A 115343-nucleotide genomic window follows, 5' to 3' on the forward strand; every position below is an offset into this window, starting at 1 on the left:
TGACCGACACTTTCATCTTGCTGTAGCGCACACCTGCGCTGAGCAGCCATGGCCCGCTCTGCCATTCTGTCTGGATATACGGATCGAGGCTGGAGACGACATCCTGCTCGTCGCGGCGCAGCTTGCCCTTCACGCCAAACGTGTTGCCGATGTAATTCTCATAGCCGGTGCGGTCATCGCTGGAGCGGCCATAGTCGATGCCGATGGTGGTGCTCAGCTTGCCGCCTGCCAGCTGGTTCACATGCAGCCAGTTGGTGTCGATGCCGTAGAACTCACGCTGGAAGTCGACCACGCCGCCCGAATGGCTGGCTGGCGCCTGGAAACCCTTGGTAAAAGCCTGGTACTGGATCACGTCGCGGTTGCCGCCGTAGGCCGTCACGTGCAGGCGGTCTTCGCCAAACGATTGTTCATAGGTGGCGCCGATTTGCTGGTGGTCGATGCTCTTGCGCGTGTTGTAGCGTTCGGCCAGGGTGCGTTTCGGGTTTTGCGTGTCCGTCGCATCGATTTCGCCGGCGCGCGGATCGCGGGAAAACGTGGCCCAGGTGGCGCCCAGCGGATCTTGCGTGTTGCCCTGGTGCAGGCTGTTGGCGACGATGGTCAGCTTGCTGTCCGTATTCGGCTTGACCGTGATCTTGCCGAACGCCTGTTCGCGCGTGGCGGCGCTGTGGTCGCGGAAGCCGTCCGTGCGGAAGCGCGAACCGTCGAGCACGTAGCCGATGCCGCCTGCCTGGCCCTGCGCCGACAGGTCCACCTTGCTGGTGCCGAAGCTGCCGCCCGTCACGTTCAGTTCGACGGACGGGGGATTTTGCCCATCCTTGGAAAACAGCTGGACCACGCCGCCCGAATGGTTGCCGTAGATGGCAGAAAACGGCCCGCGCAGCACTTCGATGCGCTCGGCCGTATCGAGGTTGAAGGTGGCAGCCTGGCCTTGCCCGTCGGGCATGCTGGCGGGAATGCCATCGCTGATCAGCTTGACGCCGCGCACGCCGAAGGCCGAGCGGGCGCCGAAGCCGCGCGACGAGATTTGCAAGTCTTGTGCGTAGTTTTGGCGGTTTTGTACGACCAGACCCGGCACGGCGGCCAGCGCTTCCGAGGCATTGACGCGGATTTGGCCGTCCTGGATGCGGGTGCTGTCGACGACGTCGATGGACGCGGGCACTTCCTGGCTGGGGTGGGCGATGCGGCTGCCGCTGATGACCACCGTATCCATGAGTTGCCCGGCGGCCAAGTCAGCGGGCTCGGCGGCAAAGACGTGGGGGGCCAGGGTGGCGCTGCCGGCGACAAACAGGCTGGCGATGGTGTTCAGGCGGAAACGATGCTGCATGCGGATTCTCCAATGTGAATAAAAGCCTGCTTGAGCGCGTGAGCGGCGCAGGTCTGCATAGTTGTATCAAGCAATATGCCTGCCATGTCTCCATTGGTGGGCGGAAATTATACGCGTGTCAGTGGCACGGCGTTTGCATGCAGCAATTATCAGATGCGCCGCTACCGCGCGCTTTTCCTGTGTTTTGCCATTGAAAAGGTGATTATGCCCAACTTCTTCCCGCGCTTGCGCCAGGTGTGCTGGCTGCTGCCTGCGCTCTTCAGCACGGCCCTCCAGGCCGCTCCTTTTGCCTATGTCCCCAATGAAAAATCGGGCACCGTGAGCGTGATCGACACGGCGACCGACCAGGTCGTGCGCCAGATCGCCGCAGGCAAGCGTCCGCGCGGCATTGCCGCCGACCCCACCGGGCGGCAATTGTTTGTCACCGATGCGGCCAGCAGCGCCTTGCTGCTGATCGATAACGAAGCTGGCGCACCAGTCCGCATGGTGGCGCTGGGCAAGTCGCCCGAAGGCGTGAGCGCCTCGCACGACGGTCGTTACGTGGCCGTGGCCGTCGAGGAAAACAATAGCGTGGCCTTGCTCGATGGCCAGACGGGCGTCGTGCTTGCCGATATCAAGGTGCAGGGACGCAACCCGGAACATGCCGTGTTCAGTCCCGATGGGCGCTGGCTGCTGGTCAGTGCGGAAGAGGCCGAGCAAGTCGATGTCATCGACGTGGCGCAACGCCGCCAGGTCGCGTCCATTGCCGTGGGCTTGCGTCCGCGCGGCATCGGCTTCAGTCCGGATTCGGGCCTTGCCTACGTGGCGTGCGAACTGGTCAATGCCGTCTACGTGATCGATATGACGGCGCGCAAGGCCATTGCCACCATTCCAGCGGGCAAGAATGCCAACGGCATCGCGGTCCATCCCGGCGGCAAGCAAGTGTATGTCTCGAACGGCATCGACGGTACGGTGATGGTGATCGATACGGCCAGCAAGCAGGTGACGGCCACCATTCCCGTCGGCAAGCGCCCGTGGAACATGGCCATCACGCCCGACGGGGCCAAGCTGTACGTGGCCAATGGCCGCTCGAACAGCGTCTCCGTCATCGATACGGCCAGCGCGCGCAAGGTGGCCGATATCGCCGTGGGCGAATTGCCATGGGGCGTGGTGATTCGGTAGCGGTACAGGAACAGGTGTTCCAGTCTGGTACACCTGTTCCATTGTGCAGCGGCGCAGGGGAGATGCCGCAGGGCTGGCCCGGATTGGAACAGGATGCCTTCACCTTGTTCAAAACGCAAACAGGCCCGCTCCCGCGGCTCAAGCCCGGGCATGCGCCGAAAAGCGCACCGGCATTGACGCCGCGCCCTTGCAACAAGGGCAAAAGCGGCTAAGTTTGTAGTGGGATGGCGAGCTGGCACGGCATTTGCGGAAGACTGCGTGTACTCACCCCATCTGTACCAGGACGTTTGATTTTAATTAAGTAATTCCATTCTAATTAACCCGATAGAGGACGACATGAATCTCGCAGACATCAGCAAACTGGGCGTAGCCAATCCCTTCAAACAACGCTATGACAATTACATCGGCGGCAAATTCGTTGCACCAGTAAAAGGTGAATACTTTCCTAACATTACGCCGATCACGGGCTTGCCGTTTTGCGAAATCGCCCGTTCCACGACGGAAGACGTCGAGCTGGCGCTGGATGCCGCGCATGCCGCCAAGGAGGCCTGGGGCAAGACTTCGCCTGCCGAGCGCGCCAATATCCTGAACCGCATCGCCGACCGCATCGAACAGAACCTGAGCCTGATCGCCACGGCGGAAACGATCGACAACGGCAAGCCGATCCGCGAAACGATGAATGCCGACATTCCGCTGGCCATCGACCATTTCCGTTACTTCGCCGGCTGCATCCGCGCGCAGGAAGGTTCCGTCGCGCAAATCGATGCGGAAACCTATGCCTACCACTACCACGAGCCGCTGGGTGTCGTGGGCCAGATCATTCCGTGGAATTTCCCGATTCTGATGGCCGTGTGGAAACTGGCGCCAGCCCTGGCCGCCGGCAATTGCGTCGTCCTGAAACCGGCCGAGCAGACCCCCGCTTCCATCATGGTGTTGATCGAGCTGATCGGCGACCTGCTGCCACCGGGCGTGTTGAACATCATCAACGGTTTCGGCCTGGAAGCGGGCAAGCCGCTGGCCTCGAGCAAGCGCATCGCCAAGATCGCCTTCACGGGTGAAACAGGCACGGGCCGCCTGATCATGGGCTATGCCGCGCAAAACCTGATTCCCGTCACCCTGGAGCTGGGCGGCAAATCGCCGAACATCTTCTTTGAAGACGTGATGGATGCGGACGACGAGTATTTCGACAAGTGCCTGGAAGGCTTTGCGATGTTCGCGCTGAATCAAGGCGAGGTGTGCACCTGCCCATCGCGCGTGCTGATCCAGGAATCGATCTACGAGAAATTCATCGAACGGGCCCTGAAGCGCGTGGCCGCCATCAAGCAGGGCAATCCGCTCGATTCTTCCACCATGATCGGCGCCCAAGCGTCGCAGGAGCAGCTGGAAAAAATCCTGTCCTACCTCGACATCGGCCGCCAGGAAGGCGCCGAGGTGCTGGCTGGGGGCGAGCGCAACACGCAGGCGGGCGACCTGGAAGGCGGCTATTACGTGCGTCCGACCGTGTTCAAGGGGCACAACAAGATGCGCATCTTCCAGGAAGAAATTTTTGGACCGGTCGTGTCCGTGACCACCTTCAAGGATGAAGCTGAAGCGCTGGCGATTGCCAACGATACCTTGTACGGCTTGGGCGCCGGCTTGTGGACGCGTGACGGTTCGCGCGCCTTCCGCATGGGCCGCGCCATCCAGGCGGGCCGCGTGTGGACCAATTGCTATCACCTGTATCCAGCCCACGCCGCGTTCGGCGGCTACAAGCAATCGGGTATCGGCCGCGAAAACCATAAGATGATGCTCGACCACTACCAGCAAACGAAGAACTTGCTGGTGAGCTATAGCCCGAAAGCGCTGGGCTTCTTCTAAACCGGCAACAGGCGCCGCGCCCGTAGTCCAGGCGCGGCGCGCAGAAAGGGGTGCCATGAGTGCAGCAATTGCCAGGGTGGTCGCCACCGATGCGGCGCTGGAAATGATGGACAAGTTGCGCCAGCGTCACGGCCCGCTGATGTTTTTCCAGTCGGGCGGCTGCTGCGACGGCAGTGCGCCCATGTGCTACGCGCTGGGCGAGTTCGATGTCAGCGATACCGATATCTATCTCGGCAATTTGAATGGCGCACCGTTCTACATGGGACTCGAGCAATTCGAGTACTGGGAGCATACCCAGTTGATTATCGATGTGGTCGATGGCAATGGCGGAATGTTTTCACTCGACAACGGCACGGGCAAGCGCTTTTTGACGCGCTCGCGCCTGTTCACCGATGAAGAGTGCGCCTTGCTGCATGCGCAGCCGCACGACCACGGCAGCACCTGATACATACACATACTAATAACAGAGGGAGATGATTGTGCAGAAAAAAATCATGGGGATACTCATCGGTTTGGGTGTGGCATCGCTGGCCCAGGCGGCCGACGTGGGCAATGTCACCACCGCCATGCTCGACAGCACGGCAAAGAATCCGTCCAGCGTGCTGTCGTTCGGCATGGGCACGCAGGGCCAGCGCTATTCGCCTTTGACGCAGATCAATGACAAGACCGTGGCCAAGCTGGTGCCGGCCTGGTCGTTCTCGTTTGGCGGCGAAAAACAGCGGGGCCAGGAATCGCAGCCGTTGATTCATAACGGCAAGATGTTCGTCACGGCATCGTATTCGCGCATCTTTGCCGTCGACTTGAAAACGGGCGCCAAGCTGTGGAAGTATGAGCACCGCTTGCCGGACGGCATCATGCCCTGCTGCGACGTGGTCAACCGCGGTGCCGCCCTGTACGGCAACCTGGTGATCTTCGGCACGCTGGACGCCTACCTGGTGGCGCTGGACCAGAATACGGGCAAGATCGTCTGGAAGGAGAAAGTCGACGACTATGCGGCCGGTTACTCGATGACGGCAGCGCCGCTGATCGCCGAAGGTTTGCTGCTGACGGGCGTGTCGGGCGGCGAATTCGGCATCGTCGGCCGGGTCGAGGCGCGCAACCCGATGACGGGCGACCTCGTGTGGAGCCGTCCGACGGTGGAGGGCCATATGGGCCACCGCTACGACAAGGATGGCAAGGCCATCGATAACGGCGTGTCCGGTACCGTGAACAAGACCTGGCCGGGCGACCTGTGGAAAACGGGCGGCGCCTCGACGTGGATGGGCGGCACCTACGATCCGCAGACCAAGCTCGCTTACTTTGGCACGGGCAACCCGGCGCCGTGGAACAGCCACTTGCGCCCCGGCGACAATCTGTACTCGTCGTCCACCGTGGCGCTGGACGTGAAAACGGGGCAGATCAAGTGGGCGTATCAGAATACGCCGAACGATGCCTGGGATTTCGACGGCGCCAACGAGTTCGTCACCTTCGACATGGATGGCAAGCGCTACGGCGGCAAGGCCGACCGCAACGGTTTCTTCTACGTCATCGATGCGGCCAACGGCAAGCTGCAGAATGCCTTTCCGTTCGTGAAGAAAATCACCTGGGCCAGCAGCATCGACCTGAAGACGGGACGGCCGAACTACATCGCCGCCGGCCGCCCTGGCGACCCGACCAAGGGAGAGGAAGGCAAGAAGGGCACGACCGTGTTTGCCGCGCCCGCTTTCCTCGGGGCAAAAAACCAGATGCCGATGGCGTACTCGCCGCAAACCAAGCTGTTCTACGTTCCCGCGAACGAATGGGGCATGGATATCTGGAACGAGCCGATCAGCTACAAGAAGGGCGGCGCCTTCCTCGGCGCCGGCTTCACCATCAAGCCCTTGTTTGACGACTACATCGGCGCCATGCGCGCCATCGATCCGAAGACGGGCAAGATCGTCTGGGAAATCAAGAACAACGCGCCGCTGTGGGGCGGCGTGATGAGCACGGCCGGTAATCTGGTGTTCTACGGCACGCCGGAAGGCTTCCTGAAAGCCGTCGATGCGAAGACGGGCAAGGAGCTGTGGAAATTCCAGACGGGTTCCGGCGTCGTGGCGCCGCCCGTCACCTGGCAGGACGGCGACACGCAATACGTGGCCGTCGTCTCCGGCTGGGGCGGCGCCGTGCCGCTGTGGGGCGGCGAGGTGGCGAAGAAGGTCAACTTCCTGGAACAGGGCGGTTCCGTGTGGGTATTCAAGCTGGCGTCGAAGTAACGGGGTGAAGCGCCCGGGCCACACGGATGGGTGTCTCCCTGTCCGCCGGGTGCTTTCTTTTTGCTGACGGCCCAGGCCGTCAGTTTTTTGTTTACGCAGGCGTTCGATCAATGTGCCGGCGGTCAAAAAAGGAACACCGTGCGGGGCGATTGATCCGCTGCTGCACACGTCAAACACGTCATTTCTCTTTCTCCCTGTGAGCCGTGCTGGGCACGCTTATTGCCAAAGCTTGAGGTACATCAATCACTGATGTGCACACTAAAAACAGAGAAGAAAGAGGAGACGCAATGAACACATTGAGCAAGCTGGGGAGCGTGGGTGTCATGACAATCGCAGCGGTGGGGCAGGCGCAAGCCGTCGATATCAAGGCGGGCGACTGGACCGTGTCGGTAGGCGGCATCGTCAACGCCTATTACACGCAAGTGTCGTGTTCGGGCGATGCCGTGGGCGGGCTGGCGCTGGGAGGCCAGGCGCTCGGTTGCGGCGGCGAAAAGGACCGCACCACCATCGGCAACGGCCTGCTGCCGAATGGCTTGATCACCTCGGCAAGCTCGCGCCTGGGCGAGTACGACGTGAAAGCCTTGATCGGTATCTACAACTCGACGGCCACGGACAGCGCCATCAGCCAGAACAGCGTGGTCGACGTGCGCCAAGCCTTCTTTACGTTTGGCAATGAACAGATGGGCACTTTCAAGCTGGGCCGCGACTACGGCATCTTCGGCGCGAATGCGATCCTGTCCGACATGACCTTGTTGGGCTCGGGCGCGCCGGTGCAGGCGACGCAGCGGGGCCGGGTGACCCTGGGCCATATCGGCGCCGGCTATACCTATCTGGGCAACTATGGCCAGATCATGTACAGCACGCCGAAGTCCAGCGGTTTTGGCGCCGATGTGGCGCTGGTCAGCCCCGTTTCCGATACGCCCATCGTGGCAGGCTCGACCTATTCTTCGAAGTCCAGCCCGCAAGTGCAGGCGCAGCTGACGTATGCGCAAGAGGGCTTGAAAGCCTGGCTCGGCGTGAAGTCGCAAAAATTCACGTCGAAAACGCCTGGCGTCGATGACCTGACCATGCGCGGTGTGGAAGTGGGCGGCTCGTACCAGATGGGACCGGCTGGCGTGCTGCTCAATTTCCAGGGCGGCAAGGGATTGGGCATTCTCTCCGATGCGGACCAGGGCGATACCAAGTCGAAGAACTGGCTGCTGCAAGGCACGTATAAAACGACGGACAAGCTGAAGCTGGGCTTGTCCTACGGCATCAGCAAGAACGACGACAACACGGCCGGCACGGGCGGTTTGAAGTCGAACGCCAACCTGACCCTCGGTGCGTATTACTCGCTCAACAGTGCGATCACCCTCGTGGGGGAGCTGGGCCAGACGCGCTCGAAAGGCTTTACGGGCGGCGAAGCGAAGATGAATGGCGTATCCCTGGGCGGCATTATTTTCTTCTAACCAATGAATGCGGCGCCGGAAGCTGCGGCGCCGCACGGAGTGCAATGCATGCGGATAATGCGGTTATTCATCGGATGCTGGCTATTCCTGTTTATCCTGGGACAGGCGTGGGCAGGCGTGCTCACCAAGGCCGAGCTGGCGCGGCGCTTCCCTGCACCGCTCGTCGTCGGCGACAAGGAAGCCGAGCTGCCCGTCTGGCCCCTGTTCAAGCAAAACGCCACGGCAACGGAACTGGTCGGCTATGTCTTTGAGTCGGTGGATCTGGCGCCGATTCCCGGCTTTTCCGGCGTTCCCGTCAATTTATTGATCGCCATCAATCCTCAGGGTAGTTTTCTGGACGTATCCGTGCTGTCGCAGCACGAACCCGTGTTTCTCGATGGCCTAGGTGAAGCGCCGCTGTTCCAGTTCGTCAAACAGTACCAGGGCCTGTCGTTGAAACAGAATATCGCCATCGATGCCAGGAAGAAGCGCGCCGCCGATGCCACGCACGCCGATATCGACGGCGTGTCGAAGGCCACGGCTTCCGTGCGCATCATCAACCAGAGCGTGCTGGCGTCCGCCTTGAAAGTGTCGCGCAAGAAACTCGGCTTTGCGCAGGGGCGCGATCCGGACCAGATCGCCCGCATCCGCATGGACGTGTTCGAGAAACTCAGCGTGGCAAAGATGCTTGAGCAAGGCTTGATCCAGCATGTGCGCCTGAGCAACAAGGATGTGGAGAGCCTGTTTGCCGGCAGTCCCGGAGCCGGACTCGATGCGGAAGCGACGCGCGCGCCGGACGGCCTGTTCATCGACCTGTATCTGGCCTATGTCTCCGTGCCCAGCGTAGGACGCAATCTGTTGACGGAACGCAGCTGGAACAAGCTGCGCAACAGGCTGGAAGAGGGCGACCACGCCATCCTCGTCATGTCGCGCGGGCGCTACAGCGTGCTGGGTGACGATTTCGTGCGCGGCACCGTGCCGGACCGGTTGTTGCTGAAGCAGGATGGCTTGCCCATCGACATGCGCGACCTGGACTTGGAATTGAGCCTGTCCGATGCGGGACCGTTACCAACGGAAAATATTGCCGTATTCCGTGTCATCAGCCAGGCGGGGCTTGATGCGGCCAGCCCGCTGGCATTTTCTCTCCCCATCACGCGCAGCAAGGGCATCGTGTATCCGGAACGCATCGCGCGCAACGTCGATTTCAGCTACCGTCTGCCGGCCGGGTTTTATACGGCGCCGCAAGGCGACGATGCCAGCTGGCGCGGCACGTGGAAGGGGCGCCAGACTGAGCTGTTGATCTTGCTGGCCGGGCTGGCGCTGCTGGCCGGCGCCTTGGCCTGGCAGAAAGGCCTGGTGCGTAATGGCCGGCAATTTGCATGGTTCCGCCGCCTGTTCCTGCTGTTTACCATCGGCTTCATCGGCTATTACGCCCAGGGGCAATTGTCGATCGTCAACATCACAGGGCTGATCCAGGCGCTGCTGGCGGGGCGCAGCCTGGGCTTCTTCCTGTTCGACCCGATGACGGTGATCCTGTGGGCTTTCGTTCTGCTCAGCCTGTTCATTTGGGGCCGCGGCACGTTTTGCGGCTGGCTGTGTCCGTTTGGCGCCCTGCAGGAATTCACGGGCAAGCTGGGCCAGTGGCTGCGCTTGCCGCAGTGGAAGATCAAGCCGCGCCTGGACGGGCGCTTGAAATGGATCAAGTATGGCTTGCTGGCGGCCATTCTGGCCAGCAGCATGTTTTCCAGCCAGATCACGGACAAGCTGGTGGAACTGGAGCCGTTCAAGACGGCCATTACCCTGAACTTCGTGCGCGCCTGGCCCTTCGTCGCGTATGCCGTGGGCTTGCTGTTGCTCAGTAGTGTTTCCTATAAATTCTTTTGCCGCTACCTGTGTCCGTTCGGCGCGGCGCTGGCGCTGCTGGGCCACTTTCGCCTGTTCAACTGGATTCCGCGCCGCAAGGAATGCGGCACGCCATGCCAGACTTGCCGCCACCGTTGCGAGTATCACGCCATCGCGCCGAGTGGCAAAGTCGATTATGGCGAATGTTTCCAGTGCATGGATTGCGTGGTGATCTATGCCAGCGATGAAAAATGCGCGCCTTTGATGCTGGAAATCAAGCGCGCCCGTACCATTCCCATCGTCCGGGCCACGGCAGAGGAGAGCAGCAATGCAGCGTAGAACCTTTATTTCCGCAGCGATTGGCAGCGTGGCCGGCATGGCGGGCGTTATCTTGCCTGGCAGTATGGCGCGCGGCACGGCTACGGCCTCCGGCGTGCGCCCTTATCAAGGTGCCGCCCTGGCGTTTGGCACGACAATCGCCGTCACCGTGTTGCATCACGACCAGCGCCAGGCCGAGCTGGCCATCGAAGATGCCTTGCATGCGGCCAGGAGTGTCGACCGCCTGATGAGCATTTACAGTCCCGCCAGCCAAGTCTTCCAGCTGAACCGCGATGGCCGCCTGGCCCGGCCGAATGCCCATCTGCTGACGGTGCTGGCGCAGGCGCGAGCCTTGTCGCAATGGAGCGACGGGGCGTTTGATATCACCGTGCAACCCTTATGGCAGCTGTTTCGCGCGGCGGCAGATCAGGCAAGTTTGCCGGCGGAAGCATTGCGCCGCGAAGCGCAGGCGCGGGTAGGCTGGCGGCAACTGGCGTGGGATCGCCGTGAAGTGCGTTTTCTTCAGCCCGGCATGGCGCTGACCTTGAATGGCCTGGCGCAAGGCTATGCGGCCGATATGGCGCTGGCGGCTGTGCAGGCGCGCGGCGTGCGGCACGCACTGCTTGACACGGGAGAGTTCGTCGCGCGCGGGCAGCGTGCCGTGCGGCGCCCGTGGACCCTGGGCATCCAGGACCCGCGTGACGCGGAAATCCTGGCGGCCACCTTGAAAGTGGAGGGGCGCAGCGTGGCCACGTCGGGCGATTACGAATGCGCGTTCACGCCTGACTTCGCGCATCACCACATCTTCGACCCTGCGAAAGGCGATTCGCCGCGCGAACTGGCCAGCGTGACCGTGCTGGCGCCTACGGGCTTGCTGGCCGATGGCTTGTCGACGACCTTCATGGTGACGGGGGCGGCGCGTGCGCATACGATGGCCGCGCACATGCAGGGCGTCGACCTGATGACCATCGACAAGCAGGGCCGGCGCAAGATGTCGCCCGGCTTTCCCCATCTACTCTAGGCTATTTCAGATGCGGCACCTTGCGATAGATCGTGTTGCGCGACACGCCCAGGGCCCGCGCCGTGGCCGAGACGTTGCCGCCGTGGGCATCAAGCGACTTGAGGATCACGCTTTGCTCCATCTCTTCCAAATTGGCGCCGGCCGCGATCATGCGGTCCGTGCTGGCACTGGCGGCAGTCGCTTGCGTCATCTCAATATCGTCGAGGAAATCGTCGGGCATGTGGCGCAAACAGATTTCATGCTCGTCGCCCGCCATGACGATGGCTGTGCGCAGCAGATTGGTCAGTTGGCGGAAATTGCCTGGCCATTTATGCTGGTGGAACAGGCGCAGGATGTCAGGGGCCACCGTGTAGCGCGTGTCAGGCGCTTCCGTCGCGAGGATTTTCTTCACCACAGTATCGAGGTCTGTGCGCTCGCGCAGCGGCGGCAGTTTCACCACCAGGCCATTCAATCGGTAATACAAATCTTCGCGAAATAAACCCTTGGCCATGCGTTCGCGCAAGTTGTGATTCGTGGCGCAAATGAGTTCCACATTGACGGTGATCGATTTGCTGCTGCCCAGCGGCGTGACCATGCGTTCCTGCAGCACGCGCAACAGCCGTGCCTGCAAGCCGAAGGGCATGTCGCCGATTTCGTCGAGGAACAGGGTACCGCCATTGGCTTGCAGGATCTTGCCGATCGCCCCTTTCTTGCGCGCACCCGTAAACGCCCCGTCTTCATAGCCGAACAGTTCGGATTCGATCAGGGTTTCCGGGATGGAGGCGCAATTGACGGCAATAAACGGTCCCATGGCCCGTGGCGAATCGTTGTGGATGGCTTGCGCCAGCAATTCCTTGCCCGTGCCTGTCTCTCCCATGACGAGGATGGGAATATCGCGTCCCAGGACTTTATTGACCTTTTCGATCACCAATTCCAGTTGCGGATCGCCCGTGCGCAAGTAGCGCAGGCCGGACAGGCGGCGCGCCGCGTTGGCCGCATGGCTGGCGGGTGCGGGAACCTGGGCCGGCACGGCGTTGATATCGCTATGGTCGGTGCTGGCAGTAAAACCGTGCTGGAAGACGCTATTGGACAGGCGCAACTGCGCGCGCCCATACACGCGCACGCCGCTGTGCATGCACAGGTTCAGCAAACCGGGTGAGGCCGTGCGGTAATGCTCGTACAGGGCGGACACTGGCAAGCCGAACAGGGAGCTGAACGTGTGCGATTGTAGTGCGGCAAATGACAGGCCCAACTGGAACAAGCCATTCTTATTGGCCGATAAGAACCGGCCGCCCGGCGTGAACGAGGCGATGCCTTCCATCAATGTGCCGATGAATTCGGGGCGCGCGTGGAAGTGCACGGTGATGGCGTCTTCGAAGGTGGCGGAAAACAGCTGATTTTCGATCATCAGGGCCGACATGCGCACGAGGGCCATCGTATGCTTGTGAAAACTGCGCTGGTCGCTCGAGACGTCCAGCACGCCGATGACATTGCCCCGGTGGTCGGTAATCGGCGCCGCAGAACAAGTCAGGAAGTGATTGGCAGCCAGGTAATGCTGGTCCGCATGGACCAGAGTCGGTACTTTTTCCGTGATGGCCGTGCCGATGGCATTCGTGCCGCGGCTTTGTTCCGACCACGCCACGCCTGGCTGCAAAGCCACGCGGTTGGCTTTCTCCAGGAAATCATCGTCGCCCAGCGAATGAACGATCACGCCATTGGCATCCGTCAAGATCACCATATTGTGCGTGTTGACGATTTGCTGGTACAGGGTTTCCATCGCGGGCAGCGCGTGCGTGTGCAGCATGCGGTTTTGCTCGATCAGCAAGGACAGGTCGGATTTGCCGGCTGGCGTAAAGTCAGGCGTGGCCGTGGGCGACAGGCCAAAAGCGACGGAACGCTGATGGGAAGTTTCGATGATGACGGGGACGTTGTCCTGTCCTGCCGGCAAAGTGTTCGCGTCCGCGATGGACGAAAACGGTGCGCTACGGTAAGTAGCTGACGGTTGATACATGATCTCGTTGCCTCCGTTGGGCCCTGTACTGCGGCGCTCTTTTGAATATCGAGAGTGTTCCATAATGTAGCACCTGTCACAAATGGGAGCAAAGCAAAGCGAGCCGGGCTGTCCCCAGTGTTGCTGCCAGGCCCAGAGTTGCTCTCATCAGTGGACAGTGCATAGGGCTGTATAAGCAAGTGCGGTGCCAGGGCCGTTTCACGGCGCGGCAAATTAGCGCTTGCGGGCCGCGCGGCGCAGGGCTATAATTCGCCCCCTCGCTGAACGACGCATGCAAATGCCGAGTAAAGCAGAGTAAAAAAGAAGGTTGACGAATTAGCCGAAACGCTTCATACTCTTCCTTCTTCGCAGCTGACAAACACAACGCTTTGTCGATAGCACGAAAGTAGCGCCGAATACAGTTCTTTAACAATTAACAGTCGATAAGTGTGGGCATTTGATGTAAGTGCAGCGCTGCGCAAGCAGCGTAAAACTTAAAATATCAAATGTTCACGAAGAAATAAATGAAATAGGACGCTTCGCAAGAAGTGGCCTGTCAGTTGTTTTTGAAGTGAGCGACCCGTCAGCAATGACGGTGCCAATAAAATGGCAAAGTAACAGAGATTAAACTGAAGAGTTTGATCCTGGCTCAGATTGAACGCTGGCGGCATGCCTTACACATGCAAGTCGAACGGCAGCACGGAGCTTGCTCTGGTGGCGAGTGGCGAACGGGTGAGTAATATATCGGAACGTACCCTGGAGTGGGGGATAACGTAGCGAAAGTTACGCTAATACCGCATACGATCTACGGATGAAAGTGGGGGATCGCAAGACCTCATGCTCGTGGAGCGGCCGATATCTGATTAGCTAGTTGGTAGGGTAAAAGCCTACCAAGGCATCGATCAGTAGCTGGTCTGAGAGGACGACCAGCCACACTGGAACTGAGACACGGTCCAGACTCCTACGGGAGGCAGCAGTGGGGAATTTTGGACAATGGGCGAAAGCCTGATCCAGCAATGCCGCGTGAGTGAAGAAGGCCTTCGGGTTGTAAAGCTCTTTTGTCAGGGAAGAAACGGTGAGAGCTAATATCTCTTGCTAATGACGGTACCTGAAGAATAAGCACCGGCTAACTACGTGCCAGCAGCCGCGGTAATACGTAGGGTGCAAGCGTTAATCGGAATTACTGGGCGTAAAGCGTGCGCAGGCGGTTTTGTAAGTCTGATGTGAAATCCCCGGGCTCAACCTGGGAATTGCATTGGAGACTGCAAGGCTAGAATCTGGCAGAGGGGGGTAGAATTCCACGTGTAGCAGTGAAATGCGTAGATATGTGGAGGAACACCGATGGCGAAGGCAGCCCCCTGGGTCAAGATTGACGCTCATGCACGAAAGCGTGGGGAGCAAACAGGATTAGATACCCTGGTAGTCCACGCCCTAAACGATGTCTACTAGTTGTCGGGTCTTAATTGACTTGGTAACGCAGCTAACGCGTGAAGTAGACCGCCTGGGGAGTACGGTCGCAAGATTAAAACTCAAAGGAATTGACGGGGACCCGCACAAGCGGTGGATGATGTGGATTAATTCGATGCAACGCGAAAAACCTTACCTACCCTTGACATGGCTGGAATCCCCGAGAGATCGGGGAGTGCTCGAAAGAGAACCAGTACACAGGTGCTGCATGGCTGTCGTCAGCTCGTGTCGTGAGATGTTGGGTTAAGTCCCGCAACGAGCGCAACCCTTGTCATTAGTTGCTACGAAAGGGCACTCTAATGAGACTGCCGGTGACAAACCGGAGGAAGGTGGGGATGACGTCAAGTCCTCATGGCCCTTATGGGTAGGGCTTCACACGTCATACAATGGTACATACAGAGCGCCGCCAACCCGCGAGGGGGAGCTAATCGCAGAAAGTGTATCGTAGTCCGGATTGTAGTCTGCAACTCGACTGCATGAAGTTGGAATCGCTAGTAATCGCGGATCAGCATGTCGCGGTGAATACGTTCCCGGGTCTTGTACACACCGCCCGTCACACCATGGGAGCGGGTTTTACCAGAAGTAGGTAGCTTAACCGCAAGGAGGGCGCTTACCACGGTAGGATTCGTGACTGGGGTGAAGTCGTAACAAGGTAGCCGTATCGGAAGGTGCGGCTGGATCACCTCCTTTCTAGAGTTTGCACGAATCATGTAAATGATTCACGCATCAAATGTTCACACTTATCGGCTGTTAATAAAGAAGAACAGCATTTGGGGCTGTAGCTCAGCTGGTTAGAGCACCGTGTTGATAACGCGGGGGTCGTTGGTTCGAGTCCAACCAGCCCTACCAGCTAATTAGTAATATCTCAGGGGGATTAGCTCAGCTGGGAGAGCACCTGCTTTGCAAGCAGGGGGTCGTCGGTTCGATCCCGTCATCCTCCACCAAGTACTTTGAAAGTGCAAACGTAAGCCGGTCAACAAGACTGTGGTTTAGGTTTGATCTTTTAGCGATCAAAGCTGTTTCGTTCTTTAACAATCTGGAAGAAGTAAAGATTATTTATTGATCGGTTTGCCGTAAAAAGCGAATCGATGGGTGATGATTGTATGTATCAACAAACAAGCAACAACGTTGTACTTTCTTATCCCTGTAGCGCTCTTTGATCACCTCGGTGATCAGAGGCTAACGTTATAGGGACAAGCGAATAAGTGCACATGGTGGATGCCTTGGCGATTACAGGCGATGAAGGACGTAGTAGCTTGCGATAAGCTGCGGGGAGTGAGCAAACACACTTTGATCCGCAGATTTCCGAATGGGGCAACCCACCCTTTTAGGGTATTGCATACTGAATACATAGGTATGCAAGGCGAACGCGGCGAACTGAAACATCTAAGTAGCTGCAGGAAAAGAAATCAACCGAGATTCCCAAAGTAGCGGCGAGCGAAATGGGAAGAGCCTGTACGTGATAGTCGGACCGATAACAGAATCCTCTGGAAATAGGAGCCATAGCGGGTGATAGCCCCGTATGTGAAATCGGACCGGTGGTACTAAGCGTACGACAAGTAGGGCGGGACACGTGACATCCTGTCTGAATATGGGGGGACCATCCTCCAAGGCTAAATACTCGTAATCGACCGATAGTGAACCAGTACCGTGAGGGAAAGGCGAAAAGAACCCCGGAAGGGGAGTGAAATAGATCCTGAAACCGTGTGCATACAAACAGTAGGAGCGGACTTGTTCCGTGACTGCGTACCTTTTGTATAATGGGTCAGCGACTTACATTCAGTGGCAAGGTTAACCGAATAGGGAAGCCGTAGAGAAATCGAGTCCGAATAGGGCGATCAGTCGCTGGGTGTAGACCCGAAACCAAGTGATCTACTCATGGCCAGGATGAAGGTGCGGTAACACGCCCTGGAGGTCCGAACCCACTAATGTTGAAAAATTAGGGGATGAGCTGTGGGTAGGGGTGAAAGGCTAAACAAACTTGGAAATAGCTGGTTCTCTCCGAAAACTATTTAGGTAGTGCCTCAAGTATCACCATCGGGGGTAGAGCACTGTTATGGCTAGGGGGTCATTGCGACTTACCAAACCATTGCAAACTCCGAATACCGATGAGTGCGAGCTTGGGAGACAGACGTCGGGTGCTAACGTCCGGCGTCAAGAGGGAAACAACCCAGACCGCCAGCTAAGGTCCCAAAGATTGGCTAAGTGGAAAACGAAGTGGGAAGGCTAAAACAGTCAGGATGTTGGCTTAGAAGCAGCCATCATTTAAAGAAAGCGTAATAGCTCACTGATCGAGTCGTCCTGCGCGGAAGATGTAACGGGGCTAAGCCAGTCACCGAAGCTGCGGATATGCGTAAGCATATGGTAGGAGAGCGTTCTGTAAGCCTGCGAAGGTGTCTTGTAAAGGATGCTGGAGGTATCAGAAGTGCGAATGCTGACATGAGTAGCGATAATGGGGGTGAAAAGCCTCCACGCCGTAAGCCCAAGGTTTCCTGTTCAACGTTCATCGGAGCAGGGTGAGTCGGCCCCTAAGGCGAGGCAGAGATGCGTAGCTGATGGGAAGCAGGTTAATATTCCTGCACCGTCGTATGATGCGATGGGGGGACGGATCGCGGAAGGTTGTCCAACTGTTGGAATAGTTGGTTTCTGTCTCATAGAAGGCGCTTAGGCAAATCCGGGCGCGCAATTCAAGGGGATGGGACGAGTGCACTTGTGCACGAAGCAATCGGAAGTGGTTCCAAGAAAAGCCTCTAAGCTTCAGTCATACGAGACCGTACCGCAAACCGACACAGGTGGGCGAGATGAGTATTCTAAGGCGCTTGAGAGAACTCGGGAGAAGGAACTCGGCAAATTGGTACCGTAACTTCGGGAAAAGGTACGCCCCGGTAGCTTGACTGGTTTACTCCAGAAGGGTGAAAGGGTTGCAATAAACTGGTGGCTGCGACTGTTTAATAAAAACACAGCACTCTGCAAACACGAAAGTGGACGTATAGGGTGTGACGCCTGCCCGGTGCTGGAAGATTAAATGATGGGGTGCAAGCTCTTGATTGAAGTCCCAGTAAACGGCGGCCGTAACTATAACGGTCCTAAGGTAGCGAAATTCCTTGTCGGGTAAGTTCCGACCTGCACGAATGGCGTAACGATGGCCACACTGTCTCCTCCCGAGACTCAGCGAAGTTGAAATGTTTGTGATGATGCAATCTACCCGCGGCTAGACGGAAAGACCCCATGAACCTTTACTGTAGCTTTGCATTGGACTTTGAACCAATCTGTGTAGGATAGGTGGGAGGCTTTGAAGCGGGGACGCTAGTTCTCGTGGAGCCAACCTTGAAATACCACCCTGGTTTGTTTGAGGTTCTAACCTTGGTCCGTTATCCGGATCGGGGACAGTGCATGGTAGGCAGTTTGACTGGGGCGGTCTCCTCCTAAAGTGTAACGGAGGAGTTCGAAGGTACGCTAGATACGGTCGGACATCGTGTTGATAGTGCAATGGCATAAGCGTGCTTAACTGCGAGACTGACAAGTCGAGCAGGTACGAAAGTAGGACATAGTGATCCGGTGGTTCTGTATGGAAGGGCCATCGCTCAACGGATAAAAGGTACTCTGGGGATAACAGGCTGATTCCTCCCAAGAGTTCATATCGACGGGGGAGTTTGGCACCTCGATGTCGGCTCATCACATCCTGGGGCTGTAGCCGGTCCCAAGGGTATGGCTGTTCGCCATTTAAAGTGGTACGTGAGCTGGGTTTAAAACGTCGTGAGACAGTTTGGTCCCTATCTGCCGTGGGCGTTGGAAATTTGAAGGGGGCTGCTCCTAGTACGAGAGGACCGGAGTGGACGAACCTCTGGTGTACCGGTTGTCACGCCAGTGGCATTGCCGGGTAGCTAAGTTCGGAAGAGATAACCGCTGAAAGCATCTAAGCGGGAAACTTGCCTTGAGATGAGATTTCCCAGAGCCTTGAGCTCTTTGAAGGGTCGTTCGAGACCAGGACGTTGATAGGCTGGGTGTGGAAGTGCAGTAATGCATTAAGCTAACCAGTACTAATTGCCCGTACGGCTTGTCCCTATAACCTTAGCAGGTACAGAGGATAAGACGGTACAACGTTGCGTGTGTGTTGATACCATTCATTACCCCAATCTTTGCTTCTTCCAGATTCATGGCCTTGTCGTCCTACAGGAGACAAACGCCGGTACAAGTTATGCCTGATGACCATAGCAAGTTGGTCCCACCCCTTCCCATCCCGAACAGGACCGTGAAACAACTTTGCGCCGATGATAGTGCTGCAACCAGTGTGAAAGTAGGTTATCGTCAGGCTTGTTATTTGAAGCAACAGCCTTTGGCTGTGGTTTCTTGAGAAAAACCCGATCAGCAATGGTCGGGTTTTTTTTCGTCTGACGGTTTTGCGGGGTGCTGCGGGTGGTTGTCGGCTGACGCTGCGCTAAGCCGACCTACGCCGGCCTGCGCCGACCGACATCGGCCAAACCAGGTAGGTCGGATTAGCGCGCAGCGCGTAATCCGACAACATTGTTGGTATGGTGGGATCAGCTACCGCGATAGGTCGAGTATGACCACGGCGATACCACCAGCGGCACGTGGTAGTTCTCATCCGTATGCGCAATGCCGAAGGACAGGGTCACCAGATCGATGAAGCGGGGCGAGGGCAATTCCACGCCTTGGGCGGCGAAGTAGTCCCCTGCGTTGAACACCAGCTCATACTGGCCCGCCTTCATGCTGTCGCCTTCCAGCAAGGGCGAACTACAACGGCCGTCGCTATTGGTCATATCCATCTTCAACAACACTTTGCCTTCCGGCGCGACTGAAAACAGGGCCACCTTGACGCCGGCTCCCGGCCTGCCGTGGGCGATATCGAGTACATGCGTGCTGAGTTTTCCCATTTGCTATCCTGTATATAGGGTGAGTGAATGTGCTTATCTTGCAAATCATATACCTGCATCAGCGGCTGGCTATATGATTGGGCATATAACCAACATTGTCTCCTATAGGCGAGCCACCGCATGAGTACTTATGAAAATTATCCGCGCGATTTGATCGGCTATGGCCGCACGCCACCTCACCCTCAATGGCCGGGAAAAGCCCGCATCGCCCTGCAATTCGTCCTCAATTACGAGGAAGGGGCGGAAAACAGCGTGCTGCATGGCGATGCCGCCTCGGAAACGTTTTTGTCGGAAATGATCGGTGCAGCCGCTTTTCCTGCGCGCCACCTGAGCATGGAGTCGATTTATGAATACGGTTCGCGCGCCGGATTATGGCGTTTGTTGCGCATGTTCGAGGAGCGGCGCCTGCCGTTGACCGTGTTTGGCGTCTCGATGGCCCTGAAGCGCAATCCCGAGGCGGTGGCCGCCTTCCAGGAACTGGGCCATGAAATCGCCTGCCATGGCTTGCGCTGGATTTCCTATCAAAACTTGGATGAAGCGACGGAGCGCGCACACATGCGCGAGGCCGTGCAGATCATCCGCGAATTGACGGGCTCTGCCCCGCAAGGCTGGTACACGGGGCGCGACTCTCCAAATACGCGCAAACTGGTGGTCGAGCATGGCGGCTTCCGCTACGACGCCGATTATTACGGCGATGACTTGCCATTCTGGGAAAAAGTGGCGTACACGGATGCGGCCGGCATGCCGGCCATGCAGCCCCAGCTGATCGTACCTTATACCCTGGACACGAACGACATGCGCTTTGCCGCCATGCAAGGTTTTAATTCGGGCACACAGTTTTTTGATTACCTGAAGGATGCCTTCGACGTGCTGTACGCGGAAGGCGATCCGAACGGCTTGAACCAGCCGAAGATGCTGTCCATTGGCCTGCATTGCCGCCTGGTGGGGCGTCCGGGACGGGCCGCGGCGCTGGCCCGCTTCCTCGACTATGTGCAGCGCCATGAGCAAGTGTGGATCACGCGCCGCATCGATATCGCCGAACACTGGCATGCGACGCATCCTTGCACTGTTTGATGGGTATTGATATTGGATGATAAGTAAAATAAGTCTTTGCATATAGTTGTCCCATATGCCGGTGTTAATCTCCTATACTGGGACTATACCGAGGCCAGCATGTCAGAACCGATCCGCTTTTACTACCGTGGTGCCGTACAGGAAGTACGCAACGCCGCCCCTACGCAGACTGTGTTGCAGCACCTGCGCGAGGACTTGCATTGCACGGGCACCAAGGAGGGCTGCGCCGAGGGCGATTGCGGCGCCTGCACCGTCGTCATCGGCAGCCTGGTTGACGGCCAGGTCGAGATGAAGGCCGTCAACGCCTGCATTCAGCTCACGCCGACGCTCGATGGCAAAGCCCTGTTTTCCGTGGAAGACTTGCAGCAGCCCGATGGCGCCCTGCATCCGGTGCAGCAGGCGATGGTCGAGTGCCACGGCTCCCAGTGCGGTTTTTGTACGCCCGGTTTCGTCATGTCCTTGTGGGGCATGTATCTGCAGAAAAACGGCGCCACGCCCACGCGCTGCGAAATCGACGATACGCTGTCGGGCAATCTGTGCCGCTGCACCGGTTACCGGCCCATCATCGACGCGGCCAGGCGCATGGGTGAATTGCCGCATGTCACGTTTGATCGGGATGCCCTGGCGCAGCAATTGCAAGCGCTGCAGCGCGCTAGCGTGAGCACGTATGAACATGGCGGCCAGCACTTCCACGCGCCGCGTACCATTGAGGAACTGGTGGCGCTGCGCGCGGAAAAGCCGCAGGCCTGCCTGCTGGCCGGCTCCACCGATATTGGCCTGTGGGTGACTAAGCAACTGCGCGACCTGGGCGACATCATTTATCTGGGCAACGTGGCTGCGCTGAAAACCATCGGCATCGTTGACGGGCAGCTCCACATCGGCGCCGGCGCCAGCCTGAACGATGCGTATGCGGCGCTGTGCCGGCATTATCCGGACGAATTGTCGGCACTGTGGCAGCGTTTTGCTTCCTTGCCGATCCGCAACGCGGGTACCCTGGGCGGCAATGTGGCGAATGGTTCGCCCATCGGCGACTCGATGCCGTGGCTGATTGCGCTGGGCAGCGATATCGTGCTGCGCGGTCCTGCCGGACAGCGGATCATGCCGCTTGAAAAGTTCTATTTGGGTTATCAGAAGAAAGACTTGCAGCCCGGCGAATTCGTCGAAGCCGTGCGCGTGCCCTTGCCCCGCGCCGAGGTGCATTTCCGCACGTATAAACTGGCCAAGCGCTTTGACCAGGATATCTCGGCCGTGTGCGCCGCGTTCGCGTTTGAACTCGATGGCGAGCGCATCGTCGATGCGCGCATCGCCTTTGGCGGCATGGCGGCCACGCCGCAGCGTGCTGCGCAAACGGAAGCGTTTCTGCGCGGACAGACATGGAGTGAGGAAAATCTGACTATGGCCATGCGCCTGCTGGCCGACGATTACGCGCCTCTGTCGGATATGCGCGCGTCGAACACCTACCGCATGACGACGGCGCAAAACCTGTTGCGCCGCTTCTGGCTGGAAACCCGTCCCGGTGCGCCATTGCCACAGACGTCCCTCAACGCCTACGCTTGCCGCGCCTGAAAGGACCAGCATGAACCATCCTGCCACGCCCGAACTGCAAGCGGCCGCCTGGAGCGCCGTGGGCAAGCCCAGCCCCCATGAATCGGCGCAACTGCATGTGCTGGGGCAAGCCACCTACACGGACGATATCGCCGAATTGCAAGGCACCTTGCACGCGGCGCTGGGCCTGTCGCAAAAGCCGCACGCGCGCATCACGGCCATGGATTTATCTGCCGTGCGCGCCGCTGCCGGTGTTGTCGCCGTCTATACGGCGCAAGATATTCCCGGCACCAACGATTGCGGCCCCATCATCCACGACGATCCCATCCTGGCTTTTGATCTGGTGCAATATGTGGGCCAGCCCATCTTCATCGTGGTAGCCGATACGCATGACCATGCGCGCCGCGCCGCGCGCCTGGCGCAAGTGTCATACGAGGAATTGCCCGCGATCATGACGCCGCAGGCGGCGAAGGCGGCGCAATCGTATGTGCTGCCGCCGATGCAGCTGACACGCGGCAACTACCAGGCCGCGTTCGAGATGGCGCCGCACGTGGTCAAGGGCCAGCTGTATGTGGGCGGACAGGAACAGTTTTATCTGGAAGGACAGATTTCCTACGCCATTCCGAAGGAGGCGCAGGGCATGCTGGTGCTGTGTTCGACCCAGCATCCGAGCGAGATGCAGCACGTGGTGGCGCATGCGCTGGGTGTACATTCGCACAACATCACCGTCGAATGCCGTCGCATGGGCGGCGGATTCGGCGGCAAGGAATCGCAATCGGCCCTGTGGGCGGCTGCGGCGTCGATTGCGGCGGCGAAACTGAAACGTCCCGTCAAATTGCGTGCCGACCGCGACGATGACATGCTGGTGACGGGCAAGCGCCACTGTTTTTACTATGAATACGAAGTCGGTTACGACGACGATGGCCGGATCCTGGCCGCCAAGGTCGACATGACCACGCGCGCAGGGTATTCGGCGGACTTGTCCGGTCCCGTCGCCACGCGCGCCGTCTGCCACTTCGACAACACCTATTATTTGTCCGACGTGGACATCCGCGCCGCCTGCGGCAAGACGAATACCCAGTCGAACACGGCTTTCCGGGGCTTTGGCGGGCCGCAGGGCGCCATCGCCATCGAGTACGTGATCGATGAAATCGCCCGCCATTTGCAACGCGATGCGCTCGATATCCGCCTGCTCAATTTCTATGGCCGCAACGATGCGGAAGGGCGCAACGTCACGCCATACGAGCAAAAAATCGTCGACAATGTCATCCATGAGCTCGTCGCGGAACTGGAAGAGAGCAGCGACTACCGCGCGCGCCGCCGCGCCATCGATGCGTTCAACGAAGCCAGCCCTGTCCTGAAGAAGGGCCTGGCATTCACGCCCTTGAAATTCGGTATCGCCTTCAACGTCACGCATCTGAACCAGGCCGGCGCCCTCGTGCACGTGTATGTGGATGGCTCCGTGCTGGTCAATCATGGCGGCACGGAAATGGGGCAGGGAATCAATACCAAGGTGATGCAGGTGGTGGCGCACGAGCTGGGACTGGACCTCGAATGCGTGCGCGCCACGGCCACCGACACCAGCAAGGTGGCGAACACGTCGGCCACGGCGGCATCCACCGGCGCCGACCTGAATGGCAAGGCGGCGCAGGATGCGGCGCGCCAGATCCGTGAACGCCTGGCCGATTACGCGGTCAAACTGTACGGTGGCGATGCTGGCACTGTGCGCTTCTTCGACAACCATATCCACGTCCATGGTCACGTCGTACCGTTTGCCGAGCTGGTGCAGAAGGCATATCTGGCTAGAGTGCAATTGTGGTCCGATGGTTTTTATGCCACGCCCGGGCTGTCGTGGGATGCGAAAACGATGACGGGCCATCCGTTTTCCTACTATGCCTATGGCGCGGCCGTGGCCGAAGTGGTGGTCGATACCCTGACGGGCGAGTGGAAACTGCTGCGCGCCGATGCCTTGTACGATGCGGGCCAGTCGCTCAATCCCGCGATTGATCTGGGGCAAGTGGAAGGCGCATTTATCCAGGGCATGGGCTGGCTGACGACGGAGCAGTTGTGGTGGAATGCGGCGGGCAAGCTGATGACGCACGCGCCATCGACCTATAAAATTCCCGGCATTTCCGATTGCCCGGAAGATTTTCGTGTGAAACTGTTCCAGAACCGCAATGTGGAAGACAGCATCCACCGTTCCAAGGCCGTGGGCGAGCCGCCGTTATTGTTGCCGTTTTCCGTGTTCTTTGCCATCCGCGACGCCATTTCCAGCGTGGGTCACCACGCCGTGCAGCCACCGCTGAATGCACCGGCCACCAGCGAGGAAATCCTCAAGGCGGTCATGGCCGTCCAAGCGGCGCATGTCGGCGCCTAGGAGCAGAAGATGAGCGACTGGCTGACAGTGATGGACAACGACACGCAGGCATCCGTGCTGGTGACGGTTGTCCTGGTCGAAGGTTCCGGGCCGCGCGAGGCGGGCGCGAAGATGCGCGTCACCCTCGATGGCGAGGTCGACACCATCGGCGGCGGTCACCTGGAATTGCGTGCCGTCGAAATTGCCAAGACCATGCTGGCGACAGGAGACACGCATGCGCGGCTCGAGCGTTTTGCGCTGGGCCCCAGCCTGGGCCAATGCTGCGGCGGCGTCGTCCACCTGGCATTTGAATATGTCGATGCCGGCCTGAAAGAATTGCTGGCAGCCTTGCGCGAACGCCGCCAGCAGGACAGCTGGCGTTTGACGGCGCTCGATGGCGAACCCGCCTCTGCGCTGTTCGATGCTGACGGCAGCTTGATTGCCGGCACGCCAGGCCAGGCGCCCGATACGTTTTCGCGCGAGCGCGCAACCCATGTCGCGCAGGGGAGTGAAGGGCGGCGCTGGCTGGTCGATCCCTGCCTGGCGCCGCGCGCGCATCTGACCTTGTTTGGCGCCGGCCACGTGGGCGCCGCCATCGTGCGCGCGCTGGCCCACTTGCCCTGTAATATCACCTGGGTCGATGAACGCGAAGACATGTTTCTCGCAGCATTGCCGGCGGGGTTGCCAGCTAACGTGCGCATCGCCGCCACCGACACGCCCGAGGAATTCGTTGCCATGGCGCCGCCGGGCGGTAGTTTTCTCGTCATGACGCATAGCCATGCGCTCGATCAACGCCTGACGCAAGCCGTCATGGAGCGCGAGGATGCGGGCTGGTTCGGGCTGATCGGTTCGCACACCAAGCGCAAGCAGTTCGAGCACCGGCTGCAGGCGCGCGGCGTGCCGGACGAGCGCATTGCGGCCATGGTGTGTCCGATCGGCATGCCCGGCATCCGCAACAAGGCGCCGGCCGTGATCGCCGCCTCCGTTGCCTGTCAATTACTGATGGTGTGGGAGGAAGCGGCCGCGGCCGCCCTGGCCGCACCGCTGCGGCTGGCTTCTGCCGGCGCGCCACCGCGCCGCCGGACACGCGCCGCCATTCATCCGTTATAGAAAGAAGTCATGCCGATTGTTCCTGCCACATTGCAAGGCTACCGAGCCAGCTTGCTGCACTTCCACGCCGATCCCGCTTTTAATGAGGATGCGCACGCCTGGCATGCGGATGGCTTGCTGATCGTGGCCGACGGCAAGATCGTCGCGGCCGGCGATTACGCGCAGCTGCAAGCCACTTTGCCGCCTGGCACCGAGATCGTCGATTACCGGGGCAAGCTGATCGTGCCGGGTTTCATTGATACCCATCTGCATTTCCCGCAGACGGAAATGATCGCCTCGCCCGCGCCGGGTTTGCTGCCATGGCTGGAAACGTACACCTTCCCTACCGAGCGCGCGTTTGAGAATCCCGAGCATGGGCGCGATGTCGCCGAGTTCTTTCTCGATGAACTGCTGCGCTGCGGCACCACGACGGCCATGGTGTATGGCAGCGTGCATCCGCAATCGGTCGATGCCTTCTTTGGCGCCAGCGAGGCACGCGGCTTGCGCATGGTGGCGGGCAAGGTCATGATGGACCGCAACTGCCCCGAGTTCCTGCGCGACACGGCCGAGTCCGGCGCGCGTGAAAGCGAGGAGTTGATACGCCGCTGGCACAAGCACGGCCGCTCGCTGTATGCGATCACGCCCCGCTTCGTGCCGACATCGACAAATGAACAGATGCACCTGGCGGGCGAGCTGGCGCGCGCCTATCCGGATACCTATCTGCAAACCCACGTGTCGGAAAACGAGGATGAATGCCGCTGGGTGCGTGAACTGCATCCGCAGGCGCGCAGCTACCTCGATGTGTATGACCACTACGGCATGCTGCGCCCGCGCGCCATGTTCGGCCACTGCATCTGGCTCGATGAGCGCGACCGCGCGCGCATGGCGGAAACGTCCTCGGCGGCCGCCGTTTGTCCTACATCCAACCTGTTCCTCGGTAGCGGCCTGTTCGATTTCGAGCGGGCCGACGCGGCACGCGTGCTGCTGTCGCTGGCGACGGACGTGGGCGGCGGCACCTCGTTCTCGATGTTGCAAACCATGAACGAAGCCTATAAAGTAGCACGCTTGAAAGGCAGCTATCTGCCTGCCTTGCGCATGTTTTACCTGGCGACCCTGGGCGCCGCGCGCGCCATGCAGCTGGAAGGCACCCTGGGCAATTTCACGGCAGGCACGGAAGCGGACTTCATCGTGCTCGACAAGCATGCGACGCCGCTGCTCGAGCGCCGCACGGCTGGCTGTCAAAGCCTGGAGGAATTGCTGTTTGCCTTCGCGCTGCTGGGCGACGACCGCGCCGTGGCCGCCACTTATTCAGGCGGGCAATGCGTGCATGTGCGGGGGCAGGGCTGACCTACCCGTTGTTCAACACGAATTATCCTGAGCGAGAACGCGAATGCACAAGAAACTCACTGGCCTGGCGCTTGGCGCCGCGCTGGCATTGACCGGAACGGCGCAAGCCGCCAAGGCCGTGGCCACTCCGTCTTCCAACGAAGCGGCCACGGCGCGCCATTTTGCCGCCCTGGTGTCCGGTGCACAGCCGAAGACAGCCGAGTTGAGCCTGTTCTTTTCCATGATGCCCAAGGGCGGTGATTTGCATCACCATTACTCGGGCGCCATTTATGCCGAGCAATTTCTCGACTGGGTCGACAAGGAAAACTATTGCGTCAACAAGACAACCTACCGTATCGAAAGCAACAAGGACGTCGTGGCGGCCGAGCGCGCCAAGCCGGCCGCACAGCGCAGCTGCCTGTCGTCCACGGAAGTGTTTGCCGATGCGGGCCTGTATGCGGAATTGCTGCAGCGCTGGTCGACCAAGGATTTCTATAACCACGGCGCCATCCAGACGCCGCCGGACCGTACCTTTTTTGACACCTTCGGCTACTTCGGTCCCGTGGCATCGACGAATACGGCCGATGGCCTGAAAACGCTGAAGCAGCGTGCCATCGCGGAAAACCTCAGCTACATCGAGACGATTTTCGAGCTGTCGCCCTTCGTGCAAAACGCGCAGTTCGACCAGCAAGTGCTGGCGCCGGGCTTGCCGCCGGCCGCGTTGCAAGCGCTGCTGGCCAAGTGGACCGCCAGCCTGGACCAGGACGCCAGCTTCCAGAAAAGCATCACCTCCTATAACGACAATGTGAACGCCAGCAGCGCCGGCATCGACGATGCGCACTTCACCATGCGCTACCAGGCGTATGTGCTGCGTTTCCTGTCGCCATCGCAAGTGTTCTCGTCCATGGTGGCCGCGTTCAAGGCGGCCAGCCTCAATCCGCTGCTGGTGGGCGTGAACATCGTGGGCCAGGAAAGCGTGAACGTGTCCATGCGCGATTACAGCTTGCACATGGAAATGTTCAAGCTCCTCAAGACAAAATATCCGAACGTCAAGATCGCCCTGCACGCGGGCGAGCTGGCGCTGGGCATGGTGCCGCCGGAAGGCATGGCTTTCCATATCGCCGAAGCCGTCGATGTGGCGGGCGCCGACCGTATCGGCCACGGCATGGATATCGCCTACGAGCACAATGCGCTGGCGACCATGCAAAAGATGCGCGAGCGGGGTATCCCTGTAGAAGTGAACCTGACCAGCAATGATTACATCCTTGGCATCAAGGGCCAGGCCCATCCGGTCACCCTGTACCGCAAGTATGGCGTGCCCTTCGTCATCTCCACCGATGACGCGGGCGTGTCGCGCAACACCTTGTCGAATGAATACGTGCTGTTTGCCAGCCAGTACAAGACCGATTATGCGGAAATCAAAAAGCTGTCGTATAACAGCCTGCGCTATTCCTTCCTGGCGGAAGCGGACAAGCAGCGTTTGCTGAAAGCGCTCGATGCCCGTTTCACCCGGTTTGAAGCGCAAATTGCGGCGGCCGACAAGGCAGGCAAGAGCGGCAAACCGTAAGTTACGCGACGTTCCCAACTGATACTCTCAGGGCGGCCGGATCTTCCGGCCGTTTTCCATTTCTCCCCTCCCTTTCTTGTGATGTGTTTTTGTTAATGTTGTGGCGGCCATGCGACACAATTAACAGCAGATACACGACTTTATCCAATTTCCTGGATGAATCAATTTCAAGTACATATTGCTCATTTATAATCTCGCGCCATAAGCCCGAACGCTGTCAGCACGATATCAATCCAGCTAGTTACCCCATGCTATTTATATTTTAAATATATAAATATGTAAAAAAAATCGTATTTGTCATCCATTTTTTGATGATGCATAGTGAGATAAAGATGATATTAAAAAGTCACAATTCATCTGGGCGATATCGTAAGAAGATGGGTATTTGCAGTAAATAAAGGTGAGATGCAGAGTGAAGCAAACAGTCGCGCAGCTAAATCACGACATTCTTCTGCATTTTGCCGCCGTGTCACAGTCTTGAAATATTTAACAATTACACTCGCGGCTTGCCATGTTGGCCGGCTAAGCATGTGGGATGAATGACACAGGTGCTAGCGCCCTGGGTCATACGGATCGGTAGCAGTTTTTTCCACCGTTATTGTCTGGATATAAATAGTTGTGATGTGTGGAGCGGCGTTTTGTGATGGTCTTGTCAGGACCGCAGCCAGTCCCGCCGGCGTAACAGTTGCAGCATCGTAAAGAGGAGATCTTGTGTTTGTGTTGCTGTGCGGCGCAGCCGGACGGTGGGCAATCCAGGATGTTCAAAAATAATAGTCTTTTCTGGGGTTAAAGATGATCAATCACAAGCGACTTCGGCTAACGCAAATCGCGTTCAGCCTGTCTATTGCACTGGCGGCGGCACCATCGTTCGCACAGAACACTACGTCTTCCATCGGCGGCCGTATCTCGGCCACCGACGGCAAGCCGGCAGCTGGTGCCACCGTTACCATCGTGCATACCGAATCGGGTTCCGTCAGCAATGTGACGACCGATGCGGAAGGCCGCTACGTCGCCCGCGGCTTGCGCGCCGGCGGTCCATACACCATCACCATCACCAAGAATGGTGAAGTGGAAAAACGCGAAGGCGTGTACGTGCAGCTGGCGGAAACGGCCAATGTGGACGCCACCCTGGGCGCCCAGATGCAAACCGTGAACGTCACCGGCACGGGCGCACGCGCGCAGATCTTTAACCGCAGCAACATGGGTGCGGGCACCAACATCGGCCCAACGGAACTGGCAACCCAGGCATCGATTTCGCGCAGCCTGCAAGACTATGCACGTGCCGACCCGCGCCTGTCGCAAACCGATAAAGAGCGCGGTGAAATTTCCGTTGCCGGCCAAAACTCGCGCTACAACTCGATGACCATCGATGGCGTGGCCGTGAACGATACTTTCGGCCTGGAAGCCAGCGGCACCGCCACCGGCAAGCAGCCGATTTCCGTTGAAGCGATTCAGTCGGTGCAAGTGAACGTCGCGAACTATGACGTGACGCAAAAAGGTTACACGGGCGCCAACATCAATGCCGTCACCAAGTCGGGTACCAACAAGGTCAAGGGCAGCGTCTACTACGTCTTCCGCAATGACAAGATGTCGGGTGAGCGCTACAACGACACGACCGGTGAATACTACGATGCGCCAAAATCGAAGGACACCACCAAAGGCATTACCTTGGGCGGTCCGCTGATCGAAGATAAATTGTTCCTGTTTGCGAACTATGAAAAATCGAGCAGCAGCCGTAGTTCCCCAACGTTTGGCCCGATTGGCAGTCCACTGACGAACGTTCTCATTCCTCAGGCTGCTATCGACAGCGCCATCGCCATCGCCAAGGATAAATACGGTATTCCTATCGGTACCTCCGAGGTTCCAGGCGGTACGGAATTTACCGCAACGGAAAAATTGTTGAAGCTGGACTGGAACTTGACGGATACGCAACGCATGATGTTGCGTTATTCGAAAACTGAGCAGGCCGAGCCAATGTTCCCTGGTTTCAGCAAGACAGGTCTGTCGCTGAGTTCTTACTGGTATGCCCAGGAAAAGAGCTTGGAAACGATCGTTGCGCAGTGGACTTCCGAGTGGACGCCAACCTTTTCCACCGAAGTAAAACTGTCGACGCGTAAATATGACAGCGTACCGAAGAACAATGCCTATCTGCCTTCGATTGGCCTGCAATTCAGCGGTCCCGGACCGGATGGCAAGGCTGCCGACAGCCGTTACCTGAACTTCGGCACTGAAACAAGCCGTCAAAAGAATGTCTTGAATAACAAGACGCTTGACGCTTACCTTGGCGCCAGCTGGGCGCTCGGCGACCATGACGTCAAGTTCGGTACTGATTTCAGTAAAACCGAGGTCTATAACGCCTTCTTGCAAAACGTCAATGGTAACTATACCTTTGGCTGTATTACTACCCTCGCGCTGGATTGCACCAAGGCGACAACGGCCCAGTGGCAAGCGGCGATGCTGGAAAACTTCCGCAACGGTCGTCCAAGCTCGTACACCCTGCAGGCACCAGTTGCCGGCGGCTCACTCGACGATGCGATCGCCCGCTTTACCCTGAAAAATATCGGTCTGTTCGTACAGGATAGCTGGAACGTCAACAAGCAACTGACCCTGATGGCAGGCTTGCGCGTCGACGGCACGCGCATCGGTGAAAAACCTATCCGCAATGCAATCGCTGCCCAGCCGGTTGGCCCCGTTGTTGCTGGTCGTCAAACCGGTGGTTTCGGCATCGACAATACGCACACCATTGATGGCGAAAACCTGTACCAGCCGCGTTTTGGTTTCAACTATAAGCTGGATTCGGCGCGCCCGACACAAATTCGTGGCGGCATGGGCTTGTTTCAAGGAGCTGCCATGGCTGTCTGGCTGGGCAATCCCTACCAGAATACCGGCGTAGCGTTGCGTAACTTCAATTGCAGCTCCACGGGCAAAGCTTGCCCAACGAACGACGGGTTCTTCAGTATTGATCCACTGCGCCAGCCGACCAATGTAGGTGACACGGTTCCTGCGATGAAGGTTGACGTTCTTAGTCCTGATCTGGCTCAGCCATCGGTCTGGAAGGCCAACCTGGCATTCGAGCATGAACTGCCATGGATGGGACTGGTATTTGGCGCTGAATACCTGCGCACTCGTACCAAAGATGCGATCTACTACCAAGAGCTGAACCTTGGCGCACCGACCAAAACCGGTAGCGATGGCCGTGCGCTGTACTGGGGCGAAAATGCTTACAAGGTCGATTGCTGGGATACTGTCAAAGGTATCTTGAATGGCAAGACTGGCTGCCGTGCCGATACCAAGGCGGGCAATAATGCCGCATTTGGCCAGGTACTGATGGCAACCAAGACCGATAAAGGCGAAGGTAATGTGCTGACCTTGTCGGTGCGTAGCCCGATGCGCAATGGCTTGTCGTGGGGAACTTCGTACACGTACACGGATGCTACTGAAGTGTCACCATTGAGCTCATCGACCTCCAGCTCGAACTGGGGTGGCCGTGCATCGTTTAACCCGAACGAAAACGTCGCGTCAAACTCGAACTATATGGTGAAAGACCGCTTTACCGCCAACGTCAGCTGGCAGAAGCGCTTCTTTGGCGAGTACAAGACCAGTTTCGGCCTGTTCTATGAAGGTCGTAGCGGTAAGCCATATAGCTGGACCTTCAATAATGACTTGAACGGCGACGGCCTGGCAGGCAATGACCTGATGTACATTCCAAAGGCACCAGGCTCGGGCGAAGTTGCGTTCTACGGCAAAACTGCAGCTGAGAGCGCAGCCAATGAAGCGGCGTTCTGGGCAGTTGTGAACAGCAATGGCGATCTGCGCAAGTCCGCTGGCAAAGTCATGAACCGCAACAAGAGCTTTGCGCCATGGACCAATAGCATCGACATGCGCTTTAGCCAGGAAGTTCCAGGCATCTTCAAAGGCAACAAAGGCATCATTACCTTTGATATGTTGAACGTTGGCAACATGATCAACCGCAAGTGGGGCCGTATCAACGAAATCGCTTTCCAACCGCAAGGCGGGCAAGTGCGCAGCTTTGTCGACTTCGTCGGTATCGATGCCCAAGGTCGTTATATCTACAACACGCGTCCAACGGTAGAAGGCACGGAAACGCGTCAAGCCAAAGGCGAATCGCAATGGGCAATTCAGGCCACGGTCAAGTACGAGTTCTAATCTCGTAGCGGCCTCGTAGCTTGGCAAGTAAAAAACGGCTGGTGGCGACACCAGCCGTTTTTTTTATAGACAAGATCGTTTAACCTTTCTCTTTTTACATATTGATCCCATGGCTCACTTCCTACGCACTCCGGTCGCCACTGCGGCCCTGATTCTGACCCTGTCTGGCTGCAGCCATTTCGCTGTCGCACCACAGGCTGCACGCAGCGGCCCGATTGAAGTGAACCTGGTCGCCCTGAACGACTTCCACGGCAACCTCGACCGCAGCAAATTCACCTACACGAGCGCTGCCGATGCCGGGAGCCAGACGGTGCAGGCGGGCGGCATCGATACCTTATCCGGCGCATTGACAGCGTGGCGCCGCGAAGATGCGCAGCTGATTTTTGTCGGCAATGGCGACCTGATCGGCGCCAGCCCCGCCATGTCGGCGCTGTGGGCGGACGAACCGAGCATCGTCGCCATGAACATGCTGGGCATGAAAGCCAGCTCCGTCGGCAACCATGAATTTGACCAGGGCAAGGCGGAATTGCTGCGCCAGCAGCGCGGCGGTTGCGGGTCATCGCGCGCCGACAAGGCCTGCAAGTTCACGCCCGACTTCAAGGGCGCCAGCTATACCTATATGGCGGCCAATGTCATTGACACGCAGACGGGCAAGTCCCTGCTGCCCGCCTACCGCATCGAAGAGGCGCATGGCGTCAAGGTGGGCCTGATCGGCGCCGTGCTGAAAGATACGCCGTCCGTGGTGACGGCCGCCGGCATTGCCGGCCTGCAGTTCGGCGATGAAGCGGACGCCATCAACGCCACCTTGCCGCAGTTGCGCGCGCAGGGCGTGGGCGTGTTCGTCGTGCTGCTGCACCAGGGCGGCGAGACGAAGGAAGCCGTCGACCAGCCCGACTGCAGCCACCTGAAGGGCGAAGTGGTCGACGTGGTCAAGCGCCTCGACCCGGCCATCCAGCTGGTCATCAGCGGCCATTCGCACCAGGGCTATCTGTGCCGCGTCGATGGCCGGCTGGTGACGCAGGCACAGATGGGCGGGCACATGTTGACGCGCATCAAGCTCAAGGTCGATCCCGTCAAGAATGCCGTTGTTGATGCCAGCGCGCAAAACGTCGTCATGTTGCCAGGCATGTATGAGCCGGACCCTGCCGTGGCAGCCTACCTGGAATCGGTCAAGCAGCGCAGCGCAGCCGAATTGTCGCGCCCCGTGGCCACCATCGCCGTGCCCAGCGTGGGCCGCAGCACCAAGGGCGGCGGCGCTTCCGCGCTGGGCGACCTGGTGGCCGACAGCACCCTGTTCGGCGCACGCGCTGCCGGTGCACAAATCGGCTTGATGAACAATGGCGGCATCCGCAAGGACCTGGAAGCGGGTGCCGGCCTGATGACGAATGTGGGTCAGAACCAGGCAGTTGTCCCGTTCGGCAATACCCTGATCGTCGTCAGTCTGTCCGGCGCGCAAATCCGTACCTTGCTCGAGCAGCAATGGCCGGGCGCCGAAGCGGAGGAGAACAATCTGCTGCAAGTGTCCGAAGGTTTTACTTATCGCTGGGACAGCACGCGGCCCCAGGGCCAGCGCGTGCTGCCGGGCAGCATCATGCTCAATGGCATTCCTCTGGAAGACAATCAACAATACCGTGTCGCCGCCAACAGTTTCCTCGCTGGCGGCGGCGACCGCTTCACCGTGCTGGCGGCCGGCACGCGCCGGCTCGACACGGGCGTGCGCGACATCGACGCCTTCAGCGATTACCTGATCGCCCGCGCGCGCGCCGGCAAACCGGCCGGCAGTGCCACGGCGGCGGGCCGCATCGTGCGCGTCAAATAATCTACAAGGAATAACCATGCGTCATTTATCTGTTTCCCTGCTCGTCACTACCCTGTTCGCGGGCACGGCCCACGCCGATTTCACGATACCCGGCTTTGAGCTGGTGCACACCTCGCCCGTGGAAACGAGCTTGACCAATCCCGACCTGCGCGAACCCGTCGCCGTGTGGCGCGAGCTGTTCGATTCGGCCAAGAAAGAGATCGTCATCGCCCAGTTCTATGCCGTCAGCAAACCGGGCACGGCCTTTGAAAAGGTGCTGGCCAGTTTGACGGCCGCCGGCCAGCGCGGCGTGAAGATCCGCTTCCTGCTGGACCAGAAGGGCGTGGGCCTGTCGGAAGCGGCGACCATCGCCCGCATCAAGGCGATTCCCAACCTGGACTTGCGCCTCATCGATTTCAATAAAATCGCGGGCAACGGCATCGTGCACGCGAAATACCTGGCCGTCGATGGTGAAGTCGCGTACATCGGCAGCCAGAACTTCGACTGGCGCTCGTTCGAGCACATCCATGAAACGGGCTTGAAGATCACGGAACCCGCCATGGTGGGCCAGGTGCAGGCGATTTTTGAACAGGATTGGCAAGCCCAGGCGCTGACGTCGCAAGGCAGCCGCGCCACGGTGCTCAACAGCAAGGTCGTGCCGGCCAATTACGCGCAAAACGCTTTCCTGCTGGCCAGCCCGAACGCCTACAACCCGGCCGGCGTGGGCGACTCGGAAACGGGCTTGCCCGCCCTGCTGGCGGAAGCGAAAAACGAAGTGCGCATCCAGTTGCTCGACTATGCGCCGCTGTCGTATGGCCCGAACCGCACGCGGCCGTACTACGCCGTGATCGACAACGCCGTGCGCGCCGCCGCCCAGCGTGGCGTCAAAATCAAGCTGATGGTGTCCGCCTGGAATACGGAAGCGCCGGCCATCGCCTACCTGAAAAGCCTGGCCCTGGTGCCGAACGTGGAAATCCGCATCGTGACGATTCCCACGGCCTCGACGGGTTTCATCCCGTTTGCGCGCGTGATCCACAGCAAGACCATGAGCATCGATGGCAAGCTGGCCTGGGTCGGCACGAGCAACTGGGCGGGCGGCTATTTCGATTTGTCGCGCAACCTGGAAGTGGTGCTGCGTAACGATGCCATGGCGCAGCGCATTGCCGCGCTGCATGAGCAGACGTGGAGCTCGGCGTATGCGCAACCGATCGACATCAACAAGCAGTATCCGAAGCCGGCCAAGGCCGCGCCGCAAGGCAAGGAATAATGGTGAACATGAAAAAATTACTCTGCGTGCTGGCGCTGGGTGCCGCTTTCGCTTCCGGCAATGTGCTGGCCTGGGGCAATGACGGCCACCGCGCCGTGGGTGCCATCGCCGATCAATTGCTCAAGGGCAGCGTGGCCCAGGCGCAGGTGGCCAGGTTGCTGTTGCCCGGCGAAAGCCTGGAAAAGATCGCCAACTGGCCCGACTGCGTGAAGGGCACGTATTGCGGCCCGCAATCGCCGGAGATGTTGAGCTATGTGGCGGCGAATCCCAAGCATGGCGAATATCACTACACGAACGTGCCTTTTCAACATGCGCATTACCACGACCATGGCGTGGGCACGGCCGATGACGATATCGTGCAGACGCTCAAGCGGGCGATCCTGGTGTTGCAGGGCAAGGCCGATGCGGCCAGCAATCCGCACGGTTTCAGCCAGCGCGAAGCGCTGATCCTGATCACGCACCTGGTGGGCGATATCCACCAGCCGCTACATGTAGGCAATGCATTTCTCGGCAAGGATGGCCAGTTCTTCGTGCCCGCCACGCAGGCGCAGATCGACGACGTCGCCATCTTCAATGCGCGCGGCGGCAACGACTTGCTGCTCGACGATGCGAAGATGACGGCCCTGTCGGACGCCGTGATTCCCGCGCCGCTGCCGGCGGAAGCGGGCGATACCAAGCCTGCCAGCAGCTATCCGAAGTCGCCCACCAGGCCCCTGCATTCCTACTGGGATACGACCGTCGTCGATTACGCCATGCGCCGCCTGAGCACGCGCACGCCGCAGCAGTTCGCCCGTACCGTGATCGCCAGCCAGCCACAAGTGAGCGCCAACAGCGGCGACCCCGCCACCTGGCCGTATCAGTGGGCCGATGCCGCGCTGGCGGCGTCCAAGATTGCTTTCACGGACGTGGCGGCGGGACCGGCCACGCAGCAGACCAGCCGCAAGGGCGATGTCTACAACGTCTGGACCCTGACGGTGCCGGACAATTACCCGGTGCCCAGCTCGGCGCTGGCGAAGCAGCAGCTGACCGAGGCGGGCTATCGCCTCGCTGCCGTGCTGCAGGCGATTTGGCCGCAGTAAGGTGTCATCCGAAAGCGGCCTGCGGGCCGCTTTTTTCATGCCAGGGTGATGGCGATGCCCATCTCGCGGAAGGGCGCGACCAGGGCGTCTTCCACGTCGCGGTGCACGATGATATCGTTGACCTGGCTCATGGGTGCGATTTGAAACGGCGAGGCCGTGTTGAACTTTTCCGACGAGGCAAGCACGACGGTGCGGTTTGACGCCTCGCTCAAGGCACGCTTCACGCACGCTTCTTCGTAATCACCGGTGGTGATGCCCGCTTGCGGATGCAGACTGGATACACCCATGAAATACAGGTCGGCGCGGATGCGGCCGATGGCTTCCACGGTGGCCGCGCCGACGCCCACGATCGAGTGTTTGTACAGGCGTCCGCCCAGCATCAGCACCTCGATGAAAGGGTGATGCACCAGCTCGACGGCAACCGAGGGGCTGTGCGTGACGACGGTGGCGCGCAAATCGCGCGGCAGCTGGCGCGCCAGCTGCACGGCGGTCGTGCCGCCATCGAGAAACACCACTTGCCCCGTTTGTATCATGGCGCCTGCCGCGCGTCCGATGGCGGGCTTGGCTTCGGGCGAAATCTGTTCGCGGGCCGCAAACGGCGCCAGCGCGGGCGAACTTGGCAGCAAGGGGAGGGCGCCGCCGTGCACGCGTTCCAATAGCCCTTCTTTCGCCAATTCGCGCAGGTCGCGCCGTATCGTGTCTTCCGACAAGCCCAGACTATCGCTGACGGCCTTGGCGACGATCTGCCCTTCGCGCTGGAGCATGTCCAGCAGGTATTGTTTGCGTTGATGTGTCAGCATGGTTTTTCTTGAGTGTTCTTGTATTTTCTTGATATTGCACGAGTTTGCATGATAAAGTCGGCGAAGGCAAGCACATGTAAACACAAGGAGACACTATGCGCGAAGAAAATAGCAAGCAGGAACGGGTCCGCATCCAGCAGGTGCAGACCCTGTCGCATGACTGGTATCTGCTGCAAAAGACCACGTTCGACTATCTGCGCCACGATGGCGAATGGCAGACGCAGACGCGGGAAACTTATGACCGTGGCGACGGAGCCACCATCCTGCTCTACAACAAGGCCAAACGCACGGTGATCCTGATCCGCCAGTTCCGCTTTCCTACCTACCGCGAAGGCCACGATGGTTTTCTCATCGAGTCGGCCGCCGGCTTGCTGGAAGAAGCCAGCGCCGAGCAGCGCATCCGCGCGGAGGTGGAAGAGGAAACCGGTTACCGGGTGGGGCAGGTGCACAAGGTGTTCCAAGCCTTCATGAGCCCCGGTTCCGTGACGGAACGCCTGCATTTCTTTGTCGCCGAATACGACCCCGCCAGCCGCATCGGCGACGGCGGCGGCCTGGCGCACGAGGGCGAAGACATCGAGGTGCTGGAGTTGCCGCTGGCGCAAGCGCTGCGGATGGTGGCGGACGGGCGCATCTGCGACGGCAAGACCATCATGCTGCTGCAGCATGCGCAGCTGCATTTGATGCCAGGCAAACAGGGGCAGCAGATTCTCGTAGCCGGCCCTTACCGTTCGGGCACGGGCGACGACCCGGCCCTGATGGCGGCGAATGTGGCAGCCATGGAAGCCGTCTGCCTGCCCCTGTATGAAAAGGGCCACATGCCCGTGCTCGGTGAATGGCTGGCCTTGCCCATGCTGGCGCTGGCCGGTTCCACCCGGGTGGGTGACGCCGTGTACGAGGAACTGTTCCACGCGCATGCGACGCGTTTATTGAGCCACTGCGATGCCGTGCTGCGTATCGGCGGTGCGTCTGGCGGAGCGGACCAGATGGTGGCCGTGGCGCAGGATCTCGGTTTACCCGTGTATTTCTCGCTGGACGAGATTACCCAGGCGTAAAAAAAGCGAAGCCCAAAGGCTTCGCTTTTTGTCATTTTAGGGAGCGCCTGAAAAATGCCCAGGGCTAGGCGTCTTGCCGAAGGCAGTACGAATGTACGACGAGGCAAGGCAACGACGCCATGGGTATTTTCTCAGGTGCTCTTAACGCGATTTTACAAAGGGGATGCCGATAGCCTTCGGCGCGATGGATTTCGCCATCAAGCCCGCCAGCACGATTACGGTGACGACGTACGGCACCATCTGGATCAGCGAGCCGGGGATGCGGCCCACGACGGGCAAGTCCACGCCTTCAATTTGAATCTGGATGGCGGCGAAGAAGCCGAACATCAGGCAGCCGAGGAAGGTGTAGACGGGGCGCCAGTTGCCGAACACCATGGCCGTCAGGGCCAGATAGCCGGCGCCGGCCGACATGTCGCGCAGGAAGAAGCCGCTTTGCACGATGGCCAGATACGCGCCCGAGAACGAGCACAGGATGCCCGCCACCAGCATGGCCAGGTAGCGCGTCGCTTCCACGCTCACGCCGGCCGAGTCGGCCGCATGCGGGTTTTCGCCGCAGGCGCGCAGGCGCAGGCCGAAGCGCGTGTGGTACAGCAGCCAGTGCACGAGCGGGATCAAGAGGAAGGCCACGTAGACGAGGATGGAATGGCCGCCGATCAGATGGGCATACACCCAGCCGATGAAGGGAATATGCTCCACGTACTGCGTGCCCGGCAAGACGACGTCGAACAGTCGCGCCGAACCGAGGTCGGGCGTGCGCCCGCCCTGCTGGAAGAAAAATTGTGCCAGCACGAAGGTCAGGCCGCTCATGGCGATGTTGATCGCCATGCCGGCCACCAGCTGGTTGCCCTTTTGCGTGATGCTGACGTACGCCTGCAGCAGGGCCAGGGCGACGCAGACGAGCATGCCGGCCGCCATGCCGTAATACGGGTTTTGCGTCGTGTAGGCGACGGCGGCGGAAGCGAAGGCGCTGGCCAGGATCTTGCCTTCCAGGCCGATGTCGATCATGCCGCTGCGTTCGGCGAACAGGCCGGCCATGGCGGCAAAGATCAGGACGGGCGCATTGCGCACGGTCGATACCAGGATGCTGGCGAATTGAAAGTCGTCGAGTGTCATGGTGTTAGCCTTTGGTGCGCTTGAGCAGGGCGGAAATGGCCGGTGCGTAGAAGTTTTCCATGGCGCCGCAGAACAGGATGATCAAGCCCTGGATGAAAATGAAAGTTTCCGTCGGGATATTCGGTTTTTCCAGCGACAGGTCGAAACCACCCTGGATCAGCGCGCCGAACAGCACGGCGGACAAAAAGATGCCGACCGGATGCTGGCGGCCCATCAGGGCGATGGCGATGCCGATGAAACCGGCGCCGCCCACAAAATTGAGCGACAGGTAATGGGTCGAACCCATGATGGAATTGACGGAACCGAGGCCCGCCAGCGCGCCGGAAATCAGCATGACGACGATGATCATCTTGCTGATCGACACGCCCGCATAGTGGGCCGCGTGCTTGTTGAGGCCCGTGGCGCGCAGCTTGAAGCCCCACGACGAACGCCAGACCATCACGCCGTAGATCACCAGCGCGGCGATCGCCAAAATAAAACTGATGTTCAGCGGTGTGTCGCCCAGCGACGGGAACCAGGTGGAGAGGCGCGGCATTTCGCCGCTTTCCGCAAACACGCGGCTGGCCGTGTTCTGCTCCCCCGGCGGAATCAGGTACTTTACGATAATAAAATTCATCAGGCTGGCGGCGATGAAGTTGAACATGATGGTGGTCACCACGATGTGGCTGCCGCGCTTCGCTTGCAGATAGCCGGGCAAAAAGCCCCACAAGGCGCCGAACAGGGCCGCGCCGATCATGGCGGCAGGAATCAGGAGCCAGGCGGGCAGGGTCTGGTCGAAGGCCAGCATGGCCACCGTCAAGCCCAGGCCGCCGATATACATCTGGCCTTCGGAACCGATATTGAACAGGCCGGCCTGCATCGCCACGGAAACCGAAAGGCCCGTGAAAATGAAGGTGCTGGCGTAGAACAGGGTGTAGCTCAAGCCTTCCGGATTGAGGATGGCGCTGTGGACGAGGATCGACAGCGATTCGGCGGGGTCTTCGCCCAGCATATAAATCACCAGGGCTGCGACCAGCAAGGCCGACAGCAGGTTTAACATGGGCATGACAAAGGCTGTCGCCCAGCGTGGCAAGTCGTTATTCATGATTTATGCATTCCCCCCATCAACAGACCGATGCGGGTGGTATCGAATTCTTCAATTTTCAGTTCGCCGGTGATGCGTCCGCCGCACATGACGAGAATGCGGTCGGCCAGCGCCCGCACTTCTTCCAGTTCGACTGACACCAGCAGGATCGCCACGCCCGCGTCGCGCAGGGCCAGCAATTGCGTATGGATGCTTTCGATGGTGCCGATGTCGACGCCGCGCGTGGGTTGCCCCACCAGCATCAGTTTCGGCTTGGCCAGCACTTCGCGTGCGATCACCACCTTTTGCTGGTTACCGCCGGACAGCAAGCCGATGCGCAGGTCCGGATTGGCCGGGCGCACGTCGAAGGTTTTCAGCAGTTCGGCGCAGCGGGCGCCGATGGCCTTGAAGTTGAACAGGCCCCAGCGGTTCTTCAGGTGGTCCTGGTAACCGAGGATGGTGTTCTGCATGACGGAGAAATTCTTCACCACGCCATCGCGCAAGCGGTCTTCCGGAATGTGGGCGATGCCCAGCTCGCGGAAGGCCAGCGGCAAGCCGTCGGCATCGTGGCGCTTGGCAAACGGCAAGTCCTTGTCGAGAAAACGCAGCTTGCCGGACGTCGGCAGGCGCATGCCCGACAGAATTTCCAGCAGCTCGCTCTGGCCATTGCCGGAAACGCCCGCGATGGCGACGATTTCGCCGGCGCGCAAGTTGAAACCTATATCGGCCAGCAATTTGACTTGCTGCTCGTCGGCCAGTTGCAGATCAGCCACTTCCAGCACCGTGGCGCCCGGATTGTACGGTGCGCGGGGCAGGTGGCTCTGGATGGGGCGGCCCACCATCATGTTGGCCAGTTCCTCTTTCGAGGTGCCGGCCGTTGCCACGGCGCCCACCACCGTGCCGCCGCGCATGACGGTGACGTTGTCGGTGATTTCCAGGATCTCTTGCAGCTTGTGCGTGATCAGGATGATGGTCTTGCCTTGCTCCTTGAACAGGCGCAGGATTTCAAACAGCGAGGCCGTTTCCTGGGCCGTCAGCACGGCCGTCGGCTCGTCGAGGATCAGAATATTGGCGCTGCGGTAAATCTGCTTGAGGATTTCCACGCGCTGCTGCGCGCCGACGGACAAGTCTTCGATCTTCGCCAGCGGGTCGACGTCGAGGCGGTAGCGCGCGCAAATCTCGCGCAGTTTCGCTTCCGCTTCCGTGCGGTGGCTGGCCAGGCGAAAACCGCCTTCCGTGCCCAGCATGATATTGTCGAGGACGGTGAAGTTCTCGACCAGCATGAAGTGCTGGTGCACCATGCCGATGCCGAGGTTGATCGCTTCCTGGCTGTTGCGGATAGGCTGTACTTTCCCGTCGAGCAGGATTTCTCCGCCGTCGGCACGGTAGTACCCGTACAGGATGCTCATCAAGGTCGATTTGCCGGCGCCATTCTCTCCCACCAGGCCGTGGATACTGCCCTTGGCGATGGAGAAGCTGACGTCGGCGTTCGCCTTCACATGTCCAAACTGCTTGGAAATGCTGCGAAATTCTACTGCTGGCTGCATAGGTTCATAACTGGATAGTTTCATGGAAACGCGCCGCGCGGAGACAGGCCCCGGCGGCGCGCTAAAAGATACGGAGAAAAATTAAACCGGGCAGCTGCTGCCGACGCGGTAATCGATCACTTTGATCTTGCCATCGATAATGTCCTTACGCGCACCCAACACGCGTTTTTCGATTTCCGGCGTAATCAGCTTGCGGTTGTTCTCATCGAGGGCCCAATCCACGCCGCCCTCTTTCAAGCCTTTATAGCTGACGCCGCCCTTCCAGGTGCCGTTCTTGACTTGCATGAAGCTGTCGTAGACCGTGTTGTCGACGCGCTTGACCATCGAGGTCAGGATGCTGCCTGGATACAAATGGTTCTGGTTCGAATCGACGCCGATCGCCAGCTTGCCTTTTTCCTTGGCCATTTGCAGGGTGCCCATGCCGCTGCCGCCGGCGACGGCGAAGACGACATCGACGCCGCGCTCGAATTGCGAGCGGGCCAGTTCGCCGCCCTTGGCCGGGTCATTCCAGGCGCCGGACGTGGTGCCGACCATGTTTTGCGTGATTTCCGTCTTCGGATTGACTGCCTTGACGCCTTGCGCGTAGCCGCAGGCGAAGTTGCGGATCAGGGGAATATCGATGCCGCCGATGAAGCCTACTTTCTTGCTTTTGCTGGCCATGGCTGCAGCCACACCGACCAGGTAGGAGCCTTCTTCTTCCTTGAAGACGACGGAGTTGACGTTGCTGCCGGCGGCCTGGCCGTCGATCAGCACGAATTTTACGTTCGGAAATTCCTTGGCGACCTTTTGCACGGCTTGCGTTTGCGCAAAGCCGATGGCGGCGATCATGTCGAGTTTCTTGCGGGCCAAGCCACGCATGACTTGTTCAGCCTGCGTATCGCTCGATGCCTGCACTTCGATGAAGGAAATGCCCGTGTCTTTTTTGAAGCGCGATGCGCCTTCGAAAGCGGATTGGTTGAACGACTTGTCGAACTTGCCGCCCGCGTCATACACGACACCCAGTTTTGGGGTAGCCGCGGACGCTTGAGCAGTCAGAAATACGGCTGCGATCGTCAAACTAAATTGTGTAAGTTTCATGAATTGGCTCCTGGAAGATCGATATTGTATATTTTTTATAGGTGAAACATATAATTTGGGGCCGATTTAGCCTGTTTTTGATGCACGAGGTGATAATTCCTTATCAACATTGCACTGTATCGCACAAGATCATTGCTGACCTCGCGTGCTTTCATGTCGACAGTGTGATGCTCATGCAACAGTCGCGCCCCGTCTCTTTTATAAGTACAACATCGAATGGGGCTGCCGGAGCGGGCTGGGATGCGCCGTCAGTGGACGGGCAGGGCAGGCACGGAACCGGCGCCGCGATGGGCGTCCGAATCACTATGCATCATGCCAGATATGTATGACAAATACGTTTTTGTTTAGCTATTTATATGATAGCCATATAAATTGAAATGCAAACCCAAAACGAAGGGCTGGGGTCGGACGGGGACGCCGAGTCCCTGAGGGTCCGACCCCGGTCTTGCTGCTTTTCGGGTTGCCGTTGCTTGCTGACGCTTGAGGCTTTGCCTCAATTAGCTGGGGGATTGATGATATTCAGGAAAGCCCGCACGACGGGGGCGTCGTCGAGCGTCGTGTAGCTGATGTACAAGTTCGCCGACGGCGGATTGGTCTTGATTGGCAGGAAGACGACGCCGGGCCAGCCGATACGGCTCGTCGTTTCCGGCACCAGGGTCACGCCCAGGCCCGCGCCCACCATGGCCAGCAGGGTTTGCGGTTCGCTCGCTTCCTGGAAAATCACGGGCTCGAAACCGGCATTGATACAGCATTGCACCAGGTAGCGGGGAAACGCGGATTTGTCGAGGTTGAGGGTCAGCATCGGCTCGTGGGCGATGTCGATCAGCTCGATGGCCGTGTTTTTTGCCAGCGGATGGTGTTCATTGACGGCCACGCAGACGTTTTCGCGGAAGCACAGTTCCTGGCGCAGATTATCGTGGCGCAAGTCGTCGTCGTTGAGTTTGGGTTCGCGCCAGAAACCCACGTCGATCTGTTTGGCGCGCAAGGCTTCGTATTGCACCGTGGGACCGAATTCATGGATGGTCCAGGTGACGCGGGGAAATTTGGTCTGGAATTCTTCCAGCAGGCTGGGGATGGGGCCCCACATGGCCGAGCCGACGATGCCCACGCGCAAGCGGCCCACTTCGCCGCGGTCGATCTGGCGGATGGTATCGATGGTCATGCGCATCTTGGCCAGCAGCTCGGCCGCCTCGTTCATCAACGCCTTGCCCGCCACGGTCAGCTCGAAGGTGCGCGTGGTGCGCGCAAACAGGCGCACGCCCAGTTCGCTTTCCAGTTTCATGATCTGCTGGCTCAGGGGCGGCTGCGAGATATGCAGGCGCTCGGCCGCGCGGCTGAAGCTTTTCTCCTCGGCAACGGCAAGAAAATACTTTAACTGTTTCAGATCGATGGACATGCTTTCCTTGGCGTTGCGTGGTGCCTGGCGATGGAACGGCGCGCGGACCGGTAACGGCGCGCGCGCTTTCTTTACAGCGGTCCTATTATCGTGCCACGACCGCCTGCATGGCAATGGCCAGCGCGGTGCCGACTTGGGCATTGTGTTTGACCAGGGCGATATTCGTCGCCAGGCTGCGGCCATCCGTCAGCTGCTTGATGCGCGACAACAGGAATGGCGTGACTTGCTTGCCCTTCACGCCGCCCGCGTCCGCTTCCTGCAAGGCTTGCGTGGTGATCGCATCGATCTCTTCCTTGGGCATCGCTTGCGCGGCCGGCACGGGGTTGCTGACGATCACGCCGCCTTTCAAGCCCAGCTGCCACTTGGTGCCGATGAAGGCGGCCTGCTCGGCGGCCGTGTCGAGGCGGAAATCAGCCTTGAAGCCGCTTTCGCGCGTAAAGAAGGCGGGGAAGCCTTCCTGGCCCACGCTGATGACGGGCACGCCGTGGGTTTCCAGGTATTCCAGGGTCAGGCCGATGTCGAGGATGGATTTGACGCCCGCGCAGACGACGGCCACGGACGTGTGCGCCAATTCCTGCAAGTCGGCGGAAATGTCGAAGCTCGTTTCCGCGCCGCGGTGCACGCCGCCGATGCCGCCCGTGACGAACACGGCAATGCCGGCCAGTTCCGCGCAGATCATGGTGGCGGCCACGGTGGTGGCGCCCAGTTTTCCCTGCGACAGGACGAACGGCAGGTCGCGGCGGCTGACCTTCATGGCGTCGGGCGAGGTGCCCAGCAATTCCAGCTGCTCCGGCGACAGGCCCACACAGATCTTGCCGCCGATGATGGCGATGGTGGCCGGCACGGCGCCGCCGTCACGGATGATCTGCTCCACTTCGCGCGCCATTTCCACGTTTTGCGGATACGGCATGCCGTGCGAAATGATGGTCGATTCCAGCGCCACGATGGCCTTGCCGGCGGCGCGCGCATCGAGCACTTCTTGCGAGAACGAGAGGAAATTATTCAGTTGCGTCATGTGTCAATCCTGTTGAAAGAGGGTAGGGGGAGGCGGCGCCAGGTCGGCGTCGTCGATGTCGTCGAGGGCGCCGGCCGAAATCAGGGGCGAGACGGTGGCAGCCGATTCCAGGGTCATGGCCGCCAGCTTCAGGCCGCGCCGGCAAGCCAGTTTCAAGTCGCTGATGTCGTGGTACAGCGACCAGCAGACGGCGGCGGAAAACGCGTCGCCTGCGCCCGTCACGTCGACGGCGTCCACTTCGCGCGCGGCCAGGTGCACGATGGGTGCATCAAGATGGTCGCCATCCGTGAAATACACGCCTTCGCCGCCGCAGGTGACGATCACCTGACGCGCCCCCTGGCGCTGCACTTCGCGGCAGGCGGCGCGCACCTCGAACGCCGTCGGCAAGGCGCGCGCCACGCGCGTTTCCAGTTCGCCCCGGTTCAGGATCAGCAGGTGCAAGCCCGTCAGGTCTTGCGGCAGGTGCGCCATCTTCGGCTGCGAGACGGCGACGATGACGAGCGGCGTCGCGCGGGCCGCGTCCTGGCGCGCATCGGCCAGCAGTGCCTGCACGCTGTCGTGGCTCAGGTTCAGGTCGCAGACGGTGAGGGCGGCGGCGGCGCGCTGCGGCTGGCGGCTGTGCAAAAAGGCCGGCGTCAGCTGTTCGTACAGCTGCATGTTGGCCATCGCCAGCAGCATTTCGCCATGCTCGTCGAGCACGGCGGTATAGGTGCCGCTGCTGGTGTTGCTTAAATGCAGGCTGCCGCGCATGTCGATGCCCGCGTCTTCCGCGTGCGTCTGCAGCGCATGGCCGGCCGCGTCGTCGCCCAGGGCCGTCAGCAGGGCCACAGGAATCGACAGCCGGGCCAGGTTTTCCGCGATGTTGCGGCCCACGCCGCCAAACACTTCTTCCGAACGCACGGGATTCGAGGTGCCCATCTGCAAGGTTGCCAGCGTGCGCATCTTGCGGTCGAGGTTGGCGGCGCCTATGCACAGCACGGGACGGCTGTCGGGCAGCACGTAGGCGCGTCCCAGCAGGCGTCGCTCGCGGATGAGTCCGGCGATGTGGCCGGCGACGGCCGAGCGCGACAAGCCCAGCTCGCTCGCCAGGTCTTGCTGCGAGATGAAGGGGTTGTTGCGGATCAGCGCATATAGCTGGTCTTTTTTATTGGTATCGGTCACAAGGTTTCACTGAAAGGATAAACATTTGTCCGAAACTTTAAACATTTGTCCGATTGGTGTCAAGCGTGCATAAAAAAACCTTCGTATGGAGCTTGTATGCATGCATTTCCCGGGCATGGCGGGCCTGGGCTAGCCTCGACTATAATATCGGCCATTTATATTTGAATTGTATAAATGGGCAAGAAAAATGGTATTTGCCATACATATTCCGTTTGATGCATAGTGGCGGCAAATACAGCCATACGCATTTCGATATACCAGTAACACCATAGATACCCGCTACCTGGGCCGCAGTCCATACCGGGCACGGCCGTGCAGGCAGCAACCAATCATCATTAGTCAATCAGAGGATAACCATGTCGAACAACACCCCTTTCCACGCCGCCGAAATCATCCGTGCCCGCGCCCCTGAAAATTTCAAGCCGCGCGTGGCGATGATCCTCGGCTCCGGCCTGGGTGTGTTGGCCGAGCAGATGACGGACGCCGTCAGCATCAGCTTTGACGAATTGCCAGGCTTCCCGATCAGCACCGTGCACGGCCATGCCGGCGAACTGGTGGTCGGCACCCTGTCGGGCGTCGCCGTCGTCTGCATGAAGGGCCGTGGCCATTTCTATGAAGGCTATGGCATGGGCGTGATGACGAGCGCCATCCGCACCTTGAAACTGCTGGGCTGCGAAATGCTGTTCGTTACCAACGCCGCCGGTTCCCTGCGCCCTGAAGTGGACGCCGGCAGTCTGGTCGCCATCAGCGACCATATCAACCTGTTGCCAGGCACGCCGATGGTCGGCCCGAACGACGACCGCTTCGGCCCGCGCTTCTTCAGCATGGCCAACGCCTACGATGCGGACCTGCGCAAGCTGGTCAAGGACACGGCAGCCGCCAGCGGCATCACCCTGCACGAAGGCGTGTTCGTCGCCTACCCTGGCCCGAACTTCGAGACGGCCGCCGAAATCCGCATGATGGCGCGCCTGGGCGCCGACACGGTCGGCATGTCCGTGGTGCCGGAAGTGGTCTCGGCCCGCCATTGCGACCTGAAAGTGGTGGGCGTGTCCGTCATCACCAACCTGGCCGAAGGCATGTCGCCATTCGCCCTGTCGCACGAACAAACCCTGAAATACGCGGCCATCGGCGCGAAAGACCTGGTCAAGCTGATTCTGGCTTTCCTCTCCAAAGTAGCTGAAAAGCCGCAAGCCTAAGCACTTTTTTATGCAGCAGCGGCGCGCCGGCCATCGGCGCTGCCGCGCGGCAGGCCGGGAAAATCCGGCCTACACTGACCGCATCATCTTTGCATCACTCCATAAAGCGAGCCTTATCATGTCACGCGCATTTATCCTCCTGCTTGATTCCTTCGGCCTTGGCGCGACGCCAGACGCCGCCAAGTATGGCGACGCAGGTGCCAATACCTTTGGTCACATTGCCAGCACTGTCGCCAAAAGCGGCAAGACCTTGAAACTCCCGAACATGGAACGCCTGGGACTGGGCGCCGCGGCGCACCTGGCCAGCGGCGAATGGGCCACGGGCTTCGACCAGCGCGACGGTTTCACCGGCGCCTACGGCGCGGCGCGCGAGCGCTCCACCGGCAAGGACACGCAGAGCGGCCACTGGGAAATCGCCGGCGTGCCCGTCGAATTCGACTGGGGATATTTTCCCCGCACCACGCCGTCGTTTCCGGCCGACCTGACCGACAAGCTGAAAGCCCTGTCCGGCGTGCCGGGCTTCCTCGGCGACTGCCATGCCTCGGGCACGGACATCATCAACAAGCATGGCGACGAGCACGTCGCCACCGGCAAGCTGATTATCTACACCTCGGGCGACTCGGTGATGCAGATCGCCGCGCACGAAGAATCGTTCGGCCTCGAGCGCCTGTACGAAGTGTGCGAAATGGCCTTCAAGCTGGTCGAGCCGTACAACATCGGCCGCGTCATCGCCCGTCCGTTCACGGGCAGCAACGGCAACTACACGCGCACGTCCAACCGCCACGACTATGCGGTGGCGCCGCCAAGCAAGACCCTGCTCGACCACGTCAAGGATGCGGGCGGCGAAGTCGTCGGCCTGGGCAAGATCAGCGACATTTTCGCCACCCAGGGTATTTCCAGAGTCGTGAAGGGTGTCGACAACATGGCGCTGTTTGAAGCGCTGTTGAAGACGGCCGATGAAGTGCAGGACAAGTCGCTCACTTTTGTCAACTTCGTCGATTTCGACCAGGCATTCGGCCACCGCCGCAACGTCGAAGGCTATGCCGACGCGCTGCGCGAAATGGATGCGCGCCTGCCGGAATTCATGGCCAAGCTGAAGGAAGGCGACCTGGTCGTGATCACCGCCGACCATGGCTGCGACCCCACCTGGCACGGCTCCGACCACACCCGCGAACACATTCCGATGATCTTCTTCGGTCCCGGCGTCGCCCCGCGCGCGCTGGGTATTTCCGAGACGTTCTCCGATATTGGCCAAACCCTCGCCAAGCACCTTGGCGTACCACCACTTGCTAATGGAACCAGCTTGTTATGACACTCATGCACCCCGAATTCAAGCGTAACGAGGCCGTTGGCCTCGACCTGGGCTGGATCAACCAGATCCGCGTCAACCGCGCCGCGACGGACCGCCGCGCGGCCAGCCTGGCGAACCGCCGTACCGTGAAAAAGGAATACCAGGCCGCCTGGCTGGTGAAAGCCATCCAGATGATCGACCTGACCACCCTGGGCGGCGACGATACGCCGGGCCGCGTGGAGCGCCTGTGCATGAAGGCCATGCGCCCGTTGCGCGCCGACCTGATGGACGCGCTGGGCCTGACGCAGCTGAGCACCGGCGCCGTGTGCGTGTACCACGAGATGATTCAACCGGCCGTGAAAGTCATCCAGGGCCGCTTGCCCATCGCCGCCGTGTCGACCGCCTTTCCGGCCGGCCTGACGAACATGGAAACGAAGCTGCGCGAGATCGAACTGTCGGTCGCCGCGGGCGCTTCGGAAATCGATATCGTCATCACGCGCCAGCATGTCCTGAACGGCAACTGGCAAGTGCTGTATGACGAAATGCTGGCTTACCGCAAGGCGTGCGGCGAAGCGCACGTGAAGGCGATTCTCGCCACGGGCGACTTGCTAACCATGGAAAACGTGGCCAAGGCGTCGTGGGTGTGCATGATGGCCGGCGCCGATTTCATCAAGACATCCACCGGCAAGGAAAGCGTCAACGCCACCATTCCCGTGGCCCTGACGATGGTGCGCACGGTGCGCGAATACTATGAACAGACGGGTTTCAAGGTGGGCTTCAAGCCGGCCGGCGGCGTCAGCTCGGCCAAGAGCGCGCTGCAATACCTGACCCTGATGAAGGAAGAGCTGGGCAACGAATGGCTGCAGCCGCACCTGTTCCGCATCGGCGCTTCCAGCCTGCTGACCGACATCGAGCGCCAGCTCGAGCACTACGTCACCGGCAGCTACTCGGCCAATCATCGTCACGCACAACCTTAAAGAACATTCGTCATGACTACAATTAACGAGATTCTCACTACTATGGACTACGGCCCTGCTCCCGAAAGTCAAAAAGAAGCGCAAGCGTGGCTCGACGGCCATCAGCGCAAGTTCGGCCTGTTCATCGACAACGCCTGGAGCGAGCCGGCCGAACTGTTCGCCTCGACCAATCCTGCCGACGGCACGCAGCTGGCCGAGCTGACGCAAGCGACCGATGCGGACGTGGAACGGGCCGTGGAAGCGGCGCGCCGCGCGCTGCCCGTATGGCAAGGCATGGGAGGCCATGGCCGCGCCAAGGTCATGTACGCGCTGGCCCGTCTGCTGCAAAGGCATTCGCGCCTGTTCGCCGTGCTGGAAACCCTGGACAACGGCAAGACCATCCGTGAAACGCGCGATATCGACCTGCCGCTGGCCGCGCGCCATTTCTACCATCACGCCGGCTGGGCGCAGCTGCAGTCGGAAGAATTCGCCGACTACCGCGCCGTGGGCGTGGTGGGCCAGATCGTGCCGTGGAATTTCCCCCTGCTGATGCTGTCGTGGAAAATCGCCCCGGCCCTGGCGGCCGGTAACACGGTCGTCTTCAAGCCGGCCGAATTCACGTCGCTCACCGCCATGCTGTTCGCCGAATTGTGCGTGCAGGCGGGCGTGCCGGCCGGCGTGGTCAACATCGTCACGGGCGACGGCAGAGTGGGCTCGGCCATCGTCAACCACCCCGGCGTCGACAAGATCGCGTTTACGGGTTCCACCGAAGTGGGCCGCCTCATTCGTGAAGCGACGGCCGGTAGCGGCAAGAAGCTGTCCCTCGAATTGGGCGGCAAGTCGCCGTTCATCGTCTTCGAAGACGCGGACCTGGACGGCGCCGTGGAAGGCCTGGTCGATTCGATCTGGTTCAACCAGGGACAAGTGTGCTGCGCCGGCTCGCGCCTGCTGGTGCAGGAATCGGTCCAGGAGCGCTTCCTGAACAAGGTGCGCGCCCGCATGGAAAACCTGCGCCTCGGCTCGCCCCTGGACAAATCGATGGACGTGGGCGCGCTGGTCGACCCCGTGCAGCGCCAGCGCATCGCCGCGCTCGTCGATTCGGCCCGTGCCGAAGGCTGCGACGTGTGGCAGCCCGCGTGCGAACTGCCGGCTGACGGCTCGTGGTTCCCGCCTACCCTGATCACGGGCGCGTCGACGTCGGCCGCCGTGGCACAGGCTGAAATCTTCGGCCCCGTGCTGGTGGCCATGAGCTTCCGCACACCGCCCGAAGCGGTGCAGCTGGCGAACAACACGGTATACGGCCTGGCCGCCAGCGTGTGGACCGAGTCGATCAGCCTGGCCCTCGATATCGCGCCCGCCATCAAGGCCGGCGTAGTGTGGATCAACAGCGCCAACCAGTTCGATGCGGCCTGCGGCTTCGGCGGCTACCGCGAATCGGGTTTCGGTCGCGAAGGCGGCCGCGAAGGCATGCTGGAATACATGACGGCCCTGGCCGAAGATGCGCGCCCGGCCTTGCCGGTGGTGGAAGCGAAAGCCAAGGCCAACGTGAAGCCGGCAGCGGCCGACCCGTTCGCCATCGACCGCACGGCCAAGATGTACATCGGCGGCAAGCAGGCGCGCCCTGACAGCGCCTACAGCGCGCCCGTGTTCGGCGCGAATGGCGCCTTGCTGGCCGAAGTGGGCGTGGGCAGCCGCAAGGACATCCGCAACGCCGTCGAAGCGGCCCATAAAGCGTCCGGCTGGACCAGCGCCACGGCGCACAACCGCGCGCAAGTACTGTACTACATCGCCGAAAATCTGGCAGCGCGCGCCGACGAATTCGCCGCCCGCATCGCCGCCATGACGGGCAGTAAAAACCCGGAGAAGGAAGTGCAGGCATCGATCGAACGCCTGTTCTACTACGCCGCCTGGGCCGACAAGTACGACGGCCTGGCGCACCAGCCGCCCACCAAGGGCATCACCGTGGCGCTCAATGAAGCGGTCGGCGTGATCGGCATCGTCTGCCCGAATGAAGCGCCTTTGCTCGGCTTCATCTCGCTGGTGGCGCCGGCCATCGCGCTGGGCAACCGCGTGGTAGTGGTGCCGTCGGAAGCGCATCCGCTGTCCGCGCTGGACCTGTACCAGGTGTTCGACACGTCCGACCTGCCGGGCGGCGTCGTCAACATCATCAGCGGCAACGCCGATGAACTGGCGCGCACCCTGGCCACGCACGCCGACATCGACGCCGTCTGGCGCCATGACGGCTCCGCCGACGGTTGCGCGGAAGTCGAGCGCCTGTCGGCCGGCACGCTGAAGCGTACCTGGGTCGGCGGCGCGAAGGGCCGCGACTGGTTCAGTGCCGCCCAAAGCGGCGGCCGTGCCGTGCTGGCGCATGCGTCGCAAGTGAAAAACGTGTGGATACCTTACGGCGTTTAACTGACTGATCGTTGGAATTGCAAAGCTGGGGTCAGACCCGTCGGGGGGATACGCCATTGGGCGTATCCCGATCCCGCAGGGACTGACCCCAAACCTATTTTTATTGGAGTTATTCCATGTTTTTGACCCAGGAAATCATCCGCAAGAAGCGCGACAAGGGCGTCCTGAGCGCCGAGGAAATCCAGTTTTTCGTACGCGGCATCACTGACGGCAGCGTCAGCGAAGGGCAGATCGCGGCGCTCGGCATGGCCGTCTATTTCAACGACATGAACATGGACGAGCGCGTGGCGTTCACCCTGGCCATGCGCGATTCCGGCCAGGTGCTGGACTGGCGCTCTCTGAACCTGCCGGGCCCCATCGTCGACAAGCATTCGACGGGCGGCGTGGGCGACGTCGTGTCCCTGCTGCTGGGCCCCATGGTCGCTGCGTGCGGCGGTTACGTGCCGATGATCTCGGGCCGCGGCCTGGGCCACACGGGCGGCACCCTCGACAAGTTCGACGCCATTCCAGGCTATTGCACGGTGCCGGACAATGCACTGTTCCGCAAGGTAGTGCAGGAGATCGGCGTGGCCATCATCGGCCAGACGGCGCAGCTGGCGCCGGCCGACAAGCGCTTCTACAGCATCCGCGACGTCACCGCCACGGTGGAATCGGTGGCGATGATCACCGGCTCCATCCTGTCGAAGAAACTGTCGGCCGGGCTGGACGCGCTGGTGATGGACGTGAAAGTGGGCACGGGCGCCTTCATGCCCACCTACGACAAGTCGGTGGAACTGGCCGAGAGCATCGTCGCCGTGGGCAATGGCGCGGGCATGCAGACGTCGGCGATCCTGACGGACATGAACGAGTCGCTGGCGCCGTACGCCGGCAATGCGCTGGAAGTGCGCGGCGCCATGGATTACCTGACGGGCCGTTCGCGTCCCGCTCGCCTGCACGAAGTCACCCTGGCGCTGTGCGCCGAGATGCTGGTGCTGGGCGGCCTGGCCGCCACCGAAGAGGAAGCGCGCGTGAAATTGATCGCGGCCCTCGATTCGGGCAAAGCGGCCGAGCGCTTTGCGCGCATGGTGTCGGCCCTGGGCGGCCCGGCCGATCTGGTCGAGCATCCTGATAAACACCTGGAACAGGCGCCGTTCGTCGTGCCGGCGCCAGCGCCGTCCGCCGGCTTTGCCAACGTGCGCGATTGCCGCGCCATCGGCCTGGCAGTCGTGGCATTGGGCGGTGGCCGCCGCCTTCCGAGCGACAGCATCGATTTCGCCGTCGGTCTGACGGACCTCGTGGGCCTGGGCGAGCAAGTGGCTGTCGGCCAGCCGCTGGCCATGGTGCACGCGCGCACGGAAGCGGCGGCGCAGCAAGCCGTCAGGGAAATCCAGCAAGCGTATGACATCAGCACGGTGGCGCTGGCCGGCAATCCGGTGATTTATCGTACCATTCGACCGTAGTTGAAAACTGGGGTCAGACCCCCGTTTGCGATGGCGCTGAGCTATGTGTCAGCGGTGTTGAGGGTCTGACCCCGGCCTTAATGATTTCAAAGGTATAACAGAAAAAATGAACAACCAAGAACTGATCGCCGAAGCCAACGCCGGCCGTGAACTGGCCTACGCGCCATACTCGCGTTTCAAGGTGGGCGCGGCGCTGCTGTGCAAGGATGGCCGCGTCTTCCGCGGCTGCAACGTGGAAAACGCCGCGTATGGGTTGTGCAACTGCGCCGAGCGCACGGCATTCTTCAGCGCCATCGCGCATGGCTGCAAACCGGGCGACTTCGCCAAACTGGCCGTCACGGGCGACACGGTCGAGCCGATTTCGCCATGCGGCGCCTGCCGCCAGGTGATCTTCGAGATGGGCGGCGCCGACCTGCCCGTGATCCTGACGAACCTGAAAAACGATGTCATGGAAGTGACGGCGGGCTGGCTGCTGCCGCACGGCTTCGGCAATTCCGACCTGGACATGAAGTAACAGGATCCGCTTGAACAAGACGATCGACATCCAGGCCGCCGTGGCGATAGCCGCGGCCGAAGCCATGGCGGCGAAGACGCAGGGTACCTTTGGCGTGGGCGGCGTGCTGCTCGACGGCACCGGCAACGTGCTGCAATCGATGCACAACAACGTCGTGCGCCAGGGGCTGGTGTTCGACCCCACCGCGCATGGCGAGCGCCAGCTGGTGGACTGGTATTTCGCCGAGCGGGCCAAGGGCGCGCTCTTGCCGCCGCCGGGTGAACTGACCATCGTCACTTCGCTCGACCCCTGCTGCATGTGCACGGGGGCGATCCTGGCGGCAGGCTTCAACGTGGTGGTGGCCGCGCCCGACGTCAAGGCGGGCATCAATTACGATGGCAGCGCCACGTTTACGGCCTTGCCGGCGCCGCTGCAGGCGCAGGCCGGCCGCAGTTTTTGCTATCCGGCCGTGCGCGGCGCCACCGAGTATGCGCGCCTGCCGTCCGGCGCCGCGCCCAAATCTTTTTTCATCGGCAAGAGCATCCATGAGGCGACGCAGGCACTGTGCTCGCTCGTGTTCGAAGCGACATCGGCGCAGGTGATGCAGCTGCTGAACGCCGGCGACGACGTGCCCCTGCGCGATCCCGCCGCCTTGCCGCCCGAGCATGTCGTGGTGCGCGCCTTGCGCCGCCGCTATCCCGACGCCCTGACTTACCGCTGCGACCCGCACGCGCCCGACGCGGGCCTGGCGCCATTCCTGCAGGCGGCCATGGAGCAGGACGCGCGTGATGGCGGCCAGGGCGATGCGGCCGCCTTGCTCGATTCCTTCGGCAACCTGCTGCTATGCATGCCGGGTAAGTTGAGCCAGTCGGCCATCCGCACGCCGTTCATGGAATGCACGCGCCAGTACGCGCAGCTGCGTTTTGAATTGATGGCGAATGCGGCGCCGGCGCTGCAGGAGGAAATCAAAAGCTACCTGGGCCACCCCAAGCACGGCACCTTCGTGCTGGCCATCGGCCCGGACGACAGCGCCGCCAGTGTCATGACCCTGGGTGCCTACGGCTCCACCATGGAAGGGGCGCTGCCGGAGAATAATCCCGCGCAATTTCAGTACGTGCGCCCGGCGATGGCGCAAGACGCGCTGCTGGCGCTGTGCGAGTCGATGCCGCCGCTGTACCGCAAGCTGATACGCATCCGGCCGCGCCAGGTGGCGGACCAGGCCCTGGTTCAGGCGCTAGGCTAGTCTAGGCGTCATCGTCCGGCAGGTTCTTCAGCAGGAAGTCGCGCACGTTTTCGCCTGCCACGCGGCGGATCTGCGCTTCCGACAGGCCAGCATCCAGCAGCGCCTGCGTCAAGCGCGGCAAGCCGGCCGCGTCGATGGCCGTGGTGACGGCGCCGTCGAAGTCCGAACCATAGGCCACGTGTTCGGCGCCGATCAGCTTGACCGTGTACTTGATGGCGCGCGCGATCGAGGCCACGTCCTTGCCGCAGACGGCCGTATTCCAGAAGCCGATACCCACCAGGCCGCCCTGGGCGGCGATGCGTTTCAGCTGGGCGTCGCTCAGGTTGCGCCCGTTGGCGCAGGTGCCGCGCACGCCCGTGTGCGAGACCATCACGGGGCGTTTCGCCAACGTCAGTACGTCGTCGATGGTGGCCGGCGAGGCGTGCGCCAGGTCGACGATCATCTTGCGCTGCTCCATGGCACGCAACCATTGCTTGCCCAGCGGCGTCAGGCCGCCTTTTTTCAGGCCGTGCTGGGAGCCGGACAGTTCCGTGTCGAAGAAATGCGTGGGCGCGGCCATGCGGTAGCCGGACCGGTACAGGGTGTCGAGATTGTCCAGCTTGCCTTCGAGCGCATGCGCGCCTTCCAGTGTCAGCCAGCCGGCCAGCAGGGCGGGGTCTTTTTCGCGCGCGGCGATGAAGCTGCGCAACTGGGCGCGGCTGCCGATGACGCGCACCTTGCCATGGCTATTTGCCGCTTGCTGGCGCAGCTCGTCGGCCTGCCAGGTGGCGCGCGCCAGCAGGCTGTTCCACGTGGCGGGCGGCAAGCCTTGCGCCACCACCAGGGCCGTGATGTTGTCCGTGTCGCTGCCATTGCGCTCGATATTCATCTTGCGCGGCGTCTTGGTGACGACGGAAAAGGCTTGCAGCGCCACGTTGGCCCGCTGCAGGCGGGGAAAGTCGACGTGGCCGCGCTGGCTGTCGCGGTTCAGGTCGCGTTGCCACAGCAGGCTGTCGGCGTGCAGGTCGGCGATCCACAGGCTCTGGTGCAGGGCCACAGTGGCTGCCGACGGCGCCTTGCCGGACGGGGCATGAATGCGGTTGAGATGTTCGTCGACGAGGACGGGAGCGGACAGGAAACCGCCGATCAGCGCAAGGCTGGCGGCGGTGAGGGTAGCGACAATCATTGTTCTCCGTTTTACCATGGATCGTAGGTGCCCAGGCTCCAGATGTGGCCTTCCGGGTCGCGGCAGGTAAAGCCCCGTCCGCCGTAATCTTCATCCTTGATGTCGAGCACGATCTCGGCGCCGGCTTCGCGCGCGCTGCGGTAGACGGCATCGGCGTCGCTGACGACCAGGTAGCAGTTTTGCGTGTTGGCGCCGCCGATGTCGCTTGGCAGTTTCATCAGGCGGCCATAGTCGCTGTCGAGGGCGGGTGCCACCATGACCATGCCGTTGCCAAAGCTCAGTTGCGCATGGGCGACACCACCATTGCCGTCAGGCACGATCAATTGTTTTTCGAAACCGAGTGCCTTGCACAGCCATTCGATGGCGGCGGGCGCGTCGCGGTAGCGCAGGCAGGGAATAGTCGTAGCTGCTGTAGCTTTTGCTGTCGTGGTCATCAGAAAACTCCTATGGCTGAGGGGGAGTAGCTTCGATCATGGATACTGCGTAGCGTTCCGTATCAAATCCCTCCATTTGGATGGTTTTGATGCCCGTCAGTGCCGCGCCCATCCATAGTGCCATAGAACCATCATTGCACTCTTGCCACGACGCAAATTTTTATTGCGGCGAATGCTGCGAAGCCGACGCTTTCTGATCTGCGCCGGCATCGTCGTTGTTGCTTGCCCATCTCAGCAGCATGACGAGGGCAAACAGCATGATGGCCAGCGGCAAGATGGTGATCAGGAACGCCAGGCCCAGGCAGCAGACCAGCAGCATGGGCCACGACATGGTGCGCAAGGCAGCCATCCCCTGGCGCGCGTAAGCGCACAGCTCGTTCCAGAAAGCGCTGAAGGAAGTGCTGCCCGGTGCCGAATTGATGTCTTTCATGCCGTTCTCCTGTCGTGTGGGTGCCGCTGCCGTATGCATGCTGGCAATGAAACCACTATAGGCAAATCCTTGCTGCCGGGTATGGCGTATGCGACGAATGGCAGGAATGGCGGACCGAACGGCGACAGGCAACGACAAACGGTTACTCGAAGACCTTCAGTTTCAGCTGGAAACTGAGCGCGCCATACAGGCGATCCTTGTAGGAGGGCACGATGGCGATATTCACGCCCACGCGCTGGTATTCATAGCTGATGGTGGGGACCAGGGCCGGGAACCAGCCGCCATCGCGCATCTTCGGATAGCCGCTGAAGCCGCCAACGACGGCGCCGATGCGCAGCGGGCCCACCTTGATTGGCTGGTAGTACACGCCCAGGTAATTCGAGTAGGCGCGGTCGCTATTGTAGAAGCGGCCGGCCGTGACCGACGCGACCGTGGAGAAGCGGTATTCGGCGCCCAGGCCCGGATTGCTGTCGTTCAGGTTCTTGTCGCGCTGAAAGTGATACGAATAAAAGCCCGCGTTGAGCCAGGTTTCGCTGAGCGGCTGGTTGTCGATCATGTTAAACACATCGGCTTGCGCGCCGCAGGCATATGCCAGCATCAGTGCGCCTAGGGACAATCGTTTCATGCGTGCTTCATCCTTATGATTTCATACTTTGTGGGCTGGCCTGGTCTGGCGCTGCCGCGATCGTATCACCAAGTTGGCTGCGCTTCTAAGCAATATTGAACGTGCAGAACAGACGGCTGTTTGCCCGTCTGTTTTCAGCGTCATCCGGATGCCTGGGGCGTTCTCCGGGCAGCGCCAGGAGAATGATTCCCGCCGAGCAACTATGTTTTCATTATTGTTACAAAAGTTGTTGGTTTGCGACATATCAAAGCGAATGGATATGATATTCTGGCGTCAAGTTAATTTTCTTTTTGGAAATAAAATGTCAATCATGCCTAAATCATCATTCGTTCTCGTTTTGTCGACCGTGTTTGCCGCCGGCGCCGCGCAAGCCGGTGTTGTCGATTTGGGCATCGGTGGCGCCAATTTGTATTCCCTCAGTAACTTCAGCGCGTCCGGCAGCGATGTCGAAGGCGGCGTGCTGGTGGCCGGCAATCTGACGGCATCGAACTATTCGGTCAATGACAAGAACAAGGATGCCTACGTCACGCATGGCAACACCGGCTATGCGCTGGTGGTTGGCGGCAACCTGAACTACAGCTCCGGCTCGATCAAGAACGGCAATTACTATGTGGGCGGCAGCACGACGACAAGCAGCGTGGGCCTGAACACGGCTAGCAAGACCACGGTGTCGCCCGTGTCGTTCGCCACGACATCGGCGCAGCTGAAAAACACCTCGACCTCGCTGGCCAACGTGGCAGCGACGGGCAGCAGCTCGGTGGCCTATGGCGGCATGACCCTGAAGGGCGGCACGGGCAATGTGCAAGTGTTCGACCTGACTTCCGCGGCGCTGGGCTCGGTGAACAACTTCAAGTTCAGCAATCTGCACACGAACGACACCCTGATCCTCAATATCAGCGGCACGAATGTGAACCTGTCCGGCGGCTACGGCGATTTCAGCAAATACAATGTGCTGTACAACTTCTATGAAGCGCAAACCATCACCTTGAACGGCGTGGGCCTGTACGGCAGCGTCCTGGCGCCGCTGGCGACCCTGGCCGGCGGTAATGGCCAGATCAACGGCAGCGTGGTGGTGGGGAACTGGGCCTCGAACATCCAGGTCAATGCGAACCATTATTTCAATGCCACCAACGTGTCCGGTTATGTGTCCGCCGTGCCGGAACCGGAAACCTATGCGATGCTGCTGGCAGGCCTGGGCATGATCGGCTTCATGGCGCGCCGCCGCAAGAGCAAGACGGCTGCGTAAGCGTTCGCGCCGTTCAGAAAACCGCCTGTCGAGGCGGTTTTTTTTCGTCCGCTGGCGGCATGGCCACCGCCGCCAGCACCATGTGCGCGATCAGGGCTTCCGCGTCCTCATAGTCCTTGCGCGTGAGCTGCTTGCGTTCCAGCACCAGGGCCATCTGTGCCGAAAAATCCGCATACGATTGGGTCATGGCCCAGATGGCGAACATCAGATGCGTGGCGTTGACAGGCGCGATCCGGCCGGCGGCGATCCACGCTTCGAAGACGGCGATATCCTTGCGCAGCAGGGGCACGACCCGGTCGCGTATCTGCGTGCCGTACAGGGGCGCGCCATTGATCACTTCCAGCGCATACACGCGCGAGGCCCACGGCTGTTCGCGCGAAAAACGCAGCTTGGCGCCGATATACGCGCGCAGCACGTCGCGCGGCTCGTCGTCTTCATTGGCCAGCATGTCCATGCGCGCCAGCCAGTCGTCGAGCACGTCGTCGAGCACGCGCTGGTACAGCAGCTGCTTGGACGGGAAGTAATACATCAGGTTTTGCTTCGACAGGCCGGCCCGCTCGGCGATGGTGGCGATCGACGCGCCCTCATAGCCGCATTCGGCGAACGCGCGCACGGCTTGCTCCAGGATGTCCGCTTCCAGGCGGTCGCGGTTTTGCAAACGCCGGCCGCCGGCATTTTTCACGGGAAGGGCAGGGGATTTGTCGCTGGCCATGGCGGTTTCTTTAGCGTGGGCGTATCGATTGCAGGAAGGCCTGCAGCACGGGGGTATCGGTGTAGGTCACGTTGAAGCGGAACCACACCGTCTCGGGCGCGCGCAGCATGAAAAATTCGTTCGGCGACAGCAGGATACCCGCCTTCAAGGCCATGTCGGCGATGATCTTGCCGTTCCATTCCGGCGTTTGCACGTCGGGCCAGCCGGCGCTGACGAACATGCCGCCGCGGGGCCGCGCCACGGGCGCCATGCCCGCCTGCGCCAGGCAGTCGATGCTGCGCTCGCGGGCCGCATCGAGCTGCGCCACGAGCCGTTCGACCATGCGCTTGTAGGGCCGCGCGGAGATGGCGTGGTAGACGGCGCGCTCGTTGATTTCCGACGTCGTCAGTCCCGCCAGCATTTTCACGCGCACCAGTTCGGCCACCAGCGGCGGCGAGGCGCAAATCGATCCCACGCGCAGCACGGGCGACAGAGTCTTGGAAAAACTGCCCACGCGGATCACGCGGCGCAAGCCGTCCATCGCCGCCAGCGACGCTTCGCCGCGCGCCGCCAGTTCGCGGTAGATATCGTCTTCCACCAGCCAGAAATCGAATTGTTCGGCCAGCGCCAGCAGGCGGTGCGCCTGCGCCTGGCTCAGGGAAGTACCGAGCGGATTTTGCAGCACCGTGTTGACGAACATGAGCTTCGGCTGGGTGCGCGCGGCTTCAACGGCCAGCGCATCGAGATCGAGGCCCGCTTCGCCGCGGTGGACGCCCACGGGGATGCAGCCATGGTGGCGTATCAGCGACTGCAGGTTGCTGTAGCCGGGGTCCTCCACCAGCACCGTGTCGCCCGGCTTGGTCAGGCTGCGCAGGATCAAGTCAAAAGCATGCGTGGCGCCGTGCGTCAGCAGGACCTGGTCCGGCTCGACCTGGAACAGCTCTTCCGACAGGCTGCTTGCCAGGTGCTGGCGCAGCGAGGGAAAGCCGAGAGGGTGGCCATAGCCGCGCAGGCGGCTGGCGGGAATGCGCATGGCCTGGCGCACGGCGTCGAGCACGGTCGCTTCGCCATACATCTCGGGCGGCAGCCAGCCCGCTCCCACGGGCAGCGCGTCGGACACGCCCGAATACAGGTCCGGCGTGAGGGCGTCGATGGCCGTGGGGCTGGCATGCACAGCCAATTGCGGCGAGGCGGCGATATCGTGGCGCGCGACGAAATAGCCGGAACCGCGCCGCGACGACAGCAAGCCGAGGTTGACCAGGCGGTCATACGATTCGACGACGGTAAAGGTCGACACGCCATTGCAGCGGGCGAACTGGCGCACGGACGGCATGCGCGTGCCGATGCGCAGGGCGCGGCTGCCCACCATGACGCTGATGGCGATGACGATCTGCTCGACGAGGCCGCCCTTTTTCTGGCGGTCGATGTCGAGTACGGGCCAGCCGCTGGCTTGCTCGGGGGCATCGTCTGTGCTGTCGCTGTGCTTCACGGTGGCTCCTTTGCTGCCTTGCACAAAACTGTAGTGGTTTTTCGACCTGTACGGTTGGGATACTTTGCCGTTTGTGTATCTGTGCCATTGGGAATGGCCTGTCTATTATTACATCAGCTTTTTGCCAACTGGTAAATTATTTTACGCTTCGTCAAAAACGATCCTGGTCCCGCGCCAGCCCATCCCAAGGAGAAGGTCATGAACGAAACAAGGCCGGAATCGATGTCGGCATTCTGGATGCCGTTTACGAACAACCGCGATTTCAAGGCCAACCCGCGCCTGCTGGTGTCGGCCGAAGGCATGTACTACAAGGACGTCGATGGCAACGCCATCCTCGATGGCACGGCGGGACTGTGGTGCGTGCCGTGCGGCCATGCGCAGCCGAAAATCGTCGGCGCCATCCGCGACATGGTGGGCCAGCTCGACTTCGCCCCCACTTTCCAGATGGGCCATCCGGCCGCCTTCGACCTGGCGGAAAAACTGATGGACTACACGGGCCACAAGTTCGGCCACGTGTTTTATACGAATTCCGGCTCCGAGGCCGTCGACACGGCGTTGAAGATCGCGCTGGCCTACCACCGGGCGCGCGGCGAGGGTGCACGCACGCGCCTGATCGGCCGTGAACGCGGTTACCACGGCGTGGGCTTCGGCGGCATTTCCGTGGGCGGCATCGGCGGCAACCGCAAGACCTTCGGCCCCCTGCTGCCGGGCGTGGACCACCTGCCGCACACGCACAACCTGGACCAGAACGCCTACACGGTGGGCGAGCCCGACTACGGCACCCACCTGGCCGACGAGCTCGAGCGCATCGTCGCCCTGCACGACGCCTCGACGATTGCCGCCGTCATCGTCGAACCGGTGGCCGGTTCCACGGGCGTGCTGATCCCGCCGAAAGGCTATCTGAAACGCTTGCGCGAACTGTGCACCAAGCACGGCATCCTGCTGATTTTCGATGAAGTGATCACGGGTTTCGGCCGCATGACGACGCCGTTCGCCGCCGATTATTTCGACGTCGAGCCGGACCTGATGACGACGGCGAAGGGCCTGACCAACGGCATGGTGCCGATGGGGGCAGTGTTCAGCAAAAAATACATCCACGATGCCTTCATGGATGCGCCGCCGGGCATCGAACTGTTCCACGGCTATACGTATTCCGGCCACCCGCTGGCCTGCGCCGCCTCGCTGGCCACCTTGCAGGTGTTCGAGGAGCAGGACATCCTGGGCCACGCGAAAGCGATGCAGGCGTACTGGAGCGACGCCGTGCATTCCTTGAAAGGTTTGCCGCACGTGATCGACCTGCGCAGCATCGGCCTGATCGCCGGCATCGAACTCGATCCCATCGCCGGCAAACCGGGCACGCGCGCCTTCAACGCCTTCAAGCAGGCCTTCGCCGACGGTGTGCTGATACGCACGACGGGCGACATCATCGCGCTGTCGCCGCCGCTGGTGCTGGAGAAGCAGCATGTCGACGAGCTGTTCGGCAAGCTGGCCACGGTGCTGAAGAACCTTGATTAAGCCCCGGGGTCAGACCCGCCGGGTCTGACCCCAGAATTTGCCCTTGGGGTAAAGAGAGGAAATAACGTGAACCAAATTAACACACAGCTCGACACCATCACCCACTACATCAACGGCGCCAAAATCGACACCCAAAGCGGCCGCTACGGCGACGTCTACAACCCGGCCCTGGGCGAGCCTGTGGCGCGCGTGGCGCTGGGCACCGTGGAAGACGTGGACGCGGCCGTGCAGGCGGCGGCGGCCGCCTTTCCCTCGTGGTCGGCCACGCCGCCGCTGACGCGCGCCAGGGTTCTGTTCCGCTACCTGCAGCTGTGCCAGCAGCACACGGATGAATTTGCCGCCATGCTCACGCGCGAGCATGGCAAGACCTTTGCCGATGCGCAGGGCGAGGTGGCGCGCGGCATCGAGATGGTGGAATTTGCCGTCGGCATACCGCAACTGCTGAAGGGCGAATTCACGGACCAGATTTCGCGCGGCATCGACGCCTGGTCCATGCGCCAGGCACTCGGCGTGGTGGCCGGCATCACGCCATTCAATTTTCCCGTGATGGTGCCGATGTGGATGTTCCCCGTCGCCATCGCTTGCGGCAATACCTTCGTCTTGAAACCATCCGAGCGCGATCCGTCCGCGTCGCTGCTGCACGCGAAACTGTTGAAAGAAGCGGGCTTGCCCGACGGTGTCTTCAACGTGGTACAGGGCGACAAGGTGACGGTCGACGCCTTGCTCGACCACCCCGTGGTGCAGGCGATCAGCTTTGTCGGCTCGACGCCGATCGCCGAATACATCTATGCGCGCGGCAGCGCCAGCGGCAAGCGTGTGCAAGCCTTGGGCGGCGCGAAAAACCACATGGTGGTGATGCCCGACGCGGACATGGAGATGACGGTCGACGCGCTGATCGGCGCGGCTTACGGATCTGCGGGCGAGCGCTGCATGGCCATCTCCGTCGTCGTGGCCGTGGGCGACGCGGGCGACAAGTTGATCGATGCACTGGCAACGCGCACGGCCGCACTGAAAGTGCGCGACGGTATGGAAGATGGTGCGGAAATGGGCCCGGTCGTGTCGCTGGCGGCCAAGCAGCGTATCGAAAAACTGATCGCCTCGGGCGTGGAGCAGGGCGCGACTTTGGTGGTCGATGGACGCAACCATGTGGTGCCGGGACGCGAGAACGGTTTCTTTGTCGGCGGCACCTTGTTCGATCACGTCACGCGTGACATGAATATCTACAAGGAAGAGATTTTCGGCCCCGTGCTGTGCGTGCTGCGCTGTCCAGACGTGGTGCACGCGGTGGAGCTGATCAACGCCAACGAGTATGGCAACGGCGTGGCCATCTACACGCGCGATGGCGGCGTGGCGCGCGAATTCGTGCGCCAGATCCAGGTCGGCATGGTGGGCGTCAACATCCCCTTGCCCGTGCCGATGGCCTTCAACAGTTTTGGCGGCTGGAAGCGCAGCATGTTCGGCGACCACCACGCGTATGGCCCCGAAGGCGTGCGTTTCTACACGCGCCACAAGGCCGTGATGCAGCGCTGGCCGAACACGGCAAGCGCTGGTGTGGAATTTGCTTTTCCCCAGATGAAGTAAGGGTTTTAAATCAAACATCGGCCGCACAAAAAAAGGAAACCGCGATGATCGAGTCCTTGAGTTATTTACCGCATCCCGCCCTGCCCAACGAGGAATTGGCGGGCCACTTCACGGACCTGGCACCGCCCCTGACGGCGCGCCAGGCCGCCATCGAAAGCGCCCGCTGCCTGTATTGCTACGACGCGCCGTGCAGCCGTATCTGTCCGTCGGAAATCGACGTGGCCAGCTTCATCCGCAACATCCACGACAAGAACATCAACGGCGCCGCCGCCGGCATCCTGAAGCAGAACATCCTGGGCGGCAGCTGCGCGCGCGTCTGCCCGACGGAGATTCTGTGCGAAGACGTCTGCGTGCGCAACCACGACGCCGAAGGCCAGCCGGTCAAGATTGGCCTCTTGCAGCGCTATGCCGTCGACCACATGCATTTTACGGCGCACCCTTTCAAACGGGCGGCAAGCACGGGCAAGACCATCGCCATCGTCGGCGCGGGTCCGGCCGGCCTGTCGTGCGCGCACCGCCTGGCCATGCTGGGCCACGACGTGGTGATCTTTGAAAAAGAGGACAAGGCCGGTGGCCTGAATGAATACGGCATCGCCAAATACAAGCTGACGGACGATTTCGCGCAGAAGGAAGTTGAATTTTTGCTGGGCATCGGCGGTATCGCCATCCGATGTCGCCAGGCGCTGGGTGAAAACGTGCAGCTGCGCGACTTGCATGCGCAGTACGACGCCGTCTTCCTGGGCCTGGGCCTGGGCGCCAGCCGCAAACTGGGCTTGACGGGCGAGGACGCACCGGGCTTGCTGGCGGCCGTCGATTACATCGCCGCGTTGCGCCAGGCGGACGACCTGGCCGCGCTGCCCGTGCCGAAACGCGCCATCGTCATTGGCGCCGGCAATACGGCCATCGACATGGCCGTCCAGATTCAAAGGCTGGGCGCCGAGGAAGTCACCCTGGTCTACCGGCGCGGTTTCGACGCCATGACGGCCACCCATCATGAACAGGAGATCGCCAAGGCGAACCAGGTGCGCATGCTGACGTGGGCCCAGCCGCAGCAGGTGCTGCTTGACGCTGCCGGCAAGGTGGCCGGCATGCGTTTCGAGAAAACCCGCATGCAGGGCACGCGCCTGGCGGGCACGGGCGAAACGTTCGACGTGGCGGCCGACGCCATCTTCAAGGCCATCGGCCAGAGCCTTGATACGCAGGTGCTGCATGACCCGATGGCATCCTTGCTGCAGCGCGAAGGCGACAAGATCGCCGTCGACGCGGGTTTCCGCACGGTGCTGCCGGGGATCTACGCGGGCGGCGACTGCGTGGCGCCGGGGCAGGACTTGACGGTGCAGGCCGTCCAGCATGGCAAGCTGGCCGCACTGGCCATCCATTCCGATCTGTTCAATAAAGTGGAGGCTGCATAATGGCTGATCTCAGCATCGAATTTTGCGGCATCAAGGCGCCGAATCCCTTCTGGCTGGCGTCCGCACCGCCGACCGACAAGGCGTATAACGTGGTGCGCGCCTTCGAGGCGGGGTGGGGTGGCGTCGTGTGGAAAACGCTCGGTGAAGACCCTGCCGCCGTCAACGTCTCGTCGCGCTATTCCGCCCTGTACGGCAAGAACCGCGAAGTGGTGGGCTTCAACAACATCGAGCTGATTACCGACCGCTCTCTGGAGATCAACCTGCGCGAAATCACGCAGGTGAAAAAGGACTGGCCCGACCGCGCCATGATCGTCTCCCTGATGCTGCCCTGCGAAGAGCATTACTGGGCCGACATCCTGCCCAAGGTCGAGGCGACGGGGGCAGACGGCATCGAGCTCAATTTCGGCTGCCCGCACGGCATGCCGGAGCGCGGCATGGGCGCGGCCGTGGGCCAGGTGCCCGAGTATGTGCAGATGGTGACCGCCTGGTGCAAGAAACACAGCCGACTGCCCGTCATCGTCAAGCTCACGCCCAACATCACGGACGTGCGCATGCCGGCGCGCGCGGCCAAGGCAGGCGGCGCGGACGCCGTTTCGCTGATCAACACCATCAATTCCATCACCTCGCTGGACCTGGACCGCATGGTGGCCTTGCCGATTGTCGGTGGCGCCAGCACGCACGGCGGCTATTGCGGCGCGGCCGTGAAACCCATCGCCCTGAACATGGTGGCGGAAATCGCGCGCGATCCGCAGACGCGCGGCTTGCCCATTTCCGGCATCGGCGGCATCGGCAACTGGCGCGACGCGGCCGAATTCATCGCCCTGGGCGCCGGCTGCGTGCAGGTGTGCACGGCCGCCATGCTGCATGGCTTCCGCATCGTCGAAGAAATGAAGGATGGCCTGTCGCGCTGGATGGACGAGAAGGGCTATGCACGCATCAGCGATTTTTCCGGCAAGGCCGTGGCCAACACGACGGACTGGAAATACCTGGACATGAATTACCAGGTGATCGCGCAGATCAACCAGGACGACTGCATCAAATGCGGCAAGTGCTACGTGGCTTGCGAAGACACCTCGCACCAGTCGATTGCGCAACTGATCGACGCCGCCGGCACGCGCACATATGAAGTGATCAAGGAGGAATGCGTGGGCTGCAACCTGTGCGAAATCACCTGTCCGGTGCAGGGCTGCATCACGATGGTGCCGCAGGCCACGGGCAAGCCGTACATGAACTGGACGCAGGATCCGCGCAACCCCCGGGCATTGGCGGAATCGGTATAGGGCACGTTTTTTGCGTACGCATATTTTATAAACAGTTGCCCAACTTTGCAGTAAGCTAGGCCGCAGCCGTTTTTAAAACGCCCAACCTCCCAACCGATGGAGCATACCTGTGAACCACGACTATTCAGGCAACACGCAACTCTGGAATGAAGACCTGGCGCCCACCACGGCGGCGCAGCGCACCTGGCGCTGGTATCACTTCGCCGCGCTGTGGGTGGGCATGGTGATGTGCATTCCCGCCTACACCCTGTCGGCCAGCCTGATCGACAGCGGCATGTCCGGTTACCAGGCGGTGCTCACGGTCTTTCTCGCCAACGCCATCGTGCTCTTGCCCATGCTGCTGATCGGCCATGCGGGCACCAAGTACGGCATCCCGTATGCCGTGCTGGCGCGCGCCTCGTTCGGCACCATGGGCGCGCGCCTGCCGGCATTGATGCGCGCCATCGTCGCCTGCGGCTGGTACGGCATCCAGACCTGGTTCGGCGGGCAGATGATCTACACGCTGATGGGCGTGCTGATGGGGCATGAGCTGGGCGGCGAGAAGATCGCTGGCCTGGGCATCAACGGTAGCCAGTTGCTGTGCTTCCTGGCTTTCTGGGCCATCCAGTTCTATTACATCCTGCATGGCATGGAATCGATCCGCAAGCTCGAAACCTATACGGCACCCCTGAAAATCCTGATCTGCTTCGTGCTGCTGTACTGGGTGCACAGCAAGGCCGGCGGCGTGGCCAGCCTGCTGGACCAGCCATCGCAATTCATCCCCGGCGGCAAAAAGGCGGGCCAGTTCTGGAGCGTCTTCTGGCCGTCGCTCACCGCCATGGTGGGCTTCTGGGCCACCTTGGCATTGAACATTCCCGACTTCACGCGCTTTGCCAAGACGCAGCGCGACCAGATCGTGGGCCAGTCGGTCGGCTTGCCCGTGCCGATGGGTTTGCTGGCCATGCTGGCCGTGATCGTCACTGCCGGTTCGGTCGTCATGTACGGCAAGGCCATCTGGGACCCAGTCGACCTGGCCAGCCGCATGACGGGCGCCGCCGTGCTGATCGCCCTGATCATCCTCCTGATCGACACGGTCAGCGTCAACCTGGCGGCCAACCTGGTGGGGCCTGCGTACGACTTTTCCTCGCTGGCGCCGAAGCAGATTTCATACAAGATGGGCGGCTACATCACGGCCTTCATCGCCATCGTCATGATGCCGTGGAAGGTGCTCGAGTCGACACAGGGCTATATCTTCACTTGGCTGATCGGCTACTCGGCCTTGCTGGGCCCCATCGCCGGCATCCTCATCGTCGACTATTACTTTGTGCGCAAGACGCAGCTCGACGTCAGGCAGTTGTACCGCGACGACGGCGTCTACTCGTATGGCAATGGCTGGAACATGGCGGCGCTGATCGCCTTTGTCATCGCCGTGCTGCCGAATATCCCGGGCTTTTTGAACGCTGCCTTTCCCACGGCGTTTCCCGGCGTGGGCGAAGGCTTTAAAACCATCTACACCTACGCCTGGTTCGTGGGCGTGGCCATCGCCGCAGTCGTCTACGGCGCCATGATGAAGGGCAAGGTAGCTGCGCTCGTACAGCAGGCGCCCCAGTCCTGATCTTTTCGAAGGAGACAAGATGACTACACTGATACGTGGCGGTACCGTCGTCAACGCCGACCGCGCGTTTCGCGCCGATGTGCTGATCGAGGGCGACACGATTGCCGCCGTCGGCGAGAACCTGGCGCTGCCGGCCGGCGCCACCGTGATCGACGCGGGCGGCCTGTACGTGATGCCGGGGGGGATAGACACGCACACGCACATGAATTTGCCCTTCATGGGCACCGTGACGGCCGACGATTTTTTCACGGGCACGGCGGCGGGACTGGCGGGCGGCACCACCACCATCATGGACTTCGTCATCCCCGCGCCGAAGCAGTCGCTGATCGAGGCCTATCACCAGTGGCGCGAGTGGTCGGCCAAGGCGGCTGGCGACTACACCTTCCACGTGGCGATCACCTGGTGGAGCGAACAGGTACATGAAGAGATGGGAGTGCTGGTGCGCGAGCATGGCGTGAACAGCTTCAAGCACTTCATGGCCTATAAAAATGCCATCATGGCCGACGATGAAACCCTGGTGAAAAGCTTTACCCGCTCGCTGGAACTGGGGGCGCTGCCCACCGTCCATGCGGAAAACGGCGAACTGGTTTTTCAGTTGCAGCAAGCCCTGCTCAAAAAAGGCATCACCGGTCCGCAGGCGCACCCGCTGTCGCGCCCTCCCGCCGTGGAGGCGGAGGCGGCCAACCGCGCCATCGCGATCGCCAACGTTTTGAATACCCCCGTGTACATCGTGCACGTCTCGTGCGCGGAGTCGCTCGACGCCATCACGCGGGCGCGCGCCAACGGCCAGCGCGTATATGGCGAAGCGCTGGCGGGCCACCTGGTGATCGACGACAGCGTCTACCAGAGCGACGATTTCGACTACGTGGCGGGCCACGTCATGAGCCCGCCGTTTCGCGGCAAGCACCATCAATCGGCACTGTGGCACGGCCTGCAAAGCGGCAACCTGCACACGACGGCCACCGACCACTGCACCTTCTGCGCCGAGCAGAAGGCGGCTGGCAAGAATGACTTTACGCGCATCCCGAACGGCTGCGGCGGCGTCGAGGAACGCATGGCCGTGGTGTGGGATGCTGGCGTCAATTCGGGCATGCTCACCCCCTCAGAATTCGTCAAGGTGTCGTCCACCAATGCGGCGCAGATCTTCAATATGTATCCACGCAAGGGCGTCATCGCCGCAGGCAGCGATGCCGACATCGTGCTGTGGGACCCGCAGGGCACGCGCACCATTTCCGCCGCCACGCAGTTCGCCAAGGGAGGCTTCAATGTCTTCGAAGGGCGCACCGTGCGCGGCATCCCCAGCACCACGATTGCCGCCGGCAAGGTGGTGTTCCACCAGGGCGAACTGATGGCCGTCGAAGGGGCGGGGCGCTATATCGAGCGTCCCGCGTTTGCCGCCACGACCGCATAAGGAGTTGACGATGGATGCATTGCGTATCAATGGTGAGCGCCTGTGGGCAGCCCTGATGGAACTGGCGCGTATCGGCGCGACAGCGAAGGGCGGCGTCAAGCGCCTGGCCCTGACGGACCTCGACAAGGAAGGCCGCGACCTGGTGGCAGGCTGGGGCCGCGAGGCGGGCATGAGCATCACGATCGACCAGATCGGCAATGTCTTCATGCGCCGCGACGGCATGGACAATACCTTGCCGCCCGTGATGACGGGCAGCCATATCGACACGCAGCCCACGGGCGGCAAGTTCGATGGCAACTACGGCGTGCTGGCGGGCCTGGAAGTGGTGCGCACCCTGAACGATCTGAAGATCAAGACGCAGGCACCGATCGAGGTGGCCTTCTGGACCAACGAGGAAGGCTCGCGTTTCGTGCCCGTGATGATGGGCTCGGGCGTGTTTTGCGGCGCCTTCTCGCTGGAAACCGCGTATGCGGCCAAGGACACGGAAGGCAAGACCGTGGGCGAGGAGCTGGCGCGCATCGGATACAAGGGTGAGCAGGTGCCGGGCGACCATCCGATCGGCGCCTATTTTGAGACGCATATCGAACAGGGCCCCGTGCTGGAAGACGCGGACACGGTTATCGGCGTGGTGCCGGCCGTGATGGGGCTGTCCTGGTACGACTGCGTGGTGACGGGCATGGAAGCACATGCGGGCCCCACGCCCATGGGCTTGCGCAAGGATGCGCTGCAGGTGGCCACCACCATCATGCAGGAAGTGGTGGCGATTGCCAACCGCTACCCGCCGTACGGGCGGGGCACGGTGGGCATGGTGCAGGTCTTCCCGAACAGCCGCAACGTGATCCCCGGCGAAGTCAAATTCAGCATCGACCTGCGCAACGTGAACGACGAGCTGCTCAACACCATGCACGGCGAGATCACGGCTTTCATCGATGCCACGCGCGAAAAAACAGGCTTGGGCATTTCACTGGAAAGAGTCTCCTACTACCCGCCATGTCCGTTCCACCCCGACTGCGTGGGCGCCGTGCGCAACGCCACGGCCAAACTCGGCTACTCCGTGATGGATGTGGTGTCCGGCGCCGGCCATGACGCCATCTACGCGGCCCGGCTGGCGCCGGCCGGCATGATCTTCGTGCCGTGCAAGGACGGCATCAGCCACAATGAAATCGAGGACGCCAAGCCCGAGCACCTGGAAGCGGGCTGCAACGTGCTGCTGCACGCGATGCTGGAGCGGGCCGTGGCCGTGTAACCTCAGGGCTTGGGCTGGAAGTTGCGCAAAAACGCCAGCAGCGCGCGCGCCGCGATGTCGGCGTCGTCGGCCGTCATGGTTTCCAGCGGGTTGTGGCTGATGCCGCCATTGCCGCAGCGGGTAAACAGCATGGCCACGTCGGTGATGGCGGCCATGGCCATGGCGTCGTGGCCGGCGCCCGACAGCAGCGCGTACGGTGCGATGCCGACGGATTCCACGGCTTGCGCCAGCTGCGCCATCAGCCACGGCGCGCATGGCGCCGCGCGCGCCGACAGCAGCAGTTCCAGCTGGTAGTCGATCTGGCGCCGCGCGCAGATGGCGGCGATGCCATCCAGAATATCGTCGACGGCTGCCTGGCGCACGGCGTCAACGGCCGCGCGTATATCGAGCGACAGGGTGCAGGCGCCGGCGATCACGTTGACGGAGCCGTTGGGCACCTGCAGCTGGCCCACGGTGCCCACCAGCGCTTCGCCGTGGCTGCAGCGCTGTTCCACCAGCAGGATGATTTCGGCGGCCGCGCTGGCCGCGTCCTTGCGCATGGTCATGGGCGTGGTGCCCGCGTGGCTGGCCACGCCGCCCAGGCTGACCAGGTAGCGCGAGCTGCCGGCGATCGCCGTGACGATCCCCAGCGGCAGGTCGCGCTCAAGCAGCACGGGGCCCTGTTCGATATGCACCTCCACATAGCCGAGCAGGCTGGCCGGATCGCGCGCGATGGCGCCGATGGCGCTCGCCTCGTGGCCGGCGGCGGTCAGCGCGTCGCGCATGCTCACGCCGTCCGCATCCAACTGCTCCAGCAACGACACGTCGAATTTGCCCGTCACGGCCGTACTGCCCAAAAACGTGCTCTTGAAGCGTACGCCTTCCTCTTCGGCGAAGCCGACGACCTCGAAATGAAACGGCAGCTTTTCGCCCCGTTCGTGCAGATGGCGCACGACGGCGATCGGCAGCACGATGCCCAGGCGGCCGTCGTACTTGCCGCCGTTGCGCACCGTGTCGTAGTGCGATCCCGTCATCAGGGTCTTCGCGCCGGGCGCGTCGGACAGATAGCGCCCGACGACATTGCCGACGGCGTCGATGTGCACCTGCATGCCCGCGTCCCGCATCCAGTCGGCCAGCTGCGCGGCCGTTTTGCGGTGCGCCGGCGTCAGGTAGGCGCAGGTCAGGTTGTAATCGCTGTCGCTCCAGCCGGCCAGCGTTTCCGCCTGCTGCATGATGGCGGGGCCGAAGTCCAGGCGCACGTCGAACAGGTCGTTCAGGCGCAGTTCGGCGATGCGCTTGATCTGCCGCAGCGATTCGGCCAGTTCATCGGCGCGCCGGTTTTTCAGGCGGCGCGCAAACGTGGCGATGATGTCCTGGCGCGTCAGGCCCTCGCCCGTCGGACCCTTGACGGCCAGGATGAAGGGAAAGCCGAACTTGGCGTTGTATTCGCTGTTGAGGCGCTGCAGGGTGGCGAATTCATCAGGGCTGCACAGGTTCAGGCCCGACTTGGCCTGTTCGCGCGTCGATTCCGCCGTCAGCTGCCCGGCGATGGCGGCCTTGCCGGCCAGTTCCGGGTGGGCGCGTATCAGTCCCAGCTGCTCTTCGGGCGAGGCTTGCGCCAGCACGCGCTGCAGCTCCGTCTTGAGGGCCGTCAGGCTGGCAAACGGCCGGGCGGCGGCCGCGCGCTGGGCGATCCAGGGCGAGTGTTCGTAGATGCCATGCAGGTGCGCGATAAAATCGGCCTGGCTGCCGGCGTTCAGGTCTGAAAGGGTGGTCATGGTTTTCCGATCATGCAAGCGGTGATGATAGCGCCCCGTTCCTGCCTCCATTATATGCGCGCGCTGATAGCGGCTATCGCTGCACCAGCGCCTTGGCGGCCGCGCTGACCTGGTCGCGCAGCCATTTGTGTTCGGGCGCCTGGTGCACGCGCTGGTGCCACAGCTGGTAAAAGCGCATCGGCGGGAATTTCAAGGGCACGGTGTACGTTTTCAGCGGCAGGGTCTTTTCATAGAAGCGCATGAATTGCCGGCCCGTGGTGAGCACCAGATCCGTCTGCGTCAGCATGTAGGGGATCAGGCCGAAATACGCCGACTCCACCACCACGTTGCGCTGCAGGTTTTGCCGTTCGAGGAAGGAATCGATCACGCCGTGGTAGCCGGGCATCATCTGCGACGGCGCCACGTGGGGCAGGCTCAGGTAGTCGTCGAGCGTCATGGCGTCGCTGGCGGTGCGGCGCGCATAGGCGTTTTCCGCATGCATGGCGCAGATGATGGGGTCTTCGAACAGCTTCGAGATGTGCAGGTGGGCGGGCGGCTCGTCCCAGTTGGCGATCACCAGGTCCAGGCCACCATCGGACAGCTGGCGGATATGGTCGATGCCCGGCCCCAGGCTGTGCAGCACGACGCGGCTTTTCGGCGAGCCGCGGCGCAGCAGGGCCACCACGTTGGGCAGAAACTGGCTGTCCAGGTAGTCGGGCGCGGCGATATGGAAGGTGCGCGCCTCTTCCTGCGCCACGAACGGCGTCTTCTTGACGAACAGGCTTTCCGTCTGGTCGAGGATGCGCTTGGCCGGATTGAGCAGGCTTTCGCCATGCTGGGTCGGCACCATGCCGCGCGCGCCGCGCACGAGCAGCGGGTCGCCCGTCAGTTCGCGCAGCTTGCGCAGGGAGGCGGAAATCGAGGGCTGCGGCTGATTGAGTTTGAGCGCCACGCGCGAGACATTCTTTTCCACCAGCAGCAGGTAGAGGATGCGGATCAGGTGCAGGTCGAGGTGTTGCGGCAGGCTGGACATGTGACGGCGGCTCTGTTGTATATCGATTTGAATATGTCAAATATACGATATTTTTCATGTGATGGGCGGTAAATCCGTTTATCTTGTGTAGATTGGCACGAATATTGGTTCAGTCTGACTAGAGGAAATTTATGGAAGTATTTGCCTACCTGATCCCGTACGGCCTTGAGTGGCTGAACCTGATCGTCCGCTGGCTGCACGTCATCACGGGCATCGCCTGGATCGGTGCTTCCTTTTATTTCGTCTGGCTCGACAATTCAATACGTCCGCCCGCGCCCGGCTCCGAGCTGGCGAAGAAGGGCGTGTCGGGAGAATTGTGGGCCGTGCATGGCGGCGGCTTCTATAACCCGCAAAAATACCTGGTGGCGCCCGCGGAACTGCCGAAGGAGCTGCACTGGTTCAAGTGGGAAGCGTATTCCACCTGGCTGTCCGGCTTTGCACTGCTCACCATCGCGTATTACTTCAATGCCCAGGCCATGATGATCGACAAGGCCGTGGCCGATATCTCCAGCGGCCAGGCCGTCGGCATCGGTATCGCCACCCTCGCCATCGGCTGGACCGTGTACGACCTGCTGTGCCGCTCGAAGCTGGCGCAATATGAACTGTGGTTCGGCGTGTCGGTGTTCGCGCTGATCGTCGGCGCCGCGTACGTGCTCACGCATTTGCTCAGCGGGCGCGCCGCCTACATCCACGTGGGCGCCATGATCGGCACCATCATGGTGGCCAATGTGCTGATGCTGATCATTCCCGGCCAGCGCAAGATGGTCGAGGCCATGGCCGCCGGCAAGCTGCCCGATCCCAAACATGGCCTGAAAGCCAAGCAGCGCAGCGTGCATAACAATTATTTTACGTTACCGGTGCTGTTCATCATGATCAGCAACCACTACGCGATGACTTACCGTAACGATCACGCGTGGCTGGTGCTGGCGCTGATCATGGCGGCCGGCGTCTTCATCCGCCACTTCTTCAACCTGCGCCACAAGGGAAGAGTCGAGTGGCGTTATCCTGCCTTCGGCGTGGCCCTGCTGGTGGCCGTGGCCGTGGCCATCGCGCCGAAAGCGCCCGTGGCCCTGGCGGCCGCGCCGGCGGCGGACCCGGCGGCGCAGTTCAAGAGCGTGCACGCCATCATCGCCCAGCGCTGCGCCACCTGCCATTCGGCCCAGCCCACGCAGCCGGGCTTCGCCACGGCGCCGGCCGGCATGATGCTGGATAATGAGACGCAAATCCGCCAGCACGCGGCGCAAATCTACAAGCAGGCCATCGAGCTGAAGGCCATGCCGATCGGGAACCTGACCAATATGACGGAGGCCGAGCGCAGCGAACTGGGCGCCTGGCTGCAACAGACCATGCAAGGAGCAAAATGACTACGCACGCAGAAAAAATCACGGCCTGGATCGACGAGCACTTCGACGAAGAAGTCGCCTTTTTACAGAAGGTGGTGCAGCAGCCGACGGATACTCCGCCCGGCAATAACGCGCCGCACGCGGACCTGGTGGCGCAGCTGCTGCAGGCGTATGGCTGGAACGCGGAAAAACACGCCGTGCCGGCGGACCAGGTCGAGGCGTATGGCATGCAGAGCATCACCAACCTGATCGTGCGCCGGCCATACGGCGCAGGCGGGCCGACCGTGGCCCTGAATGCGCATGGCGATGTGGTGCCGCCCGGCGACAACTGGACGTATCCGCCGTACGGCGGCCAGATCGACGGCGGCTATATCTACGGCCGCGCGACGGCCGTCTCGAAAGGCGATTTCGCCACCTATGTGTTTGCCGCGCGCGCGCTCGAAGCGCTGGGCATTCCCCTGAAGGGGCAGCTGGAACTGCATTTTACCTACGACGAGGAATTCGGCGGCTTGCTGGGGCCGGGCTGGCTGCTGGAACAGCAGCTGACGAAGCCCGATTTCGTCATCGCCGCCGGTTTCAGCTACGGCATCGTCACGGCGCACAACGCCTGCCTGCAGCTGGAAATCACCGTGCACGGCAAGTCGGGCCACGGCTCCATGCCGGAAACGGGCCACGATGCGCTGCAGGCGGCCAACAAGATCCTCAACGCCATTTACGGCCAGCTGCCGGAACTGAAAAAGATCAAATCGAAAGTGGCCGGCATCGACTCGCCCACCATGCTGGTGGGACGCATTGACGGCGGCACGAATACCAATGTGGTGCCGGGCAAGGTCGTCATGAAGATGGACCGCCGCATGATTCCCGAAGAAGACCCGGTGGCGGTGGAAGCGCAGGTGCGCGCGCTGATCGAAGACGCGGTGCGCGGCGAGCCTGGCATCCACATCGAGATCCGCCGCCTGCTGCTGTCGCATGCGCTGCGGCCCTTGCCCGGTTTCGAACAGCTGGTCGGCAGCCTGCAGAAAAACGCGCAAGCCATCCTCGGCGAGACGATACCCGCCGTCGGCACGCCCCTGTATGCGGATGCGCGCCTGTATGGCGAACGGGGCATCCCCGCCGTGCTGTATGGCGCCGGCCCGCGCACGGTGCCCGAATCGAACGCGAAGAAGGCCGACGAGCGCCTGGCGCTCGACGACTTGCGCAAGGCCAGCAAGATCGTCGCCCTGACCTTGCTCGATTTCCTGGCGCAGAAATAGGGCGGGGCGCTTTGGCTTACAATGGGGCGACCACACTCTAGGTGAAGAAGAGCTCCATTGAATACCCGTTTTCTCGAAGCGTTTGTCTGGGCTGCGCGGCTGGGCAGCTTCCGCACGGCGGCCGACAAGCTGCACATCACGCAGGCGGCCATTTCCAACCGCATCGCCTCGCTGGAGCAGGACTTCGGCACGCGCCTGTTCGACCGCGACGCGCGTGACATCCGCCTGACCTTCGCCGGGCGCAACCTGCTTGTGTACGCCGAGCGCATGCTGGAGCTGTGCCGCGACATGTATGCGGCCAATTCCTCGCCCGCGCAGATCACGGGTGAAGTGCGCATCGGCGTCATCGAAACCATCGTGCATACCTGGCTGATCCCGTTTCTGCAGCGCGTGCAGGAGCGCTATCCGGGCATCGAGATTCAATTGACGTCGGAATCGACGCGCCGCCTGCACGAACAGCTGCAGCAGGGCGAACTCGATATCGCGCTGCAGACGGACATGCTGACGGGCGACCATATCCGCAGCACGGGCAGCGGCGCCATCGCCATGGGCTGGGCCGGCAGGGCCGCCGACTGGCCCGACACGGGCGTGCCGTTCACGGTGGCGCAACTTGCGCAGCATCCGATCATCACCATGAACCGCGGTTCGCAGCCGCATTCCGCCTTGAAGGCGCTGTGCCAGGACGAGGGCGTGCAGCTGGGCCGTGTCCACTGCGTCAGCTCGATTTCCGCCATCGTGCGCCTGGTCAAAGCGGGCTTCGGCATCGCCGTGCTGCCGCTGGCGCCCCTGCGCGAGGAAATCGAGCAAGGCAATATCGCGCTGATTCCCTGCGCCAGCAGCCTGGCGCCGCAGCGTATCGTCATCAGTTACAGCGAAGACATCACGACGGAAGCGATTCAATTGGTCGCTATGCTGGCGTGCGAGGAGGCGGCCAGGTTCACCGTGGGCTTGGGCGAGGAATATGGCGCCGGGTGATATCACGGCGTAGGTCGGATTAGCGCCCCGGCGCGTAATCCGACAACATTGTTGGCCCGTCCCCAACGCGACCCACAAGAAAAACTTATCAGTCGCGTTCAGAATAACCCGTTTGCCAAGTGATGGCGTGCCACCTATTCTGAGTTGGCACTCCACTTACAACGCAAACGGAACCCTCATGACGACGTCCACCACCACCTTGCCCGGCATCCTGTTCGTCTGGACCAGCGCCGACCCGGAACACGAGCTTGATTTCAACCGCTGGTATGACCGCGAGCACGTGGAAGAGCGCGTGCGCATTCCCGGCTTCGTCAGCGGCACGCGCTACCAGAGCGTGCGCGGCCCCCGCAAATACCTGGGCCTGTACCGCACCCGTTCGCTCGCCGCCTTCCAGACGCCCGACTACTTCAAGGCTTTCGGCCAGCAGACGCCATGGTCGCTGACGAACCTGCAGCGCATGGTCGATCCGATGCGCCGTGTCTGCGCCATCGAGGCGGAAACGGGCATGGGCACGGGTGCCTGGCTGGCCGTGCTGCGCCTGGGTGCATCAGCCATCGGCCAGGATGCGCAAGCGGTGGCCGGCTTGGCCACGCTGGGAACGACGCTGCTGCAGATCGACGGCGTCATTGCCACGCGCTTGCTCACGCCCGACGCCAGCCTGTCCGGCCCCCTGCCGGCGGAACGGACGGAGGCCCGCGTGCTCGATCCGATCTTCCTGATCGACGCATCGTCCGAAAGCGCCGCCATGGCGGCCGCGAATGCCGCCAGCGCGGCGCTGGGCCTGGACGCCGAACAGGCAGCCATCCTGCAGCTGTCCTGGCAGCTGCGCGAGGCCGACCTGCACGCTGCCTGACGCGCCGCAAGCGTATCTTGCCGGCACTGATAACACGAGACACGGGCCACGGCGCAGGGCAAAGCATCCTGCGCCGGGCTTGCAATAAAACTGACGAGAGAGGTAGGCTATGACCACATATACGAACGCCGCGCATCCGGCAGCCCAGGCACCGGGCGAGAAGGCCACGACGGCCAAGACGGGCCGCCTGGCCACGGCCAGCATGGTCGGCACGACCCTGGAATGGTATGACTTCACCGTCTACAACACCATGGCCGCGCTGATCTTCAATCACCTGTTCTTCCCTTCCTTCGATCCGCTGACGGGCACCATCCTGGCCTTTTCCACATATGCCGTCGGCTATATTTCGCGCCCCATCGGCGGCGTGATCTTCGGCCACCTGGGCGACAAGCTGGGACGGCGCTGGGTGCTCGTGGTAACCCTGATGCTGATGGGCGTGACGACGGGCCTGATGGGCCTCTTGCCCACGTATGCGACGGCCGGCATCTGGAGCCCCGTCCTGCTGGTGGCGCTGCGCTTCGTGCAGGGCATCGCTTTGGGCGGCGAATGGGCCGGTGCCGTGCTGATCTCCGTCGAACACGGGGCGCCGGACAAGCGGGGCCGCAACGCGTCGTGGACGCAGGTGGGGCCGTCGTTCGGCACCTTGCTGGCAACGGGCTGCATCGGCCTGATCACCTATCTGCTGCCGCATGAAGCGTTCATGGAATGGGGCTGGCGCATGCCGTTCATCGCCAGCCTGCTGCTGGTGGCGTTTGGCATGTGGATACGCAGCGGCATCGAGGAAACACCGCTGTTCAAGGAGCTCGACCAGCAGGATGCCAAGGCGGAAGCGCCGATCGGCGACGTGCTGCGCCTCTACTGGCGCCGTCTGCTGATCGCCGGCGGCGTGCGCATCGGCTCGGACGTTCTGTATGCGCTGGTGGTGGTGTTCACCCTGACGTATGTGACGACGGTGCTGCATCTGTCGTCGACCCTGGCGCTCACCGCCATCATGATCGGCACGGCTTGCAATGCGCTGTCGGTGCCGCTGTTTGGCGCGCTGTCGGACAAGATCGGCCGCCGCCCCGTGTATGCGCTGGGCGCCGTGCTGGGCCTCGTGTGGGCGTTTGCCTTCTTCACCTTGTTAGACACGGCCAGCCCGGCCGCCATCGTCACGGCCGTCGTCGTGGGTCTGGTCATCCACGCCATCATGTACGGCCCGCAAGCGGCCTTCGTCATCGAGCAATTCCCGACCAAGGTGCGCTATGCGGGTTCCTCGCTGGCCTATACCCTGGCCGGCGTCATCGGCGGCGGCTTCGCGCCGCTCGTCATCGCCAGTCTGTATCGCTCGTACAACAGCACCATGGCCGTTTCGCTGTACGTGGCGGCGGCCTTGCTGATCACCGGCGCGGCAGTGTTTGCCGCACGCGAAACGGGCCGCGGCCCCCTGGAGGAATAAAATCATGACGACATTGCATTTTCAACTGGCCGGCCACGGCCCCGTCACCTTCGACATCGATCACTTGATCATCGCCGGCTGGACGGGCCGCGACATGGCGATGGTGGAACACCATATCGCCGAACTGGAAGCCATCGGCGTGGCGCGCCCGAAAAGCGTGCCGACGTTTTACCGCGTGGCGGCGGCGCTGCTGTCGAGCGACGCGGCCATCGAAGTGCCGGGCGGCGACTCGTCGGGCGAAGCCGAATTCGTGCTGTTTTCCACGGAATACGGCCTGCTGGTGGGCATCGGTTCCGACCACACGGACCGCAAGGTGGAAAGCTATGGCGTGACGGTATCGAAGCAGATGTGCGGCAAGCCCGTGGGCGACACCCTGTGGCGTTATGCCGACGTGGCCGGCCACTGGGACCAGCTGCAGATGCGCTCCTGGCGCGAGCGCGCCGGCGTGCCGGCCCTGTACCAGGACGGCCCCGTGACGCGCATGCTGTCGCCGGAAGACCTGATCCTGCGCTACACGGGGCAAGCGACGCTGCCGGTGGGCAGCGCCATGTTCTGCGGCACGCAGCCTGTCATCGGCGAGATGGGCCATGGCGACGCGTTTGAGCTGGAACTGTATGATCCAGCCTTGCAGCGCCGCCTGCAGCACCGCTATGCCGTGCAAACCCTGCCCGTGGAAGGATAAGAGAATGACCGAACTGACCAAGACCATCCGCGAACTGGCGGCCGACCTGGCCGCTGGCCGCATCACCAGCGTGGCACTGACCGAGCGGATGCTGGCGCGCGCCGAGGCGCACCGGGCGCAGGGCGGCCATGCCTATGTCAGCCTTGATGGCGAACAGGCCCTGGCCGAGGCCCGTGCCAGCGATGCGGCGCGCGCCGCCGGCATCATTGCCTCGCCGCTGGCCGGCATCCCCATTTCGATCAAGGACCTGTTCGACGTCAGGGGGCAGGTCAGCAGCGCCGCCTCGCTGGCGCTGGCCGACGCGCCGCCCGCCGTGGCCGATGCGCTTGCCGTGGCGCGCCTGCGCGCGGCCGGCGCCGTTCTGCTTGGGCGCACCAACATGAGCGAATTCGCGTTTTCCGGCCTGGGCTTGAATCCCCATTACGGCACGCCGCGCAATCCGCACGACGGCGCGCGCGTGGCGGGCGGCTCCACCTCGGGCGGCGCCGTCACCGTGGCCTTGGACATGGCGGCCGGCGCGCTGGGCACGGATACGGGCGGCTCGATCCGCATTCCCTCTGCCTTTTGCGGCCTGACGGGCTTCAAGTCGACGGCCGCTTCCGTGTCGCTGGCCGGCACGGTGCCCCTGTCGCGCTCCCTCGATTCGGCCGGGCCCATCGCCCGCAGCGTCGATTGCTGCGCCATTTTGTATGCAGCGCTGTCGGGCCATGATATCGGCGCGCAGGCGCCGGCACTGAAAGGCTTGCGCTTCGGCTTTACCCTGGACTATGTCGGTACGCACGTGGCGCCGCAGGTGCAGCAGGCTTTCGATGCCGCGCTGGACAAGCTGCGGCAAGCCGGCGCCCTGGTGGAACAGTTCGATTTCCCCGAGTTGCTGGAGCTGCCGGGCATCAATGGCGGCGGCGGCCTGGTGGCGGCGGAAGCGTGGCACTGGCATCGCGCCCTGCTCGAGGAAAAGGGCGCGCAGTATGACCAGCGCGTGGCGGCGCGCATCCGCCGCGGCCAGCAGCAGGGCGCGTTTGACTACATCGACCTGCTCGATGCGCGCGCGCGCCTGATCGCCATTGCGCAGCAGCGCCTGGCGCCGTTCGATGCCTGGCTGATGCCCAGCGTGGCCATTCTGGCGCCGCAGGTCGCGCCGCTGGAAGCGGATGACGCCACCTTCTTTGCCACGAACGGCCTGGTGCTGCGCAACGCCAGCGTCATCAACTTCCTCGACGGCTGCGCGCTGTCGCTGCCTTGCCATGCCGACGGCGAGCTGCCCGTGGGGCTGGGCATCTGCGGCCTGGCCGGCGCCGACGATACGGTGTTGCAAATCGGCCGCGCCGTGGAGGCGTTGTTGCGGGGGAGTGGAAAAGAATAGTGCCGTAGTGCAGGAAAATGCCAATTCTGTCATGATGGCTGGCATTGACATGGGATAGTCGCGCTGCGGGCGCCGGCAAACTTCACACTGTGCACCGATACGACCTGATTAGCTGTCATGACTGCGGCGTGCTGTACCGCAAACGTCCGCTGCGTCCACGCGAAAAGGCGCGCTGCATCCGTTGCCGCTCGGTGCTGTACCGCGGCGCTCACGCGCGGGGCGCCTCGGCCGAATTGAGCAAGGTGGTGGCGCTCACCCTGGGCGCCGCCTTTGTCTTCCTGATTGCCCAGTTTTTCCCCATCGTCGAACTCGACGTCAATGGCCTCACCTCGAGCGCCACCTTGCTCGGCTCCATCCGCGTGCTGTGGTACGAGCAGATGCACATCGTGGCGACGATGGTCTTCCTGTTTACCATTCTCTTTCCCGCCATCGAACTCGGTTCGCTGCTGTATGTGGCGCTGGGCTTGCGCGGCGGCGTCAAGGTGCCGGGATTTAACCGCGTGCTGCGCGCCGTGCAGACGGCGCGCGAATGGGGCATGACGGAGGTGCTGATGATCGGCATCCTGATCACCGTTGTCAAGATGACCAGCCTCGCCACGGTGCTGCCGCAACCGGGCTTGTTCGCGTTTGGCGCGCTCACCGTGCTGCTGGCCATCGTCGTCTCGTTCGACCCCAAGGCCCTGTGGAACCTGGGCGACGACCTGACCCGGCAAGCGCTGCCCGGCATCCGCTACAAGGCTTTCGCGCCCGGAGAGAAGGTGGTGCCCTGCCATGCCTGCGGCCTGGTGGCGCCGCCCGTGGGCACGGGCAGGCACCTGGCGTGCGTGCGCTGCGGCACGGCCCTGCACGTGCGCAAACCGGACAGCATCAACCGCACCTGGGCCTTGCTGATCGCCGCCATGATCCTCTACATTCCCGCCAACCTGCTGCCCGTGATGGTCACGCAATCGCTGTTCGGCACGCAGGACGACACCATCATGAGCGGCGTGGTGCTGTTCTGGACCAGCGGTTCGAAGGGCCTGGCCATCATCATTTTCATCGCCAGCGTGGTCGTGCCCATGCTCAAGCTGGGCGTGCTGGCGCTGCTGGCGTTCACGGCGCAGCGGCGTTCGCGCTGGCGGCCGCGCCAGCGCACCATCTTGTACCGCATGGTCGAATTCATCGGCCGCTGGTCCATGCTCGACATCTTTGTCGTCACCCTGACGGTGGCGCTGGTGCGCTTCAAGTCGCTGGCCGTGATCACCGCGGGACCGGGCGCGCTGGCCTTTGGCGCCGTGGTGGTGCTGACCATGCTGGCGGCGATGCAGTTCGACCCGCGCCTGATCTGGGACCCCGTCGACGGGCAGGTGCCTGGCGAGGAAGAACCCGTGGTGGTGGCAAATACCGGAAACAATACAGTGATTGGAGAACAGCATGTCTGACAAAGAAGCGGGCGGCCTTGCCGAAACGGGTGGCCAGGGCGTCCCCCCGTTGCCGGAACCCGATGTGGAACAGGGCAGCCGCTGGCTGCCGTCGCTGGTATGGCTCATTCCGCTGCTGGCAGCGCTGATCGGCGCCGGCCTGGCCGCCAAGTCCATCCTCGACCAGGGACCCACGGTGACGGTCAGCTTCAAGAGCGCCGAAGGCCTGGAGCCGGGCAAGACCAAGGTCAAATACAAGGATGTCGACATCGGCCAGGTGCGCGCCATCACCCTGGGCGACGACTTGAGCAAGGTACTCGTGACGATCGACATGAGCAAGGAAGCGCGCCGCTTCGCCACCGCCGATTCGCGCTTCTGGGTGGTGCGCCCGCAGATCGGCGCCAGCGGCGTGACGGGCCTGGGCACCTTGCTGTCGGGCGCCTACATCGGCGTCGACACGGGCAAGTCGGAGCAGAAGAAGGAGAGCTTCATCGGCATGGAGAGTCCGCCCGCCGTGGCAGGGGACCAGAAGGGCAAGCTGTACACCCTGCATGCGGACAGCCTCGGCTCCGTCGACGTGGGCTCGCCCCTGTTCTTCCACCGCCTGAGGGTGGGCAAGGTGGTCAGCTTCGCGCTGGACAAGGATGGCAACGGCATCACCATGTCGGTCTTCGTGAATGCGCCGTACGACCAGTTCGTCGGCAAGGATGCGCGCTGGTGGCATGCCAGCGGCGTTGACGTGCGCCTCGATTCCAACGGCTTCAAATTGAATACGCAATCGCTGGCGGCCATGCTGGTGGGCGGCATCGCCTTCGAGGCGGAAAACGGCCGCAAGCCCGTCGAACCGGCGCCGGCCGGCACCAATTACCGCCTGGCGGCCGACGAGGCGAGCGCCATGCGCGAGCCCGATGGCGAGGCGATCACCACCGTGTTCTATTTCGACCAATCGCTGCGCGGCTTGCAGCCCGGCGCCACGGTCGATTTCCGCGGCATCGTGCTGGGCGAGGTGCGTTCGGTCGGCATCGAGTTCGACCCCGTGAAGAAGAACTTCCGCATGCCCGTCACCGTCAACCTGTACCCGGCCCGCCTGGGCATGCGCTTCAAGGCCGCCGTCGACGATGAGGAAGGCTCGGCCGGCCACCAGCTGCTCGAACGCATGGTCAGCCGCGGCTTGCGCGCGCAGCTACGCACGGGCAACCTGCTGACCAGCCAGTTGTATATCGCGCTGGACTTCTTCCCGAAAGCGCCGAAGGTGGCGCTCGATCCGAACAGGTATCCGCTGGAAGTGCCGACCGTACCGAATACCCTCGATGAATTGCAGACGCAGATCGCCAGCATCGCCCGCAAGCTCGACCAGGTACCGTATGCGGAGATCGGTAACAACCTGAACGCCACGATCAGGCAGGCCAATACCCTGTTCAAGCAGCTCGATGGCCAGGTGGTGCCGGAAATGCGCGATACCCTGACGGCGGCGAAACAGACGTTCGGCACGGCCGAACAGGTGCTGCAAAAGGATTCGCCGCTGCAGTCGGACGTGCGCCAGGCCTTGCAGCAGCTGACGCAAACCCTGCAATCGCTGAACGCGCTGTCCGATTACCTGGAACGCCACCCCGAATCCCTGATCCGCGGTAAAAAAGGAGATGAAAAAAAATGATGAAGCCGATGTTTTCCGCGCTGCTGGCGGCCAGCCTGCTGGGTGCCTGCTCCACGCCCCAGCCCGAGCATTTCTATACGCTCAGCGGCGGCGCCGACGCGCAGCCGGCCAAGCCCGTCAAATACTATGTCGAGGTGCTGGCCGTCAGCGTGCCGCAGCAGGTGAGCCGCAACCAGTTTGTCGTGACGGCGCCGTCGGGGCGCATCGAATTGCTGGAGCAGCAGCGCTGGGCGGGGCCGCTGGCCGGCGAGATCGGCCAGGCCTTGTCGACGGCCGTGACGAACGACCTGGGCGCCATCGACGTGTTCCGCACGCCGCATCCGGACAATCTGCCCGTGTACCGCATCAGCACCAACGTGCAGCGTTTCGAGTCCGTGATGGGCCAGTATGCGCTGATCGATGCCGTGTGGAGCGTGCGCCAGCTGGCCAGCGGCAAGGTGGTCACTTGCCGCACGATCGCCAATGAAAAGGTGGGCGCCGGCTATGATGAACTGGTGCTCGGTCACCGCCGCGCCGTGAATCGCATCGCCGCCGATGCGGCCAGCGTCGTGCGTGCTTTTGACAACGGCAACGCCGCCTGTCCGGCCGCCTGAGCCGCTTTCCGCTACCCAGTCCCGGCGGCCGCTGGTAAAATGCGGCCATGGGAATGACCTTGTTCACGCGCCGCTTTGCCGCCTGGATCGCCTGTTTCGCGATCCTGCTGGCGGCGCTCGCGCCATCGATTTCCCGGGCCGTCGCCAACGCCAAGCAGGAATCCGGCTCCGGCTGGGCGGAAATCTGCTCGGTGGCCGGCATCCGTTTTGTGCAGCTTGATCAGGCCGATGACGGCGCCGCCGATGGCAAGTCCGGCGGCAAGGCCATGCAGATGGAGCATTGTGCCTTCTGTTCCACGCATGCGGGTTCCGTCGGCTTGCCGCCGGCCAGTCCCGTGCTGCCGCTGCTTGTGGCCAGCGGCACGGCCATCTTCCCGGCCCTGTACTACCAGTCCCCATCCCCGCTGTTCATCTGGTCCACCGCGCAGTCGCGCGCGCCGCCCGGTCTCATTTAAGTTTTCGCATTTTCAATGCTGGCGCTGTCCACCTTGCGGTGTGACGCCCCGCATCCGCACACTTAAACGAGAATCACATGAACAAGAAATTATTGATGCTGGCGGCAGCCATCGCCCTGGCCTATCCCTGCGCGCAGGCGCAGCAACTTGACCACGCCATCGACACGGTCGTCGTTTCCGGCTCGCGCGCGCAATCGTGGCTGTCCGAGACGCCGCAGGCGATCGGCGTCGTCAACGCCAAAACCCTGGAGCGCGACAAGCCCAGGACCATGGGCGATATCCTCAACCGCATCGCCGGCGTGTACTGGAATGACCTGGGCAACGAGCAGCACAGCATGAGCATCCGCCAGCCCATCGGCACGAATGCCGTCTACCAGTACCTGGAAGACGGCATACCCATCCGCCCGCTGGGCGTCTTCAACCACAACTCGCTCAACGAGATGAACATGGCGGGCGCCAGCGGCGTGGAAGTGGTGAAGGGCGCCGCCTCGTCGCTGTACGGCAGCAATGCCGTGGGCGGTGCCGTGAATTTCCTCACGGCCGGCGCCAGCGCCACGCCGACGGCAAGCGCGGGCGTGCGGCGCGACAACGTAGGCGGCTTCACCCGCTATGACACGGCCGCCAGCGATACCTGGGGGCCGCTGGGACTGCGCTTTTCCCATTACAGTTCGCGCCGTTCGCGCGACAACTGGCAAGAGTACAGCTATGGCGACAAGGATTCGTTCTCGCTGCGCGCCGACTATGTGCTCGGCCCCACCTCGCAATTGCGCGCCACCCTCGTGCACACGGATCTCGATGCGGCCATGACGGGCAGCCTGTTCGAGAACGATTACCGCAGCAATCCCGGCAAGAGCCTGAATACGTTTACCTACCGCAAGGACAAGACCACGCGCATGAACCTGGCGTGGGAGGGCGCGACGACAGCCAATGGCACGAGCACCGTCACCGTGTTTACACGCAAGAACGACCACGGGCAGCTTCCCGCGTATTCCATCGGCAGTTGCGCGGGCATGCTGTGCAAGGGCGTCATCAACAACAACCATGTCGATTCGCTGGGGCTGGATGTGAAACACCAGCAGGAATTCGCGTGGCTGCGTTCGCGCCTGGTCGCCGGCGTGTACGTGGACAAGAGCGACAATCCCTTTGTCAGCGACAATCTCTCCATCGTGCGCGATGCGGCCACGGGCCGCTATCTGCGCTACTCCCTGGCCAATGCCAGCAACCCGCAGGGCGTGCGCGACTACCAGACGGACATCTTGAACACGGCCGTCTTCGCGCAGTGGGAATTTTCTCCGCTGGCGGGCACGCGCGTGGTGCTGGGCGGACGCTCGGACGCCATCCGCTACGACTATCATAACAATCTGGCGCCCGGCGGCAGCGTCAATTACGGCGCGCCCGACGAGTCGCGCAGCTTTTCGCATGTGAGCCCGAAGCTGGGCGCCACCTACGCCATCGGCCATGCGGGCAGCGCATATGCGAACGTCAGCCAGGGCTTTACCCCGCCCGAAGTGAGCCAGCTGTATGGCAAGACGGGCATCGCCGACCTGCAGCCGTCCGTCTACAACAACTATGAACTGGGCCTGCGCTGGGCCTTCCTGCAGGGCCGCTTGAAACTCGACACGGCCCTGTACCGGCTCGACGGGCGCGACACCATCGTCAGCTACACGCTTTCGCCGGGCAACAGCGAAAACCGCAATGCGGGACGCACGCGCAGCGAAGGGCTGGAGCTGGGTTTGAACTACGACAGCGGGCCGTTCGACGCGCGCTTCGCCACGGCCATCGCGCGCCACCGCTACCTGCGCTACCAGGTCTCCAGTACCCTCGATTACAGCGGCCGCACCATGCCGCAGGCGCCGCGCGACATCACCTCGTTCGAGATCGGCTACAAGCCCGTGACGGGCGCGCGTATCGCACTCGAAGCCGTGCATCAGGGCCGCTACTGGATGAACAACGCCAACACGGTGGAGTATGGCGGCCACGCGCTGCTGAACCTGCGCGCCAGCTACCGGCTCGCGCGCGGTCTGGAAGCGTGGGCGCAGGTGCGCAATGTGGCCGATAAGCGCTATGCCGATTCGGCCAGCAGCAGTTATGCGGGCACGGGCAGCTATGCGCCGAACAGCCAGAACCAGTACACGCCCGGTGCGCCGCGCAGCGTGATGCTGGGCCTGGCCTATACCTATGGCGGACTGTGAGGATGACCATGGACGACGCAACCTTTCTCATCGCGCGGCGCAAAAGCCTGTACTGGCGCATCCATTTCTGGGCCGCGCTGATCGCCTCGCCATTCGCGCTGGTGGCCACCCTGACGGGGATTTTGTATGTATTCACGCCGCAGATCGAGGCAAGGCTGTACCAGCACCTCGACCATGTGGCGCCGCAAGCGTCCATGCTGCCGCTGGACGCCGCCGTGGCGGCAGCGGAACGGGCGGCCCCGCATGGCTGGACGGTGCAGCACGTGGTACCGCCGTTTCAGCAGGACGATGCGGTGCAGGTGGCGTTCGCGCCGCCCGGCGGCGCGCCCGATGAACATGCGGGCCATGGCGGACATGCCGCACCGGTCAAGCCGAAGTTCGGCCTGCCCGCGCAAGCCGTGATCGTCTACGTGAATCCGTATGACGCGCGCGTGCTGGGCAGCCTGGCCAGCAGCGAACGTTTCGGCCACTGGGCGAAAAAGCTGCATTCGCGCTTGCTGCAAAACGATGGCTGGCGCTGGATGATCGAGCTGGCCGCCAGCTGGCTGATGGTGATGCTGGTGACGGGCGTGGTGCTGTGGTGGCCGCGCGGCGCGCAATCGGGCTTGCCGAAGCGGGGCGCGCAGGGCCGCAACGGCTGGCGCCAGTGGCATGCTTTTCTCGGCGTGGCGCTCGGCATCGTCAGTGTCGTGATCCTGACGACAGGATTGACGTGGAGCCAGCAGGCGGGCGGGCGCATCCGCACGCTGCGCGACGTCAGCGGCCAGGCGCCGCCGCCCGTGCCGCGCGGCCTGCACTCAAGCGAAGAGGGCGCTCCGCTCGACTGGCAGGATGCGTGGCAAGTGGCACGCAGTCACGCGCCCGCCATCGCCGTGCAGCTGACGGCGCCGGCCAGTCAGGACGATGTGTGGCGCGCCACCATGGCCGACCGCAGCCAGCCCACCTTGCGCTTCGACCTGCAATTCGACGCCTACAGCGGCAAGCCTTTGTACTATGCGGGCTGGGACGCGCAGACGGCGTTCGGCAAGGCCACCGCCATCGGCATCCCGTTCCACCGCGGTGAATTCGGCTGGTGGAACCAGGCCTTGCTGCTGCTGTTCGGCGCCAGCGTGCTGTTTTCGCTGGTGTCGGGCTGGGTGATGTTCTTCAAGCGGCGCCTGCCAGGCTCGCTGGGCTTGCCCAAGCTGCTGCCGGGCGCCTGGACCTCGCCGTCCGCGCTGGCCTGGCTGGTGGCGGCCGGCATGTGCGCGCTGATGCCGCTGCTGCTCGTGTCGGGCGGCATGCTGGTGCTGCTGGAATTGGGGCTGGCAAAATGTGGGCCGCGTGTCGGCCGCATGTGGCTGCGCTAGAATAAGGGATGCGGCCAGGCTCGTTGCCAAGCGCCGCGCCTTTGTAATGGCTGAACCATGGTATTCATCGATTTTCCCGCCTTGTCCGCACTGGCCGCCGCGTCGGCCGGTGTCACGCAAAAATGCAGCTGCTGCACCGTTCCGCTCGATGCCTGGCAGCGGCTGCCCACGTCGCTGGAACTTGACCGTTTCGAGGAGGTCGGCACCCTGCGCGCAGATCCGTACGAGGAACCGACGTTTGACGAGTACCACCCGCACGGCACGCGCTACGACAGCGTCGACGCGCCCATCGCGCCGCGCTTTTATCCCGCGAACCTGAGCCAGGTGGCCCGCTGCCTGAACTGCGGCCGCCACTACCTGCGCTACAACGAGGCGGGCGGCTATTTCACGGAGCTGCGCATCCGCGCGCTGCGCCCGGAATTGCTGGCCGATGCACCGCTGTCAAAGTGAGGGCTACAGGCTTTCCTTGACGTGCGCGATGCCGTGTTCATCGTAGATCGAGTACACGGCAGCGAGAAGGTTTTCGAGTTCCGGCGAGCGGTCCATATGCCGCATGCTGAATAAAATGGGCGAGAACGCATGCTTGTCGTCCAGCTTGCGGTACACGACGTTCCGGTGATGCATGGCCTGCACGCTTTCCGGCACGATGGAAATGCCCTGGCCGGCCGCCACCAGTCCCATGGAAATCTGCAGCTCGCGCACTTCCGTGACGGGACCGGGTGTGACATTGCCTTCGCTGAACATGGCCAGCACCTGGTCGGCAAAGCTGGGGCGCGGCGCTTTCGGATACACGAGCAGGGTCTCGTGGATCAGGTCTGTCAGGCGCAAGCCGCCTTCCCCCTTGGCCAGCCGGTGGCCGGGCGGCAGGGCCACCACGAGCCGCTCTTCGCGCAGCAGGATGCGGCGGATGCTGGGGTCTTCGCTTTTCAAGCGTCCGAAACCCACGTCGATGCGGCCTTCCTTCAGGGCCTTCAACTGCTGCACCGTCGTCATTTCATGCAGGGTCACATCGACCTCGGGATGGTGTTCGCAAAAGCGGTGCACGATGTCGGGCAATTCCCCATACAGCGTCGAGGCGACGAAGCCGATCGACAGGGTGCGTTCCAGCTTGCCCACGCGCTGCGTCATCGCCTGCAGGTCGCGCACCTGGTCGAGCAGGGGGCGCGCATGGGCGAGGAAAAACTCGCCCGCTTCCGTCAGCCGCAAGGGCCGCGACCCTTTTTCGATCAGCGCCACGCCCAAGGTTTCTTCCAGCTGCTGCATCTGCCGGCTCAGCGGCGGCTGCGCGATATGCAGGCGCGCGGCGGCCCGAGTGAAGTTCCTTTCCTCTGCGACCGCAACGAAGTAGCGCAAGTGCCGTAATTCCATCTTCATACCTTTCAGGTATAGGTTTGATACCAACTCGGTGTTGGACGTGGGGGCATTCGGGGAATATCGTGTCACCACTCCACAGAATTATACGGAATAAATATGATTCAAAATATCGAGACCTACCTGGTCGATGTGCCAACCATTCGCCCGCACCGGATGTCCGTCGCCACCATGAATACGCAAACCCTGGTGCTGGTGCGGCTGCGCTGCGCCGACGGCATCACGGGCTGGGGCGAGGCCACCACCATCGGCGGCTTGAGCTACGGCGGCGAAAGCCCGGAAAGCATCAAGACGAATATCGATACCTATATCGCACCGCTGCTGGTCGGCATGGAAGCGAGCGAAGTGGCCAAGGCCATGGCCAAGGTGCGCAAGGTCATCCAGGGCAACCGCTTCGCCAAGTGCGCGATCGAGACGGCGCTGCTCGATGCGCAGGCGCGCCGCCTGAACGTGCCGCTGTCGGAATTGCTGGGCGGCCGCGTGCGCGATGCGCTGCCCGTGGCCTGGGTGCTGGCCAGCGGCGACACGGCGCGCGATATCGCCGAAGGGGAAAAGATGCTGGAACTGCGCCGCCACCGCATCTTCAAGCTGAAGATCGGCCTGCGCGACGTGATGGACGACGTGGCCCACGTGCTGGAGATCAAGCAGGCGCTGGGCGAACGGGCCAGCGTGCGGGTCGACGTCAACCAGGCCTGGAGCGAGACGGACGCCGTGCGCGGCATCGCCGCGCTGGAAGCGGGCGGCATCGACCTGATCGAACAACCGGTGAAGGCGGGCAACCGCGCCGCGCTGGCGCGCCTGAAGCAGCGCTTCGACGTGGCCATCATGGCCGACGAAGCCTTGCACGGCCCCGCCGATGCGCTGGCGCTGGCGCAGGCCGACGCGGCCGACGTGTTTGCCGTAAAAATCACCCAGTCGGGCGGCTTGCTGCCCGCGCTGGAAGTGGCCACCGTGGCGCGCCTGGCCGGCGTCGGCTTGTACGGCGGCACCATGCTCGAAGGCGGCGTCGGCACGGCCGCCACGGCCCATGTCTGCTCGACGTTTGCGGAACTGGCCTGGGGCACGGAACTGTTCGGCCCCTTGCTGCTGACGCAGGAAGTCTTGCGCGAGCCGCTCGTGTACCGCGACTTCATGCTGCAGGTGCCGACGGGGCCTGGCCTGGGCGTCGAGATCGACCTGGACAAGCTGCGTTCCATGCAACGCCAATAAGGAGAAACCATGTTATTCCATGTACGCATGAACGTGAACCTGCCGTTGAACATACCCGCCGAGCAGGCGGCGCAGCTCAAGCAAACGGAAAAGGAACTGGCGCAGCGCCTGCAGCACGAGGGCAAATGGCGTCACCTGTGGCGCATCGCCGGCCAGTACGCCAACGTCAGCGTCTTCGACGTGGACAGCGTGGACGAGCTGCATAATTTGCTCACTTCGCTGCCGCTGTTCCCCTACATGCAGATCGACGTGATGCCGTTGTGCCGCCATCCTTCGTCGGTGCGCGGCGACGATTCCTGAGGAGACAGGCAATGACGCAGATAGGCAACGACACTGCCGGGAAAACGTGCGAGGTCGACGGTATCGGCCTGCATTACCGCACGGATGGCGAGCGCGGCAAGCCCTGCCTCGTCCTGTCGAATTCCCTCGGCACGGATCTGTCCATGTGGGATGCGCAGGCGGCCGCGCTGGCGGGCGACTTTTTTGTCGTGCGTTACGATACGCGCGGCCATGGCCAGTCCGCCAGCGCCGGCGCGCCGTTCGGCATCGGGCGCCTGGGCCTGGACGTGGTGGCGCTGCTCGACCACCTCGATATCGCGCGCGCCGCCTTCTGCGGCATTTCCATGGGCGGCTTGATTGGCCAGTGGCTGGGCATACACCAGCCGCGGCGCTTGACGCGGCTGGTGCTGGCAAATACGGCGGCGCGCGTCGGCGGCGCCGCGCCGTGGCAACTGCGGGCGGAACAGGTGCGCCGCGACGGCATGGCCGCGGTGGCCGACGGCGCCGCCGCGCGCTGGTTCACGCCCCAGTTTATCGCGCGTGAAGCGGACACGGTGGCGCGCCTGGTCGGCATTTTGCGCAGCCAGGATGCCGGCGGCTACGCGGCCTGCTGCGAGGTGCTGGCCCAGGCGGACTTGCACGCCGGCGTCGGCACGATCAGCGTGCCGACCCTGATCATTGCGGGCGAGCACGATCCCGTGACCACTGTCGACGACGGGCGCTGGCTGCAGCGGCAGATCGCGGGCGCCCGCCTGGCAAGCGTGCCCGCCTCGCATATCTCGAACGTCGAGGCGGCGGACTTGTTTACAGAGCAGTTGCGGACTTTTTTGTTGTGAGGCTTGCTGTACCGTATCGGTATGGCAGGAATTTGACTTTCCCCTGAGCACCGCCACCGGCTCGTCCGGCATGCGGCAGGGGAAGCTTTCTTGAAAAATAATAATAAGAAAAGCAGACTTGGAGTAGACGGATGGAAAACAGATTGATCATCATCGCTGCGATCACGGTGGGCTATTTCGCCCTCATGTCGTACATTACCTACAGCGTGCGCAAGCATGCCAACAGCGCCGAGGGCATGACGGCGGGCGGGCGCAATTATCCCGCTTACCTGATCGGCGCGCTGTTACTGTCGGAATTCATCGGCAGTTCCGTCAGCATCGGCACGGCCCAGAAGGGCTATGAACTGGGCATTTCCGCCGCCTGGAATCTGGTGGCGCTGTCGCTGGGCTTCTTGCTGCTGGCCATCGTGCTGGTCAAGAAATACAAGGAAAGCGGGCAGTCGACGATTTCCGGCATCCTGGCGCAAACGTATGGCGAACCCGTGCGCTATGCGGCGTCCATCCTCACCATCGTCGCGCTGAGCATCGTTGCCGTGGCCCTGTATGCGAGCGGCGGCGCCGTGCTGGCGGCCGTGCTGCACATCAACAAAACGGTGGCCATCTTGCTGGTGGGCGCCATCACCGTGATCTATGTCAGCCTGGGCGGCATGCGCTCGGTCGTGTACACGAACTTTGCCCACTCCATCGTCAAATACCTGGGCGTGATCCTGGCGCTGGCGTATGCGCTGGAAGCCTCCGGCGGCATCGGTGCGCTGCAGGCGCAGCTGCCCGCCAAGATGTTCAACTGGGTCGAGATCGGCTGGGGCCAGATCATCGCCTGGATGATCGGCGGCATCGGTTCCATCTTCGCCACGCAATACGTGATCCAGGCCCTGGTCAGCACGGACAACCCTGCCGTGGCCAAGCGCGCCTGCTATTACGTGTCCTCGCTGATGATCCCGTTCGGCCTGATGGCGGCCCTGATCGGCATGTGCAGCGCCGTGTTGTATCCGGGCATGAAGTCGATCGACGCCTTTCCGACCCTGATCGCGCACATGCCCGCGTTTTCCGCCAGCATCATGATCGTCGGCCTGGCCGGCGCCCTGTTCGGCGGCATTTCCGCCACCACCCTGGCATCGGCTACCCTGGCCATGAAGGATTTTTATGATCCCTGGTACAACAAGGCAAAGAATGACGCGAAATCGCTGATGTTCCTGCGCATCGCCATCGTCGTGGCCGGCCTGCTGCCGCTGGTGCTGGCGCTGTATGCGGAAAAACTGCTGATGATCGCCTTCCTCGGCAAGGCCCTGCGCGCCACCCTGGCTGTGCTGGTGCTGATGGCCTTCTATGCGCCGAAATTCGGCACGCCGCGCGGCGCCTTCGTCGGCGTGATCGTTTCCGTGATCGCCACCATCGGTTGGTTCCTGGCGGGCAATCCGTATGGCGTGGACAGTTCCTACCTGGCGCTGGCCGGCCCGCTGCTGACCATGGGCATCAGCCACCTGTTCAAGCCGGCGCACGCTGTGGCGAAGCCGGCATCGTCGTCGCGCCTCTAGGTCAGACCAGTCCTGTCATGTAATAGATGGCAATGACGAGGAACACGGCCACCGTTTTGATGACGGTGATGCCGAAAATATCGCGGTAGGACTGGCGGTGCGTGAGGCCCGTGACGGCCAGCAGGGTGATCACGGCGCCATTGTGCGGCAAGGTATCCATGCCGCCGCTGGCCATGGCCACCACGCGGTGCATGACTTCGAGCGGGATATGCGCCTGTTGCGCGGCCTGGATAAAGCTGTCCGACATGGCGGCCAGCGCAATGCTCATGCCGCCCGAGGCCGAGCCTGTGATGCCGGCCAGGGTCGTGACGGACACGGCCGCGTTGACGAGCGGATCGGGCACGCTGCGCAAGGTGTTGCTTACGGCAAGAAATCCTGGCAGGGCGGCGATGACGCCGCCAAAGCCGTATTCGGACGCCGTATTCATGGCCGCCAGCAGGGCGCCGCCCACGGCCGCCTTGGTGCCTTCGGCAAAAGCGGCGCGGATACGCCCGAAGGCCGTTGCGCACACGAGCAAAATCCCCAGCAACAAGGCGCCTTCCACGGCCCAGATACCGGTCACGGAAGCGATCGACGTGGACACGGGCGCATGCAGGCCCGGCAGGGCCTCGGCGGTGAGTACGTAGCTGGCGCCATACCAGTGGGGAATCAGCTTGGTCAGCGCAAAGTTGGCCACGCCCACCAGCACCAACGGTGCCACCGACAGCAGCGGATGGGGCAGGGCACCCGCGTCGGCCGTGGCCTTTTCTGCCTCGGCCCCATAGCCTTCGCCCGTCGCCATGACGGAACGGCGACGCCATTCCAGGAAGGCCAGTCCCATGATCACCGTCAGCACGGCGCCGATGGTGCCCAGCCATGGCGCGGCCCAGCCGGTCGTGTTGAAAAAAGTGGTGGGGATGATGTTCTGGATTTGCGGCGTGCCCGGTAAAGTATCCATGGTGAACGAGAACGCGCCCAGGGCGATGGCGCCCGGCATCAGCCGCTTGGGGATATTGCTCTGGCGGTACAGTTCCGCCGCAAACGGATAGACGGCAAACACCACCACGAACAGCGACACGCCGCCATAAGTCAAGGCGGCGCACACGGCAACGATCACGGCATTCGCGCGCGCGCTGCCGATGTAGCGGATGGCCGCCATGACGATGGACTGGGAAAAACCGGACAGCTCGATGAGTTTACCGAACACGGCACCGAGCAAAAAGACGGGGAAATACAGCTTGATAAAGCCCACCATCTTTTCCATGAAGATGCCGCTGAAGACGGCCGGCACGGCGGACGGATCGGTGAGCAATACGGCACCGAGCGCGGCGACAGGCGCAAACAGGATCACGCTGTAGCCGCGGTAGGCGGCCAGCATCAGGAAGGCCAGTGCGGCCAGAACTATCAGGAAAGACATCGGTCAGGCCCTTGCGCGAGAAGTGATCAGGACATTAATGATGTAATTAATATCATATTTCTCGGCAACACACCAACGCGCAGGTCAAGGTACGGGCAGCTTAAGCCGGCACAGCAAGGGGAAACGGCTGGTCGGGGTGAGAGGATTCGAACCTCCGGCCTCTGCGTCCCGAACGCAGCGCTCTACCAGGCTGAGCCACACCCCGCTTACTGTTATTACAGCAGATGGCGGGGCGGGTTTCAAGCGGCTGCGTCAAGGTCTATTTCTTTTCCTGCTGTGCCTTGTTGATGTCCGCTTCGCTGACCTTTTTCGCCGGCGCATTCGTCGCAGGCGAGCTTGGCGCCTTGCGCGTGGCGTTGGCTTGCGCCATGACGGCGGCGCAATCCGTGTCGGGGGCTTTGTCGACGTTGACCAGCGGCAGCAGGGCGGCCAGCGGGGTGACGACGGTGGCCAAGGCCACGGCGGCGCCGGCCTTTAATGCCAGCGGGCCTTTTTGCGGACCCACGTCCGGGTTCTTGAACGTGCCTTTCGCATACAGCGGCGTGCGCAGGGTGATGATGCGCGCGCCCTTGGTACGGGGGCGCACGTCGAGGTCCAGGGTTTCTGTTGCCAGGTTGACGTTGCCCGTGATATTCACCACGGCCGTGTCCGTATCGAGCACGAAGCGGCGCACGTCGGCCTGGCCATTCGTGACGGCGAAATCGCTGGCCAGGCAGTTCAAGTGCACCTGCTTGTCGCCGAAGATTTTCACGAAGACGGCGTTGGCCAGGTTCAGGCCGGCCAGTTCCAGCATGAACTGGCTGACGGAGCCTTCGCTGACGGTGGCCGCCAGTTCGCCATTCGCGCTGGCCAGCATGGCGGAAACGGAGTTGCCGTGGCCCGTCAGCGCCGCATCGCCATACACTTCACCGAAGCTCGCCTGCATCGATTGCAGCTTGGGAAACAGTTCGCGAATCTTGAGGTGGCGCGCCGCCACCTTGGCTTGCGCGGCGATGGTTTTTTGACGGCCGTCGAGTGTGATGTTCGAGGTGATGTCGCCGCCGGCCATGCCGAAATTGAGCGGCGTCAAACTCAGCACCTTGTCTTTCATGCGGATAGTGGTGACGATATCGTTGAGCGGGATATCGTGCGTGCGCACCAGTTTCTTGCCCGTGAATTTCACGTGGGCGTCGAGCGCATCCCATTTCGCCGTATTGAACTGTTCCACCGGCAAGGCTTTATTGTCGGGCTGCACGGGCGTCTTGCCGCGCGCCTGTTTCTTGGCATTGCTGTCGGCGCCGATGGCGGGGCCCAGGTCTTCCAGGCGCAGTTGCTGCGACGTCACCTCGCCGCGCAGCAAGGGGCGGGGCCGGCGCGGCAGGTATTGCAAGGTGCCGGCCAGGTCGCTCTGGCCCACCGTACCCTTAAAATTCTGATAAGTCCAGTTCCAGCTGGCGCCGTCCTTCTTGCCCAGCAGGCGGCCTTTGGTGGCGTAGTCCGGCGTTTCCGGCAGCAGCACGCCCGTCAGCGGGTACAGATCGGCCATGCTGGCGCCTGCCAGGCTCAGCTGCAAATCGATGCCGGACAGCGAGCGCGGGTCCGTCAGGGTGCCATCGATGCTGGCCTTGTTCTTGCCCAGTACGGCCTGCGCCTGCACGGGATACACGGTGTTATTGTCGGTCAATGACAGCACGGCGCCCGCCTTGCCGCCGCCCGTCACGGGCGCCTTGCGGTAGCTGCCGCCCAGGGTGAAGGCGATGCCGTATTTCTGCACGGGGACGTTGCCCTGCGCGTCGCCCGGCGTGGCGTCGGGCGCCGTCGAGCTGACCTTGGCTTGCACGTCGAGCGCGATGCCTTCGTCCAGGTAGCGGATGGCGCCGTCGGCGAAGGCCATGCGCTGGATTTCCATGTCCCATGCCGAAGGACCGTTATCCTTCAAGGTCCAGCTGTTGCTGCCGTCGGCGCGCCGCTGCAAGGCGATATTGGGTGCGTCGAGCGCCAGGTCTGTCAGCACCACGCGGTGCTGCAACAGGGGCAAGGGATGGATGGCCAGGTCGATGCGTTTCGCGCTGGCCAGTTGCGGGCCGGCTGTCGCCCAGTCCGGGTTGCTCATGCGCACATCGTGGGCGCTGATGACAGGCCGCGGCACGTAGCGGCGCCAGCCCGGTTCCGTTTTCAGGCCTTGCTTCCATGTCACCTGCAGGTCGCCGCCGATGACGAAGCTGCGGCCCGTGCTTTCCGACACTTTTTCGTTGATGTAGGGACGGGCGCGGTTCCAGTCGAAGGTCAGCACGAAGATGACCACGATGGCGATGAGGGCAAGCAGGGCGGCCAGGCTCCAGCCGAGGATGTTGAGCGGGGTTGAGCGTGTCATGGGAATGCCGATCGCAGTGATTTTTCATCAAGGTAGACCGATAGGCCGGGACAGTCGGTGCGCTGGGTTACGTAAGACACCGCGCTTGAAATGATTCAATAATTCGACTATTATTGAAATATGGAAAATGAAAAGACAATAGCGAACCAGGCGACGCCGCTGACGAGCGCTTCCGCCATCGTGGCCCTGGCTGCGCTGGCGCAGGAATCGCGGCTGGCCGTATTCCGCCTGCTGGTGCAAGCGGGGCCGGAAGGCATGGCCGCGACGAAAATTGCCGACGCGCTGGCGATTGCGCCATCGTCGCTGTCATTTCACTTGAAAGAACTGGCGCACGCCAATCTGGTGACGGCGAACAAGGCAGGCCGTTCCATCATCTACGCGGCCAATTATGCGGGCATGAACGGCTTGCTCGCCTTCCTGACCGAGAACTGCTGCGCCGGCGCACCTTGCTGCGTCAGCGAACCCAATGTAAAGGACATCACACCATGACGATCACGATTTATCACAACACGGCATGCGGCACGTCGCGCAACACCCTGGCCCTGATCCGCAACACGGGCGTCGAGCCCGTCATCATCGATTACGTCAAGCATCCGCCTTCGCGCGAGGAACTGGTCGACCTGATCGAGCGTGCGGGCTTGTCCGTGCGCGCCGTCATGCGCGACAAGGGCGCCCTGTACGACAAGCTGGGCCTGGCCAATCCTGCGCTGAGCGATGCGGCCCTGCTGGACGCCATGCAAGCCCATCCTATTTTGATCAACCGCCCCATCGTCGTCACGGCACTGGGCGTGCGCCTGTGCCGGCCGTCGGAAAAGGTGCTGGAGATCCTGCCGCTGCCGCAGCAAGGGGCATTTGCCAAGGAAGATGGCCAGGCCGTCGTCGGCGCCGACGGCAAGCCGGTGAAATGAGCGGAGTATAAAAAACGGCGCCAGTGGCGCCGTTTTGTATTGCATATAAGTACAACGCGATCAGTGATTGCGGTCCACGGCAAACGAGCACAGTTGCAGCATCGATTGCTTGTAGATGCTGTCGGGCCAGCCGGCGATGGCATCGGCGGCGCGCTGGCCGGCGATTTCCGCCTGCTTGCGCGTGTAGTCGAGGGCGCCGCTGCTGGTGATGGCCGTCAGGACCGTATCGAAATGCTGTTCGTCGCCTTGCTCGATGCAGCTGCGCACCAGTTCGCGCTGTTCCGGCGTGCCGTTTTCCATCAGCCAGATCAGCGGCATGGTCGGTTTGCCTTCGCGCAAGTCGTCGCCCACGTTCTTGCCGATTTCGGCGGCGTCGCCCGCATAGTCGAGCACGTCGTCGATCAGCTGGAAAGCCGTGCCCAGCGAGCGGCCGTATTCGGCAGCCGCTTCGATATCGTCTTCGCTGGCGCCGGCGATCAGGGCGCCCAGTTGCGCCGATGCTTCGAACAGCTTGGCTGTCTTCGAGCGGATGACGTTCAGGTAGCTTTCCTGCGTCACGTCCGGATCGTGCATGTTCAGCAATTGCAGCACTTCACCTTCGGCGATCACGTTGGTGGCGTCGGAGAGGATTTGCATGACGCGCATATTATTGAGCGACACCATCAGCTGGAACGAGCGCGAGTGCAGGAAGTCGCCCACCAGCACCGAAGCGGCATTGCCGAACAGGGCATTGGCCGTCTGGCGTCCGCGGCGCATCGACGATTCGTCGACGACGTCGTCGTGCAGCAGGGTGGCCGTGTGGATGAATTCAACCACGGCGGCCAGTTCATGGTGCGCCGTGCCGCGATAGGCGTGGGCATTGGCCACCAGCAAAATCAGCACGGGACGGATGCGTTTGCCCCCTGCGCTGATGATGTACTCAGCGATCTGGTTGATCAGAATGACATCGGAGTGCAGCTTTTGGCGGATCACCGTATTGACTGCGTCCATATCGGCGGCAATCGTTTGCACGATGGTGTTTTGGTTAACGTGTTTGTTAGCGTCAGACAAGGCGAACCTGCATTAGATTGTGGGTGCCGCGATTATACGACAAGGCTTGCGCACGCGTGATGTTTGCCTATGGCTGTAAGGCAATTGTTTGATCTTGTTGGCACTGCCGCGCGTTTTCCTGTCTGCCTGGCGCGAGCCTGACATGATGGTCAGGTTGTCGACATACCACGATCGTCAAGCTTTGTGAATACTTTTTGACGCAATTTCTCAGTCCGTGTATAATCGCTGGTTCCCCCTGTTGTGTACGGCTTGCTTTGCGTGACAGTGGGACAAATTCTTTCAACATTTGATGAGGTTTCAAATCATGTACGCGGTCATAAAAACCGGTGGCAAACAATACAAAGTTGTCGCTGGCGAAAAACTTAAAGTAGAACAGATACCGGCAGACATTGGTTCCGAAATCACCATCGATCAAGTTCTCGCAGTAGGCGCGGGCGACAGCATCAAGTTTGGTGCTCCATTGGTCGAAGGTGCAACGGTACTGGTTACGGTTGTGGCGCATGGTCGCCATGATAAGGTCAAAATTTTCAAGATGCGTCGTCGTAAGCACTACCAAAAGCATCAAGGCCATCGCCAGAATTTTACCGAAATCCAAATCGTTTCGATCAACGGCTAATCGCCGCTGTTTGACGCAGTTTGTCTACATAATCAGCTATCAAGGAGTCTTAAATGGCACATAAAAAAGGCGGCGGCACAACGCGAAACGGCCGTGATTCAGAATCAAAGCGTCTGGGCGTTAAAGTCTACGGCGGCCAAGCTATCAATGCTGGCGGCATCATCATTCGTCAACGCGGCACCCCAGTGCGCGCCGGCGAAGGCGTAGGCATGGGCAAGGACCACACGTTGTTCGCGCTGATCGCGGGCAAAGTGAAGTTCGTTGTCAAAGGTGCCGGCTCGAAGCAATTCGTGACCGTTGTACCAAACGAAGCAGTACCAGCGTAATTCATTGGCGGAGCGCCAGTTCGCTCCGCAATGATCGCATGATGTAAGGCGCAAGCCTTCAATCGAAAGGCTCTGCCCAAGGTAGAGCCTTTTTAGTTTTATGGCGGCAAAATTATGAAGTTTATCGACGAAGCAAAAATCGAAGTCATCGCGGGCGATGGCGGCAACGGCTGCGCCTCTTTCTGCCGTGAAAAATTCCGGCCTTTCGGCGGTCCCGATGGCGGCGATGGCGGCAAGGGCGGCACCATTTGGGCAGTCGCCGATCGCAATATCAACACGCTCGTCGATTTCCGCTTCTCCAAAATGCACAAGGCTCGCAATGGCGAGCCTGGCCGTGGCGCAGATTGCTATGGCAAGGGCGCCGATGACATCCACCTGCGCATGCCGGTTGGCACCTTGATCATCGACAACGCGAGCGGCGAAATCCTGGCCGATCTGACCGAACACGGCCAGACCGAAATGCTGGCCAAGGGCGGCGAAGGCGGCTGGGGCAATATTCACTTCAAGTCCTCGACCAACCGCGCACCGCGCCAAAAAGGCGAGGGCAAGGAAGGCGAACGCCGCGAATTGCGCCTGGAACTGAAAGTGCTGGCCGACGTGGGCCTGCTGGGCATGCCGAACGCCGGCAAATCGACGTTCATTTCGGCCGTCTCGAACGCGCGTCCGAAAATTGCCGATTATCCATTTACCACCCTGCACCCGAACCTGGGTGTGGTGCGCGTGTCGCACGAGAAGAGCTTTGTGATCGCCGATATTCCCGGCTTGATCGAAGGCGCTTCCGAGGGCGCGGGCCTGGGCCATCAATTCCTGCGCCACTTGCAGCGCACGGGTCTGCTGTTGCACATCGTCGACCTGGCGCCGTTTGAAACCAACGTCGATCCTGTCAAGGAAGCCAAGGCGCTGGTCAAGGAATTGAAGAAGTACGACGAGTCGCTGGTCGACAAGCCGCGCTGGCTGGTGCTGAACAAGCTCGACATGGTGCCGGAAGAAGAGCGCAAGAAGATCGTCAAGGACTTCCTCAAGCGTTTCGCCTGGAAAGGTCCCGTCTTCGAGATTTCCGCGCTGAACCATCAGGGTTGCCCGGAACTGGTCAATGCCATCTACCAGCATCTGGAAGAGAAGAAACACAGCGAAAGCCGTGCCGAAGAAACGCAGATGACCGAAGAAGCACGCGGTATCTCGTCGATCGACCCGGATGATCCGCGTTTCAAGATCCTCGACTAAGCGCCTTACCCTGATGTCGGTACAGACGGTCGCTGCCGCGTTCGCACGCAAGCAAGCGTGGCAGCGCCGTGTATTGCATCTGATCGCGTATGCTTACGGGCTGAGCGCGGTCGCCTGTCTGCTGTTCGCCGATGAAATGGCGGCCGGCATGGGCATCTTCCTCAACGGCGTCGATGGCTACAGCCAGTTCTACGCTTCCCATGTCGGTGTCTGGGGCGCTACCGCGCTCCTGGCGCTGTTCGCGGCACGGCAGGGCGAACTGCCCGTCCTCGGCGATATCACTGCAATGTTGGTCCTGGCGCAGCCCGCCGGCCGTCTGTTCGCGGCCATCAGCTTCGGCTTGCCCCAGGGTTTTGTGTTGTTCATGTGCGCAATGGAGTTGACGGCGGGGCTGGCCTTGCTGCTGCTGCGTCCTGCGCGCTGACGTCTATTAAGTGAAGAGCGCCGCCCCATGGATTCCGTGATTCAAAAAGCTACCCGCATCATCATCAAAGTCGGCTCCTCGCTGGTCACCAATGATGGCCGCGGACTCGACCATGCTGCCATCGCGCGCTGGGCCGCGCAGATTTCCGGCTTGCGCGCCCTCGGCAAGGAAGTCGTGCTGGTGAGTTCCGGCGCCATCGCCGAAGGCATGCTGCGCCTCGGTTTCGAGCAGCGCCCCACCGATATCCACGAATTGCAGGCGTGCGCCGCCGTCGGCCAGATGGGCCTGGCGCAAATCTATGAAAGCAGCTTCCGCGCCCACAGCCTCGGCACGGCGCAAGTGCTGCTCACGCATGCCGACCTGGCCGACCGCGAACGCTACCTGAATGCCCGCTCCACCCTGACGACCTTGCTGCGCCTGGGCGTAGTGCCCATCATCAATGAAAACGATACCGTCGTCACCGATGAAATCAAGTTCGGCGACAACGATACCCTGGGCGCCCTGGTCGCCAACCTGATCGAGGCCGATGCGCTGGTCATTCTGACGGACCAGCACGGCCTGTTTTCGGCCGACCCGCGCAAGGACCCGAACGCCTGCCTGATCACGCAAGGCATCGCCGGCGATCCGGCCCTGGAAGCGATGGCCGGCGGTGCCGGCAGCAGCCTGGGCCGTGGCGGCATGCTGACGAAAATCCTCGCCGCCAAGCGCGCCGCCAAGTCTGGCGCCCATACCATCATCGCCTGGGGGCGCGACAGCGACGTGCTCAGCCGCCTCGCCCAGGGCGAGGCGATCGGCACGCAGTTACTGGCGCAAACGGGCCAATTGACGGCGCGTAAGCAGTGGATGGCCGATCATCTGCATACGGCCGGCGCCGTCGTGCTCGATGCGGGTGCCGTGCAAAAGCTGCGCCAGGAAGGCAAGTCGCTGCTGCCGATCGGCGTGACGGGCGTGAACGGCGAATTCGGCCGTGGCGCCGTCATCACCTGCGTCGACGCGCACGGCGTGCCCGTGGCGCGCGGCCTGTCGAACTACACGAGCGGCGAAGCGCGCCGCATCATGCGCAAGCCGTCCACCGAGATCGAATCGATTCTCGGCTACATGGAAGGCCATGAGCTGATTCATCGCGACAATATGGTGTTGTTGTAGGTCGGATTAGCGGCGAACGCCGCGTAATCCGACGCCACCACCGGCCAACAAGGTCGTCGGATTACGGCGCCTTGCGCCTAATTCGACCTACGCAGCAACGACATCGGCCCTATTCGGGCCGTTGCTTTACACCACGGCCGGCACCGGCGACTTGTCCTTGTAGTCACACAGGTCGGCGATCATGCAGTTCCAGCATTGCGGCTTGCGCGCCGTGCAGGTGTAGCGGCCGTGCAGGATGAGCCAGTGGTGGGCGTCGTGCAGGAATTCCTTGGGCACGAATTTGAGGAGCTTTTGCTCGACGATATCGACATTCTTGCCCGGCGCAATGCCGGTGCGGTTCGAGACGCGGAAGATATGCGTGTCCACCGCCATGGTCGGTTCGCCAAACGCCGTGTTCATGACTACATTGGCCGTCTTGCGGCCCACGCCGGGCAAGGCTTCCAGCGAAGCGCGGTCGCGCGGCACTTCGCCGCCGTGCTGATCGAGCAGGATTTGGCAGGTGGCGATGACATTCTTGGCCTTGGTGCGGAACAGGCCGATGGTGCGGATGTAGCTGGCCAGCTCGTCGACGCCCAGGGCCAGTATCTGGGCCGGCGTATTGGCGACCGGATACAGCAGGCGCGTGGCCTTGTTGACGGACACGTCTGTTGCCTGCGCCGACAGCAGCACGGCGATCAGCAGCTCGAACGGCGTCGTGTATTCGAGTTCCGTTTTCGGGGAAGGATTGGCGGCGCGGAAGCGCGTAAAGATTTCCAGGCGTTTGGCAGCGTTCATGCGTCTTTTTTCGGCGTGTTGGGGGCGGGCGGTTCGGTCTGGGTGCTGGCGGCGGCCTTGGCGCGCGCGCGCTCCATGGCGGCGGCGATGATGGCGCGCTTGCGCTCCTTTTCCGCCAGTTCATCTGGCGTGACGGGCACTTCCTGCGTCACTTCCTGCATCTTGGCGACGGCCTTGGCGGCCAGGCGCGCATCGTTGGCCTCGGCTTCGCGGCGCAGCCGCTGCGTGCGGAAATCGTGGCGCGCGCGCGCGTCGTCCGCATCCATCTGGCTCCAGGCATCCCAGCCCGTGGCGTCGCCGCTGACCGGGTACATGACGATGCAGTCGACGGGGCAGGGCGCCACGCACAGGTCGCAGCCCGTGCACAAGCTGGTGACCACCGTATGCATCTGCTTGGCGGCGCCGACGATGGCGTCCACGGGACAGGCCTGGATGCACAGGGTACAGCCGATACACAGCGATTCGTCGATATAGGCGACAGATCGCGGACGTTCGAGGCCGTTGACGGGATTGAGCGGAATAACTTTTTTGCCCAGCAAGCCAGCCAGGCGCACGATGCCCTGCGCGCCGCCCGGTGGGCACTGATTGATGTCGGCGCTGCCTGCGGCTATCGCTTCCGCATACGGGCGGCAGCCGTTGTAGCCGCATTTGGTGCATTGTGTTTGCGGCAGCAAGTCTTCGATCTGGTCGGCAAGTGAGGCAGGGGCAGGGTGCGGCACGGTCATCTTCCACGGTAAAACGTCATTATCGGCCATCTGGGCCGCGCACAAGTAAAAACCTGTTTTGTAGGAGGGGATAGCGGGTGCCAGGGCCAGCTGTTGCAGGCGCGCCGCAATCGTATTTTATTTCCCTTGGGAATGTCAAAGTGCAAATAAACAACTTTGCAATTCCTTTTTTTTGTGGGAGCATGATTTTCATCAAGCTACTAATCAAAAAGCCGACCGCCAGTCCTGTTGTCGCCCCCTGTGAGGCGTACCAGGTCATAGGAGCAAAACATGCGTTTCCTCCGGACAGTTGGTTTGCCCTTCTGTTTATTCATGTACTCTGCGCTTGCCCTTGCACAGCAGGCTGGCTCCGCCATGGTGCCGCCGGGCGCTGCCAGCTCGCGCATCGTCCGCTTCGCGGCGGAAGACTGGCCTCCCTTTATTTCCCGCAGCCTGCCTGCCGACGGCATGTCGGGCGCCATGGTCAGCGCCGTCTTCGAACGCATGGGCTATGTCGTCAAATATGAGTATTTTCCCTGGAAGCGCGCCATGCAGTTTGGCCTGGCCAGTCCCCGTTACGCCGGTTTCCTGGCCGTCTGGCGCACGCCCGAACGGGAAAAACTCTGTCATTTTTCTGTTCCGGTTGGTAACACGCAAGGTGTGCTTGCCTACCTGAAGGAGGATGGCGTGCCCGGCGCCGCCCTGACTGATCTGGGCAAGCTGCGCATCGGCACCGTGGCCGGTTATTCGAATGGGGAGCAATTCGACGGCATGGTGGCGCGCGGCGAGCTGAGGACGGAAGAGGGCTTGAACGACGCGACGAATCTGAAGAAACTGTTGATCAAGCGTTATCGCGTGATCGTCATCGAGCGCCATGTGCTGCAGCACTTGCTGATGGGACGCAACTTCAGCAAAGCTGAACGGGAGCGCATCGCCATCATCGATACCGTCTTCAAGGAGCGCCCCGTGCACGTGTGCTTCCAGCGCGATGCCGAGGGGGCAGCGCGGCAAAAGCGCTTCAACGAGGCGGCCCGCGATATCGACACGGCCCGTCTCGAACGCGATTACTGGAAGCGGCTCGATCAGAGCCTGGCGGCGGCGCCATCCTCCCCCTAGGACTGCGCGCCGCTGTTGTTCGTTGCCAAAACGAAATATCTAAATACGAAACCATTCGTTCTTGTTTGTTTGTCCATCCTTTAGTCTGCAGCCACTGTGTTGACGACTTTGAAAGGATGTTTTCGTATGCCGGAATTGATTCACAAGCAAGAGCCCGTCCCCCGTTTGCTGCAATTGGCGCACGCCGTCTCGTTGGCCGTGCTCGTGCTGGGAGCGCCTGGCGCGGCCCATGCGCAAGCGCCGCTGGACACCGTCATCGTCACGGGTGCGCGCGGCACGGGCCGCACAGTGGTCAACAGCGCCGCGCCGATCGACGTGATCAGCGCGCAGCAATTGCAGGCCACGGGCAAGTTGAACCTGCTCGACGCGCTCGATACGGCCTTGCCATCGTTTAACTTGCCGGCCCGCGTGCAGCCCGATCTGGGCAGCATCGTGCGCGCGGGCCAGTTGCGCAACCTCGACCCCTCGCATACCCTGGTGCTGGTCAACGGCAAGCGCCGGCATACGACGGCCATCGTCAATGAGGATGGCTTTCCCGGCTCCGTCGCCACCGACCTGGCCCTGATCCCCACGGGTGCCATTGCACGTGTGGAAATCCTGCGCGACGGCGCCTCCGCCATCTACGGTTCCGACGCCATCGCCGGCGTCATCAACATCATCCTGAAAGCGGATGACAAGGGCAGCTTCAGCACGCAGCTCGGTTCCACCTACGATGGCGACGGCACCAACGGTTCCGCGCGCATCGATGGCGGTACGCGCCTGGGCGAACACGGCTTTGCCCACTTCGGCGCCGAAGTCCAGCGCCAGGGCATTGCCGTGCGTAACTTCGGCTTGAATCCCGGCTACCTGTCGTATCCGGCCGTGCGCAACAGCGATGGCCAGCTGGTCAAACTGGGGCCGAACAACAGCTTGCCGGCCGGCGCTTCGCCGAACCCGGCCGAAGCGACGCGCAACAGCAATCCCTGGCGCAATACGGGCGTGCCGCAAAGCACGACCGCCTCGCTCAGCGCCAACCTCGGTTATGACGTGTCGAACGAGGTGCAACTGTACGGCTTCGGCACGTATGCGCACCGCAATGCCCGCTCGGCGCAGAATTTCCGTCTGCCCAATACCATTTTCAATAACAACAAGGGCTTGCTGGCCGTGTATCCCGACGGCTTCACGCCGTATGAAACGACGAACGAAAACGATTTTTCCTTGACGGGCGGCATCAAGGGCGAGACGGCCGGTTGGAGCTGGGATATCAGCAGCACCTATGGCCGCGACGATATCGACGTGGGCGTGGAAAACTCGGCCAACTACTCGCTGACCTATCCGGGCGGTAAGACGGATTTTGACATCGGCAATCAGCGCTACAGCCGCTCGACGACGAATGCGGACGCACGCCGTCCCGTGCAGCTGGGCTTGAGCGAGCCGGCCGATCTCAGCATCGGTCTCGAGTACTCGCATGAAACGCAGCAGCGCAGCCCGGGCGAACCCGCTTCCTGGCAGGGCAGCGGTTCGTCGGCGCTGGCCGGCTACCTGCCCGTCGATGCGTCCGACACGGCGCGCCACAGCTATGCGGCGTACGTTGGCCTGGGCGCGAAGCTGACGCCGCAATGGCTGCTCGACACGGCCTTGCGCGCCGAGAAATATTCCGATTTCGGCAGCAAGACGACGGGCCGTTTGTCCGCCCGTTATGACATCACGCCCGCCGTGGCCGTGCGCGGCACCGTCAGCAACGGTTTCCATGCACCTAGCCTGGTGACGCAGTCGTATTCGAACACGTCGGACCATGCGGGCGTGCCCTACACCCTGGCACAACCCAATTCCGTTGCCGCGCGGGCCTTGGGCGCGCAAGCGTTAAAACCTGAAAAATCGACGAATCTGTCGGCCGGGCTGACCTTCAACCCCATGCCGACCCTGCGCCTGGCCGTTGACGCGTATCAAATCAAGGTCAGCGACCGCCTGGGCGTGTCGTCGAATATCGGCATCGACCGCAGCTCGGGCGTGGCGCTCGATGGCAGTGGCCGGCCGCTGACGGCGGCGCAAGCGGGCGTCATTGAAAACCTGCTGCGCTCGGCGGGTTTGACGGTGGGCAATGGCCTCGTCGCGCATTACTTTGCCAACGTGGGCGACACGCGCACGCGCGGCATCGACTTCACGGCCGAGGATGTGCTGCGCGTGGCCGACGGCAAGCTGCGCTGGACGGCGGCCGCGAACATCAACCATACGAGCCTGGTGGGCAAGGCGGACCTTCCCGCCGTGCTGCAAGGCTTGCCGAACATCGGCACCCTGAGCAAATCGGCCGAGTACGACTTGCTGTACCGCGCGCCGCGCGACAAGGAAATCATCACGCTGGCGTATGAAAAAGCCGGCTGGACATTCAATGTACGCGAGACGCGCTACGGCAAGCTCAAGCGCCTGAACGCCATCACGGGCGGCGACTACCAGCTGAAAGCGGCCTTCGTGACGGATGTCAGCATCGGCTACGACATCAGCAAGCGCATCAACGTGACGGTGGGCGCCAACAATGTCTTCGACCAGAAGCCGGGTCAGGTGCCGCGCGAAGCGCGCAGCGCCGCCAGCCTGGCGCAGTACACGGGCGCGTATGACAACTCGGGACCGCTGGGCGTGCTGGGCGGCTATTACTACGCCCGCGCCACTGTCTCGTTCTGATTTTCCCATCCCTCTACCGATCATCAAGAACAGGAAATCCTATGTTTGAACACAATCAACACGCCGCCATCGATCTGGAATGGGCGAATCTCCTTTCGCCGCAGCGCCGCACGGTCTTGCGCGGCGGCGGCCTGGTGGCGGCGCTGGCCGCCTCGGGGCTGGCGGGGACGGCGCTGGCGCAGGATGGCGCGGTAAAACGAGTCAAGCCGCCACCCGGTAAAAGCCCATGGGGCGAGCATACGGATACGGCGCCCACGCCGCGCCCCGTCAGCGTGCGCCCCGGCGAGGAAACCTTGCCGAGCAAGCCGCGCGCCTACACGGATATCGAGAGTTATCACGCGCATATCTATTTTGACGAAGACAGTTACCAGAAGGCGGCGCTGATACGCAAGTGGGCGGCCGAGCGCTTCCAGATCGAACTGGGCGACTGGAACCTGGAGCCGCGCGGTCCCCACGTGACGCCGTCGTTTTACTTTGGCTTTACGAATGACCTGTTACCGGTGATCGTGCCGTGGCTGCAGCTCAACAGCCTGGGCCTGACGATATTGATCCACCCGAATACGGAAGATCCGCGCGCCGACCACCTGTATTACGCGCTGTGGGTGAACCGTTCGCAGCCCGTGAACGGCTATGCGATGAAGAAGCCGGGACCGGGCGAGCCAAGGGTCGAGCAAATCTTTGTCAATACGCGCCCGACCGTGAAAATCGAACGGGCATGAGCGAGGCATAAAAGAAAACGCCACGCCAGTATGAACTGGCGTGGCGTTTCGATGGGTATGCCGTGTATCAGCCGTGTTTCTGGATGAATTCGCCGATCTTCGGGCAAATGATCTCGCGCCAGCGGCGGCCCGAGAAGATACCGTAGTGGCCGCATTTCGGCGCCACGAAGTCTTGCTGCATGTCGGCAGGGATGCCGGAACACAAGTCGTGTGCGGCTTGCGTCTGGCCGGCACCGGAAATGTCGTCCAGTTCGCCTTCCACGGTGAACAGCGCCACGTTCGTGATGTCTTGCGGACGCACCAGCTGGCCGCCCACTTTCCAGGTGCCCATCGGCAGGCTGAATTCCTGGAAAACCGTTTTAATGGTTTCCAGGTAGTACTCGGCCGGCATGTCCAGTACGGCGTTGTACTCGTTGTAGAACTGGCGGTGGCCTTCCGCCGGCTCGTCATCGCCCGTCACCAGGTGCATGTAGAACTCGCGGTGGCTTTGCGCGTGGCGGCCCGGGTTCATGGCGATGAAGCCGGCGTGCTGCAGGAAGCCCGGATACACCTTGCGGCCAAAGCCCGGGTAGTTCGGCGGCACCGCGTAGATCACGGTGTTTTCAAACCACGAGAATTTCTTTTCCGTCGCCAGGTTGTTTACTTGCGTGGGCGAGCGGCGCGGGTCGATCGGGCCGCCCATCATCGTCATGGTTTTCGGCATGTGCGGATCTTTTGCCGTCGCCATCAGCGAGATGGCGGCCAGCACGGGCACGGTCGGTTGACAGACGGAAATCACGTGCAAATCAGGCGCCAGCAGGCGGATGAATTCTTGCACATAATAAATGTAGTCATCGAGGTGGAACGGGCCTTCCGTCAGCGGTACCATGCGCGCGTCCGTCCAGTCGGTGATGTAGACATCGTGCTCGGCCAGCAAGCCGCGCACGGTATCGCGCAGCAGGGTCGAGTGGTGACCGGACAGGGGGGCAACCAGCAAAACTTTGGGCTGTTGCAAGCCAGTGGCTTCTTTTTTGAAGTGAATCAGGCGGCAAAACGGTTTTGTCACGACAACGTGTTCGCGTATGTCGACGCTCTCGCCCTGGACGAGAACGGATTTGATGTCGAATTGCGGTTTTTCGTAGTCTTTGCCAAGGCGGTACATCAGCTCGTAGCCGGCTGCGATGCGTTGCGAAAACGGGGTGTGGGCCAGAGGGGAAACCGGGTTGGTAAATAACTTGGAGGACATGTCTGCCCATTGCATCACCGGAGTGAGGAAAGAGCGTTGCAGTTCGTGCAGTTGGTAAAGCATATAGAGTCCTTGTTTGATTCCAAGCGCCAATATCGGCTCAAATATCATAATCCAATTTTACGATATTTGTTGAGGACAAAATGTGCTTTACCGCGCATAGGTCCACTGTTTGCGCATAGTTGTGACAGCGCGCCACAGTTACGTGGATAGAGCTGCAACGATGCTTTAAAAGCAAAAAAAGCAGCGTTTCCGCTGCTTTTTGTCTGTTTTTTTGCCGCCACGCCCCTGCGGGGAAGAATATCCATCCCCGCCGGAATTGCCGCCGCAGCTGCCGTGCGCTTAGCGCACCAGCATGTCGAGCTTGTCCTTGACGTCCTTGTATTGCTCCGCTTCCGGCAAGGCAGCCTTCGTCTTGGTGATCGAAGGCCAGTTACGGGCCAGATCGACGTTGATCTTGATGAAGGCTTGCTGGTCGCCCGGCACGTCCTCTTCCGCGAAAATCGCGTTCACCGGGCACTCTGCCACGCAGACGGCGCAGTCAATACATTCGTCCGGATCGATTGCCAGGAAGTTCGGGCCTTCCCGGAAACAATCTACCGGGCAGACATCGACGCAGTCGGTATAGCGACAGGCGATGCAGGATTCGGTGACAACGTGGGTCATAACAGTCCTATCAATTTGGGGGAGGTGCTGTAGCGCCTGCAGGAACCTCGGCGGCGCATACTAAAGCAAAGCATTGTATTTTAAGGCAATTCGCTATTTCTCACAAATCCCGCTTATATACAATACATATAAGCAAATTCATTTTTTGGCAGTGTCATTGCCGCGCAGAGCGGGCAATTCAGCGACTATCCGGGACGTTGCCATGAAGAACGCGGCAAGAACGCGACAGTCGCCCGATGCGGCAGGGGGCAGGGCGGGGGATGTGCTGACTTGCCGTGTGGTGTTTTTGTTTTACTCAAATCAAGATCGGCACAAATAAGTGCCGGAACACTCAGGCGCTGGCGCGTATTTGCGCCAGCAATTGCTGCCATCGTGCATTTTCAGCACTGCCATCCTCGGCAAACGTGATGGTGCGCCGCGCGGTGGGCGCGTCGACGGTGATCTGCCAGCGGGGAATATCGGCGCCCACGTGTTCATCCGTGGCCTGCGGCTGCGTGAAAAAGCCGCTGCTGGCCAGTGCCGCTTCCAGCCTGGGGCCCGCGGGATGGGCTTGCGTATCGATCTCATACTGTTCGCTCAGGCCGGCAAAGCCGCCGCTGCTGCGGGCTGAAATTTTCATGCTGCTCCTTGCTGTTGTGGGTGGTGTGGGCCGCGTCATGGCCTGCCGCTGCTGCGGCTGGCCCGAAGCGGACGCGCCGGTGCGCTGCCTTGCATGGGACTGTTTACCGGGGACCGTAACTGCGGCACCAAGCGGCCAGCGCTTCGCGCTCCGCTTCGAGCAACTGGTCCGATTCGCTGTATTCCGCATGGTTCATGGTACCGCAGCAGGCACGCCGGTCTTGCACGGCGCCGTCTTCGTCGACGATATCGGGGGCAAACGTCATTTGCCCCTCCTCCGTCATGGCATTGGCCTTGAGCACTTCGCGCACGGTAAAGCTGTTGCGGATAAAGTCCAGGTAGGCGCCATTGCCATCCGCCTGGGCGATCGTCAGCATGTGGCCGGCCACGTCGGCATAGGTGGCGGCCTGGTCGGGCGATGCCACCAGCGCGCGCAGGACCAGGCTGCGCAGGTAGTCGCCGCAGCGGTGCAGGACGGCCGCGTCGTCTTCCAGCTGGGGCTGGCGTTCGTGGGCAAAGATGTCGGCCAGGATGTCGTAGATGGCGCCCGTAAACACTTGCGAGATGGCGTGCACTTCCGTGCCCGCTTCCGACAATTTGATGTCATTGTCGGCATTACGCAAGCCATTCGGCCGGCCCAGGGCCAGGCCGAACTGCTCCGCCAGGTCGGCCAGGAAGGTCTTGTCGTGCAGGTCGGATTTCGTTTGCGCGATCACCGCTTCCACCTGGTCCAGCTGCGACAGGGCCAGGAAGATGGCCGTCAGGTCGCCGAACGATTCGTGCAAGCCGCCCGTTTGCGGCGGATTGTTGCTGAGCAGCCAATTCGGCTTGAGGCCATCGAGCACGGCGTGCCCCGTTTCATGCGAGACGATGTCGAGCGAGCGGCAGGTGTAGACGCGCTCGGTGGCGCCGCTGGGGATGAAGTCGCCGAACTTGAGTGCCTTGTCGCTGCGGCTGTAATACGCATTCATGACATTGGGCAAGCCATGCGGGAACACGCGCAGCGGTGCCGTATTGCTGGCACTATTCCATTGCCAGGGCAGGGGCGGCGCCGTGTCGTTGCTGGCCAGCGCGCGCTGGTACATGGTGAGCGTCATGCGCACGATGGCAAACGTGTGCACGGCGTCGAACTGGTCGGTGTTGGGCGAGACGATGAAGTCGCCGAAGGCATTCGGGCTGACTTGCGCGATGCCCGGTTCGCCAAACGTGATGCGCGCGTCGCGCGGGCCTTGCAGGATCAGTCCGGGCAAAAAGGCTTTACGGGTGCCCAGGTCGCTGACGGACGGATCTTGCTTCCAGATCAGCACGCGTGAACCGACGGGCACGGCGGCCAGGTTGCGCACCGTTGCCTCCGTCAGGCGGGGCGGGCCCGGCTGCAAGGTCAGTTGCGCATTCTTGCGGTGCTGGCGGTAGGGCGCCGAGGGGGTAGGGACATAGCCGACGGGCAGGGACACGCATTTGGTCAGGACGGCTTCGACCGGCACGATGACTTTCTGGTCCATGGTAGTTCTCCAAGACACGCGCAACTGGAACTGGAATAGTCGTCCCGCTTGGGCACATCCGGTTTGATTCCGCGCAAACGATGCGCGGGAAGGACGGGCTTTTTTGGCCGTCCGGCGCCCGCTGCGGCCGTGCCCGCCGCATGGCGGCTGGTATGATGCTGGCCGTATTGCCCCCGTTTTTATAATAAAAGGATCGTTTGATGGCGGATATAA

Annotated in this window: 90 protein-coding genes, 3 tRNA genes, 3 rRNA genes and 1 pseudogene (2 of these 97 running past the window's edge); 67 read left to right on the top strand and 30 right to left on the bottom strand. The window is 61.9% G+C overall.

All coding sequences use genetic code 11. The features are described from left to right. On the bottom strand, positions 1-1324 hold the 5' portion of the coding sequence (locus tag JAB4_RS06290; RefSeq protein WP_070221750.1) for a TonB-dependent receptor. Its footprint begins 815 nt before the window's first position; 1324 of the gene's 2139 nt are visible here — the first part of the coding sequence; the start codon lies at positions 1322-1324; its stop codon lies beyond the left edge, outside the window. 204 nt (positions 1325-1528) lie between these two features. Between JAB4_RS06290 and JAB4_RS06295 the strand changes: the two genes are divergently transcribed. The 7 genes from JAB4_RS06295 (at position 1529) to JAB4_RS06325 (ending at position 11181) form a co-directional block, all read left to right on the top strand. Beyond that, on the top strand, positions 1529-2485 hold the full coding sequence (locus tag JAB4_RS06295; RefSeq protein WP_070221756.1) for a beta-propeller fold lactonase family protein: 957 nt from the start codon (positions 1529-1531) through the stop codon (positions 2483-2485). 336 nt (positions 2486-2821) lie between these two features. Then, the gene (adh, locus tag JAB4_RS06300) at positions 2822-4342 is read left to right on the top strand and encodes an aldehyde dehydrogenase (protein WP_070221751.1); all 1521 of its coding nucleotides are present in this window, start codon (positions 2822-2824) and stop codon (positions 4340-4342) included. Positions 4343-4397: 55 nt separating this feature from the next. Continuing rightward, positions 4398-4787, top strand: coding sequence for a DUF779 domain-containing protein (locus JAB4_RS06305; protein ID WP_070221752.1), 390 nt, complete (start codon positions 4398-4400; stop codon positions 4785-4787). A 49-nt stretch (positions 4788-4836) separates the two neighbouring features. Continuing rightward, positions 4837-6573: a PQQ-dependent methanol/ethanol family dehydrogenase gene (locus JAB4_RS06310; protein WP_083287472.1), complete on the top strand. Its 1737-nt coding sequence runs from the start codon at positions 4837-4839 to the stop codon at positions 6571-6573. A gap of 287 nt (positions 6574-6860) precedes the next feature. After that, entirely contained in the window at positions 6861-8021 is a 1161-nt protein-coding gene (locus JAB4_RS06315) for a hypothetical protein (protein ID WP_070221754.1), read from the top strand. A 57-nt stretch (positions 8022-8078) separates the two neighbouring features. Continuing rightward, positions 8079-10181, top strand: coding sequence for a 4Fe-4S binding protein (locus JAB4_RS06320; protein WP_227742103.1), 2103 nt, complete (start codon positions 8079-8081; stop codon positions 10179-10181). Then, positions 10171-11181, top strand: coding sequence for an FAD:protein FMN transferase (locus JAB4_RS06325; protein WP_070221755.1), 1011 nt, complete (start codon positions 10171-10173; stop codon positions 11179-11181). The genes JAB4_RS06320 and JAB4_RS06325 overlap by 11 nt, the downstream gene beginning before the upstream one ends. A 1-nt stretch (position 11182) precedes the next feature. Here JAB4_RS06325 and JAB4_RS06330 read toward each other — a convergent pair whose 3' ends face one another. Next, the gene (locus tag JAB4_RS06330; protein ID WP_227742104.1) at positions 11183-13171 is read right to left on the bottom strand and encodes a sigma-54-dependent Fis family transcriptional regulator; all 1989 of its coding nucleotides are present in this window, start codon (positions 13169-13171) and stop codon (positions 11183-11185) included. Between the two features lie 605 nt (positions 13172-13776). Here JAB4_RS06330 and JAB4_RS06335 point away from each other — a divergent pair. The 5 genes from JAB4_RS06335 (at position 13777) to rrf (ending at position 18931) form a co-directional block, all read left to right on the top strand. Continuing rightward, positions 13777-15307: ribosomal RNA gene (locus JAB4_RS06335) — 16S ribosomal RNA — on the top strand. Between the two features lie 82 nt (positions 15308-15389). Further along, positions 15390-15466 (top strand) — tRNA-Ile (locus JAB4_RS06340). A 19-nt stretch (positions 15467-15485) separates the two neighbouring features. Further along, positions 15486-15561: transfer RNA gene (locus tag JAB4_RS06345), tRNA-Ala, on the top strand. Positions 15562-15808: 247 nt separating this feature from the next. Continuing rightward, positions 15809-18682: ribosomal RNA gene (locus JAB4_RS06350) — 23S ribosomal RNA — on the top strand. 136 nt (positions 18683-18818) lie between these two features. Continuing rightward, a 5S ribosomal RNA gene (gene rrf, locus JAB4_RS06355) occupies positions 18819-18931 on the top strand. Together the 16S, 23S and 5S rRNA genes with 2 tRNA genes alongside form the textbook arrangement of a ribosomal RNA operon. Before the next feature lie 227 nt (positions 18932-19158). Here rrf and uraH read toward each other — a convergent pair. Beyond that, positions 19159-19512, bottom strand: coding sequence for a hydroxyisourate hydrolase (gene uraH / locus JAB4_RS06360; protein ID WP_034785620.1), 354 nt, complete (start codon positions 19510-19512; stop codon positions 19159-19161). 120 nt (positions 19513-19632) lie between these two features. Between uraH and puuE the strand changes: the two genes are divergently transcribed. The 10 genes from puuE (at position 19633) to JAB4_RS06410 (ending at position 36780) form a co-directional block, all read left to right on the top strand. Beyond that, entirely contained in the window at positions 19633-20586 is a 954-nt protein-coding gene (gene puuE / locus JAB4_RS06365) for an allantoinase PuuE (protein ID WP_070219335.1), read from the top strand. Positions 20587-20685: 99 nt separating this feature from the next. After that, a complete protein-coding gene (xdhA, locus tag JAB4_RS06370) occupies positions 20686-22152 on the top strand; it encodes a xanthine dehydrogenase small subunit (protein WP_070219334.1) in 1467 nt (488 codons plus the stop codon). A gap of 10 nt (positions 22153-22162) precedes the next feature. Next, positions 22163-24508: a xanthine dehydrogenase molybdopterin binding subunit gene (xdhB, locus tag JAB4_RS06375; RefSeq protein WP_070219333.1), complete on the top strand. Its 2346-nt coding sequence runs from the start codon at positions 22163-22165 to the stop codon at positions 24506-24508. Between the two features lie 9 nt (positions 24509-24517). Then, a complete protein-coding gene (gene xdhC / locus JAB4_RS06380) occupies positions 24518-25597 on the top strand; it encodes a xanthine dehydrogenase accessory protein XdhC (protein ID WP_070219332.1) in 1080 nt (359 codons plus the stop codon). A gap of 9 nt (positions 25598-25606) precedes the next feature. Then, on the top strand, positions 25607-26923 hold the full coding sequence (gene guaD, locus JAB4_RS06385; RefSeq protein ID WP_070219331.1) for a guanine deaminase: 1317 nt from the start codon (positions 25607-25609) through the stop codon (positions 26921-26923). A 43-nt stretch (positions 26924-26966) separates the two neighbouring features. Next, positions 26967-28469, top strand: coding sequence for an adenosine deaminase (locus JAB4_RS06390; protein ID WP_070219330.1), 1503 nt, complete (start codon positions 26967-26969; stop codon positions 28467-28469). Positions 28470-29261: 792 nt separating this feature from the next. After that, the gene (locus tag JAB4_RS06395; protein ID WP_070219329.1) at positions 29262-32636 is read left to right on the top strand and encodes a TonB-dependent receptor; all 3375 of its coding nucleotides are present in this window, start codon (positions 29262-29264) and stop codon (positions 32634-32636) included. A 109-nt stretch (positions 32637-32745) separates the two neighbouring features. Next, a complete protein-coding gene (locus JAB4_RS06400) occupies positions 32746-34455 on the top strand; it encodes a bifunctional metallophosphatase/5'-nucleotidase (protein WP_070219328.1) in 1710 nt (569 codons plus the stop codon). Between the two features lie 16 nt (positions 34456-34471). Further along, on the top strand, positions 34472-35701 hold the full coding sequence (locus JAB4_RS06405) for a phospholipase D-like domain-containing protein (RefSeq protein WP_070219327.1): 1230 nt from the start codon (positions 34472-34474) through the stop codon (positions 35699-35701). An 8-nt stretch (positions 35702-35709) separates the two neighbouring features. Beyond that, a complete protein-coding gene (locus tag JAB4_RS06410) occupies positions 35710-36780 on the top strand; it encodes a S1/P1 nuclease (protein ID WP_070219355.1) in 1071 nt (356 codons plus the stop codon). 35 nt (positions 36781-36815) lie between these two features. On the opposite strand, the gene JAB4_RS06415 is transcribed toward JAB4_RS06410, so the two are convergent. Beyond that, positions 36816-37580, bottom strand: a complete 765-nt coding sequence (locus JAB4_RS06415) for a DeoR/GlpR family DNA-binding transcription regulator (protein WP_070219326.1) — start codon at positions 37578-37580, stop codon at positions 36816-36818. Between the two features lie 95 nt (positions 37581-37675). Between JAB4_RS06415 and JAB4_RS30625 the strand changes: the two are divergent. After that, positions 37676-38260 (top strand): annotated as a pseudogene (locus tag JAB4_RS30625) (NUDIX domain-containing protein); the annotation flags it as partial. A 513-nt stretch (positions 38261-38773) separates the two neighbouring features. On the opposite strand, the gene JAB4_RS06425 reads toward JAB4_RS30625, so the two are convergent. The 7 genes from JAB4_RS06425 to JAB4_RS06455 form a co-directional block, all read right to left on the bottom strand. After that, a complete protein-coding gene (locus JAB4_RS06425) occupies positions 38774-39745 on the bottom strand; it encodes an ABC transporter permease (RefSeq protein WP_034754516.1) in 972 nt (323 codons plus the stop codon). A gap of 4 nt (positions 39746-39749) precedes the next feature. Further along, on the bottom strand, positions 39750-40829 hold the full coding sequence (locus tag JAB4_RS06430) for an ABC transporter permease (protein WP_070219324.1): 1080 nt from the start codon (positions 40827-40829) through the stop codon (positions 39750-39752). Then, a complete protein-coding gene (locus JAB4_RS06435; RefSeq protein WP_070219323.1) occupies positions 40826-42355 on the bottom strand; it encodes an ABC transporter ATP-binding protein in 1530 nt (509 codons plus the stop codon). Before JAB4_RS06435 ends, JAB4_RS06430 begins: the two co-directional genes overlap by 4 nt. An 81-nt stretch (positions 42356-42436) precedes the next feature. Next, on the bottom strand, positions 42437-43432 hold the full coding sequence (locus tag JAB4_RS06440; protein WP_070219322.1) for a BMP family ABC transporter substrate-binding protein: 996 nt from the start codon (positions 43430-43432) through the stop codon (positions 42437-42439). A 493-nt stretch (positions 43433-43925) separates the two neighbouring features. Next, complete coding sequence (locus tag JAB4_RS06445; RefSeq protein ID WP_070219321.1) at positions 43926-44828, bottom strand: LysR family transcriptional regulator; 903 nt, start codon at positions 44826-44828, stop codon at positions 43926-43928. An 85-nt stretch (positions 44829-44913) separates the two neighbouring features. Further along, on the bottom strand, positions 44914-45834 hold the full coding sequence (locus JAB4_RS06450; RefSeq protein ID WP_070219354.1) for a pseudouridine-5'-phosphate glycosidase: 921 nt from the start codon (positions 45832-45834) through the stop codon (positions 44914-44916). 12 nt (positions 45835-45846) lie between these two features. Continuing rightward, a complete protein-coding gene (locus JAB4_RS06455; protein WP_070219320.1) occupies positions 45847-47004 on the bottom strand; it encodes a carbohydrate kinase in 1158 nt (385 codons plus the stop codon). A 356-nt stretch (positions 47005-47360) separates the two neighbouring features. Here JAB4_RS06455 and xapA point away from each other — a divergent pair, with 356 nt between their 5' ends. The 7 genes from xapA (at position 47361) to JAB4_RS06490 (ending at position 56037) form a co-directional block, all read left to right on the top strand. Further along, a complete protein-coding gene (xapA, locus tag JAB4_RS06460) occupies positions 47361-48200 on the top strand; it encodes a xanthosine phosphorylase (RefSeq protein WP_070219319.1) in 840 nt (279 codons plus the stop codon). Between the two features lie 118 nt (positions 48201-48318). Beyond that, positions 48319-49512: a phosphopentomutase gene (locus tag JAB4_RS06465; RefSeq protein WP_070219353.1), complete on the top strand. Its 1194-nt coding sequence runs from the start codon at positions 48319-48321 to the stop codon at positions 49510-49512. After that, the gene (gene deoC / locus JAB4_RS06470) at positions 49509-50468 is read left to right on the top strand and encodes a deoxyribose-phosphate aldolase (protein ID WP_070219318.1); all 960 of its coding nucleotides are present in this window, start codon (positions 49509-49511) and stop codon (positions 50466-50468) included. The genes JAB4_RS06465 and deoC overlap by 4 nt, the downstream gene beginning before the upstream one ends. A 42-nt stretch (positions 50469-50510) precedes the next feature. After that, positions 50511-52862, top strand: a complete 2352-nt coding sequence (locus tag JAB4_RS06475; RefSeq protein WP_070219317.1) for an aldehyde dehydrogenase family protein — start codon at positions 50511-50513, stop codon at positions 52860-52862. 116 nt (positions 52863-52978) lie between these two features. Further along, entirely contained in the window at positions 52979-54301 is a 1323-nt protein-coding gene (gene deoA, locus JAB4_RS06480) for a thymidine phosphorylase (RefSeq protein WP_070219316.1), read from the top strand. A 106-nt stretch (positions 54302-54407) separates the two neighbouring features. Continuing rightward, positions 54408-54815, top strand: coding sequence for a cytidine deaminase (locus JAB4_RS06485; RefSeq protein ID WP_035824999.1), 408 nt, complete (start codon positions 54408-54410; stop codon positions 54813-54815). Between the two features lie 4 nt (positions 54816-54819). Then, complete coding sequence (locus JAB4_RS06490; protein ID WP_175444783.1) at positions 54820-56037, top strand: nucleoside deaminase; 1218 nt, start codon at positions 54820-54822, stop codon at positions 56035-56037. Between the two features lies 1 nt (position 56038). Here the strand turns inward: JAB4_RS06490 and JAB4_RS06495 are convergent, their stop codons facing one another. From JAB4_RS06495 to JAB4_RS06510, 4 genes are all read right to left on the bottom strand, one after another. Beyond that, complete coding sequence (locus JAB4_RS06495) at positions 56039-57202, bottom strand: dipeptidase (protein ID WP_139143727.1); 1164 nt, start codon at positions 57200-57202, stop codon at positions 56039-56041. Between the two features lie 11 nt (positions 57203-57213). After that, positions 57214-57636, bottom strand: coding sequence for a VOC family protein (locus JAB4_RS06500; protein ID WP_070219313.1), 423 nt, complete (start codon positions 57634-57636; stop codon positions 57214-57216). A gap of 160 nt (positions 57637-57796) precedes the next feature. Further along, positions 57797-58066, bottom strand: coding sequence for a hypothetical protein (locus JAB4_RS06505; protein ID WP_070219312.1), 270 nt, complete (start codon positions 58064-58066; stop codon positions 57797-57799). Between the two features lie 142 nt (positions 58067-58208). Continuing rightward, on the bottom strand, positions 58209-58691 hold the full coding sequence (locus tag JAB4_RS06510; protein WP_070219311.1) for a hypothetical protein: 483 nt from the start codon (positions 58689-58691) through the stop codon (positions 58209-58211). A gap of 310 nt (positions 58692-59001) precedes the next feature. Here JAB4_RS06510 and JAB4_RS06515 point away from each other — a divergent pair, with 310 nt between their 5' ends. Beyond that, on the top strand, positions 59002-59937 hold the full coding sequence (locus tag JAB4_RS06515) for a choice-of-anchor A family protein (RefSeq protein WP_070219352.1): 936 nt from the start codon (positions 59002-59004) through the stop codon (positions 59935-59937). A gap of 13 nt (positions 59938-59950) precedes the next feature. On the opposite strand, the gene JAB4_RS06520 is transcribed toward JAB4_RS06515, so the two are convergent. After that, positions 59951-60649, bottom strand: coding sequence for a TetR/AcrR family transcriptional regulator (locus JAB4_RS06520; protein WP_070219310.1), 699 nt, complete (start codon positions 60647-60649; stop codon positions 59951-59953). A 10-nt stretch (positions 60650-60659) separates the two neighbouring features. Further along, positions 60660-62117, bottom strand: coding sequence for a PLP-dependent aminotransferase family protein (locus JAB4_RS06525; RefSeq protein WP_070219309.1), 1458 nt, complete (start codon positions 62115-62117; stop codon positions 60660-60662). 198 nt (positions 62118-62315) lie between these two features. Here JAB4_RS06525 and JAB4_RS06530 point away from each other — a divergent pair, with 198 nt between their 5' ends. The 7 genes from JAB4_RS06530 (at position 62316) to JAB4_RS06560 (ending at position 72156) form a co-directional block, all read left to right on the top strand. Then, positions 62316-63632 carry an aspartate aminotransferase family protein gene (locus tag JAB4_RS06530; RefSeq protein ID WP_070219308.1) on the top strand — a complete coding sequence of 439 codons (1317 nt, stop codon included), beginning with the start codon at positions 62316-62318 and terminating at the stop codon, positions 63630-63632. 75 nt (positions 63633-63707) lie between these two features. Next, positions 63708-65213 (top strand): CoA-acylating methylmalonate-semialdehyde dehydrogenase, encoded by a 1506-nt coding sequence (locus JAB4_RS06535; RefSeq protein WP_070219351.1) that lies wholly within the window; start codon positions 63708-63710, stop codon positions 65211-65213. Positions 65214-65257: 44 nt separating this feature from the next. Further along, positions 65258-66625: an NAD(P)-dependent oxidoreductase gene (locus JAB4_RS06540; protein WP_070219307.1), complete on the top strand. Its 1368-nt coding sequence runs from the start codon at positions 65258-65260 to the stop codon at positions 66623-66625. Next, on the top strand, positions 66625-67905 hold the full coding sequence (gene preA / locus JAB4_RS06545; RefSeq protein ID WP_070219306.1) for an NAD-dependent dihydropyrimidine dehydrogenase subunit PreA: 1281 nt from the start codon (positions 66625-66627) through the stop codon (positions 67903-67905). Before JAB4_RS06540 ends, preA begins: the two co-directional genes overlap by 1 nt. A gap of 109 nt (positions 67906-68014) precedes the next feature. Further along, entirely contained in the window at positions 68015-69499 is a 1485-nt protein-coding gene (locus JAB4_RS06550) for an NCS1 family nucleobase:cation symporter-1 (protein ID WP_070219305.1), read from the top strand. Positions 69500-69518: 19 nt separating this feature from the next. Further along, positions 69519-70910 (top strand): dihydropyrimidinase, encoded by a 1392-nt coding sequence (gene hydA, locus JAB4_RS06555; protein ID WP_070219304.1) that lies wholly within the window; start codon positions 69519-69521, stop codon positions 70908-70910. 10 nt (positions 70911-70920) lie between these two features. Then, complete coding sequence (locus JAB4_RS06560) at positions 70921-72156, top strand: Zn-dependent hydrolase (protein WP_070219303.1); 1236 nt, start codon at positions 70921-70923, stop codon at positions 72154-72156. 2 nt (positions 72157-72158) lie between these two features. Here JAB4_RS06560 and JAB4_RS06565 read toward each other — a convergent pair whose 3' ends face one another. Continuing rightward, the gene (locus tag JAB4_RS06565) at positions 72159-73913 is read right to left on the bottom strand and encodes an allantoate amidohydrolase (RefSeq protein WP_070219302.1); all 1755 of its coding nucleotides are present in this window, start codon (positions 73911-73913) and stop codon (positions 72159-72161) included. 73 nt (positions 73914-73986) lie between these two features. Beyond that, on the bottom strand, positions 73987-74925 hold the full coding sequence (locus JAB4_RS06570) for a LysR family transcriptional regulator (protein ID WP_034754583.1): 939 nt from the start codon (positions 74923-74925) through the stop codon (positions 73987-73989). 131 nt (positions 74926-75056) lie between these two features. Here JAB4_RS06570 and JAB4_RS06575 point away from each other — a divergent pair, with 131 nt between their 5' ends. From JAB4_RS06575 to JAB4_RS06640, 14 genes are all read left to right on the top strand, one after another. Next, positions 75057-76289 (top strand): urate hydroxylase PuuD, encoded by a 1233-nt coding sequence (locus JAB4_RS06575; protein ID WP_070219301.1) that lies wholly within the window; start codon positions 75057-75059, stop codon positions 76287-76289. Continuing rightward, positions 76286-77521 (top strand): M20/M25/M40 family metallo-hydrolase, encoded by a 1236-nt coding sequence (locus tag JAB4_RS06580; protein ID WP_070219300.1) that lies wholly within the window; start codon positions 76286-76288, stop codon positions 77519-77521. The genes JAB4_RS06575 and JAB4_RS06580 overlap by 4 nt, the downstream gene beginning before the upstream one ends. A 57-nt stretch (positions 77522-77578) precedes the next feature. Then, the gene (locus JAB4_RS06585) at positions 77579-78496 is read left to right on the top strand and encodes a LysR family transcriptional regulator (protein WP_070219299.1); all 918 of its coding nucleotides are present in this window, start codon (positions 77579-77581) and stop codon (positions 78494-78496) included. 178 nt (positions 78497-78674) lie between these two features. Continuing rightward, a complete protein-coding gene (locus tag JAB4_RS06590; protein WP_070219298.1) occupies positions 78675-79349 on the top strand; it encodes a DUF4286 family protein in 675 nt (224 codons plus the stop codon). Positions 79350-79458: 109 nt separating this feature from the next. Continuing rightward, entirely contained in the window at positions 79459-80787 is a 1329-nt protein-coding gene (locus JAB4_RS06595; RefSeq protein WP_070219297.1) for an MFS transporter, read from the top strand. 4 nt (positions 80788-80791) lie between these two features. Next, positions 80792-81469 carry a DUF2848 domain-containing protein gene (locus JAB4_RS06600; RefSeq protein ID WP_070219296.1) on the top strand — a complete coding sequence of 226 codons (678 nt, stop codon included), beginning with the start codon at positions 80792-80794 and terminating at the stop codon, positions 81467-81469. Positions 81470-81473: 4 nt separating this feature from the next. Beyond that, the gene (locus JAB4_RS06605) at positions 81474-82832 is read left to right on the top strand and encodes an amidase (RefSeq protein WP_070219295.1); all 1359 of its coding nucleotides are present in this window, start codon (positions 81474-81476) and stop codon (positions 82830-82832) included. An 89-nt stretch (positions 82833-82921) separates the two neighbouring features. Then, entirely contained in the window at positions 82922-84253 is a 1332-nt protein-coding gene (locus JAB4_RS06610; RefSeq protein WP_070219294.1) for a paraquat-inducible protein A, read from the top strand. Further along, positions 84246-85886 carry an MlaD family protein gene (locus JAB4_RS06615; RefSeq protein ID WP_070219293.1) on the top strand — a complete coding sequence of 547 codons (1641 nt, stop codon included), beginning with the start codon at positions 84246-84248 and terminating at the stop codon, positions 85884-85886. Before JAB4_RS06610 ends, JAB4_RS06615 begins: the two co-directional genes overlap by 8 nt. Then, on the top strand, positions 85883-86479 hold the full coding sequence (locus JAB4_RS06620) for a PqiC family protein (protein WP_070219292.1): 597 nt from the start codon (positions 85883-85885) through the stop codon (positions 86477-86479). The genes JAB4_RS06615 and JAB4_RS06620 overlap by 4 nt, the downstream gene beginning before the upstream one ends. Positions 86480-86526: 47 nt before the next feature. After that, on the top strand, positions 86527-86934 hold the full coding sequence (locus JAB4_RS06625; protein WP_227742105.1) for a DUF2946 domain-containing protein: 408 nt from the start codon (positions 86527-86529) through the stop codon (positions 86932-86934). Between the two features lie 77 nt (positions 86935-87011). Next, complete coding sequence (locus JAB4_RS06630) at positions 87012-89126, top strand: TonB-dependent receptor (RefSeq protein WP_227742106.1); 2115 nt, start codon at positions 87012-87014, stop codon at positions 89124-89126. Between the two features lie 8 nt (positions 89127-89134). Further along, positions 89135-90475, top strand: a complete 1341-nt coding sequence (locus JAB4_RS06635) for a PepSY-associated TM helix domain-containing protein (protein ID WP_070219349.1) — start codon at positions 89135-89137, stop codon at positions 90473-90475. A gap of 57 nt (positions 90476-90532) precedes the next feature. Then, positions 90533-90925 (top strand): hypothetical protein, encoded by a 393-nt coding sequence (locus JAB4_RS06640; protein ID WP_070219290.1) that lies wholly within the window; start codon positions 90533-90535, stop codon positions 90923-90925. Positions 90926-90928: 3 nt separating this feature from the next. On the opposite strand, the gene JAB4_RS06645 is transcribed toward JAB4_RS06640, so the two are convergent. Then, the gene (locus tag JAB4_RS06645; RefSeq protein WP_070219348.1) at positions 90929-91843 is read right to left on the bottom strand and encodes a LysR family transcriptional regulator; all 915 of its coding nucleotides are present in this window, start codon (positions 91841-91843) and stop codon (positions 90929-90931) included. Between the two features lie 102 nt (positions 91844-91945). Between JAB4_RS06645 and JAB4_RS06650 the strand changes: the two genes are divergently transcribed. The 4 genes from JAB4_RS06650 (at position 91946) to JAB4_RS06665 (ending at position 95705) form a co-directional block, all read left to right on the top strand. Then, the gene (locus JAB4_RS06650) at positions 91946-93055 is read left to right on the top strand and encodes a muconate/chloromuconate family cycloisomerase (protein ID WP_070219289.1); all 1110 of its coding nucleotides are present in this window, start codon (positions 91946-91948) and stop codon (positions 93053-93055) included. A 9-nt stretch (positions 93056-93064) separates the two neighbouring features. Next, on the top strand, positions 93065-93355 hold the full coding sequence (catC, locus tag JAB4_RS06655; protein WP_070219288.1) for a muconolactone Delta-isomerase: 291 nt from the start codon (positions 93065-93067) through the stop codon (positions 93353-93355). An 11-nt stretch (positions 93356-93366) separates the two neighbouring features. Continuing rightward, complete coding sequence (gene pcaD, locus JAB4_RS06660) at positions 93367-94170, top strand: 3-oxoadipate enol-lactonase (RefSeq protein WP_070219287.1); 804 nt, start codon at positions 93367-93369, stop codon at positions 94168-94170. A gap of 131 nt (positions 94171-94301) precedes the next feature. Continuing rightward, entirely contained in the window at positions 94302-95705 is a 1404-nt protein-coding gene (locus JAB4_RS06665; protein WP_070219286.1) for a sodium:solute symporter family protein, read from the top strand. 1 nt (position 95706) lies between these two features. Here JAB4_RS06665 and JAB4_RS06670 read toward each other — a convergent pair whose 3' ends face one another. The 3 genes from JAB4_RS06670 to JAB4_RS06680 form a co-directional block, all read right to left on the bottom strand. After that, entirely contained in the window at positions 95707-97101 is a 1395-nt protein-coding gene (locus JAB4_RS06670) for a GntP family permease (protein ID WP_070219285.1), read from the bottom strand. 128 nt (positions 97102-97229) lie between these two features. After that, a tRNA-Pro gene (locus JAB4_RS06675) sits at positions 97230-97306 on the bottom strand. Between the two features lie 54 nt (positions 97307-97360). Beyond that, positions 97361-99454, bottom strand: a complete 2094-nt coding sequence (locus tag JAB4_RS06680) for an AsmA family protein (RefSeq protein WP_070219284.1) — start codon at positions 99452-99454, stop codon at positions 97361-97363. Between the two features lie 120 nt (positions 99455-99574). Here JAB4_RS06680 and JAB4_RS06685 point away from each other — a divergent pair, with 120 nt between their 5' ends. Both JAB4_RS06685 and arsC read left to right on the top strand, forming a co-directional pair. Beyond that, positions 99575-99943, top strand: a complete 369-nt coding sequence (locus tag JAB4_RS06685) for a metalloregulator ArsR/SmtB family transcription factor (RefSeq protein WP_227742107.1) — start codon at positions 99575-99577, stop codon at positions 99941-99943. Beyond that, entirely contained in the window at positions 99940-100362 is a 423-nt protein-coding gene (gene arsC / locus JAB4_RS06690) for an arsenate reductase (glutaredoxin) (RefSeq protein ID WP_070219283.1), read from the top strand. The genes JAB4_RS06685 and arsC overlap by 4 nt, the downstream gene beginning before the upstream one ends. A gap of 60 nt (positions 100363-100422) precedes the next feature. Here the strand turns inward: arsC and ispB are convergent, their stop codons facing one another. Next, on the bottom strand, positions 100423-101412 hold the full coding sequence (ispB, locus tag JAB4_RS06695; protein ID WP_070219282.1) for an octaprenyl diphosphate synthase: 990 nt from the start codon (positions 101410-101412) through the stop codon (positions 100423-100425). A 304-nt stretch (positions 101413-101716) separates the two neighbouring features. Here ispB and rplU point away from each other — a divergent pair, with 304 nt between their 5' ends. The 5 genes from rplU (at position 101717) to proB (ending at position 105148) form a co-directional block, all read left to right on the top strand. After that, positions 101717-102028, top strand: coding sequence for a 50S ribosomal protein L21 (rplU, locus tag JAB4_RS06700; RefSeq protein ID WP_034754730.1), 312 nt, complete (start codon positions 101717-101719; stop codon positions 102026-102028). Positions 102029-102081: 53 nt separating this feature from the next. Beyond that, positions 102082-102354, top strand: coding sequence for a 50S ribosomal protein L27 (gene rpmA, locus JAB4_RS06705; RefSeq protein WP_070219281.1), 273 nt, complete (start codon positions 102082-102084; stop codon positions 102352-102354). Between the two features lie 114 nt (positions 102355-102468). Continuing rightward, a complete protein-coding gene (gene obgE / locus JAB4_RS06710; protein WP_034754647.1) occupies positions 102469-103578 on the top strand; it encodes a GTPase ObgE in 1110 nt (369 codons plus the stop codon). A gap of 13 nt (positions 103579-103591) precedes the next feature. Further along, positions 103592-104002: a hypothetical protein gene (locus JAB4_RS06715; RefSeq protein ID WP_070219280.1), complete on the top strand. Its 411-nt coding sequence runs from the start codon at positions 103592-103594 to the stop codon at positions 104000-104002. A 27-nt stretch (positions 104003-104029) separates the two neighbouring features. Next, positions 104030-105148: a glutamate 5-kinase gene (gene proB / locus JAB4_RS06720; protein ID WP_070219279.1), complete on the top strand. Its 1119-nt coding sequence runs from the start codon at positions 104030-104032 to the stop codon at positions 105146-105148. Between the two features lie 126 nt (positions 105149-105274). Here proB and nth read toward each other — a convergent pair whose 3' ends face one another. Next, complete coding sequence (gene nth / locus JAB4_RS06725) at positions 105275-105922, bottom strand: endonuclease III (protein WP_070219278.1); 648 nt, start codon at positions 105920-105922, stop codon at positions 105275-105277. Next, the gene (rsxB, locus tag JAB4_RS06730; RefSeq protein WP_070219277.1) at positions 105919-106647 is read right to left on the bottom strand and encodes an electron transport complex subunit RsxB; all 729 of its coding nucleotides are present in this window, start codon (positions 106645-106647) and stop codon (positions 105919-105921) included. The genes nth and rsxB overlap by 4 nt, the downstream gene beginning before the upstream one ends. 312 nt (positions 106648-106959) lie before the next feature. On the opposite strand from rsxB, the gene JAB4_RS06735 reads away from it, so the two are divergent. The 3 genes from JAB4_RS06735 to JAB4_RS06745 all read left to right on the top strand — a co-directional run bounded on the left by JAB4_RS06735 (position 106960) and on the right by JAB4_RS06745 (position 111119). Continuing rightward, complete coding sequence (locus tag JAB4_RS06735) at positions 106960-107742, top strand: transporter substrate-binding domain-containing protein (RefSeq protein ID WP_227742108.1); 783 nt, start codon at positions 106960-106962, stop codon at positions 107740-107742. 126 nt (positions 107743-107868) lie between these two features. Continuing rightward, positions 107869-110400: a TonB-dependent receptor gene (locus JAB4_RS06740; protein ID WP_070219275.1), complete on the top strand. Its 2532-nt coding sequence runs from the start codon at positions 107869-107871 to the stop codon at positions 110398-110400. 41 nt (positions 110401-110441) lie between these two features. Next, entirely contained in the window at positions 110442-111119 is a 678-nt protein-coding gene (locus JAB4_RS06745; protein ID WP_070219274.1) for a DOPA 4,5-dioxygenase family protein, read from the top strand. A 67-nt stretch (positions 111120-111186) separates the two neighbouring features. Here the strand turns inward: JAB4_RS06745 and phaZ are convergent, their stop codons facing one another. From phaZ to JAB4_RS06770, 4 genes are all read right to left on the bottom strand, one after another. Beyond that, a complete protein-coding gene (gene phaZ / locus JAB4_RS06750; protein WP_070219273.1) occupies positions 111187-112407 on the bottom strand; it encodes a polyhydroxyalkanoate depolymerase in 1221 nt (406 codons plus the stop codon). Between the two features lie 279 nt (positions 112408-112686). Beyond that, positions 112687-113010, bottom strand: coding sequence for a ferredoxin FdxA (fdxA, locus tag JAB4_RS06760; protein ID WP_010395176.1), 324 nt, complete (start codon positions 113008-113010; stop codon positions 112687-112689). A 331-nt stretch (positions 113011-113341) separates the two neighbouring features. Further along, the gene (locus JAB4_RS06765) at positions 113342-113629 is read right to left on the bottom strand and encodes a protealysin inhibitor emfourin (RefSeq protein WP_070219272.1); all 288 of its coding nucleotides are present in this window, start codon (positions 113627-113629) and stop codon (positions 113342-113344) included. Between the two features lie 103 nt (positions 113630-113732). Next, a complete protein-coding gene (locus JAB4_RS06770) occupies positions 113733-115130 on the bottom strand; it encodes a hypothetical protein (protein ID WP_070219271.1) in 1398 nt (465 codons plus the stop codon). Positions 115131-115330: 200 nt separating this feature from the next. Here JAB4_RS06770 and JAB4_RS06775 point away from each other — a divergent pair, with 200 nt between their 5' ends. Next, a protein-coding gene (locus tag JAB4_RS06775; RefSeq protein WP_070219270.1) for a polyhydroxyalkanoic acid system family protein crosses the window boundary here: on the top strand, positions 115331-115343 show its beginning. It continues 272 nt past the right edge of the window; the window shows 13 of its 285 coding nt (coding positions 1-13); its start codon is at positions 115331-115333; the stop codon falls past the right edge of the window.

Origin of the sequence: Janthinobacterium sp. HH102, assembly GCF_001758625.2 — a bacterium.
Classification (GTDB): domain Bacteria; phylum Pseudomonadota; class Gammaproteobacteria; order Burkholderiales; family Burkholderiaceae_D; genus Janthinobacterium.

Coding starts and splice junctions, on each gene's coding strand:
- JAB4_RS06295 (WP_070221756.1), top strand. CDS start 1,529: ATGCCCAACTTCTTCCCGCGCTTGCGCCAGGTGTGCTGGCTGCTGCCT.
- adh (WP_070221751.1), top strand. CDS start 2,822: ATGAATCTCGCAGACATCAGCAAACTGGGCGTAGCCAATCCCTTCAAA.
- JAB4_RS06305 (WP_070221752.1), top strand. CDS start 4,398: ATGAGTGCAGCAATTGCCAGGGTGGTCGCCACCGATGCGGCGCTGGAA.
- JAB4_RS06310 (WP_083287472.1), top strand. CDS start 4,837: ATGGGGATACTCATCGGTTTGGGTGTGGCATCGCTGGCCCAGGCGGCC.
- JAB4_RS06315 (WP_070221754.1), top strand. CDS start 6,861: ATGAACACATTGAGCAAGCTGGGGAGCGTGGGTGTCATGACAATCGCA.
- JAB4_RS06320 (WP_227742103.1), top strand. CDS start 8,079: ATGCGGTTATTCATCGGATGCTGGCTATTCCTGTTTATCCTGGGACAG.
- JAB4_RS06325 (WP_070221755.1), top strand. CDS start 10,171: ATGCAGCGTAGAACCTTTATTTCCGCAGCGATTGGCAGCGTGGCCGGC.
- JAB4_RS06330 (WP_227742104.1), bottom strand. CDS start 13,171: ATGTATCAACCGTCAGCTACTTACCGTAGCGCACCGTTTTCGTCCATC.
- uraH (WP_034785620.1), bottom strand. CDS start 19,512: ATGGGAAAACTCAGCACGCATGTACTCGATATCGCCCACGGCAGGCCG.
- puuE (WP_070219335.1), top strand. CDS start 19,633: ATGAGTACTTATGAAAATTATCCGCGCGATTTGATCGGCTATGGCCGC.
- xdhA (WP_070219334.1), top strand. CDS start 20,686: ATGTCAGAACCGATCCGCTTTTACTACCGTGGTGCCGTACAGGAAGTA.
- xdhB (WP_070219333.1), top strand. CDS start 22,163: ATGAACCATCCTGCCACGCCCGAACTGCAAGCGGCCGCCTGGAGCGCC.
- xdhC (WP_070219332.1), top strand. CDS start 24,518: ATGAGCGACTGGCTGACAGTGATGGACAACGACACGCAGGCATCCGTG.
- guaD (WP_070219331.1), top strand. CDS start 25,607: ATGCCGATTGTTCCTGCCACATTGCAAGGCTACCGAGCCAGCTTGCTG.
- JAB4_RS06390 (WP_070219330.1), top strand. CDS start 26,967: ATGCACAAGAAACTCACTGGCCTGGCGCTTGGCGCCGCGCTGGCATTG.
- JAB4_RS06395 (WP_070219329.1), top strand. CDS start 29,262: ATGATCAATCACAAGCGACTTCGGCTAACGCAAATCGCGTTCAGCCTG.
- JAB4_RS06400 (WP_070219328.1), top strand. CDS start 32,746: ATGGCTCACTTCCTACGCACTCCGGTCGCCACTGCGGCCCTGATTCTG.
- JAB4_RS06405 (WP_070219327.1), top strand. CDS start 34,472: ATGCGTCATTTATCTGTTTCCCTGCTCGTCACTACCCTGTTCGCGGGC.
- JAB4_RS06410 (WP_070219355.1), top strand. CDS start 35,710: ATGAAAAAATTACTCTGCGTGCTGGCGCTGGGTGCCGCTTTCGCTTCC.
- JAB4_RS06415 (WP_070219326.1), bottom strand. CDS start 37,580: ATGCTGACACATCAACGCAAACAATACCTGCTGGACATGCTCCAGCGC.
- JAB4_RS06425 (WP_034754516.1), bottom strand. CDS start 39,745: ATGACACTCGACGACTTTCAATTCGCCAGCATCCTGGTATCGACCGTG.
- JAB4_RS06430 (WP_070219324.1), bottom strand. CDS start 40,829: ATGAATAACGACTTGCCACGCTGGGCGACAGCCTTTGTCATGCCCATG.
- JAB4_RS06435 (WP_070219323.1), bottom strand. CDS start 42,355: ATGCAGCCAGCAGTAGAATTTCGCAGCATTTCCAAGCAGTTTGGACAT.
- JAB4_RS06440 (WP_070219322.1), bottom strand. CDS start 43,432: ATGAAACTTACACAATTTAGTTTGACGATCGCAGCCGTATTTCTGACT.
- JAB4_RS06445 (WP_070219321.1), bottom strand. CDS start 44,828: ATGTCCATCGATCTGAAACAGTTAAAGTATTTTCTTGCCGTTGCCGAG.
- xapA (WP_070219319.1), top strand. CDS start 47,361: ATGTCGAACAACACCCCTTTCCACGCCGCCGAAATCATCCGTGCCCGC.
- JAB4_RS06465 (WP_070219353.1), top strand. CDS start 48,319: ATGTCACGCGCATTTATCCTCCTGCTTGATTCCTTCGGCCTTGGCGCG.
- deoC (WP_070219318.1), top strand. CDS start 49,509: ATGACACTCATGCACCCCGAATTCAAGCGTAACGAGGCCGTTGGCCTC.
- JAB4_RS06475 (WP_070219317.1), top strand. CDS start 50,511: ATGGACTACGGCCCTGCTCCCGAAAGTCAAAAAGAAGCGCAAGCGTGG.
- deoA (WP_070219316.1), top strand. CDS start 52,979: ATGTTTTTGACCCAGGAAATCATCCGCAAGAAGCGCGACAAGGGCGTC.
- JAB4_RS06485 (WP_035824999.1), top strand. CDS start 54,408: ATGAACAACCAAGAACTGATCGCCGAAGCCAACGCCGGCCGTGAACTG.
- JAB4_RS06495 (WP_139143727.1), bottom strand. CDS start 57,202: ATGATTGTCGCTACCCTCACCGCCGCCAGCCTTGCGCTGATCGGCGGT.
- JAB4_RS06500 (WP_070219313.1), bottom strand. CDS start 57,636: ATGACCACGACAGCAAAAGCTACAGCAGCTACGACTATTCCCTGCCTG.
- JAB4_RS06505 (WP_070219312.1), bottom strand. CDS start 58,066: ATGAAAGACATCAATTCGGCACCGGGCAGCACTTCCTTCAGCGCTTTC.
- JAB4_RS06510 (WP_070219311.1), bottom strand. CDS start 58,691: ATGAAACGATTGTCCCTAGGCGCACTGATGCTGGCATATGCCTGCGGC.
- JAB4_RS06515 (WP_070219352.1), top strand. CDS start 59,002: ATGCCTAAATCATCATTCGTTCTCGTTTTGTCGACCGTGTTTGCCGCC.
- JAB4_RS06520 (WP_070219310.1), bottom strand. CDS start 60,649: ATGGCCAGCGACAAATCCCCTGCCCTTCCCGTGAAAAATGCCGGCGGC.
- JAB4_RS06530 (WP_070219308.1), top strand. CDS start 62,316: ATGAACGAAACAAGGCCGGAATCGATGTCGGCATTCTGGATGCCGTTT.
- JAB4_RS06540 (WP_070219307.1), top strand. CDS start 65,258: ATGATCGAGTCCTTGAGTTATTTACCGCATCCCGCCCTGCCCAACGAG.
- preA (WP_070219306.1), top strand. CDS start 66,625: ATGGCTGATCTCAGCATCGAATTTTGCGGCATCAAGGCGCCGAATCCC.
- hydA (WP_070219304.1), top strand. CDS start 69,519: ATGACTACACTGATACGTGGCGGTACCGTCGTCAACGCCGACCGCGCG.
- JAB4_RS06560 (WP_070219303.1), top strand. CDS start 70,921: ATGGATGCATTGCGTATCAATGGTGAGCGCCTGTGGGCAGCCCTGATG.
- JAB4_RS06565 (WP_070219302.1), bottom strand. CDS start 73,913: ATGACCACCCTTTCAGACCTGAACGCCGGCAGCCAGGCCGATTTTATC.
- JAB4_RS06570 (WP_034754583.1), bottom strand. CDS start 74,925: ATGTCCAGCCTGCCGCAACACCTCGACCTGCACCTGATCCGCATCCTC.
- JAB4_RS06575 (WP_070219301.1), top strand. CDS start 75,057: ATGGAAGTATTTGCCTACCTGATCCCGTACGGCCTTGAGTGGCTGAAC.
- JAB4_RS06580 (WP_070219300.1), top strand. CDS start 76,286: ATGACTACGCACGCAGAAAAAATCACGGCCTGGATCGACGAGCACTTC.
- JAB4_RS06590 (WP_070219298.1), top strand. CDS start 78,675: ATGACGACGTCCACCACCACCTTGCCCGGCATCCTGTTCGTCTGGACC.
- JAB4_RS06595 (WP_070219297.1), top strand. CDS start 79,459: ATGACCACATATACGAACGCCGCGCATCCGGCAGCCCAGGCACCGGGC.
- JAB4_RS06600 (WP_070219296.1), top strand. CDS start 80,792: ATGACGACATTGCATTTTCAACTGGCCGGCCACGGCCCCGTCACCTTC.
- JAB4_RS06605 (WP_070219295.1), top strand. CDS start 81,474: ATGACCGAACTGACCAAGACCATCCGCGAACTGGCGGCCGACCTGGCC.
- JAB4_RS06615 (WP_070219293.1), top strand. CDS start 84,246: ATGTCTGACAAAGAAGCGGGCGGCCTTGCCGAAACGGGTGGCCAGGGC.
- JAB4_RS06620 (WP_070219292.1), top strand. CDS start 85,883: ATGATGAAGCCGATGTTTTCCGCGCTGCTGGCGGCCAGCCTGCTGGGT.
- JAB4_RS06625 (WP_227742105.1), top strand. CDS start 86,527: ATGGGAATGACCTTGTTCACGCGCCGCTTTGCCGCCTGGATCGCCTGT.
- JAB4_RS06630 (WP_227742106.1), top strand. CDS start 87,012: ATGAACAAGAAATTATTGATGCTGGCGGCAGCCATCGCCCTGGCCTAT.
- JAB4_RS06635 (WP_070219349.1), top strand. CDS start 89,135: ATGGACGACGCAACCTTTCTCATCGCGCGGCGCAAAAGCCTGTACTGG.
- JAB4_RS06640 (WP_070219290.1), top strand. CDS start 90,533: ATGGTATTCATCGATTTTCCCGCCTTGTCCGCACTGGCCGCCGCGTCG.
- JAB4_RS06645 (WP_070219348.1), bottom strand. CDS start 91,843: ATGGAATTACGGCACTTGCGCTACTTCGTTGCGGTCGCAGAGGAAAGG.
- JAB4_RS06650 (WP_070219289.1), top strand. CDS start 91,946: ATGATTCAAAATATCGAGACCTACCTGGTCGATGTGCCAACCATTCGC.
- catC (WP_070219288.1), top strand. CDS start 93,065: ATGTTATTCCATGTACGCATGAACGTGAACCTGCCGTTGAACATACCC.
- pcaD (WP_070219287.1), top strand. CDS start 93,367: ATGACGCAGATAGGCAACGACACTGCCGGGAAAACGTGCGAGGTCGAC.
- JAB4_RS06665 (WP_070219286.1), top strand. CDS start 94,302: ATGGAAAACAGATTGATCATCATCGCTGCGATCACGGTGGGCTATTTC.
- JAB4_RS06670 (WP_070219285.1), bottom strand. CDS start 97,101: ATGTCTTTCCTGATAGTTCTGGCCGCACTGGCCTTCCTGATGCTGGCC.
- JAB4_RS06680 (WP_070219284.1), bottom strand. CDS start 99,454: ATGACACGCTCAACCCCGCTCAACATCCTCGGCTGGAGCCTGGCCGCC.
- JAB4_RS06685 (WP_227742107.1), top strand. CDS start 99,575: ATGGAAAATGAAAAGACAATAGCGAACCAGGCGACGCCGCTGACGAGC.
- arsC (WP_070219283.1), top strand. CDS start 99,940: ATGACGATCACGATTTATCACAACACGGCATGCGGCACGTCGCGCAAC.
- rplU (WP_034754730.1), top strand. CDS start 101,717: ATGTACGCGGTCATAAAAACCGGTGGCAAACAATACAAAGTTGTCGCT.
- rpmA (WP_070219281.1), top strand. CDS start 102,082: ATGGCACATAAAAAAGGCGGCGGCACAACGCGAAACGGCCGTGATTCA.
- obgE (WP_034754647.1), top strand. CDS start 102,469: ATGAAGTTTATCGACGAAGCAAAAATCGAAGTCATCGCGGGCGATGGC.
- JAB4_RS06715 (WP_070219280.1), top strand. CDS start 103,592: ATGTCGGTACAGACGGTCGCTGCCGCGTTCGCACGCAAGCAAGCGTGG.
- proB (WP_070219279.1), top strand. CDS start 104,030: ATGGATTCCGTGATTCAAAAAGCTACCCGCATCATCATCAAAGTCGGC.
- nth (WP_070219278.1), bottom strand. CDS start 105,922: ATGAACGCTGCCAAACGCCTGGAAATCTTTACGCGCTTCCGCGCCGCC.
- rsxB (WP_070219277.1), bottom strand. CDS start 106,647: ATGACCGTGCCGCACCCTGCCCCTGCCTCACTTGCCGACCAGATCGAA.
- JAB4_RS06735 (WP_227742108.1), top strand. CDS start 106,960: ATGTACTCTGCGCTTGCCCTTGCACAGCAGGCTGGCTCCGCCATGGTG.
- JAB4_RS06740 (WP_070219275.1), top strand. CDS start 107,869: ATGCCGGAATTGATTCACAAGCAAGAGCCCGTCCCCCGTTTGCTGCAA.
- JAB4_RS06745 (WP_070219274.1), top strand. CDS start 110,442: ATGTTTGAACACAATCAACACGCCGCCATCGATCTGGAATGGGCGAAT.
- phaZ (WP_070219273.1), bottom strand. CDS start 112,407: ATGCTTTACCAACTGCACGAACTGCAACGCTCTTTCCTCACTCCGGTG.
- fdxA (WP_010395176.1), bottom strand. CDS start 113,010: ATGACCCACGTTGTCACCGAATCCTGCATCGCCTGTCGCTATACCGAC.
- JAB4_RS06765 (WP_070219272.1), bottom strand. CDS start 113,629: ATGAAAATTTCAGCCCGCAGCAGCGGCGGCTTTGCCGGCCTGAGCGAA.
- JAB4_RS06770 (WP_070219271.1), bottom strand. CDS start 115,130: ATGGACCAGAAAGTCATCGTGCCGGTCGAAGCCGTCCTGACCAAATGC.